Origin of the sequence: Draconibacterium mangrovi (assembly GCF_010586825.1) — a bacterium.
Taxonomy (GTDB): domain Bacteria; phylum Bacteroidota; class Bacteroidia; order Bacteroidales; family Prolixibacteraceae; genus Draconibacterium; species Draconibacterium mangrovi.
The window spans coordinates 57,672-173,014 of sequence record NZ_JAAAGB010000004.1; the positions used below are offsets into that span (position 1 = coordinate 57,672).

The window sequence follows — 115,343 nt, forward strand, 5'->3', positions numbered from 1 at the left end:
TCAACCTACGACAGCGAAGACGTGTGTGGCGTTTTTGTGCTCGAACGGAAAGTTTGATTTTTACTTATTCTGCCCTAACTTGTATGGAAATTAATCCTTTAAAGTAACAAGATATGGGACTTGAAGATTTTGAAAATCTAATTCGCCGGATGGACGAAATGGAGAAGCTTTACGCGAATCGGTACAAAGGGTTTAGTCTGGAGCTTCCTCCGGCATTAACTTCTGTGGTATTTGAATATTGGCCTGAAATAGCGGAAAACCCGGCCAAATACAAGCCTTTGTTGTTCAAACTTGGCGAAAAGTACATTGGCGAAATCTGGGAGGAATACAATAATTGTGACTCGTTAAACAGAAGTGGCGGACCGATGGCCGATCTTCATCCGGTTGACACAATTGATAAATTAAAACCAAAATACGACAAACGTTGCCAGGAACTAAAAAGTACTTACCCTGCTGCAGGCGATGAATTTTGGGACGAGATTATCAGGGAAGATTATGAATGCGAAAAAAAGGATCTGCAATTTAAGCTGGCGGTTCACGAAACAATGAAAGCCGTATTTAATGCGCATTACATCGATGATGTAATGGAATTTGAAAGCCATATTCTACGGTATTTCGAGCGGGGCATGTACCTGATGTGCGCGTTACAATATGTTGACGAGGTATATTCGTTGGATTAAAACCGTGAGATTGCTTCAGTCGTTCCTCCCTCGCAATGACAGTTCTGATGGCTATATTCCGGCAGCGGACAATGACCGCATTCATCCCGGCACGATTCATCACTGTCCGCTGCACTGATTCTCTAAAAAGCCGGTCATTACGATCCCGATGAGTAAAACGAATCGGGAGAAGTAATCTAATCCTGTTTCCTGTTTTTATCCGGGATCACCGCCCTAAAGCCACGGTGCAATAAAGTACGACAAGCACAAAAAAAGGGACGCGCACAAGGCAACGTCCCTACAGTCTAAAATATTAATCAACTCAAACACTAGTTTCTATAATATTATTTTCGGTTAGGGCGGGTTACTCCACCACCGGTTCCGTTTTGTTTAATCGTTTGCGAACCGCCACGTTGTTGTCGGAGATAATTTCGGCAACGGTGCGGGCAAAGGCGCCAAAGGTTTCCACGTCAACCACTTCCATGGCGCGCAGGTACACCACAATTTTTTCGTTCACCAGCTTTAGTACCTCCACTTTTATTTCCGACGCGCTAAGTTCGGTGCTATCTTCTGCTTTTTCTTCTTCGTAAGCAATACGTGCTGTTTCGAATGCGGTTTGTGCCAACTGCAGCGCCGCAATTATCTCGGCACACCCCGACAGCAGCGCAATAGCTTCCTGCAGGTCTGCCGCAGCCAGGTCATTTAGCATCGAGGTAACCAACGACGACTCAACAGCATAACTCTCTTTTGTTATTCCCATGCCATAACGTTCTATCACGGCGTTAACTTTTTCGGCTGCCGCACGGATGGCTGCATCGGGGTGATGCAAAAATCCCGCAACCAGGTAGAATAACGAGCGCAAAGGCTCGTCGCGTTCTTCATCTTTTTCTTCAAGGTTACTTTCGGCCGTAAGGCGGTTTATCGACGCCGAAAGACTGACCGACAGCGGCTCGAGGGCCGAAAACATAGCTACCAAATGTACATCGGTGCGAAGTGTTGTGTTCTTGTATGCTCCAATAATACGCATACATGCGGCGTCAACCTCTGTGACGCGACTTGTAGTTAAAATTCTCTCAATCATGGTTTTTAATTTTGTTTGTTAAGTTAACCATTGCATTCTGTGTGGGTATGTTAGAAGTGCCTTGGTAATTAATTGATAAAAAAGATAGTACAATAAAATTATATAAACAAATGATTAAAAACGTATATCGTACTGAGTACGATTGAAGAAAACTGCGTTAGTGGAGCATCGTACTGAGTACGATTGAAGAAAACTGTGTTGGTGGAGCATCGTACTGAGTACGATTGGAGAAAACTGCGGTAGTGGAGCATCGTACTGAGTACGATTGGAGAAAACCGCGGTAGTGGAGCATCGTACTGAGTACGATTGAAGAAAACTGCGTTGGTGAAGCATCGTACTGAGTACGATTAAAGAAAAGCGCATTAGGAAACCTTCAGTAGTACTCCCAAAGCTAATGTTTTACAAAAAATCTGTTATTTTTAAAGAATTAAAACCAAAATTACCGAATACATTGAACCCGACTCTTGCAAGAACAAAAACAAAAACCGGCCCGCTTTTCAATTTTAATACAAACATTATTAAAGTTTTACAGCAGTGCAGGCTAATAATATGTATGTTGCATTGCAACATACACGTACGTTAGGGTGCATTTTAAACATCTAATTAATGGACAAATTTTAATGAAGTCAATTTCTAAAGAATTAATAGCTGTAATTGTATTTGCTATAGTTGCAATTTTATTGGTGGATTTCTTTTTCGATAAAAAGGACAAAGAAATAGTTGCAAATGGAGAATATGCAATTGCTCACATCATTAAAAGATATGAATATGGAGAAAAGGCTATAGGTGGAAAATATGGTGCAGGAGCTTCTCTCGAATCTGTTGATTTTTCTTATAAATTTAAAGGACAAATATTCAAAGCAAATTGCACAATCGACAATGAAAACGGATTTGACAAAACAGTTAATGATTATTTACTCATTGTAGACAAGGATAATCCGAACAGATTTATTTTGCTTTTCGACTATCCAATTAAGGATGAAAAGGACTTCCGAGAGGTAATAACAAAACATGAAAATGAAAATATTAAAAACGTACCATAACAATTTGTAATATGGCAGGCGGGGGTTTTAGCGGTCTGACAAGTCAGACCTGTCGCCCACTTTCCTGCGGGTCTGACACTCCCGATTGCATCGGAACCGGCAGGCAACTTGCAAGAGAACGTTAGCAGCATTTTAAGAACAGGATCTTAACAACAAACAATATAATTTTGAATTTATGGAATACCCGATTAATCTACCAGAATTAGAAGATGGACAACTAAAATTAGTTACATCAAATTTCTATGGAAAACCTAAAATATTTTTAAACGATTTTGAGATAAAAAAGCAAAATGATAGGTACTCAGTAAATAGTAATTACGGTAACCCAATTTTGATAACATTAAAAAATAACTTCTTAGACCCAATTCCTAAAGTATTTGTAAATAATAATCAAATACATATCGCAAAGGAGATAAAATGGTATGAATATATATGGACTGGTCTGCCAATCTTAATGGTTCTCCAGGGAGGATTGCTTGGTGCTTTATTAGGATTAATCGCTTTAAGACTAAATCTTAACATTTTTAGAGGTGATAAGAAGATAATCTCGAAGTATCTATTGACACTAGGAATCAGTTTGGTATTCGTAATATGTTATCTTACAATTGCAACATTACTCAATGTATTAATAGAAAAATAAAAACGCCCTTTTACAAATTGTAATTGGCAGGCTGGGGCTTAGCAGTCCGACACTCCCGATTGCATCGGGACCGCCCGACCACATACAAGAGAACGTTACAAAAAAAAAACAAAACCAACCGTTACCAAAAACCAACTAATAAAAACCGTTCTTTATGTATCAATTTTCAATGCACCAAAAAACGCCGAAGTACTTGCGTTTCTGCAGCTTGCCGATAAGCATGAATATTCGTTATAATAATTTGAACATATAGACAAGTATTGGTAAGCCCTATCTATCGGCCATTGCAACATGTTTTCTAATTTTGAAACCGAAGTTGACGTAATAGTCGAATCGCATTAAAAACTTAAAATAAAAAGTATGAATTTAGTAAAGCCGATCGTTGGAATAATACTTGCCTTTTGTACCTGGGGTACAGGCAGCGTATTTGCACAAAGCGGTGATCAGATTTTAGACGGAATTGGCGAAACGGGATTAATTGCCCGTTATACGCTGGAAGAAAATGTTAAAGACTGGTCGAGAAATAACCTGCATGGAAACATCGGGGGTTCTGGTTACGAATTTGTCGACGACGAAGTATTCGGCAGGGTAATCGCATTATCCGGCGACGGAAAAACGTATATAAGTATCCCCGGCGAGTTGCTGGCAGGAGAGGAGTCGCTAAGTATTTCGGCCTGGGTTAATTTACGTTCGGCTGATGGCGGTGCGCCACTTTTCGATTTTGGCAAAAACAATAAATCTTCTTTCAGTGCAACACCGGCCGGCGAAAACGGTTTCGTGGCACAAGTGGCCGGTTATACAGCAAGTTCGGAAGCAGCAGCATTAAATAAATGGAACCATGTAGTGGTTGTTGTTAATGTTCCTGAAAAAACGTTCACCACCTACCTTAACGCTGAGATGGTTAGCGAGGTAAAGGATGTTGAGGTGGAGCTAAAACAACTGTTCGATGCCCAAAAAGGAAATAACGATCAGTTTTTGATCGGGAAATCGCTGGCTGCAAACGAAACCTCGCTGGATGCGAAGCTGCACGATTTCCGCATCTACCGTATTCCTTTAAACCGACGACAAATTGGATGGATTAACTTTAGTGCCCTGCATAAAGAGGAGGCAGAAGAGATGATGCGTAACAAAGAAGAGCCGGATCTGCCGAAGTTTTCGGAAACAACACCACAGCTATATACCCAGTATTTAACCGGCGTTGAAACGATTGAAGTGGAAACCGAAGTGGGTTTTCTGCCACGTTTGCCACGTTTTGTAAAAGGCGTTTACAGTAACAATTTGGAGGGGCCTGAGGTACGTGTGCTTTGGCCTGCCCCCGAAGATAACAGCGAAGTGCAAAGTGCCGGAAAATACACCGTAACCGGACGAGTTGCCGGAACCGATATTCAACCCACGGCAATTGTTACGGTAGTTGAACACGATCATCATCATCATGCTCCGCACCGCACGCTGGAGGCTTTTAATTTGGATGAGGTGCAGTTAACAGAAGATGCTCATAACCACGAAACCAAATTTGTGGAGAACCGCGATAAGTTCGTTAAGGGTTTGCTGGAGACCAATCCAGATAATTTCCTTTACATGTTTCGCAATGCATTTGGTCAGGAACAACCTGCAGGAGCCAAACCTTTGGGCGTTTGGGACAACCAGGAAACAAAACTTCGCGGTCATGCCACCGGACACTACCTGAGTGCTTTGGCACAGGCTTATTCGAGTGCTGCTTACGATCCGGCAATCCAGGCTAAGTTTGCCGAAAAAATGGAATACATGGTGAATACCTTGTACGAATTGTCTCAACTATCAGGAACTCCTAAAACTGCCGGTGGTGAGTCGGTATCCGATCCTTTGGCCGTTCCTCCGGGAGCGGGAAAGGATGGTTATGATTCGGATTTAAGCGAAGATGGTATCCGCACCGACTACTGGAACTGGGGAAAGGGTTTTATCAGTGCCTATCCTCCTGATCAGTTTATTATGCTGGAACACGGTGCAAAATACGGAACCGATAACGATAAAGTGTGGGCACCCTACTATACCTTGCACAAAATATTTGCCGGTTTAATGGATATTTACGAAGTGAGTGGCAACGAAAAAGCGCTTGAGATTGTTGAAGGAATGGGCGACTGGGTACATGCACGTTTAAGCGTGGTACCAACCGAAACGCTTATCAGCATCTGGAACACCTACATTGCCGGCGAATTTGGCGGAATGAACGAAGCACTGGCACGATTAAGCCGCCTCACCAACGATAAGAGTTACCTTGAAACCGCTAAGTTATTCGATAACATCCGCGTATTTTTTGGCGATGCCGAACATTCGCACGGTTTGGCTAAAAACGTTGATATGTTCCGCGGATTGCATGCCAACCAGCACATCCCGCAAATTATGGGTGCGCTTGAAATCTATCGCGATTCGCAGGACCCGGAGTATTTCGATATAGCCGATAACTTCTGGAATAAAGCCACCGGAGATTACATGTACAGTATTGGCGGTGTGGCAGGAGCCCGTAACCCAGCAAACGCTGAATGTTTTACTGCTCAGCCGGCAACACTTTACGAAAACGGTTTTGCAGTAGGCGGACAAAACGAAACCTGTGCAACATACAACATGCTTAAATTAAGCCGCAACCTGTTTTTGTTTAATCAGCAAGCCGAATTGATGGATTATTACGAGCGCGGATTGTACAACCATATTCTGGCATCGGTTGCCGAAGATAGTCCTGCAAACACCTACCACGTGCCTTTGCGCGCCGGTTCGGTGAAGCATTTTAGCAATGCACATATGGACGGTTTTACCTGCTGCAACGGTACGGCAATCGAAAGCAACACAAAATTGCAGAACTCGATTTATTTCCACAGTGCCGATAACAAAGCTTTGTATGTAAACCTTTATGTGCCTTCAACCTTAAAATGGACCGATAAGGATATTACCGTTACGCAAACAACTGCTTACCCAAAAGAAGACCATACAACATTAACCATTAATGGTAGCGGCAAATTCGATTTGAATGTACGTGTGCCACACTGGGCTATCAAAGGATTTTTTGTAACCGTTAACGGCAAAAAAGAAGAAATAACAGCAGAACCGGGAACTTACCTTACTATCAGCCGCAAATGGAAAGACGGCGATAAAGTGGAGCTACGTATGCCATTCCACTTTTACCTGGAGCCGGTAATGGATCAGCAAAATATTGCCAGTTTATTCTACGGACCGGTATTGCTGGCTGCCCAGGAAGAAGGACCACGAAAAGAATGGCGTAAGGTAACGTTGGATGCAGGAGATATCAGCAAATCGATTTCAGGTGATCCTGAAAAGCTGGAGTTCGAAATTGACGGAGTAGTTTACAAACCGTTCTACGAAACATACGGCCGTCATTCGGTATACCTTGATGTAAGGCTGAAGTAGTCAGACTCTTTAGGGGTACAAACATACTTTAATGGAAAAATCCGATTCGTATATGTTATTTACGGATCGGATTTTTTCGTAATGGCATTCGCCATTTAGGAAAATGAACAATGTAAGAGTGCCAAAGGTGCGTAGTCCGTTTATTGGGTACACAGGAAGGAAAGATTAAATCCATTAGCACAAAAAAAGCCGCTTCAAAACGAAGCGGCTTTTCTATATAGCTCGAATAATTTCTATTCTTCTCCTTCTTCAGGTTTTGAATAATCCATAGCTGCCATACGTACGTACGACTGGTAACGCCATTTTGCGTTAACCTCAGCAGCTGCAAACAATTCATCAGCTTCAGCAGGGAACGATTTCTTCAATGAAGTATAACGAACCTCGCCGTTCAGGAAGTCCTGGAATTTGTTCCATTCCGGTGTTTTCGAATCCAATTGGAATGGATTTTTACCTTCGTCTTCCAACAGTGGATTGTAGCGGAACAGGTGCCAGTATCCTGACTCAACAGCTTTTTTCTCCTCTTCCTGGGTACGTCCCATGCTGGCACGCAATCCGTGGTTGATACATGGAGAATAAGCGATAATGATAGAAGGACCTGGGTAAGCTTCAGCTTCTTTCAGTGCTTTAAAGTACTGCGACTGGTTAGCTCCCATGGCAACTTGTGCAACGTATACGTAACCGTAGCTCATCATCATAGCGCCAAGGTCTTTTTTACGTACTTTTTTACCCGATGCAGCAAATTTGGCCACAGCACCTACAGGAGTTGCTTTACTCGACTGACCACCGGTGTTAGAGTAAACCTCGGTATCCATTACCAATACGTTTACATCTTCGCCGCTTGCCATTACGTGGTCTAAACCACCATAACCGATGTCGTATGCCCATCCGTCGCCACCAAATACCCAAATCGATTTTTTAACCAGGTATTGTTTCAACGATAGGATGTCTTTAGCATACTGGCTGTTGCTGTCTTTAATAACATCAAGTACTTTATTTGTAGCAACAACAGAACCTTCGGCATTGTCTTTTTTCTCCAGCCATTCGCCAAATACTTCTTTCTCTGCGTCAGAAGCACCATTTGAAAGAGCAGTAGTCATAATGTCGGCAATGCGGCTACGTTGTGCGTTAACACCTTCAGAAAAACCAAAACCGTATTCGGCGTTGTCTTCGAAAAGTGAGTTAGCCCAGGCCGGACCATGACCCGACTCTTTGTGTTTACAGTATGGAGTTGACGGAGCAGAACCACCATAGATTGAAGAACAACCTGTAGCGTTGGCAACCATCATCCGCTCGCCGTAAAGCTGAGTGATCAGTTTAATGTATGGAGTTTCACCACAACCTGCACAAGCTCCCGAGAACTCGAACAATGGCTGAGCGAACTGTGAGTTTTTAACTGATTTTGTTTTGTCAACAACAGTTTCTTTAACTGTAACTTTTTTGTCCATGAAATCCCAACGACCAACTTCAGCCTGCTGAGTTGCAAGCGGCTTCATAATCAGCGATTTCTCTTTCGAAGGACAAACATCGGCACAGTTACCACAACCTGTACAGTCAAGTGGCGATACCTGGATACGGAAACTCAATCCACCAAATACTTTGGCAGGAGTTGCTGTTTTTGTTTCAGTACCGGCAGGTGCAGCAGCAACTTCTTCTTCTGTCATCAGGAACGGACGAATAGCTGCGTGAGGACAAACGTAAGCACACTGGTTACACTGAATACAGTTTTCCGACTGCCATTCAGGAACGTTCACTGCGATACCACGTTTTTCGTAAGCTGCTGTTCCGAGTGGGAATTGTCCATCTTCTGAACCGGCAAAAGTAGAAACAGGAAGATCGTCACCTTTTTGTGCGTTGATTACGTCAACCACTTTAGTAATGTATTCCGGACGATCGGCATCAGCAGCTGCTTCTTTAGCAACAACAATGTTTGCCCATTCAGCAGGAACTTCAACTTTTACTACGTTTTTACCACCGGCGTCAACCGCTGCGTAGTTCATGTTTACAATGTGCTCGCCTTTTTTACCGTACGATTTTACAATGGCAGCTTTCATTTGCTCAACAGCCAGTTCGTAAGGAATCACTTCTGTGATTTTAAAGAAAGCCGATTGCATAATGGTGTTGGTACGAGTTCCCAAACCAATCTCTTCACCCAGTTTAGTACCGTTAATGATGTAGAAATTGATTTCGTTTTCGGCCAAATATTTCTTCATTGCGTCAGGCAACTGTTTTTTGGTTTCTTCTGCATCGTTAATAGAGTTCAGCAAGAAAGAACCACCTTTTTTCAGGCCTTTAAGCACGTCGTACATATTAACATATGCCGGAACGTGACAAGCAACAAAGTCAGGAGTGGTAACGAGGTAAGTTGATCGGATTGGTTTATCCCCGAAGCGTAAGTGTGAACAAGTGAAACCTCCCGACTTTTTCGAGTCGTACTGGAAGTATCCCTGACAATATTTATCTGTTGCGTCACCAATAATTTTAATCGAGTTTTTGTTTGCACCAACAGTACCGTCAGAACCCAAACCGTAGAATTTAGCCTGGTAAGTTCCTTCAGGAGTCATGTTGATTTCTTCTTTCAACGGAAGTGATTTGAAAGTCACATCATCAACGATACCGATTGTGAAGTTGCCTTTTGGCTCATTCATTTCAAGGTTTTCGTATACTGAAAGAATTTGTGAAGGAGTAGTATCTTTTGATCCTAAACCGTAACGTCCACCAACAATTACAGGAGCATTTTCTTTTCCGTAGAATTGTGATTGTACATCAAGGAATAATGGCTCTCCGGTTGATCCCGGTTCAGCAGCACGGTCTAATACAGCAATACGTTTTACTGAATCAGGTAAAGCTTCAACAAAGTGTTTTGCTGAGAATGGGCGGAACAAGTGTACCGACAATAAACCTACTTTTTTACCTTGAGCTGCCAGGTAGTCGATAGTTTCTTTAATGGTTTCGGTAACCGAACCCATTGCAATAATGATGTTTTCAGCATCAGGTGCACCATAATATGTGAAAGGACGGTATTTTCTACCTGTCAGTTCGCTAATCTGGTCCATATAATCAGCAACGATATCAGGAACTGCATCGTAGAATTTGTTTGCTGATTCTTTTGCCTGGAAGAAAATATCAGGGTTTTGAGCTGTACCGCGGGTTACAGGATTTTCAGGATTTAACGCACGATTGCGGAATGCCTGAATTGCTTCCTGGTCAACCAAAGGTCTCATGTCTTCCATGTCGATTGCTTCAATCTTCTGAACCTCGTGCGAAGTACGGAATCCGTCGAAGAAAGCAAGGAAAGGAACTCTTGATTTCAATGTTGCTAAGTGTGCAACACCTGCAAGGTCCATTTCTTCCTGTACTGAACCTGAAGCCAACATTGCAAAACCTGTTTGACGGGCAGCGTAAACGTCGCTGTGGTCGCCAAAAATTGATAATGCGTGACCGGCTAAGGCACGTGCACTTACGTGAAATACTGTTGGTAATAACTCACCTGCAATTTTGTACATGTTAGGGATCATTAATAATAAACCCTGTGATGCAGTGTAAGTAGAAGTTAAGGCACCCGATTGCAGTGCTCCGTGAACAGCACCGGCAGCACCGGCTTCACTTTGCATTTCTGCCAAACGTACTGGGCGACCAAACATATTTTTCTTTCCAAAAGCAGCCCATTCATCAACGTACTCAGCCATGGTTGACGACGGAGTGATCGGATAAATACAGGCGACTTCGCTGAACATGTAACTCATATACGCGGCAGCGTAGTTTCCGTCACATGTTACCATCTTTTTTTGTTTTGCCATCTTTATTCGTCTTTAATTTATTTAGTTTAAAATTGATATTCTAATCTTGATCCCGGATTCTGCAACTAGTACAGGAATCCAAAGAGCCATAGTGGAATTTTGTGTCCCTGGCCAACTTCAATTACATCAGCGGCGGCATAAATTCCTTTTTCGGGTTTCAGTTTCCGTCCGCCAACATTGAACTTGTATTTTCCGTTGACACAAAAATCGGCAACCGGCGATTTCGCCAGCTGGCATACATAGCCAACCTGGTTGTAAAAGAACGTTTGTCGAACCGTGGCTTTATCGTAATTATTCGGAGCAATAGCGTTTAGCAGGTTGGTGTTGTGCATGTACACTTTGTCCGGCTTTTTCATCTGGTCGTCATCACTTCCGCCGTTTTCATAAAGCAGGTTGATCAGTCGGGCATTTTTTAAATATTTCAGGTAATTCATAATTGTTGCACGCGACGTTTCAACCGAAGTAGCTAATTTACTAACATTTGGTGTAAAAGGCGTTTCAGAAGCGATGATGTGCAGCAGTTTTCTGAGTTTTGGGAGGTATTTAAATTCAATCTGGTTGATGTATGGAACATCGATCTCAAGGGCCAGGTTGATATTCTTTAACAACTTGTCGATATAAAAATTCGGATCGTGAATGTAGTAGGGGAAATAACCGTGTCGTAAATAATCGTCGAAATATGCCAGCGGTTTAATCTCGTCAACCACTTTTTGAGCAATTTCAATGTGGTTGTTCAGTATTTCCTCCAGGGTGTAAGTTGTAAAATTACTTCCTGTTTCATGATTCAGGTATTCGCGAAATGATAGTCCTTCGAGATGGTAAATGCTGGCCATTCCTTCCAAATCAGGATTATCTTCGGTAATACGCAACACCGGCGACGAAGTGAAAATGATCTTCAGGTCAGGAATTTCATCCAGACATTTGCGCAAATCGGCCGACCAGTCAGGGTATTTCTGAATCTGATCGAGCAACAGTAATTTTCCACCGCGTTTTGCAAATTCGTCGGCAAAAGAGCTGATCTTACGTTTGGTGAAATAGAAATTATTCAAATTAAGATACAGTACTTCGTTGCTGTCGGGGTGATACTTTTTTATATAGTCGAGCAAAAAAGTTGTTTTTCCAACACTCCTGAATCCTTTGATACAGATAAGCCTTTGGTTCCAATCGATATTGTTCATCAGCTCTCTCTGGATGGTATCTTTTGAACCCTGAAGTAATGACTTATGTACTTGTTGAAAAAATTCCAATGTTTACGATTTTAGATTAATATGAGCGATGTAGATTTTGCAATCTGTACATAGCAAATTTAATAAAATTGTGTAAGGCGTGCATGTTTATTTTGTCACTATGACAAAAATCATAAATGGTTAATATTGGGTTAATCTAGAACTAACTTACACTAAGCCAGAGAATCCCATAAAAGCCATTGCAAGAATACCGGCAGCAATTAACGCAATTGGAGTACCTTTTAAACCTTTTGGTACATTCTGCAGATCGAGGTGCTCGCGAATCCCTGCAAAGATGATCAGTGCCAATCCAAAACCAATGGCATGCGAAGTTGAAAAAATAACGCCTTCCAGCAGGTTAAATTCGTTTTGCACAGTAAGAATAGCAACACCTAAAATAGCACAGTTGGTAGTAATAAGCGGCAAGAAAATTCCCAGTGCCTGGTAGAGTGGAGGACTTACTTTTTTCAGAATGATCTCCACCATTTGCACCAACGATGCGATTACCAAAATAAAGGCTATGGTTTGCAAAAATCCTAAACCGAATTTTTCCAACACATAGTTTTGGATCAGGTAAGTTACAATTGTTGCCAAAATCATGACAAAGGCAACAGCGCCTGTCATACCAATACCGGTCGACACTTTTTTGGAAACACCCAAAAACGGGCAAATTCCCAAAAACTGCATTAAAACAATGTTGTTTACAAGTATGGCGCCTATTACAATTACTAAATAGTTCATCTTTTATCCTCCTAATTCTTTTTCATTCGGTTGATCAATGCAATCAGGTAACCAAGAACAATAAATGCTCCCGGGGCCAGCACAAATACAAGAGTTACATAGTTCTCGGGGTAAATGGTAATGTTGAATAATTTACCGCTTCCGAGAATTTCTCTGATACTTCCCAGTAAAACCAGGGCGAAAGTAAATCCTAAACCAATACCTATTCCGTCGATTGCTGAGGAGCCAACATTGTTTTTTGAGGCGAAAGCTTCGGCACGACCCAGTACGATACAGTTTACCACGATTAACGGAATAAACAGCCCGAGGCTTTTGTACAAAGCAGGAACAAAAGCCTGCATCAATAATTGTACAACCGTAACAAATGCGGCAATAATTACAATAAAACTCGGAATTCTGACTTTCTCAGGAATGGCATTCTTTACCAACGAGATAACGATGTTCGACATCATTAAAACAAAGGTTGTTGCAAGACCCATTCCCAGCCCGTTAATGGCCGACGATGTTACCCCAAGAGTAGGGCACATTCCGAGTACCAGAACAAATACCGGATTTTCCTTTATAAAACCTTTTGTAAAATTTTTCCACTGATTCATAACACGAAATTATTGTCCGGAATCTCCGGTGGTTTTATTGTTTTCGTAAGTACTGTATGCTCTTTTTAATGCATCAAGAAAAGCGCGAGAGCTAATTGTAGAGGCGGTAATCGCATCGATGTCTCCTCCGTCTTTCGAAACGGTGAAATTGGTCGTTTCAGGGTTTTTACCGATTACGTACTGGTTTGGTTTTTCAGGATTGTTGAACCACACCGACATTTTAGAACCCAACCCGGGAGTTTCGGCATGTTCCAAAACGGAGTAACCCGAAAAGTTACCGTCTTTGTCAATACCGGCCATAATGGAAATAAATCCGCTAAAACCACTTTTTGTATAGGTTTTTATGGCTGTTCCAACCAGTTCTCCATTTTTATAGGCCGGGAAAAATTCCAGTGAGTCTTGTCCTTCTCCCGGACTAAACACCATTGTTTCTCCCAACTCGTCAAATTCGGGCAATACCGTTTTAATTGCCTCGGTTTGTGCTTTTAATTTTGCTACCTCGATCGGGCCTTTTGTAAAATCGTATACAAAACCCAAAACTGCCGCCGCAATACCTGTTACCAGAACAAGCGTAAGCACCATATTTATAAAACTCGATTCTCGTTTTGCCATTTTACTGTCCTCCAAATCGTTTAGGTTTAATATACATGTTGATCAGTGGCACAAACGCATTCATAATCAGAATTGCGAACGAAATTCCTTCGGGGTAAGCGCCAAACATACGAATAGAGATCGTGATCAACCCAATTCCAATTCCGTAGATCAGTTGTCCTTTTCCGGTCATTGGAGAAGTTACCATATCGGTGGCCATAAATATGGCTCCCAACATTAAACCTCCTGTAAAAATGTGGTAAACCGGGTTTACATACATTTCCGGATTTACCACCCAGAAAATGCCCGAAACCACCAAAACAGTAAGTATAATCGATACCGGCGTTTGCCAGGTTATTACTTTTTTCCAAAGCATGTAAAGGCCTCCAAGAACCAGCAGCAGCGCTGATATCTCGCCCATTGAACCGTGGTTGAAACCAATGGCCATGTCGGATAAGTTGGGCAGTCTCTGAAGTTGCGAAACCGGAATGCCGTTTTTAATACCTTCTTTAATAATGGCAAGTGGTGTGGCTGCCGAAACAGCATCAACTTCCATCATTCGTGTTACGGGCCACGATGTCATTTGTACCGGGAACGAGATCAACAGGAAAACCCTGCCAACCAGTGCCGGGTTAAACACGTTTGATCCTAAACCGCCGAACGAAAGTTTGCCGACTCCCATGGCTGCAATCGCACCAATTATAATGATCCACCAGGGAAGACTTGCCGGCACGTTAAAAGCCAAAAGTACACCGGTGATCAATGCCGATCCGTCGGTAATACTTGGTTTTGCCTTCATTATATATTTTTGAATGAGGAATTCGACGGCCAGACAGGACAGAACTGATAATAGTCCAATCCGAACGGCATCGAGGCCAAACATATAAATACCCCAGATCATGGCCGGAATCATCGCATATACCACCCGAAGCATAATCTTCTGGGTTGATTCGCTCGAATGAACGTGCGGTGATGGTGAAACTGTTAATAATTTACTCATTACTCAGTTGTTTGTTTTTCTTTCTTCTTGTCATTTCAATCCGCCGGTTGACGGACAGCATGACGATTGGTTTGATTTTTATTTTTTACGTGAACGAATCATCGCTCCAACTTTCCCTTTTCCAAAACGGATATAATCGAGCAACGGACGGCTTGATGGACAGGTGTAACTACACGAGCCACACTCGATACAATCCATAATGCGTTCGTTTTCTGCACGCTCGAAAATTTGTTTTTCACCCAAAGTCATCAGCAGGTAAGGTTCCAGTCCCATCGGGCAAACCGATGTACAACGCGAGCAGCGAATACAAGCTTGTATTTCTTCGCGTTTACTTTCTTCTTTTTGCATCAGAAGAAGTCCTGAAGTACCTTTTGTTACCGGAACATCGAGCGATGCAATGGCGCGTCCCATCATTGGGCCACCACTGATAATTTTTCCTGTATTTTCAGGAAGACCACCGGCTGCTTCTATCAACTCGGAAGTAGCAGTACCAACCCGAACCATAAAGTTCGATGGTTTTTCAACGCCTTTTCCGGTTACGGTAACTACGCGCTCAAACAATGGTTTATTTTTCTGAATGGCTTCGTAAACGGCAAAGGCAGTACCTACGTTGCTTACCACTGCACCAACTGCAATTGGCAGAGCTCCCGAAGGAACTTCTTTTCCTGTAACAGCATTGATGAGTTGTTTTTCACCCCCCTGCGGGTATTGTACTTTAAGCGCCTGAACGCTCACTCCGTTATAGGCAGCGCATTTTTCATTTAGCAGTTTAATGGCATCTGGCTTGTTGTTTTCAATACCGATAACGGCTTTATCAACGCCCATTGCTTTCATCAGCAACTGGATTCCCACCATAATTTCGTCGGCTTTTTCCAACATCAAACGGTGGTCCGATGTAAGGTAAGGTTCGCACTCCACACCATTAATCAACAGCACTTCGGCTTTCATACCTTTTGGCGGTACCAGTTTAACGTGGGTAGGGAAGGTTGCACCACCCAAACCTACGATTCCGGCTTCCTGTATCTTTTTAACGATTTCAGGTCCGTCAACTGAAATTTCCTTTACTAAATCTTCCGAGCGGTCGATGCCTTCCATCCACTCATCGCCTTCAACGGTAATAAAAATACCTTGCTTCGGATAACCCGAACTGTCGGCTGAAAAATCAACCTTGGTAACTTTTCCTGATACCGATGAATGAATGTTTGTAGAAACAAAACTGCTACTTTGCGCAATTACCTGTCCTACTTTTACCTCGTCGCCCTTTTTTACCACCGGAGTAGCCGGCGCACCAATGTGCTGAGCTACCGGAATAAAAACTGTTTTTGGAAGTGGCAGGACCTCAATCTTTTTATCTTTCGATAATTTATTTTCGGGAGGATGTACTCCGCCAATTTTGAACGTCTTCAACATCCTGTATTAATTTACTGGTTCAGTTTCTTTTTTTTCTTCTGGTTTTACTTTCCTCGGAGGAAAGTTCTCTTCGATGATGGCACCGGTTGGGCAAACGGCCACACATTTGCGGCACAGTTTACACTTGTCGGAATCAATATATGCCAGATTGTTTTCCATGGTAATGGCATCAAACGGACATTCTTTGAAACATTTGCTACAGCCGATACATGCAACGCTACAAGCTTTTTTCGCTACGCCACCTTTATCCTGATTGCGGCACGATACCACCACTTTGCGGTTTTTAGGCATCTTTTTGCGCAACTCGATCAGGTTTTTCGGACAAGCGTCAACGCAAGCTCCGCAGGCCACACATTTATCGTCGATGATTTGCGGAACACCAAGGTCGGAACGCAGTTCGATAGCATCGAAATCGCAGGCATCAAAACAATCGCCATAACCCAAACATCCAAACTGGCAATCGCTTTCGCCACTGTAAACCGATGATGCAATGGCGCAGGTAGTTGCCCCGTTGAAACTGCTGGTTTTAGGGCGGTGATCGCAGGTTCCGTTACAACGAATGTAAGCCACACGCGGATCTTTTTTAACGGCCTCAAGCCCCAGGATAGAAGCCACGTTGCTCATGGTTTCGTTTCCGCCAACCGGGCAGTTTAAATCGCCCAATGCACTCGCTTTTACACAGGCTTCGGCAAAAGCTCTACAGCCAGCATATCCACAACCTCCGCAGTTAGCTCCCGGCAATGCTTCGTCAACATCGTCGATGCGCGGATCTTCAATTACTTTGAATTTCTGTGCCACAAAATATAGTATTACCGCTGCTGCGGCGCCAATTACGGCTAATGTGGCAATTGTATATACAACCGTGATACTCATGTTTTAATTGGTTTCTTCGAGTTCGAATTTCAATACTTTTTTTAATAAATGCCTAAAAAAATATAATGTTATATAGTATGGTACCAGAATGAATAAGGAAAGAAGCCCCGATTTTAGTTCGTCGCCGGTAACTTCAAGTGCAATGATTAAAGTGCCCAACACAACAAAAAACGGAATTACATAACCCCAGATAAGTGCGGTAAAACCTTTTGATTGTTTAAAAAGAATGGTAACCTCGTCGCCAATTTTGTAGCTGCCTTTATATTCGCTTACCTCAATTTCCTTGTCCTGAAAATCGGAAACTGAACAGGCGCCCTGTGCGTGACAAGTTGAGCAGGCCGACTGGCTTACAATATTCACAGTAAGCGAAGCATCTTTTATTGCTTTAACAAATCCCTTATGTCTAATTATAGATTCCGTAGCTGTAAATTTTGCTATTTGCAGATGGCAAAACTATATAATAAATTGAATCTCGAAATGACAGAAAAACAATTTTTCTGAAAACAGGGCTATTTATAAGTAGTCTAATTTAGATTGTCGAACCTTTCGATAATTAGTTCGAAAAAGTAAGGAAGTACGTTCTGAATTTAAGTTCAGATTTAAAGTGTAAAGTGGTCTTTAATGCTTGGATTTGTGTTATAAAAGAAAAGTTTTACAATTGTCTGGCAGACGTGTTCTACCCAAAAAAATGGGAAAAACTACTCTTCCTTTTTTGCTTCATCTTTCAGCGAATCCACATCCCATGCACAATCGGTTTCATGAATGGAATAGTTTTTTTCAGCCTGCAAGGTTTCTTTTACTTGTTCTGCAAAACGACGGGTTTCCTGAATGAACTTGCCCTGATCTTCCAGCCAGTGTTGATAGAGTTCTTCAGTAACCTGGTCTTCGTGATGTTTAAAAGTGCGGGTAGCCCGGTAGGCTTCGTATTTCGAAAATCCCAGTTCAATCAATGCGTCGTTTCCCAATTCGGCGGCTGAATGAAAGTTTTCGCGTTGTACCTTATTGATGTTTAAATTCAGGTATTCAAACACATGAAAAATATCTTTGGCACGCGCCAGTATTTTTACATGCGTGTATTTTTTACGAACAATCTCTGCCACTTTTAACGCGTTTTCATGCTCGGCCATACTGAGAATCAGCAAACGGGCATTTTCAATTCCTGCTTTTTCGAGCATTGTAGGGCGGGTAATGTCTCCAAAATACAGCTTGAAACCATATTTACGCAGTGTTTCAACGTTTGACGGATTATTATCGAGGATGGTGACTTTTATTCCGTTTGCCAGTAAAATCCGGCCAACTGTTAGTCCAAATCGCCCGAAACCTGCAAGAATTACAGGTGTTTCTTCATCCTCAATATCATCGTATTCCAGTTTGTTTTGCCAGCGAGCCAAAATAGGGCTCACCGCTTTGTCGTTAAAAATTAGCAGTAGTGGCGAAATGGCCATCGACAAGGTAACTACCAGCAAAAGCATGCCCGAAGTTTGTTCGTCGAACAGTTTGTTTTGTTTCGAGAAGGAGATAAGTACAAAAGCAAATTCGCTGGCCTGTGCCAACAGAAATGCAAAAAGAAACTCAAAACCTTTTTTTAGCCGGAATATTCTGCCCAATATCAACAGAACCACAAACTTTATAAAAATAAGGAGGAGCACAAACAGAATGATTACCCATGGATCTTCAATAAGCAGGTTGAAGTTGATACCGGCCCCCACAGAAATAAAAAAGAGTCCAAGCAGTAATCCTTTAAACGGATCGATGGTTGTTTCCAGCTCGTGGCGGTATTCGCTGTCGGCCAGAACAACACCGGCGATAAAAGTTCCAAGTGCGGGTGATAATCCAATGGCATCCATCCCAAGAGCAGTTCCAATTACCATAAGCAGTGCCAGGGCTACAAAAACCTCGTGTAGACCGGTTTCGGCAACCAGGCGGAAAATATGGCGCGCGGCAAATCGGCCAATAATAACCAAAACTGAAATAGCTCCAATAATAATTAATAATTGCAGCCAGCCGGGCAATTGTGCAACCTGTCCAATACTGTTAATCGACGTATCGGAAAGATCGGCCGGTGTTCCCAGAGTGGCTATAATTGGAAGTAATGCAAGTATTGGAATAACCGCCATATCCTGAAACAACAAAACAGAAAAAGCCGATCGCCCGGCAATGTTACGCATTAATCCTTTTTCGCTTAAAGTTTGTAATACAATTGCTGTTGACGAAAGTGCAAGAATAAGCCCGATTGCCACCGCCCTGTTTAGCTGGAAGTTGAGCAGCAGAGCTACTCCCGTAATTATTCCGGCAGTAATAATAACTTGTAATCCCCCGAGTCCAAAAATGGAACGCCGCATTTTCCACAATAGTTTGGGCTCCAGTTCAAGACCAATAATAAAAAGCATAAGCACAACTCCAAACTCGGCAAAATGCATCACTTCTCCGGCTTCGTTGCCTACCAATCGTAACACAAATGGTCCGATAATAATTCCGGCGAGCAGGTAACCCAGCACCGAACCAAGACCCAGTTTTTTTGCAATAGGAACAGAAACTACTGCTGCACCAAGGTAAATTAAGGCGTTTAAAAAGAATTCCTGATTATGCATCGCGCTTAATTATTTCGTTCATATACTCCATTGTGTTCAGTTGTTCCGAATCAATCTCGTTATCGCGAAGCATAGTTATAACCTTACGATAATCGTCGGCAAATTTTTTTATGTCATCTCTGCTTAGGGTATGCGAACCGTGCACTACAAAAGGCGGGAGGTTTTCCATCCGGCAAAGACTGGCAGATTGTATAAAAGGTGCTAAAAACTGGTTTATGGTATACCGGTTTTTTCCCTCGGCACTGTATACTTCTTTTCTTCCGCCGGTTGAAATGCACGACATGGCCCATTTACCTTCCAAAGCCCGCCCGTGTGTACCATAAGCAAAGCCATGTTGCAAGACCAAATCCATCCACTCTTTAATGATGGCCGGAGCACTGTACCAGTAGAACGGATGTTGCCAGATTATAATATCGTGCTCGGTAAGCAGTTTCTGTTCAACAGGCACATCAATAAAAAAATCGGGATACTTTTCGTACAAATTATTAACGGTAACGCCATCCAGATCTTTAATAGCTTCCATTAGCATTTTATTGATGAGCGACTTGTGAAAAGCCGGATGTGCAAAAAGTATTAATATTTTTTTCATAGATAAATTCTGTTAAAACTGAAAAGAGATGATTAAAAATCTCAAACAAATTTCAGAATGACAATGTTGTCAGGTACTAATATCAGCTTTTATGAGCAACTATAAAAGCATAAATACCCGGAAAACAAAAAAGTTTACGTTTTTCTATTTGAATTTTGAATTTATCGATTTTGTAAATAAAAAATGCTGTAATTCAGTGTCTACATAGTGTTGTTAATGTTATTTCACGCAAATGATATCAAAAAGTCATGAAACCGTTTCAGAAAACTTTGTAATTTTGCGGCTGATTTAAAGGACAGATATGACAGAAATTAAGCTTAACACAATTCCTGAAGCCATTGCTGCTATACAGAGAGGTGAAATGGTAATTGTTGTTGATGATGAAGATAGAGAGAACGAAGGTGATCTAATTGTTGCCTCGGAATTGATCACCACTGAAATCGTAAATTTTATGGCATCGCAGGCCCGGGGCCTTATTTGCGTAGCATTAACAGAGGACCGTTGCAAGGAACTGGAGCTGGAATTAATGGTGGGTAAAAACACTTCGGCCAATGAAACGGCTTTTACTGTTTCGGTTGATGCGATACACCCTGAAGTAACAACAGGTATTTCTGCTGCCGACCGGGCAATTACCATAAAAATGCTGGTTGATAAAAAAACCAGACCGGAACAATTGGGCCGTCCGGGGCATATTTTTCCTTTAAAAGCAATGGAACGTGGGGTGTTGCGTCGCACCGGACACACCGAAGCAGCTGTTGACCTTGCTCGTTTAGCCGGTTTAAAACCTTCGGGTGTGCTGGTTGAAATTATGAACGACGACGGAACAATGGCCCGTTTGCCACAATTGTATGAGTTTGCTCAGAAACATAAGCTGAAGCTGATAACCATCAAAGACCTGATTTCTTTCCTGTTCCAGAGCGAAAGCCTGATTGAAAGAGGAGAAGAAGTGGCTTTGCCAACTGATTACGGCGATTTCAGAATCGTTCCTTTCCGTCAGAAATCGAATGGTGCCGAACATGTTGCTTTGATAAAAGGTGAGTGGGAGCCAAACGAGCCAATTATGGTTCGTGTGCACTCGTCGTGTATGACCGGCGATATTTTTGGATCAATGCGTTGCGAATGTGGCGACCAGCTGCATAGCTCGATGGAAATGATTGAAAAAGCCGGCAAAGGTGTTATCGTTTACATGATGCAGGAAGGACGAGGCATTGGGCTGCTGAATAAAATTGCTGCATACAAGCTTCAGGACCAGGGAATGGATACAGTTGAAGCCAATCTTCATCTTGGATTTAAGGCCGATGAACGTGATTATGGTGTGGGCGCACAAATTTTATGTAATCTTGGAGTTACCAAAATGCGTTTGCTAACCAATAATCCGGTTAAACGTGTTGGTTTGGAAGGTTATGGATTGGAAGTAAAAGAGATTGTTCCAATAGAAATTGCTCCAAACGAGCACAATCAGCGTTACATGAAAACCAAGCGCGACCGGATGGGGCATCACCTCCGAAAGTTTAACTACGATAAATAAATTTGTACTTTGTAAAAAAATTACAAAGTGACTTGATAGATAGAATTTCATGATTAGATTTGTAGCATAAATCTAATCTATGAAACATCTATTATTACTTGCGTTTTTGTTTTTCGCGGTGGCACTCAATGCCACAGAAAAAGGAACACAACCACACATTATTTTTATTATCACCGACCAGCAACGAGCCGATGCACTGGGCTGCATGGGCAATACTGCTGTAATATCGCCTAATATCGATAAACTTGCTGAGACAGGCGCTACCTTTGTAAATGCCTATTCGTCGGTACCAAGTTGTACGCCGGCGCGGACGGGTTTGCTAACGGGTTTATCGCCCTGGCATCACGGAATGTTAGGCTACGGCCGTGTAGCCCGTAAATACAAATACGAAATGCCACGCATGTTGCGCGAAGCGGGTTACTACACTTTTGGTATTGGCAAAATGCACTGGTTTCCGCAGAAAGCTTTGCACGGATTTCACGGAACGCTGGTGGATGAAAGCGGCCGGGTAGAGCAGGACGGATTTGTTAGCGATTACCGCGACTGGTTTAAATTACAGGCTCCCGGCGAAGATCCCGATAAGACTGGGATTGGCTGGAACGAACACAGTTCAGGCGTTTATCAGCTCGACGAAAAATTGCATCCAACCTACTGGACCGGTCAAACTGCTGTTGAGCTAATCGAAAATTACAATCAGGATAAACCTCTTTTTCTTAAAGTATCATTTGCTCGTCCGCACAGCCCGTACGATCCGCCACAACGTTTTCTCGATTTGTACAAAGATGTTCAGATTCCTGCACCGTATATAGGTGAGTGGGACGAACAATACGAAGGTTTGGAAGGAGGTAAAGAAGCAGCTTTTGGCGATTTTGGAGTTGACCATGTCATTGAAAGCCGGCGACATTATTACGCCAGCATCACCTATATTGACGAGATGGTTGGAAAGATTATCCAAATGCTAAAAGATAAAGGGATGTACGAAAACACGCTTATTTGTTTCACATCCGACCATGGCGACATGCTGGGCGACCATTACCACTGGCGAAAAACCTATGCCTACGAAGGTTCATCAAATATTCCCTTTATCGTGAAATGGCCCGATTCTTTCAAAGGACAATTAGCGCCCGGAACAAAATTGGAACAGGTTATTGAGCTGCGCGATTTTCTGCCTACATTTTTAGATGCTGCCGGCGAAGAAATTCCTGACGATATGGATGGCCTTTCCGTTCTCGATTTAATAAAAGATCCGCAAACTACGTGGAGAAATTACATCGATTTGGAACATGCCACCACCTACAGCCAGGAAAACTATTGGTGCGCCTTAACTGATGGCACCTGGAAATATATCTGGTTTTTCCGAACCGGAAAGGAACAGCTTTTTAACCTGAAAACTGATCCGGGAGAACAAAACGATCTGTCTTCCACAAATTCGGAAGTAACAGAAAACTGGCGCCAAAAGATGGTTGATCATCTATCCGAAAGGGGAGACGGATTTGTAAAGGCCGGGAAGCTGGTTCAGCGATCAGAGACTTTATTGTACAGTCCGAATTACCCAACAGACGATCGTATGCCGAATGAGCTGATTCAGGACTGGAGATTAGAGTATAAAGGGGTGGACGAGGATTAAATCCCGGAGTTACGAAAAAACTTCATTCAACTATTTTGTTTATTTACGAAAAGAAATCCCTACATTTCGTTACACTTTTTAAACTCAAAAAATATGGATGGAAAAACAAAAGCAATCGTAGCCCACATCTTCTGGGTGGGTTGGATTATTGCATTAATTGTAAATTCGAATGACAGAGATGAACTGGCAAGTTTTTATATCAGGCAAATGTTAGGGATTTGGCTGTTTTCGGTTGTTATATCTTTAATTCCTCCTTTTATTGCGATCGGATGGATTATTACGCTGGTTTTCTGGATTATTAGTTTAATTGGAGCAATAAACGGGGAAATGAAAGAAATTCCCTGGATCGGAAAATATTTTCAGGATTGGTTTAAAGCATTGTAATTAAAAAAATAGCTATAAAGAAAAAGACAGGTTTTTGGCCTGTCTTTTTTATGCTTAATTATTGTCGTTGTTTTCCCTGTTCCTATCGCGGTATTTGCGGAACATATGAATGCGGAAATCATATTCCATTTTGTAAAGTTTTATAACTTTTAACGGTGGCAGAATTTTAAGAAATTCTTCGTTGTATTTCTCCCGTACCTCTGCTTCCGTTTTTCCTAATGCAACGTGTTCGCGAGTTAGTTTAATCAATTCCTTGTCCGACAGGTTTTCATCCACATTTCTCACCTTATCTTCCAGCTCGTGGCGTTTTTGCTGAAAATCAAACATCTCTTTTTCCATCTGATTGTATACCGGCCAGAATTTTTGTGCTTCTTCAGGGGTGAAATCAAGGTTGGTGGTGAAAAAGGCTACCTTTTCGTTACGGTAACGTTCCCAGCGATCATTATCATCATTTCTTTGCGCGTTTGCCTGTGTTTGGGTAAAAATCAACAATCCTACTGTTAATATTGCAATTAGCTGTCTCATATTACTTTACTCTTCTGTATATTCAAAAATTTCGTATGCGTTAAAATTGGAGCTGACGTATGCAAGCAAATCATCGTCGCTAAATGTTTCGTCGTTATCGTCGTTATTCAGTAATGAGAAGAACGAGGACTCGTCGAGACCCTCCAAAATAGAATGCATTTCATTATCGGAATAGTTCGTTGACGCAATTGTTTCAATAACCTGTTCCTGAGGTATAAAGGTTTTAATGGGGATGTATACCAGCATAAATATGATAGCAAAACTGGCAGCAAGACCAAGTGCAGGCTTTAAAAGATTGATAATTTTAAAATCCTTATCGTTGGCCACATGTTTTTCCGCTTCAATTTGCATTTGCATACGTGCGGAAAAATCGTCGAAATAATGTTTCGGAGTCCCAAATGGGTTCTCCTTCTTCATTTTCGACAAATTTGGTGCTATGTTCTTCAATTCTTCCATTGCGGCATTTTTAACTATTGACTATATCTTATATAAAAGGTTTAAAAACAAACTATTAATCTGTGCTCTTTAAGTACTCTTCAATCTTTTTAGCTGCATGATGATAAGAGGCTTTTAACGCTCCAACCGATGTGTCGAGTATTTCCGACATTTCATCGTATTTCAGATCATCAAAATATTTCATATTAAAAACGATGCGTTGCTTCTCTGGTAAACGTAAGATTGCTTTCTGTAGTTTTAACTGAATTTCATCTCCTTCGAAATAAGGATCGGAAGTAAGATTATCCATCAAAAACTCGCTGGCATCGTTCATCGGCATAAAGCTCTTTTTCTTTTTCGAATTGATAAACGTGATCGATTCGTTGGTGGCAATACGATACAGCCAGGTAAACAGGCTCGACTCTTCGCGAAAATTATCAATACTGCGCCACACTTTTAAAAAAGTATTCTGCAAAACATCGTCAGCGTCGTCATGGTTCATAACGATTTTTCGGATATGCCAATACAATCGCTCCTGGTAAGTACCTACGAGTTGATGAAAAGCAAGATCGCGCTTGTTTACATCCTTTAAATCGGCAATGATATTTTTATCCGTCCCTTGCATGAAGCTACCAATCAGACATTATCTGCCGGCAAAGGTTTAAAAAAAAATCAGATTCTGAAGTTTAATCCTTCTTCTTTTAATTTGTTGTAAACATCAAGATCGAAAGAATACAGTTTTGCCGCCCGGTGTGCAACGTTAGTTTGTTTTTCTCCGGTATCGATCAGCAGACCCATATTTTGAATTTTCTTTCTGAAATTGCGTGTATCAAGTGTGGTATCAAGAATGACTTCGTAAAGGGTTTGCAGTTCCGTTAGCGTAAATTTATCGGGAAGCATCTGAAATCCTACCGGGTGATATTTTACCTCGGAACGTAGTTTTTTTAAGGCTTCTTCGATAATTACTTTATGGTCGAAAACCAATTTCGGAAGCTTGTCAATCCTGAACCACTTTAACACTTTTGCCATTTCTGATTGGCGTAGATCGTGATATTCCGGGTTAATAATGGCATAGTAGGCTGTTGTTAAAACGCGCGAAAAAGGAACACGCTCTAACTTTCCGAAAGTTTTTACCTGGTTGAGGTAAACATTTTCGAGACCGGTAGTTTTCGATAGAATAAATTTGGCATATTCATCAATATCTTCATCTTCGGGCAGATGAGATCCAATTAAAGCCCAGTAATCTTGCCCGGTGTGCATTGGGTTTTTGGTGAAGAGGACTTCAACTTCCTCGTAGTTGTCTTTTTCGCTAAAAAAACGTTTGGCAACATCCGAATCCGATTGCCAAAGAAGAACACACAGTTTGTTGTCTTTAAAGCCAAAAATTACACAGTCAATAGATAGATGTCGTAGTATCATAAGTTAAATGTTTCCACAAATGTAGTTACTGATTTCATAAAAAACCAATATTAACCTTGTGAAATGTACAATAAGCCCTGTTTTATTGAAGAAAAAGTATGCTAAAACATCAATTTTTAAATAGCAAAAATAAATTACCTTTGCACCGCAATTTTTAAATAAGTAAAATGGCTTTAAAATGTGGTATTGTTGGTTTGCCAAACGTCGGAAAATCAACATTGTTTAATTGTTTGTCGAGTGCAAAGGCACAATCAGCAAATTTTCCTTTTTGTACAATCGAACCCAACTTAGGGGTGATAACTGTACCCGACGAAAGATTAACAAAATTAGAGGAATTGGTAAAACCGCAACGTGTGGTTCCAACAACGGTTGAAATTGTCGATATCGCCGGATTGGTTCGCGGGGCAAGTAAAGGAGAAGGTTTGGGTAATAAATTCCTTGGTAATATTCGCGAAACCGATGCGATTATTCACGTATTGCGTTGTTTCGAGAACGAAAATATTACGCACGTTGATGAAACAATCAATCCGGTACGCGATAAGGAGACCATTGATATTGAACTTCAGTTGAAAGACCTGGAAACTGTAGAAAGCCGTATTACTAAAGTTGAAAAACAGGCACGTACCGGAAACGATCCGGAAGCCAAACGTATGTTCCGCATTCTTTCAAAATACAAAGAGGTTTTGATGGAAGGAAAATCGGCACGTACGGTTGACGTTGATCCATCGGATGCAGCGGCTGTAAAAAGCCTTGAGTTACTGACAAACAAACCAATTCTGTATGTTTGTAATGTTGACGAGCCTGCCGTAATTAAAGGAAATGCACACGTTGAAGCCGTAAAAGAAGCCATTAAAGATGAGAATTCGGAAATGCTGATGATTGCAGCAGCAACCGAAGCTGATATTGCTGAGTTGGATGATTTTGAAGAGCGCCAAATGTTTTTGGATGATCTTGGATTAAAAGAAGCCGGAGTTAGCAAACTGATTAAATCAGCCTATAAATTGCTTCAGTTGGAAACATATTTTACTGCCGGTGTAAAAGAAGTGCGTGCATGGACTTACCACAAAGGAAGCAAAGCGCCACAGGCAGCCGGAGTAATCCACTCTGATTTCGAAAAAGGATTTATTCGTGCCGAGGTGATTAAATACAACGATTTTATAACTTTAGGATCAGAGCTGGCCTGTAAAGAGGCCGGAAAAATGTCGGTTGAAGGAAAAGATTATGTTGTAACCGATGGCGATATAATGCACTTCAGGTTTAATGTTTAAAAAGCCTGAAGTCGGGAGACCGAAGTCGAAAGAAAAGGCGTGGAAGATATATCTTTCACGCCTTTTCTTATTTCTCTCCTTTGGGGAGGCCAGGAGGGATAAAAAATCTTTTTGTAGCGAATGGTCTAAGAAACAAAAAGGGTTGCAATTCAAAATTGCAACCCTTTTTTATGCTATAAGTTTTTGATTAACGCTGTGGTTGAACGTCGCTCATATCTTTAACAATACCGTTTTTGTCAACTTTAATTACAACATCTTTTGCAACTTCCAGCTGAATTACTGTTTCCTCAATCTTTACAACTTTTCCGTAAATACCACCGGTTGTAACTACTTTGTCGCCTTTTTGCAGGCTTTCGCGAAACTTACGTGTTTCTTTTTGACGTTTCATCTGCGGGCGGATCATAAAAAAGTAAAAAACTACAATGATCAGCAATAGTGGTAAAAAGCTCATTAAAGGATTAGCTTCAGCTCCATCTTGAGGTTGCATCATTAATAAAATCGAATTCAACATGTCTATAATTTTTAATATTTAATATCAATAAGTTCGTTCTCAACTTGGGCAAAAATAGCTAAATGTTTTAATTCTTTGCTATTTATAAGTACTTCAATTGTTTTGTATTCTGTTCCAACCAATCCGGCGGTGTTAAATTCAACTTCAATTAAAGCAGTTTCTCCGGGTTTTACCGCTTGGTTGTTAAAGTGTGCTTCCACGCAACCACAATCGGTTTCAAGGCTCTCGATTACAAAATCGTTATCACCGGTGTTGGTTAAAACAAAGGTGTGCAACACAATTTCGCCGGCTTTTAACTGTCCGAAATTATGAACGGCTTCATCAATAGTAATTTCGGTTGGAGCCAATTCTGTGGTATTTTGTTTTTGAATAGTATTGTTGCTTTTGTTGGCTTCGCACGAAACCACCAAAATACACAATAATATGAAAGCCAGTTTGTACATTATTCGCCAATCAATCCGCGTCCTTCTTTACTGATTTTTTCGGTGCTTTTTAAGTCTTTCAGCGTTTTGTCCAGAATACCGTTAATAAAATTGCGGCTCTTTTCGGTGCTGTAGAACTTCGAAAGCTCGATGTATTCATTCAAAGTAACTTTTGTAGGAATAGTGGGAAAATACAGAAACTCAGTAATGGCCAGCTGCATAATTAAAATGTCCATAAAAGCAATGCGTTCCACATCCCAGTTGCGCGAGTGTTCTTTAATCAGTTCACGCAATTCGTCGTGATTAATGATAGCTTTACGCAAAAGATTTTTGGTGAAATCGCGGTCTTCCTGGTCTTTAAACATCGGCATCAGCGACTGATCCGAATCCGAAAGTTCGTTAAATCGTTTCAGTGTTTTTGAGATCATCGAAATCACAAATTCAACATCATCGTTCCAGTAAATGCTTTGTTCCTCAAGTACGATGTAAAGATCTTCCGAAATAAGGATGATCTTATTAAATAGCTTCTCAATAAATTTGCGGTCGTTCAGGTACGAACGGCTTTTGTCGGCCATATACTCCTGGTACATATCCGATTCGATCATCATCAGGTACAATTCCTTGATGAGCTCCGGGTGATCTTTCCAGCTCAGTTTTTTCTGATCCAGGTACGTGTTCAGTTTGTTGTTTTTACGCAACTGATCGATAACCTGGTTGGTAATAAACTTGGTATTCGGATTCAGATCTTCGTGTGTTGGCTGATGTTTGTTTCTTCTGATTTCGATGCGGCCTTCTGCATAATCTGCAATTTCGGTTACCAGCGCCAGCAGGTAGTGGTAAAGGTCGTAAGATTTGTGGATACAAAAGAAAAGTTCTTTCTCGGTGTTGTTGATCGATTTCTCGTCGGTGGAGTAGTAGGCGTACAATACTTGTAAGACCTTTGTGCGGATAATCCTTCTGCTAATCATTTTTAATGAACTTCGTATAATTTCGATGCAAAATTACATCTTTTTTTGAATCCCTGCACAGAAAAGAAAGCAATTGCAGAAAGTTAAATCAATTGTTCTTTTAAATGCCGTACGAAATTTAAAAGACTACAATTGTTAATGCCGATAATACAACAGAATAGCAGGCAGAACAAGGTGAATGCAGGCTATAGTTTGTTGTTTCGCCGGTATTATTTTAATGTGAAGGAAGTGAATGCTGATCACGCTGATTCATCTTTTTTGCGCAGGTAGAGATTGGCAGAGCGAAAAGGCATGGTTGCAACAGAAGGATGTCATCTTTCCGAAAAGATAACATCCTTTGCCGTATTTCTACGCATCAGGAATATTGGGCTCAACCAAACGTTTTAACTTATCCAACGATTCTTGCCATCCCAAATAGCACATTTCTGGTGGTATTATTTCAGGTATTCCTTCTTGTGTTGCAATAAGCTCGGTACCACACGATACCTGTTTAAGTTGAATGGTTGTAATCATTTGTCCCGGCAAATTCGGGTCGTCAAACTGATCGGAATACTTGATTAATTTATTGGGTATAATTTCCAAATATTTGCCTCCGAATGAGTGGCTGCTGCCCGTCGTAAAATTTGTAAACGACATTTTGTATTCTCCTCCAACCTTGAAATCCAGACTATGTACTTTACAAACAAATCCATAGGGTGGGAGCCACGATGCCATTGCATCGGCATCGGTAAATGCTTTAAATAGTTTTTCGGGACCCGCCGTAAAAACCCGATGTAGTTTTACAGTGTTATTTGCCATATTATTAAGTTTTTAGGTAATGATATTTACGTAAAAACTAACAACACGTCAATTATTAAAAAGTTGCAGGTTCGTTTCAAAATTCACCGCTGTTTCCGATTTGTAATTGGAACTTTTTTGTTACAGCAATAAACGCGGTCACAGCTTTTTTTAGGCTTGCAGGTTGAGTTACGATTTGCAAAATGGCGCCAGCACGGAGCGAAAAAGTATTGTTGCAACACAAGGATGTCATCTTTCCGAAAAGATGACATCCTTGTGTGTTCGGAGGTGTTAAACGTCTTCCGCAGCCATCAAAAGTATTCTTATATATATTACGGTAGCCTTTCAGTCGTACTTCGTTTTTCCAGAACACATAGCGGCCGCAGTTTTTAATTTCGTCGGCAATGTCGCTCATTTTGTATGGCTACACAACTATTTGCGGTAAAAAGAAGGATATTGGTTGTTAAATCGGAACCCAAGGCCAAGCATCAGAAAATTTGGCATATGAAAATCTTTAATGCTGTAACCAATATGAACAAACGAGTTGCGGGTAATTTCTGTTTTCAGAGCTATAATCTGGTAAAAGGCTTTTAAATCGCCTTTGCTGTACAGGAAACTTTTACCTACGCCCAGTCCTACGGTAAAATAGGGCATAACATATTCGGCACGGCCCGATATTCCCAAAGCCAGTTGCTCATCGAGTGGTGGCTTAAAAAACTCCTGTTCGGTACCTGCAATGTAATCCTGAGTGTAAACATTGGCGCTCCCGTCGTAAAATCCGTCGAGTGATACACCAAGGCGAAGTTTATAGCCAAAATTATACATGGGCGCAAAACAAAATCCCATTACCGGGTAAGCCACGGGCGATGCAACTTGTGCATCCAGAAAATCAACGCCGGTACGTCGCCACGAGCCAAACATAACCAGGTCGTAGCTGATGTGCCGTTTAAATGCCGGAATAAATAAGTCCGACGGGCTAATTTGCGGCTCACTTTTGCGCGCGAAGCTATACAGCACGCCGGCTTTTAAGGCAAGCGTATTCAGCCCGGCATTGGGGAACTTGGTATTGCCGTTTGAAAAATGGGTGATCGATAAACCGGTATCAAAATTCAGGCGCTCGGAAAGCAACCAGCTAAAATAAAAGTTGGTGTTGATGTAGGCATTTGCTTTCGAACCGATTACCGTATTGTCTGGGTTTGTTTCACGATTGTAAGGTTTCCATCCCAGGGATAATCCAAAGTTCCACTCGTAATTTAACGATAGTTTTGGGTTGATCTGGCTTATTTGCGCGCCCTGGAACAGGTAAAATACAAATGGGGTTCCCAGTTCCTGACTATGACTTAAATTGTAAGCGGCCAGTCCAATTCCCTGGTATGGTTTGGCATAAATTTTATCGGCCAAAGTATTCGGGAAAAAGCGGAAAGAGTATTTTAAATGTGTTGAAAAAGAAGAGCGGACGGGCTGCGATGTGCTATTCTCTCCTTTAAAATACGGATTGGTTGGCAAAATATAACCGGGCCGGATTTCGACTCCGAGGCGGTGTATAATGGGCGTTGAAAAAAACAGGGAGTCGAATAATTCAGAAGGATCACTGTTGTTTTCCCTTAGTGTGATGGCCGTACTCCCTTCGGTTGAGGTACCTAAACTCTGTGCACTGGTAATCGCTGAAATGAAAAGCAAAATCGTTAAAACGCATAGTATTTCCCAATGTATTTTTTCGCCTTTCATATTACATGCAAATCTGTTTGTTCAATCCCGAAGGGAATCTGAAGGAGGCAAATATACTTTTTTATTTATTGAATATAATGGAAGCCGAAGTCGCGAAGTCGATTACAATGTGGAATTTGTTGAGTCACTCTTGAAGCTGTCGGAAAATTCTTTGTTTGAAAATGTTATTGTTTCGTCATCATTTTCCTTGTCATCATCGGGCTCGTCTTCCCAATCGAATTTTTCACGCCGAACGATGTATTTGCGGTAATAAAAGGCCAATGCCACACCAAATATAGCTCCCGATAAATGGCCTTCCCACGAAATTTCGGGGCGAATGGGCAACAATCCCCAAACAAGTCCGCCATAAAGAAATACCACAATTGCCGAAAGGGTAAGTAAACGCACATCGGAACGGATTATTCCGCTAACAAAATGAAAGGCTGCCAGTGCATAAACAACACCGCTGGCGCCAATGTGCCAGGCTTCGCGCCCCATAAACCAGGTGCTGATACCCGATAAAATATACAGGAGGAAAAAGATGCGGTACGAAATGCGGCGGTAAAAGTAAATGAGCATAAATCCCAGTATAAAAAAGGGCAGCGAATTGGAAATTAAGTGGCTGAAATCGGAATGAATAAAAGGGGAGAAGAGAATTCCCTGCAGCCCGTTAATGTGCCGCGGAAAAATACCAAACTCTACAAAACTCAATCCTGAGCTTAGCTCTACTATTTTAACTATCCATAACAGCAAAACAAAGAGGGCCGGAAACAGGAGACTGTGGAAAAAGATCTTTTTCTCCATCTCCGGATCCAGGTTTTTCGGGTTGCTTGGATAGTATCTGAATAGTGGCATATAAGTGTTTACTTTAAAATATTTCTTGTAATGCACCCTTCTACTCCGCTCAGGGTGACGGTCAGGCTGAGTGGAGTCGAAACCTCATTGTAATAACGAGATAACATTAGCTCAGCAACTCCTTAATCAACTCCACAAATGCATAAATTTCATCCTCGGTGGTATCAAACGATGTCATCCAGCGCACCTCCGATTTTATTTCGTCCCACGTATAAAAAAAGAAACGTTCGCGCAGCGGCTCGATAATTTCTTTTGGAACGATTGCAAAAACACCATTTGCTGAAACCGGTTGAGTAATTTTAATCTGCGGAATTTTTGCCACTTCAGCTTCCAGTAATTTGGCCATTTTATTGGAATGCGATGCTGTTTCTATCCAAAGATCGTTCTCGAGGTAGGCAATAAACTGGGCACCCACATAACGCATTTTCGAGTACAGCTGCATGCTTTGTTTGCGCAGGTATTTGGTTTGTTTCGTTAGCTCCGGATTAAAAAACAGAACCGCTTCACCCATCATCATGCCGTTTTTTGTGCCTCCAAACGAAAGAACATCAACACCACAATCTACTGTAAATTCACGAAAATCCATATCGAGCGCAATGGCAGCATTGGAAATCCGGGCACCGTCCATGTGCAAATACATTTGGTGTTTATGCGCCAGGTCGGCCAGTGTTTTTATTTCATCGGGCGAGTAAACGGTTCCCATCTCGGTAACCTGTGAAATAGAAATTACCTTGGGTTGCGAGTGATGTTCAAAATCAAAACCTTTTAAATGCGGCAACACTGCTTCGGGTGTTACTTTGCCGTTCACCGGCTCTACAGGAATGAGTTTGCAGCCGGTAAATTTCTCAGGTGCTCCACATTCGTCTTCCTGAATATGCGCGGTTTCGGCGCAAATTACCGAGTTAAAACTTTGGGTAAGCGTTGATAAACTCAGCACATTGGCGCCGGTGCCGTTAAAAACAAAAAATACCCCGGTGGCGGCACCAAACTTCTCTTTAAAAATGTCGATGGCTTTAGCCGTAAACGGGTCGTTGCCATAACCCACAACGTGTCCGTGGTTGGCATCTTCCATAGCCCTTAAAATGGACGGATGAACTCCTGAATTATTATCGCTTGCAAATCCTTTAAACATATGGTTGTTTATTTGTAATTTTATGTCAATTGTCGTACGAATTAAGTAAGAAAAAACTAAATATTATATGGATCAGCCAATTCCTTTAGCTCAAAAGATTTATTTTCTCGGTATTCATCCTGAAAAAGGTGGAATTCGTTCGGGCTCAGTTTCGGCAATGCACTTTGTTGTTATCGGAACGCTTCTGATGGATTTGTACCTGCAGAAGAAAATTAAATTTGAAGGGAAACGGGTGATTTTACTTTCCACGAAATCGGATAACGAACTGCACCGGTTTGTGCTGGGAAAGATGAACCAGGTTAAATCGCCAAAAAAGATTTCGACCTGGATTAGTAAACTCAATTATTCGCAGAAATTCATCAGGAGCCAAGTGCAAAAAGAACTGGTAGCCAAACGACTGATACGATTAGAAGAAAAGCAGTTTTTGTTTTTTAAATGGAAGAAGCCGGTGGTTTTGAACAAGCAGGTGATGTATAGAATGATATCGGAAATTGATAATCAAATTTTTAAAGGAACAAGCGCAGAGGATGAAATGATCTTTCTGTCGTTTTTGGAGCCTGCAGCCATTTTACGAATTATTTATCACGACCGGAGAAAACGGAAACAGGCCCGGGAACGACTAAAAGAAATGAGGATTAAAAACAGTGTGTCGGGTGCGGTTGCCGATGCCATTGCTGCGTCGCAAGCTATCGCTGCTTCGGTGGCGGCAAGTGCCGCAGCCACTGCTGCCGCCAGAAGTTAATATATAGCATGGAAAAACTGAAAAAAATACTTCTGATCATTGCCGGACCGGGTGTTCTGTTTGTTGAACTGGTGGCCTTGTTCATTCATTTATTTACGTCTGTTAATGCGCGTCCGTGGCTAATCGGCGGTCTGATCGTTTTTTTTGTGGTTTTCATTCCTCTTTATTGTTACGAGTATTTTAGACAGGAATTTGGCAAGGCGGATAAGAAATCGATCAGTTTTAATAAAAACAAAAGCCGCACCGAGTGGCGGGGCGGCAATATTCACGGAAAGGTGCCAACAAAAACCAAGGCTCCTGGCAAATACTTTAACAAAAATTCTACTCGTTAAGCCAGTTGATGATCTTGTCGCATAACGGACTTTTGGTCGGGCGCACAAAATCAACCACTTCTCCTTCCTCGTCAATCATAAACTTTTGAAAGTTCCACCAGACTTTTGCATCAAGTGTGCCATTCTCTTCGCTGTTCATTAACCAACGGTAAACCGGGGGAGGATTATCTTTTATCGCTATTTTTTCCATCAGCGTGAAACTAATGTGGTATTGCGCGCAAAAAGTTTTAATCGTTTCGTTGTTGCCCGGCTCCTGTTTCCCAAAATCGTTACACGGAAAAGCAACAATTTCAAAATCATCGCCGCCATATTCTTCGTAAAGTTCCTGCAGCTTTTCGTATTGTGGTGTTAACATACATTCCGATGCCGTATTTACGATCAGCACTTTCTTGCCTTTTAAGCTTGAAAAATGCAGGGTGTCGCCGTCAATTGTCCGGGCCGAAAAATTGTGCAAGGTTTTATATTGGGCGGCAACCGAAGTGGTGCAAAAGAGCAGAACAAAAAAGATATATTTTCTCATGGTAATTAAGCTTTTCACTATCAAACTGTTCTAAAAGTAAGGCTTTCGATGTTAATAAAAAAACACTGCTAAAAAGCCATATTTAATTATCTTTGGTCAACTTCTAAAGTGACTATGGAGAATTTTATTGTATCAGCACGAAAATACAGACCGGACTCGTTTCAGACGGTTGTTGCACAAGCATCGATTACCAACACGCTAAAGAATGCCATTAAGAGCAATCAGTTAGCACACGCCTATTTGTTTTGCGGGCCGCGTGGTGTGGGGAAAACAACTTGTGCGCGTATTTTTGCCAAAACAATAAACTGCACCAACCTTACCGACGAGACTGAAGCTTGCAACACATGCGAGTCGTGTACTTCGTTTAACAGTAGCCGTTCGTTTAATATTCACGAACTGGATGCCGCTTCGAATAACTCGGTCGACGATATCCGAAACCTGACTGACCAGGTACGTGTACCGCCTCAAATGGGGAAGTACAGCGTGTATATCATCGATGAGGTTCACATGTTGTCGTCGCAGGCTTTTAACGCTTTCCTGAAAACACTGGAAGAGCCGCCAAAACATGCCATCTTTATTTTGGCAACCACCGAAAAACATAAGATCATTCCAACCATTCTTTCGCGTTGTCAGATCTTTGATTTTAATCGCATTGGCGTTGCTGATATTTCAGAGCATCTGGAATATGTAGCCAAAAGCGAAAGTGTTGAAGTGGAAGGCGAAGGGTTGAATATTATTGCGCAAAAAGCCGACGGCGCCATGCGTGATGCGCTTTCAATTTTTGATCAGATTGTAAGTTTCTCAGGAAAAAAAATCACCTACCAGGATGTAATTACCAACCTGAATGTGTTGGACTATGATTATTATTTCCGCCTGGTAGACCAGTTTCTGAAAAACAATGTTACCGAGGTGCTGGTAATTTTTAACGATATCCTGAACCATGGGTTCGACGGGCATCATTTTATTACCGGGCTAAGTAGCCATTTCAGAGATTTGCTGGTTTGTAAAGATCCGGTAACGATACAATTACTGGAAGTTGGTGGCGATATCAAAGAACGCTATCGTGCACAGGCGGCTGCTACCGAAAGCGACTTCCTGCTGGATGCGATGCAAATTGCCAATACCTGCGACATGCAGTACAAAACAAGCCAAAACAAACGTCTGCTTATTGAGCTGGCTTTGATTCGGATAGCGCAGCTAACCTTAAAAAAAAAATAGCTGAAGGTCAGGATGACATCCTGGAACCCATTTTTTCGGGCATAAACCTGCCCGACGAAAAGCTTGCAGCACAACCCAAAAGTCAGCCGGTTAAATTACCACAACAGAATACTCAACCTGAACAACCGATAAGTTCGACTCCGGCAACACCACCAAAAAGATTAGTAAAACGTTCGGGCCGCGGGCTTGGAACAACCTCGATTAAAAGAGCGCTGAAAGGCGACTTTGATGACGAGAAAAAACAATTGTCGGCTAAAGAGCAGTTTAAATTGTATTCAAAAGCTGATGAAACCGAACCGTTTACGGCCGAGCAGTTGGAAGAAAAGTGGAAAGAGTTTCTACCACGACTGGATGATCGCCCAAGTTTGAAAGCCACCTTGTCGATTTTACCAACAATTCAGGAAGACTGGAGTTTGTTGCTGGAAGTGGATAACCGTATTCAGGATGAATTATTGGTAAGTATAAAACCGGAGCTGGTTTCGTACTTACGGAAAGAATTACACAACTCGAAGATCAACTTAAAAACGGTGGTTTCGGATATTAAGCGGGAGAAAGTGATTTATTCTGATATTGAAAAGTACCAGGAAATGGCCAAAAAGAATCCAAACCTGGCTTTGCTGAAACGAACTTTAAACCTGGATTTTTAATCGAAAATCAAGGCGACAAGCGTTTTATTTTCCATTCGTTTTCAACTAACTCATAAACAATACGGTCGTGCAGGCGGCTTTCGCGGCCCTGCCAAAATTCCATTTTTACCGGACGAACCAGGTAACCTCCCCAATTCTCCGGGCATTCAGGATGGTCGCCCTGTAAGGCATTTTGTAAGGATCGGTATTGTTCTTCAAGTTTACTTCGGGAGGTTAATGTGGCACTTTGAGCCGAAGCACAAGCTGCAATTTGACTTTCCAAAGGGCGCGATTTAAAATATTGCACCGAAGTTTCTCTTGATGTTTTTTCGGCAACACCGTCAATACGCACCTGGCGCTCCAGTTCGGGCCAAAAGAAATGTAAACCAACCTTATTGTTCTTTTCAATGGCTTTTCCTTTTTGGCTGTCGTAATTGGTGAAGAACGTGAATCCGTCAAGCGAAATATCTTTCAAAAGCACAATTCGCGATTGTGGAAAACCATCTTCTGTAGCTGTTATCAGGCTCATCGCCGAAAAATCGTTTACGTTGGCATGTTGCGCGTCGTTGAGCCATTCTTTAAACTGATCGATTGGGGAAGCAGCCACACTTTGTTTGGTGAGTGCTGCCAATTGGTATTCTCTTCTTACGGTATCCAGTTTCATTATTCTTCGCTGTTTTTAGCGGTTTACTATCGTTCGGTGTTGGTGGGGCATAATCTGTCAGCATAACCACAAACGCTATATTTTGTTTACACATTTTCGCTTAACTGAACCATTTATTTTTGCCGTTGTTTTTAAATAAAAGACTATAAGGTCATTTAAGATGTGAAAATTTCTGTCTTCAACCGGCAGGACTACAAAACCGTTTTTAATTTAAATTATAGCCGTATGAAAAAATTAGCTTTTATTTTAGGAATTCTTCTGAGTGTGAATGTTGCTTTTGCCGGAGACGGAAAACAGCTGGCAATTGGCGATAAAGCTGTTCATACCGATGTAAAAATGAAAGATGTATCAGGAGCTGAAATATCATTAAGTGATGCCAGTAAGGAAAATGGCCTTTTAGTAATGTTCTCCTGTAATACTTGTCCGTTTGTTATGGCCTGGGAAGATCGTTTTAACGAGATAAAAGAGTGGGCCGATAACAATAATGTTGGGATGATCGTGTTGAACTCGAATTACCAGAAACGCGACGGAGCCGATAGTTTCGACGAGATGAAGAAAAAGGCTGAAGCCGAAGGATACAACTTTAATTACGTAGTTGATAAGGATAGTAAAATTGCTAACGCCTTTGGTGGCCAAACAACACCGCATGTTTTCTTATTTGATGGCGATATGAAACTGGCCTACAAAGGGGCAATTGATGATAATTACAAAGATGCCAGTGGCGTTGAGAACGCGTATCTTAAAGAGGCACTTATTAGTTTGGGAAATGACAAAAACATTGCTATTACCGAAACAAAACCTATGGGATGTGGAATTAAGCGAAAAGTAGATTAAGATAGATTTGATTATTTATTGGAGTAACTCTCATCTGTAACGGGTGGGAGTTTTTTTATTTCTCAAAGAAACTGAAATTTACTTTCCCATAAGTTCGCAGCTCTTTAAAACAGGCATGCGACGAGAAATCGAATTCTTTCGGATGTTCAAGAATAAATAGTCCGTCCGGTGCTAAAATATTTGTATTCAGCACAGCATCCGGCACTTCTTTAAATTTCGGATGATCAAAAGGAGGATCGGCAAAAATAATATTAAAGCTGTCGGGTGTTTTTTGCACAAACTTAAATGCATCGGCTTTAAAAACCTTCGCGTTGCTTATTTTAAGGGCGTCTATTACTTCCAAAATAAATTTATAGTGTGGGAAGTGCGTTTCAACCAGTGTGGCGCTTAAACAGCCTCTGCTCAAAAATTCGTAACCCATACTTCCAGTTCCCGAAAACAGATCCAGAATATTTTTATTCGAAAACTCATAACGGTTTTCAAGAATATTGAACAAACCTTCTTTTGCAATGTCGGTTGTTGGCCGGGCTTTAAATTTTTTGCCCGGATGAAAAATTCTTCCTTTAAATTCGCCTCCGATTATTCTCATATGAACTACAAAAATAGACTAATATTTTTTGTAATAAGCGTTTTGTCGATAAATGGTGGTACGGCAATTTCTGTATTTATTAAAGACGATTGCGGGAAGTGCTTTTGCAGTACATCCTCTAATCCGGCGTGGGCTTTTGTATTTCCGGCAAACTGTACCGTAATATCTTTGGCCGAAATACTAAACTGACGCAAAACCGTAAGTACAAAATATACCACATCGTTTGGGTGTTTAAAACTAAAATTATTGATCAGCTTCAATTCGTTTTGGCTAAACATTGCCAGCGAAAAATGACCGGTACCAAAAAGGAGTAACAGTTTTGGGGTGTCTTCCGAAATGTTGGTCTGCCCAATAATTCGATGAAAAGGGTGAATGATTTGTGCTGAAGGTAAACGTTTGTTTAGTGCTTGCTGAAAACTTTCAGGAATTGCGAAAAGTAATTCCCCGTTTATTCCGGCAATTTTGTTGTTAATCCAGCTTGCCTGGTCGTTCTGCTCAAAAAGAAGGGGAGTAATAGTCTGGTCAATCTTATCCTGGTAGAATTGTTCCGGGATTAATGTGAAATTTCGGGAATGGTAAACGACGAAAATTTTGTAGAAGTTATTTTGAAGAATGGTTTCCTCTGCGAACAACGATTCAAAATGTCGGGCCAATAAATTTGCGTTACTTATTTTAAGTGATCTATCTTTAAAATAGAGCAATTTTCGTTGATTGGGGCAAACAATAGAAAAAGAAAATCCATTCAGGCTAGCCTGAATGGATAATATTTTTTCACCGGTAGTTTCCGGCTGAAACGTTTCGTCTACAAATTCATGCATGGTTTATTCCCAGTTACCCGCATTATTGTTTGTTTCTTCTAACGAACCAACTCTTAAACCAGGATATTTTTCGTTTGTTCTGCGCTGATCGTTAAGGTTGATGATCAATTGCTCATCTAATCCTCTTAGAATAACGTTGTTATGTGCTTTTGCCTCAAAAACAGGAACCTTAATACCTGAACCGGTAGTTATGACTGTTGCACCCAGGTGGAACTCGGTAGGTTCGCCCGGAACAGGAACATAACGCAAACTGTTGGCATCGTATTTGCCATTAAAAAGTGCATCGATAACTCCAATTTTTACAGTATCACGAATGATAAGTCCCATTTCAATTGCTTTTTTCTCAGTAATTTTGGCTTCAATCATACTGTCAGTCAATTCCCCGATAGCCCTTACGTTTCTAACCGAGTCGGTTGTAACAAAGGTGATCAAAGTATCCCAGCTTCCTGTAAACTGGCCATAAATATCTTTGTAAGCCAATTCTGCTTTACGAATATCTTTTAACTTTGCAACGGTTGCTTCGTAACGCGCATCTTTAGCTTTATCAAACTCAATTGGGCGCTGAATACTTTGGTAGATTAAATAGGTAAGCACAACGGCTGCAAGGAAAAGTACAATCTGAATTACGGTTCTCATTTTTATTTTTTTATAAGTTCATTTTTCGTTTGCCTGCAAATTTAAAAAAAAAAATAAATTAGTTTCTTTTACCCTGTGTTATTTTAGCTGGTATGATCAAAAATCACTTAAAAGCCATATTAACAGAAAAATTGGGCTTTCCACCAACAAATTGTCAAGCTCGTTTGATTGACAATTTAGCAGAATTTATCTCCGTTTCCGAGCCCGATCGGATAATGCTGATAAAAGGTTATGCCGGAACGGGAAAAACAACGATGCTTTATTCATTGACACAATGTTTGCTCTCTATCAAAATTCGTTCCGTTTTAATGGCGCCAACCGGTCGTGCGGCAAAAGTAATGGCTTCATACTCTGGTATGCCTGCTTTTACCATCCATAAAAAAATATACAGGCAACAGTCGGCATCAGACGGAATGGGGCGTTTTGTGCTAAATAAAAATTTGTATAAGAATACCTACTTCATTGTTGACGAGGCTTCGATGATTTCGAACGAAATGAGTGAAAACGCCGTTTTTGGCAGCGGGCGTTTGCTTGATGATCTGCTTCAGTATGTATATTCGGGCGAGAATTGCCACCTGGTTTTAGTGGGCGATACGGCGCAGTTACCGCCTGTTGGTTTGAATATCAGTCCGGCTCTGGAAGCTTTTAGTCTGGAACAATATGGTTTTTCTGTTACCGAAGTGGAATTGAAAGAAGTGGTTCGTCAGGCAGAAGGATCAGGAGTTTTGACCAATGCCACCGAAATGCGAAATATTATCGCCGAACAGCACTACGAAGGTTTTTTCCCTATCGATACACAAAATTTTCCTGATGTTGAACGAATATCGGGAGGAGAGTTGATTGAAACAATTTCATCGTGTTACGATAAGTACGGTTTATTTGATACTACAGTGGTTACCCGCTCAAATAAACGCGCTAATCTGTTTAATAAAGGAATACGGGGTTCCATTCTGTATAAAGAGAATGAAATTGAGCGGGGCGATTTAGTGATGGTGGTAAAAAACAACTATTTCTGGCCCGGCGAGGATGATAAACTCGATTTCATTGCCAACGGCGATATTGCCGAAATTATTTCCATTTACGGATATGAAGAATTGTACGGATTCCGGTTTGCTGATGTGTGTTTACGTTTTGTAGACTACGAAGATGTAGAACTCGACTGTAAAATTTTTTTGGAAACGCTGAGTATTGAAACGGCCTCTTTTTCGTCGGAGCGGAACCGTGAGTTATTCAATGCCGTTTCTGAAGATTATCTGGACGTTCGGAATAAAAAGGAGCGTTGGAAAAGGATTAAGGAGAATCCGTATTTTAATGCTTTGCAGGTGAAATATGCTTATGCTTTAACTTGCCATAAAGCGCAGGGCGGGCAGTGGAAGGCTGTTTTTGTCGATCATGGTTACCTGGTGGAAGATATGCTGGATACGGAGTATTATCGTTGGTTATACACGGCTTTTACGCGCCCAACTGAAAAATTATACCTTGTAAATTTCGATAAAGGATTTTTCGAAGGGGAAGAATAGATCTAAATAATGTATTTCTTTCCTTCAATGGCCAGTTCTGTATTCTTAAAAACTTCACGGGCTTCGGTTTTAAAATTCTCCAGCTTTTTAAACCGGCTTGAAAAATGACCGATCAACAGCTTGGATGCTTTACTAATTTTTGCCATTTCTGCGGCCTGGCGCGCAGTGGAGTGGAGTGTTTTTTCTGCCAGATCTTTTAGCTCTTCCAAGAAGGTAGCTTCGTGGTACAACAAGTCCACACCACTAATAATTTCTGCAATTGGCGGATGAAAAGCAGTGTCGGTGCAAAATGCATACGATTTTGGTTTTGGTGGGGGAGTTGTCAGTTTTTCGTTTGGAATTAATCTTCCGTCTTCTGTTTCAAAATCGGCGCCTGCTTTAATATCCTTAATTTTGACCAAGGGAATGTTGTAAGCATCGATCATTTCCTTTTTAATATTGGCTTGTTTTGGTTTTTCCCTGAACAGGAAGCCAACAGTTGGAATGCTGTGCTTTACCGGAAACGAAAGTACTTCGATGTTTTTATTCTCGAATACTGTTTGCGGTTTTTTCAAGTTTAGCGGATGAAAAATGGGTTTTATGCTCATTTCTCCGCGAATAAAATCGAGTTGAGGCTGGATGAGCGTTTTTAACTCCGATGGCGCATAAATGTGCACATCGCTTTTTACCCCCAGCAGATTCATAGTCGATAATAAACCAATTAATCCGTAATAATGGTCGCCATGTAAATGCGAAATAAAAATATGCCTGATTTTACTGAAACTGATCTTGTTTCTGCGTAGTTGTATTTGGGTTCCTTCACCGCAGTCGATTAAAAAACAACGCCCAGGTACATCAAGTACCTGGGCTGTTGGATATCTGTTTGAAGTCGGTAATGCTGAATTACTACCCAGTATGGTCAGTTCGAAAGACATTCTGTAATTACATGTTTTCTTTCTTCTCCAACAATTCCTCTGCTTGCTCAACCGTATCAGTAATTAACAGCACGGTATGAAGCATCGAAATCTTTACCAGGTTTTCTACATCGGGTTGCAAGCCGCAAAGGATAAAAGTACCTATTGCATCTTCGCATAACCGGTTGGCGACTAAAACTGATCTCAAACCTGATGAATCGCAGTAACTAACACTACTGAGGTCAAGAACGATGTTTTTTTCACCATTGTTATTAATAACTACCAGCTCCGATTTCAACTCGGGCGCATTATTGGTGTCTAATCTGTCGGTGTTTACCTTTACTAAGGTATACTTCTCGTTTTTTCGAATTTCGAATGCCATGCTTCAATTTACGAAAATCAAATTAAATTCACCAAGTGCTTATTTGTCTTTTTTCTCTTCTTGCTCCATTTGCTTCTTCAAAGCAGCCAAATCGCTTACGTCGCCAAGAGTAGTTTTTTCGATGTTATCGCTAACAGTTTTCATGACGCGCTTGTTAGTGCTCTTCTGAGCTTTACGCTGCTCGCCTTCTGCTGCACGTTTCACATCTTCGAAAATACGTGAGTGAGAAACAATGATTCGTTTAGCCGACTTGTTGAACTCGATAACTTTGAAATCAAGTTTTTCGTCTTGCTTAACTGAAGAACCGTCTTCTTTCACCAGGTGACGAGGAGTTGCGAATCCTTCAACACCGTATGGAAGTGCAATTACAGCACCTTTGTCCATCAACTCAACCACAGTTCCTTCGTGGATTGAATCGGCAGTGAAAATTGTTTCGAATACATCCCATGGATTTTCTTCCAGTTGTTTGTGACCTAAACTTAAACGACGGTTTTCTTTGTCGATGTCAAGTACTACAACTTCAATTTCTTCACCAATTGCAGTGAATTCTGATGGGTGCTTGATCTTTTTCGTCCAGCTCAGGTCTGAAATATGAATCAAACCGTCAACACCTTCAGTAATTTCTACAAATACACCGAAGTTAGTGAAGTTGCGCACTTTTGCAGCGTGCTTGCTTCCAACAGCGTATTCAGTATCAATTTTCGACCAAGGATCTTCTTTCAGTTGTTTAATACCCAACGACATTTTGCGCTCGTCGCGGTCTAATGTAAGGATAGCTGCTTCAACTTCGTCGCCAACGCTTAAGAAGTCTTGTGCACTGCGCAGGTGCTGGCTCCAGCTCATTTCTGAAACGTGGATCAAACCTTCAACTCCAGGAGCAATCTCAACGAATGCACCGTAGTCGGCAATAACAACAACTTTACCTTTTACTTTGTCGCCAACTTTCAACTCTGAATCCAGGTTATCCCATGGGTGAGGAGTCAATTGTTTCAGACCAAGAGCGATACGTTTTTTGTCATCATCGAAATCAAGGATAACAACGTTCAGTTTCTGGTCTAATTCAACGATCTCGCTTGGGTGAGAAATACGTCCCCAAGACAAGTCAGTGATGTGGATCAATCCGTCAACACCACCAAGGTCCATAAATACACCGTATGAAGTAACGTTTTTAACGGTTCCTTCAAGTACCTGACCTTTTTCAAGTTTAGCGATAATTTCTTTTTTCTGTTGCTCAAGCTCAGCCTCGATAAGTGCTTTGTGCGAAACAACAACGTTACGGTATTCGTGGTTAATTTTAACAACTTTGAATTCCATTGTTTTACCAACGTATACATCGTAATCGCGGATAGGTTTAACATCAATTTGCGAACCTGGCAAGAATGCTTCAATACCAAATACGTCAACGATCATACCACCTTTAGTACGACACTTGATGTAACCTTTGATGATTTCATCGTTTTCAAGCGATTCGTTAACACGTTCCCAAGAACGAGTTGCACGCGCTTTTTTGTGCGAAAGGATCATCTGTCCTTTTTTATCTTCAAGACTTTCGATGTAAACATCTACTTTGTCGCCTACTGTCAACTCTGGATTGTAGCGGAATTCGTTCAAGCTAACAATACCGTCCGACTTGTAACCTATGTCAACAACTACTTCGCGTTTGTTTAACGAAATAACTTTTCCTTCCAGAACTTCTTTTTCTGTAACGGTGTTTAGTGTGTTGTTGTAAAGATCTTCAAGGCTGCCACGTTCTTTTTCAGAATAGGCATCTCTTCCTTCTTCCAGGCTGTCCCAATCGAAATCAGCATCTGCTTCAGCTGTTGTTTCAACGGCCTTTTTTTCTTTTTTGGCTTCTGCTTTAGGAGCTTCCGCTTTTTCTTCAGCTGCAGTCTCTTCAACCGGAGCTTCTGTAGTTTCTGCAACTACTTCATTTTGTTCGTCCTGAACAGGAGTTTCTACTACTTCTTGCTCAAGCTCTTTTTTCTTCTCTTCTGTCATGTAATTTTAATTAAATTAATGAGTTAGACTTTATATTTGTTAAAATTTGCGCGCGCAAAATTATAACTAAATTCAATTAAAACAAAAGATTCGTGTTATTTTATTGAAATAGAGCAAAATTGGGCTGTTTTTTAGCTTTAAATGCCCTTTGATTAACATAGTTTAGTTTTATGCCCTTATTTTGGATTGCATTCCGGTTTTCTTTTATTTACTTTTGAAGCCTGATAAAATGAGTCCTCTTTTCATAATCATTAAAAAGTTGGGAAATAGGAAATCAGACAAGCTATAGAACGAATAAACCATATAATATGAAGGGAATAATTTTAGCCGGCGGTTCAGGAACCCGTCTTTATCCAATTACACGATCAATTTCAAAACAAATAATTCCGGTTTACGATAAACCAATGATTTATTACCCGCTGTCGGTTTTAATGCTGGCAGGAATTCGTGAGATATTAATTATATCAACACCAGAAGATATTGGTTTGTACGAGAAGTTATTTGGCGACGGTTCGCAACTGGGATTAAAGCTGGCGTATAAAATTCAGCCATCGCCCGATGGTTTGGCACAGGCATTTATCCTTGGCGAAGAATTTATTGGTGATGATAACATAAGTATGATTTTGGGCGACAATATATTTTATGGTTATAAATTCAGAAAAATACTGGAACAGGCTGCCACACTTGAGGACGGTGCAACGGTGTTTGGGTATTACGTGAATGATCCGGAGCGCTACGGAGTTGTTGAATTTGACGATGCCGGTAAAGTAATCAGTATTGAAGAAAAGCCTGACGAGCCAAAATCGAATTATGCGGTAACAGGCCTTTATTTCTATTCGAATGATGTTGTTGAGAAAGCAAAAGGATTAAAACCATCAAAACGCGGGGAGCTAGAGATTACGGATTTGAATCGTATTTATCTTGAAGAAAACCGTTTGAAGGTGAAACTGCTTAGCCGGGGATTTGCATGGTTGGATACCGGAACACACGACAGTTTATTGCAGGCTGCTAATTTTATATCAACAATTGAGCAGCGCCAGGGCCTGAAAGTTTCGTGCATTGAAGAAATTGCCTGGAAAAAAGGCTACATCAGCACCGAACAGCTTATTGATTTAGCCAAGCCGCTCAGTAAAAATCAATACGGCGAATATTTATTAAAAATCGCCAGCAAAAAAGCATTTACATTTTAATTAACGAATGAATATAGTAGAGACGGGAATCCCCGGATTGGTTGTAATTGAGCCGCGGGTATTTGAAGATGACAGAGGGTATTTTTTTGAAACTTTTCAGCAGGAAAGGTACCGCGAGGCAGGAATTGAAAGACCATTTATACAAGATAACGAATCGCGATCGGTAAAAGGAGTTGTGCGGGGTTTGCATTTTCAATTGGGCGATGCAGCGCAGGCCAAGCTGGTGCGGGTTATACAGGGAAGTGTTTATGATGTAGCTGTCGACCTCCGTAAAGGATCGCCGACTTTTGGAAAGTGGTTTGGTTTGGAATTGAACGAAAATAATAAGAAACAGTTATATGTGCCGCGTGGTTTTGCTCACGGTTTCTCGGTTTTAAGCGAAACAGCTATTTTTACCTACAAATGCGACAACTTATACAATCGCGAAGCCGAAAGTTCAATCAACCCGTTTGATAAAACATTGGGAATCGACTGGCAGGTAAAAGAAGAGGAGGCCTTGGTTTCTGAAAAGGATAAAAATGCTCCGGTATTTGAAACGGCTCAAATGAATTTTGTGTATTAGCAACAATGAAGATATTAATAACAGGCGCTTACGGACAACTGGGGAACGAATTAAAAGTACTCAGTAAAAATTACCCCAATTGGGAATTTGTATTTACTGATGTTGATTCGTTGGATATTACGGATGAAGAACAGGTAAAAAGTTACTTTACCGACATCAATTTTGAACTGGTAATTAATTGTGCCGCTTACACTGCAGTTGATAAAGCAGAGTCGGATTTTGAAACGGCACAAAAAGTAAATGCAGTGGCTCCAAAGCTTCTTGCAAAATATTCGAAAGCTGTTGGTGCAAAGTTTATTCATGTTTCAACTGATTATGTTTTTGCCGGCGATGCACATCTTCCTTATGAAGAGACAGATGCAGTTGCACCAAACGGAGCGTATGGAAAAACAAAGCTCGAAGGCGAGCAAAATTGTCAGGCTGAGAATCTGGAAACAGTGATCATCAGAACGGCTTGGTTGTATTCAACATTCGGAAATAACTTTGTAAAAACCATGTTGCGCCTCGGAAAAGAGAGAGGAGAACTGGGCGTGGTTTTCGATCAGGTAGGATCGCCGACTTATGCCGCCGATTTGGCTAAAGCAATTTTAAAAGTGGCCGAGAGTGAAAAGTTTGTGCCGGGTATTTATCACTACTCGAACGAAGGAGTGGCCAGCTGGTACGACTTTGCTTTGGCAATTTTCGAACTCTCAGGAGTAGACTGTAAAGTTAAACCGGTACTCTCGGAGAATTTTCCGACACCGGCAAAACGACCGGCCTACAGCGTGCTGAATAAAGCAAAAATAAAAGAAACCTATCACCTGGAAGTTCCGTATTGGCGTGATAGTTTAAAAATCTGTATAAAACATCTAGAAAGAGAATAATCATGGAAAATCAAGAATTAATGGAAGTAAGAGCGAAAGCGCAGGAATGGCTTTCGGATACTTACGATGAAGAAACAAGAGCTCAGGTTCAGGCACTGCTTGATGCTGAAGATCCGACAGAGCTGATTGATTCTTTTTATCGCAGCCTGGAGTTTGGAACCGGCGGTCTTCGCGGCATTATGGGCGTTGGAACCAACCGCATGAATATATACACCGTTGGTGCTGCCACGCAAGGATTAAGTAATTATCTGAAGAAGAATTTCGCTGATCTTGATGAAATAAAAGTGGCTATTGGTCACGATTGCCGGAACAACAGTCGTTTGTTCTCTGAAACCAGTGCAAAGATTTTTGCCGCCAACGGAATTAAAGCATACTTATTTGACGATTTGCGTCCTACACCGGAGCTTTCATTCGCAATCCGTGAGTTGGGTTGCCAGAGTGGTATCATTCTTACTGCATCGCACAACCCAAAAGAATACAACGGATATAAAGCTTATTGGGAAGATGGTTCGCAGATTGTTGGCCCACACGATGTAAACATCGTTAACGAGGTAGCCAAAATTAAACCTGAGGACATCAAATTCGATGGTCCCGACGAGTTGATCGAAATTCTGGGAGAGGAGATGGATAACAAATTCCTTGCAGAGGTTAAAAAGGTTTCCATTTCACCTGACGTGGTTGAGCGCCACAAAGACATTAAAATTATTTACACGCCAATTCACGGAACAGGGGTGAAACTGATTCCTGCCGCCTTACGCGAATTTGGTTTTACCAATCTCATCAATATTCCTGAACAGGATGTGGTAAGCGGCGATTTCCCAACAGTAGTTTCGCCAAACCCGGAAGAACCTGCAGCCATGGAAATGGCTATGAAAAAAGCCGCCGAAATTGATGCGGATGTTGTTATGGCTTCCGATCCCGATTCAGACCGGATTGGTGTTGTTGTAAAAGACGATAAAGGCGAATACATTATTATAAACGGCAACCAAACGGCGTTGCTTTTCTTCTATTACATTATTGTAAAAATGAAGGAAGCCGGCAAACTAAAAGGAAACGAGTTTGTGGTAAAAACCGTCGTTTCAACGGAAATGATTGCTGAAGTTGCCCGCCGAAATAACATCGAATATTTTGATGTGTACACCGGATTTAAATTTATTGCCGAAGTAATTCGCGATAACGAAGGTGTGAAAAAATACATCGGTGGTGGTGAGGAAAGTTTTGGTTTTATGCCTTCTGACTTTGTTCGCGATAAAGATGCCGTTTCTGCATGTGCGTTAATGGCTGAGATCACTGCATGGGCAATCGATCAGGGCAAAACATTGTACGAATTGTTGCAGGATATTTATTTGGAATATGGTTTCTCGCGCGAGAAAATGAAATATGTGGTTCGTAAAGGAAAGTCGGGTGCCGAAGAAATTCAGCAGATCATGACTAAATTCCGCAACGATCCGCCAAAAGAACTGGGTGGTTCGCCAATGGAATGGGTAAAAGATTATTCTACATTGGTTGCGAAAAACCTGATTACCGGCGAGGAAAAGAAAATCGATCAGAAAATTACTTCAAACGTGTTGCAGTTCTTTACCCAGGATGGAACAAAAATTTCGGTTCGCCCATCGGGAACAGAGCCTAAAATCAAGTTCTATTTTGAAGTAACCGGCGAACTGAAATCGCGTGAAGATTTTGATGCAGAAGAGCAAAAAGCTGATGCCAGGATCGATGCCATAATGGAAGAACTGGGATTGTAAATTGTGATAAACGCTAAGCGGTTCAAAACCGCTTGGCGCATGAATAATAAAATACCTAAATCAATAAAAATGAAGCTAAAAATTTTAACAGTAGCGCTGCTTTTTGTTGCAGTGTGCGCAGTTGCTCAAGATGAGAGACCGCAAATGGTTCCTGAAATGACTGAAATCTGGGATCCTGAAGTGCCGGTAACTACACCGGGAGAAACTCCGGCAGATGCACCTTCGGATGCCATTGTTTTATTCGACGGTTTGGATATCGACCGCGAGTGGACAAACGGAGATGGTGGCCCTGTTGGCTGGAAAGTAGCCGATGGCTGTGTAACCGTTGAAAGAGGAACCGGAATTATTCAGACAAAACGTGTTTTCGAAGATTTTCAGTTACACATCGAGTGGAGATCTCCTGCCGAAGTAGTTGGCGAAAGTCAGGGACGTGGAAACAGTGGCGTTTTTCTTCAGAAACGTTACGAAGTTCAGGTGTTGGATAATTACAACAACCGTACTTACCGCAATGGCCAGGCCGGAAGTTTATACAAACAACATGCACCACTGGTAAATGCATGTAAAGGACCGGGCGAGTGGCAGGTGTACGATATTATTTACACTGCACCACGTTTTAACGATGATGGTACTTATTTTACTCCGCCAACCGTAACTGTTTTACACAATGGTGTTTTAGTGCAAAACAATTCAAAATTACGCGGACCAACAGAATACATTGGTATTCCTGAGTACAGCGTTGAAAAACATGGCGCCGATGTTATCCAGTTGCAAGACCATGGAAATCCGGTGGGTTACCGCAATATCTGGATTCGCGAATTGTAGATCAATTCCAAAAGATAAATGAAAACCGGGAGTTTGTACTTCCGGTTTTTTTATGAAATAAACTGTGGATGTGAATCATTCAAATTCTTCAGAGAAAACAAGTTGATCGTTATTGTCCGACAATTTTGCATAGTCAACAGCTCCGCTTCCTGCAAATCGGTACGAAACGCCTTTTAAAGCGCCGTTGCTGTTCTGATACGTGGTTGTGTAGATTTCCTCATCGTTCAGTAAAACAGTTACGAATTTATTGCTGATTTCTAATTTTAAGGTGTTCCAGCTATTCAGGTCAGTGCCGAATGCCGACAAATCGTTGTTCGTTCCCATCGCGTATTCTGTTCCGAATTTCTGAAAAATACTTCCAATACATCCCGGGTTTGCTAATTGAATCACATGTCTTCCGTATTCTGCAAATATTGATATTTCGCAAATCTGGCAAGCCAGTCCTCCCTCGTCAGTGTTATTCTTAATGCGGCTTTCAAACGAAAAGTTGTCACTGTCGCCGCTAAAATTTTCGTTCACATAGTAAAAACAAGTTGCATGATTGTTCTTCGACAAATCGATATGATGAGCTTTAACCGTTTCCGGCGAAATGTAAATTTGATTGTTATTGATACAGTTTTCATTCACGTAAATCGGGATCAAATCATTTTCCGGATTTTGAATGAGCGATAACCAGCCGTTGGTTGTAATGTAAACCGGTATTTCTTTTACCAACTGATCATTTATCATGATTTTTGCACGATGATAGCCCGGATAATAATATACCGAGGTCGAATATTTTTCGTGCCTTTTAATTTCTGCACGTCGGCGGGCATCCCACGATTGTTGAATAAATGCACTGTCAAAGTCGTACATCGAGATATCGTAATCGAAAATAACCGTGTTGGGAACTCCGCTGCTAACATTTGTGCGGCTTGTAAAGCTGGCTTCAGCGTAACTTTGCGCCGGTTTACTGTTGAAAAGAATAACTGCAAACAGGGCCACAACTATGGCAGTAACCGGGATATACAACGCGCGTTTACGAAACTTAAAATTCAACCTCCTGCTTTTTCTTTTTGCAACAGGCGTATCCGCGTGGCTGTCTTTAAAATCGTACCAGTCTTTATAATCAAGAAATTGTGCCAGTGCGTTAAGTGTATTTTTTTGAGGAATGCGCTGAAACTGGTTTTTAGAAATTCTTTTCAGGGTAGAAACACTCAGATTGATACCGGTTTTCTCCTGAATCAGAAGGTTCAGATTTTCATAATCGCGTTGCTGTAATTGTTCCGGATCCTCAACATGCAATTTCTCTGCAATTTGCTGAACAATGATTGTTACGAACTTTTTTTCCTGCTCTGCTTCGTTATACATGGTTACTAATTTCTGGTCCCTAAAAATAGTAAGAACGATCGGTTTTTTAGGCTTGGATGTATTTTGATTATGTTTTGATCATGGTTTGAATGTTGATTTTCAGACTGATTGCTGAAATTTGTTTCATAAAATTCAAAAACACCAAAACAATGAAAACAATTATTACACTACTTTTTATACTGGTCAATCTTTCTGTTTTAGCACAGGAGCATACCAGCATTAACGGAATAGAATGGATTTTGAACGGAAAAGTTGTAAGCGAAAATTATAAAGGAAAAGACTGTTTAAAAACCGACGATGGAGTTGCCATTGCTAGAGATATTGCGTTAAAAAACGGAATCATTGAATTTAAAATGTGTATTCAGCCAGGAAGGGGATTTGCCGGGATACGTTTTCGTGGCGATGGAATGGGAGACACTGAAGAGTTTTACATTCGCAAACATCAAAGTGGTAATCCCGATGCCATGCAATACACTCCGGTTTATAACGGCAATGCCGGATGGCAGCTATACTACGGCGAAGGTTATGGTGCGGTAAAACAACATGTTTTTGACGAGTGGTTTCAGGTAAAACTCGTAGTGTCGGGAAGTCGAGGCGAGGTTTACATCTCGGATATGCAAAAGCCGGTGCTGGTAATTCATGAGTTGAAAATGGGCGAACGTGAAGGGAAAATTGCGTTTTACGGTCCGGCCCGGTTTGCAGATATAAAAATTACTCCAGCGGAATCTCCTGAGTTAAAGGGAGAGTTCATAGAAATTGTTGAAGCAGGCAATGAAATAATAAAAAAGTATCCGGTTTCGGAAGCTTTTGATGCCGAAAAGCTGATGAATGAAAACCTGTTACCGGCAAATTTTACCAATAAACTGCAATTCAGAAAATGGGATACGGAAGCCGATGGTTTACTAAATATCTCGAAAACCGCTGCTTTGGCAGAGAAAAAGAATGCGGTACTCCTGAAAATCACAATTGACTCGGAAACTGACCTTGTTAAGATGATGAATTTTGGTTTTAGCGATGTGGCCAAAATTTTCGTTAACGGTAAAGCGGTTTGGCTGGGTGCTGACATTTACCGAAGCCGTGATTATCGTTTTCTTGGAACGATAGGCTATTTCGACTCAGTATATCTCGATCTGAAATCAGGAAAGAATGAAATCCTTGTAATGGTTGCAGAGAATTTTGGCGGCTGGGGATTTAAAGCCCGGTTCGAAAACCTGGATGGCATAAAAATTCTGAAATAAAATAAAACCAATAAAGCAGCGAAAGTGAATAAGCCGAATTTTAAACGGATGATTTTGCTTATGGCTGTTTTGCTGAAATAACCTTTAAAATTTTAAACAATGAACAGAAGACACAGTTTAAAGGCCGGTGCTGCATTAGTTACCGGACTAACATTAATTCCCGTTGTAAAATCTGCCGGAGAAAATTTGGTTAGCCAGACCGAAGACTCATTTTGGGAGGTGATTAAAAAACGCCGCTCAGTACGTGCATTTAAATCCGATCCGGTACCGGAGGCTGACCTGAAAAAAATAGTAGATGCCGCACGAATGGCTCCTACAGCAGGAAACCAGCAGCCCTGGAAATTTCTGGTTGTTACCGACAAAAACAAAATTGAGGCATTAAAAGCTGCAAAACTGGAAGAAACAGAAGCCTATTTAAAAGAGGAGAAAAAGCTGGCAGGCGAAGAACTGAAGAATCAATTAAACGAGTACGACAAGCTGTTGACAAGCGGGTATCTGTCAGCACCGGCTTACATTGTAGTTCTAACGGATAATAACAGTCGATATCCGCAGTACAATCATTGGGATGGCCCACTGGCTGCCGGAAATTTAATGCTTGCTGCGCGAGCTCTTGGTTATGGAACGGTTCATATAACCGATTCGTTTTCGGAGGAGTTGACCCGCAAAGTATTTAATATCCCGGATAATTATACACGCGTATGTATTACACCTGTTGGCGTTCCCGTTGAATGGCCTGAAAAAGAAAAGCAGGCACTCGGAGATTTTATTGTTAGCAACAGTTTTTAATTCTTAAATAAAATATAAAAGCCTGTTCCAACATTCTGGATCAGGCTTTTTAATAGTATCTATCTTTTAATTAGAATTCCATTACAAATTCTTCTTTCGGATTACGTACTTTTTTCATTGACGCTAACCAGTCGCCATCATTATCGCGATATCCCAAAGGAAGCATCGTTACACTTTTTAATCCTTTTGATTTTAAATCAAGCAATTCATCCAGCTCTTCAGTCGTAAAACCTTCCATCGGAGTACAGTCTACTTTTTGCTCAGCGGCTTGTGCAATTGCCAATCCAAAGCCAATGTACGCCTGGCGTGCAGTATGGATAAAGTTTTCTTCAGCCGATTGAGGTAAGTAAGCTGCTTTTAGTTTGTCGGTGTAAGAGCCAAAACGCCCGCGTGGTAATCCGCGTTCATCGGTCGTTCTGTTGTAAATTTCATCAATTCGTTCTTCGGTATAACGATCCCAGGCTGCAAAAACCAACAGGTGCGAACATTCGGCAACAATTTCCTGTCCCCAGGCAATAGGAACGATTTTATCCTTCAATTCCTGATCGGTGATAACTATTACACGAAACTGTTGCAAACCGGAAGAAGTAGGAGCAAGGCGGGCTGCCTCAACAATTTTATCTACATCTTCCTGAGCTACTTTTTTTGTGGGGTCGTACTTTTTAGTGGCATATCTCCACTGTAAATTTTCTAATAATGACATTGTTTAATATTTTGACTTTAATAATGAAGCCCTATTTGGCTCTGTTTAATATTTTAACTACTAAATCCTTCAGCTGCATTAAATCTTCAGGCGTAATTCCCATTGCTTTTACAACTTTTTGCGGAACCTCTGCTGCTTTTGTTTGTAATTGTTTACCGCTCTCGGTAAGCGAGATCTCCACTACACGCTCATCCTTGGTGTTTCGTTTACGCGAGATCAAACCTTTTGCGGCCATCCGTTTTAATAATGGGGTGATTGTTCCGTTATCGAGATTGAGTTTATCACCAATTTCATTTACCTTTTGCGGTTCATTTTCCCACAAGACCATCATTACGAGGTATTGCGGATAGGTAAGATCGATCTCTTCAAGAATCGGACGATATACATTAACGATTTCGCGCGATAAGGCGTAAACCGGAAAACATACCTGACTCTTTAATTTTAACTCGTCATCCATTTATTAAAACTTTTGGTGTGCAAATATAGTGTAAAATAAAATCGCACACGATATAATAGCGAAAAATGCAATTGAGTTTAGAAAAGGTTAATATTTCATACCAATCAAGGGTTGAAAAAATTACCGTATAACTATGATTTTCTCCCTTTTTTACCTCGGTCCTGAAGGAAGAAAGGGAGAAAATCCTTGATCATCCTTTAGGATTTGAGGTAAAATCAAGGATTTTTGTACAATCTGTGATTCAACCCTTGATTCGCCTATTTCATGAATATTTCAGAAATATAAATGGGGGAGTGGTTTTTGAATTAATAGAGAATTATTTGATGACAGTACCTTTTGCACCCCACCAGTAAAAGGCTTCCATACTCAAGCGGCCTTTCTTTACTGCCGGATCTTCACCTTCCAATTTTAACGCTTCATCAACGGTTTCAACATCAAAGATCAGTAAACCTCGATGATCGCCACCTTGCTCGAAAGGACCTGCCACCACTAACTTTCCCTGCTCGGCAAGACTATTCAAATGCGCCATATGCTGCGCCTGAATTTGAGCTGCCTCAGTAGAATCCTGACTGGTACTGGTGCCTTTGTTCAGCAACATAAAAACATAACGTTTCATGGTGTAGGTGGTATCGCCTTCAGTGTAGGAGAATTCGCGTTGATCTTGCGCTGAAACAGCAAAGCTAAGGGCAAAAGTGAAAAGGAAAAATGTAAAAACAATTCTTTTCATACGTGACAATTTGATGAAACGCTCTTAATTATTTCAGTTGGTCTTTAAAGATCTTTTTGAATTTCTCCAGTTTCGGAGCTACCACAAACTGGCAATAACCTTGCGTTTTGTTGCGTGCATAATAGTTGATATGGTAATCTTCGGCAATATAAAATTGGTCGAATTCGCTAACTTCGGTTACGATTGGATTACTGTAAACCTCTTCTTTTTCAAAAAGATCGATAACGCGCTCGGCCACTTCTTTTTGTTCTTCGTTATGATAGAATATTGCAGAACGGTATTGCGGACCAACATCGTTACCTTGTCTGTTCAACGTTGTTGGGTCGTGTGTCATAAAAAACACTTCCAGAATTTCGGAATAGCTCACCACTTCCGGATCGAAAGTTATTTGCACTACTTCGGCGTGGCCGGTTGTTCCGTCGCAAACCTGCTTATAGGTTGGGTTTTTTACATGGCCTCCGCTGTACCCCGGTTTTACATCAGTAACTCCTTTTAACTCCAGGTAAATGGCTTCGGTACACCAAAAACATCCTCCGCCAAGTGTGGCTTTTTGCAAATCTTTACTCATGCCGCTGTTTGAATAAATTAATAATGTGAATATAAGTGCCAGTGTCCTCATTTCTTTTTGGGTATAAATCGTGAAAAGGTTTTTTTCTCAAACTCCCAGGCAAAGCGAAATTGCCCAAAAACAGATGCAATCAGTAAAAATAGCACCTGGTAAGCCGGAACTACGGTTACGATATACAGAGGTACTTTTATCCAAAGGCTGGTTGCTTCGGTTATACCCACCAAATCGAAAACTCCTTTGCGCACATAAAGCGCGGCACTTCCGGTAATTGAAAATACAAACAGAATAATTAAAACCTGGAAATTACTGTTCAGGTTCCATTTCTTTTTTAGTCGCTCAAACATTATCTCACTTTTGCTACTATTAACAAAAGAATAGAATGTATGTTTTGTGTTAATTTAAATAATATGGGTTTGAAAGATGATGTAACCGTAGATGGCAAATCGTAAAAAGCGGAACAGGGCATATTTCAGGTAGCGTTTTGATGGGTAACCGGCCGAACCAACCAGCAAACTTATTGCAGCCCACGGCAGCGGAGTAAGCGCCGCAACAATAATCAGAAACAAACCATATTTTTTTAGCAACGGCCATTGTTCTTTCAGCAGTGTGTTTCTGAAACGTTTAAGCCCATCGCGTTTGTAGAAAAAGCGACCAATAAGAAATGTGAGGTAGCCCATAAAATAGGAAACCGTAGCAAAGAAAGCCAGGTTTATGAAATAATGCGCAATGGTATCTTTGTTGATGGCCCAAATCATAAAAAGTTCGGGAGGAATAATCCCAAAGAAAAATTCGGAGAAACAATACACCATATAAACCAATAGGGGTTGGGCGTATATTTTATCCATCCAGGCATCGGGAGTGCGCGATATTACAAATTCTTTAAAAAGAAAGTAGGCACCCAAAATTATGAGTAACCAGACAAATCCTTTCAATCCATTTTTAATCAGAAATTGTATTCGCGGACTTAGATTCATAGCTGATTTCGTTTGCACGGCAATTTACAAAATAAAAGACATGTTAGCCGCCAAAACTATGCCAATGTAAGCGAATGGGAAGAAGATTTTTTCTTAAGTTAATTCTACCACGGTAATCTCGGGAGGCATGCCAATTCTGCCCGGAAACCCAATATATCCAAAGCCACGATTTACGTACAAAAATTGTTTTTTCTCGCGGTACAAACCTCCCCAGCGCGGGTATTTATATTGAACCGGGCTCCACTTAATTCCGGCACGTTCAATTCCAAACTGCATACCGTGGGTGTGCCCGGCAAATGTGAGGTCGATATCGGTGGATTCTAACACTTCAGCATCCCAGTGCGAAGGATCATGACTCATTAAAATTTTGAATGGCTGGCCTTGCGCTTCTATGGAAGCTTTTTGCAAATCGCCATGTTGAGGGAACGGTGGTTTGCCCCAGTTTTCAACACCAATCAGTGCAATTTCTTCGCCGTTAATGCTTAAAGTTTCTGTTTCATTCAGCAATAAGCGGAAGCCAATTTTCTGATGGAATTTTTTGATGGCAGCCAGGTTCTTTTCCTTGGCAGCCGCCGATTCCCATTCCGAATAATCACCGTAATCGTGATTTCCAAGCACCGAGTATTTACCGATTTTGGCTTTCAATTGCGATAAAACAGGTGCCCAACCATCGGTTTCTTCGGCAAAATTATTTACAAGATCACCCGTAAATAGAAGAATGTCAGGCTCTTGTTCGTTAATTAGCTCAACAGCTTTTGCTACGTGGTCGAATTTTTTGTTAAAGCTTCCCAGGTGCATGTCTGATATCTGTACGATTTTTAATCCTTTAAATGATTTTGGCAAATTGTTGAAGGTCAAATTTTCGCGCATCACGCGGTAATTAAATTTCCCTTTTGTAACTCCATAAAGAATCGACGCAAACGGAACGGCTGCCAAAACCAACCCCATTTGATATAAAAACTCTGCTCTCTCCATTTTCCTTCCCGAATTATTTTGTGATAGATCCTTTTTTCTTTTTCCTTTAATCCAGTTGAAAATCTTCTGAAAAATCAACTGTATATCTTTTAATAATACAAATACAATAAACACGAACTTCGGGAAATAGAACAATGCAAATGCTGCTACCAGGTAGCCGGCATAAATGTATGCTTCGGATTGTTTTACATGTTTTATCCCGAACATAAAAAGGCAAAATCCGCCAAACACAAGAACTGAAATTGCCCAGAACAAAATGCTTAAGGATTGTTTTATGAATTTATTTCTGAGTTTTGCGAGCAGCGGTTTTATGCCACGGTAGGTGTAAAAATCTACCAATAGCATAAAAATAAAAAGTGGTATTAATAAGAAAATACTCGCTCTCATACAATTACCTCATCGTTTAACTCGTTGCAAATAAACACTTTTATTATTAAAATGTTTTTGATTGAGCGACCAAATTAATCACAAAAAAACTTAAATTTTACAACAAAATATTATGCTTGATAGGAGACCGGAACCTGTCTTAATCTTCAGAGGCTTCTTCTGTTTTGCTTGAGTTGGCGACTAGGCTATTAATTTCATTTAGTTCGTCCGGTGTAAAATGACGGTATTCTCCCCGTTTTAAATTCCCGAGTTCGATATTCATTATTCGTACACGTTTCAGCCGGGTAACTTCGTAGCCCAAATGCGTGCACATTCTCCGGATTTGCCGGTTCAGTCCCTGCGTAAGAACAATTTTGAACGTAAAATCGTTGATGCGTTCCACCCGGCATTTTTTTGTAACGGTATCAAGTATCGGAACGCCATTGCTCATTTGCAGGATAAATGCTTTTGTAATTTTCCGGTTTACGTTAACAATGTATTCTTTCTCATGATTATTTCCGGCACGAAGAATTTTGTTTACAATGTCACCGTCGTTGGTCATAAAAATCAGTCCTTCGCTGGGTTTGTCCAATCGACCAATGGGAAAGATACGCTCGGGGAAATTGATATAATCAACGATGTTATCCTTTTTGCTGGTGTCGGTGGTGCAGGTAATTCCAACCGGTTTATGAAAAGCCAGGTAAATATTCGGAACTTCTTTTGTGATTAGTTGTCCATCCACTTCAATTCGATCATCTGAAGTAACCTGAACACCCAATCCGGCCACTTCTCCATTTACTTTTACCTTCCCGCTTTCAATAAGCCGGTCGGCTTCGCGCCGCGAGCAAAATCCGGTTTCCGAAATGGCTTTATTTAATCGTTTGCTTTCCATCCGGGTGCAAAAGTAGGAAATAAATAATTAGTGCCGGGTGATTACTTTTAGTGCAGTTTAATTCTAATGAATCCGAATATCTGGATTCGAACCAGTTGAATACCTTTTACAAGGGTGTATCTGTTAATATTTTTGGATAAGGAAAATGCCAAAGGCTAATAAAACAATTCCTCCGGTTTTACCCATTGAAACGGGGTGCTGGGCTAAACCGAAAAAACCAAAATGATCAATAACAGAAGCTGCAATGAGCTGCCCGGCAATAGACGCCGCCAAAACGGTGGTGACGCCAATCTTTGGGATGAAAAAGATAACCGACGACACAAAAATTGCTCCCAGCAAACCGCCGGCAAATACATACCATGGAGCCGTATTTAAATGTCCCCAGTTTGGAACTTCTGTTTTGAAAATGAAATTTAATGCGAGAAGTGCCAGAAAACCCACAAAAAAACTTATTAAAGCTCCTTGCATCGGGTGTTTTAGATAGGTAGTTAGTTGGGTATTAATACTTCCCTGAATTGCCAGTAAAAAGCCAATTAGCAAAACAATTGTTGTATATATTAATTTCATAATAAAACTAAAATTAAACCTGGTATTGCAGAATGATAAGATTAGCTCCAAATTAATTCCAGAATTTTTTCCAGCCAATGCGCATCAACTTCAGTAAACGCAGCTTTTTCTGAGCTGTCGATATCCAAAACACCAAATATTCCGCCGGCTTTATTTTTAAGTGGAACTACTATTTCTGAATTCGAGCGGGCATCACATGCTATATGGTCAGGGAAAGCGTGTACATCTTCAACAACAACCGTTTCTTTTCGGTTAAAGGCGGCCCAACATACTCCTTTATTTTTTTCCAGTATCTGGCAGGCAACCGGCCCCTGGTACGAGTTAACGGTCATTTCACCATCTTCAATCAGGTAGTAACCCGTCCAGAAAAAGTAATCCATTTTATGGTGCAAAACGGCAATTATGGTTGCCATACGCGCCTGCGTGTTGTTACTTTTTAGTACCAGTTCGCTCAGTTGTTTGTAGATCCTTCCGTATCGGCCTTCTTTTTTTCGGTCTTCCATTTTTATATTAATTCTGCCTTTTGAATTGTTGCACGAATTAACAAAAAATCGTTAGTTTAGTTGATCTAAAAACTAAAAAAATGCACCGAATAATCGAAGATCCGAACGAACGCCAGTGGGGAATGTTAGTTCACATTGCCGCTTTGGCCACTTTTATTTTACCTGTTGCCGGAAATATAATTGGCCCGCTTATTATTTATTTAATGAAAAAAGACGAGTATGAATTTGTTAACGAACAAGGCAAGGAAGTACTTAATTTTCAGATCACCTGGTCGATCATATTTTTTATTTCAATCATTCTTGTCATTGTAGGAATTGGTGTTTTAATGCTGGTTGGATTCGGAATAGCCTGGCTGGTTTTGGTTATTGTGGCTTCGGTATCGGCAAGTAACGGAACGCCTTATAAATACCCTTTTACCATCCGTTTTTTGCAATAATATTAATTGTTGGTTCATTCCTTTTCGCATCTCTGTTTGTTTAGACAGAAATTCTTACTTTTGCAGCCTCATAAAATTTAAAACGATGGCACAGAAACCTTCGATTCCAAAAGGCACCCGCGATTTTTCACCGTCAGAAATGGTGAGAAGAAATTATATTTTCAATACGATTAAAGATGTATTTCGTTTGTACGGATTTCAACCCATTGAAACACCGGCAATGGAAAACCTTTCAACATTGATGGGTAAATATGGTGAAGAAGGCGATAAGCTGTTGTTTAAAATTTTGAATTCGGGTGATTTTATTTCGAAAGTTCCGCAGGAAATGTTGGACGAGAAAAACTCGAATAAGCTTACCACAAAACTTTCGGAAAAAGGATTGCGTTACGACTTAACTGTGCCATTTGCACGTTACGTCGTGCAATACCGAAACGATATAGCTTTCCCGTTTAAACGTTACCAGATTCAGCCGGTTTGGCGTGCCGACCGACCTCAGAAAGGACGTTATCGCGAGTTTTACCAGTGCGATGTTGATGTGATTGGCAGCAACAGTTTACTGAATGAAGTGGAGTTGGTACAAATTATCGATGAGGTTTTCCAACGATTGGGAATCAATACAACGGTAAAAATCAACAACCGTAAAATTCTGGCCGGAATTGCCGAAGCCATTGGTGAAGCCGACCGAATGGTGGATATTACTGTTGCTATCGATAAGCTGGATAAAATTGGTTTGGAAAAGGTGAATGCTGAAATGCTGGACAAAGGAATTTCGCAGGATGCCGTTGATAAACTTCAACCGATTTTAAAACTGGAAGGAAATACCGTTGAAAAACTGGCGCAGATTGAAACAGTTATTGGTGGAACCGAAATTGGTGCCAAGGGAATTGCCGAAATGCGTACCATGTTTGCTTATCTTGAAAACATTGAGTTAAATACAACCGTAGAACTTGACCTGACTTTAGCGCGCGGATTAAATTATTACACCGGTGCAATTTTCGAGGTAAAATCAAACGATGTACAAATTGGAAGCATTTGTGGTGGTGGCCGTTACGACGACCTGACCGGAATTTTTGGTATGCCCGATGTTTCGGGTGTTGGCGTATCGTTTGGTGCTGAGCGTATATACGATGTTTTGGTTCAGTTGGATGCTTTCCCGGAAGAGTCGCTGGAAACTACAAAAGCATTGTTTGTGAACTTCGGAGAGAAGGAAGAAGCTTACTGTTTACCGGTTTTGGCTCAGTTGCGTAAAAATGGTATCAATGCCGAGATTTTCCCCGAAAGTGCCAAAATGAAAAAGCAAATGACGTATGCCAACCGCAAAGAAATTGCATATGTAATTCTGGCCGGCGATAATGAAATAGCTGCTCAAAAGTTCACGCTTAAAAATATGGAAACGGGAGAGCAGCAATTGGTTGACACACAAGAACTGATAAATATCCTTAAATAGATGCTTCGTTTGTACGATATTGCTCCAAAATAAGTGGAGCAATGATTGCATCGGTTTCAAATAGACTTGTAAAAACACTTGGTGGAGATGTACGTTTCCCGTGATTAACGTGCCCTAATTATGCCAAACAGTTGGCAGATGAATTGGATATTTCAATGTATCCATAATCTACAAATCATCAATTTAACAGTTTTTCAATTTTGCAATTTCACCATTTTACAGTTTAAATCATGGCAAACGGTATATTTGAAATAACACCCAAAAACCTCACATTCGATATTATCCAGGATATTCTTGAAAACAATGTAAAGCTCAAACTTTCAGAAATATCGGTACAACTCATTCATAAAAGCAAAAGATACCTCGACAATAAACTGGAAAGAGCAGATAAGCCTCTTTACGGAATTAATACCGGTTTTGGCGCCTTGTGCGATATTGAAATTTCGAAAGACAGCTTAAGTAAATTGCAGGAAAATCTGGTGGTTTCGCACGCCTGTAATATTGGCCCCGAAATACCGGCCGATATTGTGAAACTGATGTTATTGCTAAAAGTACATGCGCTTTCAAAAGGAAACTCGGCGGTGCAACTGATAACAGTACAACGAATTCTTGACCTCTTTAACAACGATGTTTTACCGGTAGTTTGCGAGCAGGGATCGCTTGGTGCCAGCGGAGATTTGGCGCCTCTGGCAAAACTGTTTTTACCGCTGTTGGGCTTGGGCGAAGTTAATTTTGATGGAAAAAAACAACAGGCTGGTAAAGTGATTGAAAAATTGGGGTGGGAGCCCATAAAACTGGAAGCCAAGGAGGGACTTGCCTTGCTGAATGGAACACAGTTTATGAGTGCACACGCCGTTTATACCTTATTGAAGACTTTCCGAATTATCGATCAGGGAGATATTATTGGAGCACTTTCGCTGGATGCTTTTGACGGATTGATCGAACCGTTTTCAGAAAACATTCAACGTATTCGTCCACACAAAGGACAGGCCGAAACCGCAAAAAATTTCAGGAATGTTTTGACCGGTAGCGAAATGCAGGCCAAACCAAAAGCTCACATTCAGGATCCATATTCTTTCCGCTGTATTCCGCAGGTTCACGGAGCAGTTAAAGATGCTGTGAATTATGTAGCTACGGTTATTGAAACCGAAATTAACTCGGTAACGGATAATCCAACGGTTTTCCCGGATGAGGACCTGATTATATCCGGAGGCAATTTCCATGGCGAGCCGCTTGCCTTATCACTCGATTTTCTTGCAATGGCAATGAGTGAGCTGGGCAGTATATCGGAGCGCAGAACTTACCGCCTGATTTCTGGCGAACGCGGATTACCCGAGTTTTTGGTAGCTAATCCTGGATTAAATTCAGGGTTTATGATTCCGCAATATGCTGCAGCATCGATTGTTAGCCAGAATAAACAACTTTGTACGCCTTGTGTGGTGGATTCTATTCCATCGTCGAACGAGCAGGAAGACCACGTAAGTATGGGGGGAAATGCAGCAACAAAAACCTTAAAAGTGGTTTTGAATACCGAGAAGATTCTGGCAATTGAGTTGTACAACGCGGCTCAGGCAATGGATTTTCGCCGGCCAATAAAATCGTCGCCGTTTATCGAACGTTTTATTAAAGAATACCGAAAAATGGTAAGTTTTGTAGAGGAAGACATCGTGATGTACGAAGCTATTAATCTCACCATCGATTTCTTAAATACGACAAAATTCGATCGTTTATAAACAAAAAAGGCTGTCTGAAAATTTTCAGACAGCCTTTTTTGTTTCACACCTTATATATTAAAGTGCTTCGTTGCTTTGTTGCTTGTTAAGCAATATTGTGTTGATATTTTGTGTAAACATCTTTTTGGTGTCTTCTTTGGTGCGTGCAATACCCGAAGCCATTGTTGGTCTTCCTTCCATTGGAATATAAAGGAAAGCTGGTATACTTTTTACGCCAAACACAGCTGCAAGTTCACGCTCAACTTGTGTATCAATTTTGTATACAATTACTTCTTCCGAAAATTCTGCTGCCACTTCTTCCAAAATAGGAGCTGCAGTCCGGCAGGGTCCGCACCAGTCGGCATAGAAATCGATCAAAGCCGGTTTTTCACCTTTGTATTTCCATTCTTTCGGAGAACTTTCATAATCCCATACTTTTTCCAAAAACATGGCTTTGGTTAACATGGTAGTGGCTTTTCCTGCCTCCGAAACTGATTTTGTTGATGTTTCGCTATCGTTGCTTTCCGCTTTTGCCGTGCACGAACTGTACCCAAACAACAAAAAAGCAACCATCATAAGTGTAATAAATCTTGTTTTCATTTTATTCTGTTTTTACTATAATCAACCTGAAAGAACAAAAATTTGTTCAAATATATACAAATATATAGATATATAAATGACAAAAGCTATGCCAAATTTGTCTTTATAAAACTACAACATATTTTAACTTCTCAACGCAACCTTTCTTCTTTTACTTTCGTCTATCAGCTGTGATTAAATTAATTTAAAAGAGTGATGAAAAAATTAGCATTTGGAATTTTAATGGCATTACTGGTAGCTTTTACCAGCTGTTTAGATGACGACGATGGTTATTCGTTGGGCAATTATTGGATTGGGTTTGGAATTTATAAAGGAGATGATGCCGGAGCAGTTAGTTTGGTAATGGACAACGGTTCTGTTTTGATTCCTGTCGCTGCGTCAAGCCCTGGTTGGTCTTCTCATTTTTCTGATGGCGACCGAGTTTTGGTGAACTATACCATTTTAGATGATGATGATACCAGCAGTGCGGTAGAACGTTACCTTGTAAAGGTAAATGATATCAGCGATGTTTTGATGAAAGGAATTATGGACATTACTGAAGAGATTGAAGACAGTATTGGTAACGATCCGATAATTGTTCAAGATGCCTGGATTTCGGATAGTTTGCTGAATTTTAGGTTGAAATACTGGGGATACAATAAAACCCACTTTTTAAACCTGGTAAAAGAACCGGGAGAATTAACTGCCGACGATCAGCCTTTTCAGCTGGAGTTGAGACACAATGCAAACGACGATCAGGAGTCGATTCCTTATACCGCTTATGTATCGTTTAGTTTGAATAGTTTGCGCGTGGATGGTCTTGATTCGATTCGTTTTGAAGTGATTGCAACCGATTATGATGGTGTTGCTTATCAAGACAGTGGCGTGTTTAATTATAGCAATCTGGAGTTACCCACACCATAAAAAATTAAACAGTGTAAAACATAAAAGGTGCTCGTTTTGAGCACCTTTTTTGTTTATAATGAACCTCATTATTCGTTTATTCAGGTCGTTCAATCTGTTCAATCAGCATTTCTCGTTTATTGTCGTCGAAACGAGAAAAACCACGATCAAATATTTGGTACCCGAAATTAACTTTCGGAGCACTTTTCATCGCCACAATAGGTGTACCTGTGATATCCTCGATGGCAGCTTTAAACAACGGATCGTTTTTATCTCCAAGCGGGAATGTTGCGAATAAGTCGTCTTCAACCGGAATGTCGGGAGCAAAACCATTTTTAAAATCAGTAACGCCCGCTGCATTTGCATAACGTAAAACAATGGGTTGAAGTCCCCAGTTGCTTATGTCTTCACTATAAGATTCGCTGTAATAATCCTCTGGTTTCAAGGTGATTGATGCCGTATATTTTCCGTAGGTAGTATCTCCAACAGTTATTACCTCATTCATGTATGCTCTCAATCCGGTTATTGTTAGTTCAGACGCTGAGGCAGTGCCCGATCCGGTGAGAAAATAAACATTGTTCAATCCCATCTTTACAGGAACCTGATTGTTAAAATACACTTCAACCTGGCTCATAATCTGTCTGTCTATAAAATAATCCTGGTACTTATTATTCCATTTAAAAGTAACGAGGATACTGTTTTCGTTAACAATATTAACAGGAGCAATACACGAGCATAAATGTTGGGCCGCTGCAATGGATCCGCCCGGATTATAGCGAAGATCAACTACAAGATCTGTAGCTCCCAGATTTACCAGATTTGAAAAAGCATTGTCAAGTGCGCTGTTAAAGTCCGGAATGTATTGAGCATAAAAAATATAGCCAATCTTTCTTCCATCATGTTCTACAATATTGGTAGTTAATACCGGATTAAGCGTTAATACCGACGATGTCAGGCTAAGCGTAGTATCGTGAGCAATTCCCTCCTGGGTTAATACCCCTAGTGTAATATTCATATTGTCGCTATATAACAGGTCAGTGTAGTTGGCGTCCGTAATATCAGCATTGTTCATCATCACAATTAAATCGCCACGTTCTATTCCGGCTGCAGAAGCTGGTGTTTCCGGGTAAACAAACTCAACAATAGCAAAAATGTTACCGGTGTTCGAGAAACGTCCAAATGCCAGCGACCAGCCGTATGTTTTTTCTGTACCTTCAAAACTGGCTTCAAGTGCATCAACATCATCTGTAATGTATGACCACTTGTCATCTGTATAAAGCAGTTTCTCGAAATAGGCTTTTGAATCGGTTTCGTAGTTGTAGTCAATATCGGGCAATTTATCGTACCAGAAATAAACATCATTCATTGCCTCGTAAATGAATTTGTTTACCTTTTTTGTATATTCCGATGCCTCCGGCCCTTCGGGAGTCGGATCATCTTTTGAGCAGGCTGTAAAAACAGCCACAGCTACAAATAACAGTAATGTTGTTTTTGCTAAATTTTTCATAATGTATTCTCTTACGTCCATAATTTCTTTACAATCATTCTTATTTAACGCAGTAAGGGTTGTTTTCGTTTATTTCTACTGCTTTTTTCTCTTTTTTTCGTCGGGATATTCAATTCTGATATGGTAAATATTTATCAGTTTTTCTAAAAGTGTACGTTTAATTGTATTGATATCACTGAACGTCAGGTCTGAGTCATCCAGCTGTTTATCTTCAATTTTCTTGTCGATCATACTGTCGATAAGTGCCTTAAGGTTTTCGTGTGTTTTTTCTTTCATACTGCGCGATGCAGCTTCAATACCGTCAACCAGCATAACAACCGCAGCTTCTTTAGAGCGTGGAAGAGGACCGGGATAAGCAAACGCATTTTCATCAACTTCCTTATCCGGATTTTGTTCCTGGTGTTTCAGATAGAAATATTTTGCTTTTGTTGTTCCGTGATGTGTGGCAATAAACTCGATTATAACCGCCGGAAGTTTATGTTTCTGTGCCATTTTAACCCCGTTTTTAACGTGGTCGATAATTACTTCGGCACTTTTTAAATGACTAATCCTGTCATGAGGATTCATTCCCATGGCCTGGTTTTCAATAAAGAAGTTGGGGCGTCCTATTTTGCCAATATCGTGGTAAAGTGCGCCAGCGCGAACCAAAAACGGATTTCCTCCAATACGCAGAATAACCTCTTCGGCAAGGTTGGCAATTTGCATTGAGTGCTGAAATGTTCCGGGCGCCTGCTCGGCCAGTTTTCGCAATAATGGCTGGTTACTATCCGATATTTCGATTAAGGTTACATCCGAAACAAATCCAAAAAGTTTTTCGAAAATATATACCAGCGGATAAACCAACAGAATAAGAACACTGCTAATGGCGAACCATTTTAGCATCGAATAATCGTAGGATATAAATGTTCCTTCGTGAATAAGATTTAGCGCCGTAAAGACAATTATGTAGGTTAAAAATACCCATAAGGCTGCCAATACCAGGTGAACGCGGCGATGCATTTTATTCAGGCTAAAAACCGCAATAAGGCCTGCCGACACTTGCAGCAGTATAAATTCGTAATTATTTGGTGCATAAAATCCCATTAACAGGGTGGTGATAATGAGCGTGAAAATGGCCGTTCGTGAATCGAAAAATGTTCGGATCATAATCGGGAACACCGCAAACGGAACCATGTAAATGTGCAGATTCGGGAAGGTGTTTATAAAGTTCGACAGCAAAATAGTTCCTGCCATAAGCATAAGCATAAAACTTAATTTATTCAGTTGCTGCAGAATATCGCGCCGGTACAGCAAAAGAAATACAAAAATGAAACTAAGAAGAACCGAAATTAGCAGGACTTTACCTATGGAAACCATGTAGCGGTTTACATCGTTACCACGTTCTTTTTCATAACTGGCTTTTAACGATTCCAGCATTTGGTATTTCTCAGCATCCACAATTTCGCCTTCCAGTACAATTCGTTGCCCTTGTTTTACCATTCCACGGGTAACCGATATGGATTGTGTTATTTCATCAATTTCTTTCCGACTGGTTTCGTTATCGTACGATAGGTTTGCTGTTATGTACCGTTCAAGATTAAGATTAGCCAGCCACGGGAAATTATTACCCTCGCTAACCAGGGATTGTCTGGTGTTTTGAAGTGCGTTATAAGCCGATTTTTCGGAATACAGCCGGTCAACATCTTCTTTCTGAACAATATTTCCGGTACGTTTATTAATCTCTTCTTTTCCCTTTAGCTCGTCATAAATATCCACAGAAAAGAGCAGTATACCGTTGCTGTATAATTCATCGAGTTTTGTTGATAAAGTATCAAATATTTTTTTCTTAGTGGTATTTGTGGGGTCAATATCAAGTTCCATATCCTGACGGAGACGTGCTATACTTTCATTCTTTTGGGTAGTATCGTTAAAAAAATAGGGGACAAGTGAATTGATCTGCTCCGCTTTTTCGTCATCCAGTTCGTTTGCCGTTTTTAAAATGGCAAAGTCGAAAGGTGCCACAAGGTTCTCGTGGCGCCACGGAAACCCTCTCTGGTACTCGTATTTAAACTTTGGTTCTCCGGGCAAAATTAAATACAAAGCCACTGCCGTAAGTACAAATAACGATAACTGTAATAACAGTCGGGTGTAGCTTTTTAGTTTTCGCATTAATTTCTTCATATACCGAATATCGAAATTTTGATTTAAAATACCATCACTCTCATCTGCTTCTTTTTAAACTAACTCTTAATATCTAGTTGACAAATAAGGATTGCAGATAAGTTCGTAAAGCCCATTTTTTCTTAGTTTTGTGTTAAACGCTTCAAACAGGTGCTATTCCTGTTTTACAAAATAAAATTAAGAAAATATTGATGAACTACGGCATTTCCAATTTAAGTATTATTCCTGTTCGGCTCGAGCCTTCCGAAAAAAGCGAAATGGTTACACAGATTCTTTTTGGCGAACACTTTGAAATGCGCGAGCAAATGGTGGGCTGGACGAACGTTAAGCTGGCCTACGACGGTTACGAAGGCTGGGTTGATACGAAAATGATTACGCCGATATCAGTTCGTACATTAAACAAAATTGAAAATAGCCCAACTGCGGTTACTTCCGATATTATTACCATTGTGCCGGTTAACGAAGAGCAAAACCTTATGCTGGCCGCCGGAAGTACATTGCCGGTTTGGCGGCCTTATCTAAAACAGTTTTCGGTAATACAAGACACATACCTGGCAACCGGAGATGTGATTTATGGTAAGCTGAAAAATGCACGTGAGATTGCTATTCAGCAAGCTTTGAAATATTTTAATGCGCCGTATTTGTGGGGAGGAAGAACACCATTTGGAGTTGATTGCAGTGGCTTTACCCAAATTATTTACAAAATGATTGGCATTAAATTACCACGCGATGCCAGCGAGCAGGTAAAAATTGGAACGGCCATGAGTTTTGTTGACGAGGCTGAGCCTGGCGATTTGGCTTTTTTCGATGACGAGGAAGGAAATATTGTTCATGTGGGAATTATCTGGAAACGAAATAAAATCATTCATGCATCGGGACAGGTGCGTATCGATAATGTTGATCAGTTTGGGATTTTTAATATTGATACGCAACGTTATACCCATAAAATGCGTGTAATGAAAAAAATAATTGAATAAAATGGAACACATTGAGTTTGTTATTTATGTTGCCCTTTTTGTAGCCGCCGTTTACCTGGTAGTAAAACACTGGAAAACAGGTCGCAAAAAGTAACTGATGAATAAATGGTTAATCTGAATCAGATTGAAAAGGTTGGTGTAGATTTGATTAATGCTATGCCTGAATTCTGATGACTTTCTAGGTTCTACACTATTTCCTTATTTTAATCCTTCGCAATTATCCTTAATCCTTTAAAATGTATACCTATAAATATCCACGCGCAGCCCTTACCGTTGATGCCATAGTTTATGTAAAATCCGAACCAACAACTTTCGTTTTGCTGATTGAGAGGGGGAGGGAGCCCTACAAAAACAAATGGGCACTGCCCGGCGGTTTTGTTGATTTGGACGAGACACTGGAAAAAGCATGTATTCGTGAGTTGGAAGAAGAAACCGGTTTGCAGGTGGAAAAGATGCAGCAGTTCAGGGCTTATGATGCCATCAACCGCGATCCGCGTCATCGGACTATTTCTGTGGTTTATTCGGTGGAAATAGAAGACCAGAAGCCGGTAATAGGCAGCGATGATGCTGCACAGGCAAAGTGGTTCCCAATTAATGATTTACCCAAACTGGCATTTGATCACGCTGAGATTTTAGCCGATTTCTTTAAGTAAAAATAGCGGTAAAGAATTGTGAAATCTATACCGCTATTTCGTTTTCTATAATTAGAATGCTTCTAAAACTTCCAACGCATATCAACCCAGAGTTTGTCGCCAAGTTCCCACCAGCGGTTTATTGTCGAGCGTAACGAAGCATTACTGTAACCGGTCAAATATTCGCGGCACAATTGTGTAGGATTACCATTTGCTGCATTTTCCTTGTCTTTTTTCAGCAATTCCATGGCGCGACTTTCAACAAATTCAGTTTCATTCAGTACCTGGTTTTCAAAGGCTGCAACTTCCGGCTCAACTAGCTCTTTTCCGGTGCCCCAGTTTACCAAAGCCAAACGGTTGGCGCGGGTAAATGCCCACATGGCCGACTGGCGACTAAAATGTTTATGTCCGCAATAGTTGTAAGCATCGGGTAAACTCAGGTTGCCACAATAAATGGGCACACGTGGCGATAAACGCGGAATGTCGAGGCTAAACCACACTTTGCCACCAATTTCGTCAGGCAGATCATCGCGTAGTTGTGCAATCCACGAATACGAACAATACTGTACCGAAATGGGGCGATGCCGATAAACTGAATTCTCTTCCAGGGCATTCATTAAATCACGCTTGTCTTTTGCCAGCCATGGGTGTGCCGCCGGACTGATAATCGTATCGGTTACTTCTTCGCCATCGTCGTTCTTCGTTTTGTGCGCAACTTTCAGCTTACGGATCATTTCGTATTCGGTACCGTCATAGGTTTGTTTGTACAGCGCAATCACATCGCTGATATTAACTTTTTTCTCTACTTTCACCGAGAACGGCAATTCATCGGCATCGAATTTCAAATTCAAACCGGGGGCCATCGAACTCAACACAAAATACTCGCGAATATCAAATGGTTTTTCTCCGCTGTAGGCCTTCCAGAATTTAAATGTTTCCTTTCCATCCCAGTATCCCAGCTCTTTGGCTACCTCAAAAACATTGTCGGAAGCCATATAATAATCCGGATTATCAAGATTGAGTTCGCCTATTCTTGGAATATTTGCGGATATTCCCACATGGTCATCCGGAATACGTTGAGCAGCCCAAACGCCACCAATTTTATCCGGGCCTTCGCCAAAAATCTCCAGCTGCCAAACCTCTTTTGTGTCGGCGATGGTTATACATTCGCCGTAGTCGGCAAAACCATACTCTTTAATCAGTTCGCCAATAAGTTTTATGGCATCGCGTGCTTTTGTGCAACGCTGCAGCGCAATACGTTCCAGTTCTTCAATCAGAAAAAGACCGTTTTCATTATGCAATTCTTTGCGACCGGTAATTGTTGTTTCGCCAATGGCCAGTTGTTTTTCGTTGATACAAGGATACGCGGTGTTCAAATACGCGTAGGTTTCGCGTACCTCGGGAATTTCACCTTTTAGTTCCATTCCGTCCATACTCCATGCGGTGTGCGTGTGCATGGTTCCCCAATAAACTTTGTGAGTTGTGTCGCGGTCGAATTTTTGAGCCGGCACAAAATTTACCCAGGTGCGGTAATAGGCGTCGCAGGTGTGTGCCGTAATCACCGAACCGTCGTCGGTGGCATCTTTCCCAAACATGATGCTGGTGCAGCTTTCGTTCCTGTTATCGTCGGGTTGGGCAAACAAAAATGATGCTGATGACAGTACCAGCATCACGAGTAAAGATATTCGTAACATAGTGCAAAGTTTTGCCCAAATTTAATAGAATTGGCAGGCGGAGCAAATTATTTTGACATTATGTGAAGAATTTTGTTGAAAGATTGACAAAATTATTGCGGTTGTTAATGCCCGTCAATTCCGTGAAGCATCAGAAACGAATGCATCAGAATTTTATGAATTTCGGTTAAATATTCGTTTACGGCTTTAGTACTGCCCGGCAACGAAAATACCAGTGTTTTGTTTTTAACTCCGGCAATTGAACGGCTAAGTAGTGCGTTAGGTTTTTCCGCGCCATATTTCAACCGGATGTGATCCATAATTCCCGGAATTTCCAAATCGATAAAGTTTTGGATGATAACCGGAGCAATATCGCGCGGTCCGATTCCAGTGCTTCCGGTGGTATAAATAATATCGTATCCGTCGTTAACAGCATTTTGTAGTTCGGCTTCCAATAACTCTTTTTCGTCAGGAATTACAGTGCGCGAAGTTTCGCACAGGTATGTTTTTGATACAAAAAAGTCTTTACTAAGTTTCTCGAGAAGTGGTCCGCTTTTGTCTTTGTAAATGCCTTGGTAAGCGCGGTCGCTAAGAGTAATGACTTTTATACGGAATGTTTTTGGGATGTATACCAACTCATCGTATTCAGAAAGTGTTCCCGGTTTTATTACCCGGCAAAAGATCCCTTCTTTGGGCATCACACATTTTCCTGCCAGTTGAAAAATTTCACAGTTATCGCCGTGGCATTTTTTCCCGATTTGCGTTACTTCCAACTCCACGCTGCCTGCCCTGAACCGATCAAAAGGCATGGCTTTATGCACAGCAATTCCTTCCGTGGTAATGTTTTCGGCAAACTCGCCAAATTTGATTTCGCGGCCCAGTTCTCCTTCAAAACTTTTAATGCTTTCTGCAGCCAGTAAACTTATTTGTCGGTGCCATTTCCCGGCGTGCGCATCACCTTCAATGCCATCAAGGTTTAGTTTTAATTCTTTGCGCGGAGTTTTGATCGTGCCTTTTTTCTCCGAAATATTTAGTGATTTTATTTTACAGGTTTGTGCTTCCATTTCTGTAGTTATATTTTCTCCTTAAAGTCAAGTTTTACGTCTCCCATTACCATGTTTTTGTCAACAGCTTTACACATGTCGTAAATGGTCAGCAATGCAACATTCACGGCAGTTAATGCCTCCATTTCAACGCCGGTTTGCCCGATACATTTGGTCAAACTTTTTACCAAAACGCCATTTTCCTGAACTTCAGCTTTTACCTCAACTTTGGTAAGCTGCAGTGGGTGACAAAGCGGAATCAGCCTTGATGTTTCTTTTGCGGCCTGAATTCCGGCGATTTCCGCAATGGTGATTACATCGCCTTTTTTTATCAGGCTTTCGTTAATCAGCCGAATGGTTTCGGGTTGTAAGGCAATAAACCCCGATGCTTTGGCGGTGCGTACCTGTTGCGGTTTGTGGCCCACATCCACCATATTGGCTTTTCCTTCGTCGTTGATATGTGATAATTGGCTCATATTTTATCCTCCAATATTTGAAAAATCGTGTGATTCTGTTCCTACTCCTTTTTCCGGTTTGTTTTCCAGGGCCTGGTTGTATGCTTCTTCAATGCCCAATTCGCGGGTGCTATATCGTTGTCCAGAATGCAGGCACGGAACGATAAATCCGTCGGCAGTTAAACGCAGGCGGTTACATATTGTGCAAATGCCACCTAAACCGCCGTCAACGGCATAAAACTCGCCGGTGCGTAAATCCATTTGGCGAATGAAACGCAACTTCAGTCCATTCTTTTGGCAGAACTCCCGTACTTCCTGTTCGTCCACTTCATTCTCACCCGGAATACGTACAAAGTTTATTTTCACCGGAAGAAGTCCGGCTTCGGTTGCTGCGTCTATTCCGCGCAGAACATCATCAAGCTCTCCAATCCGGGTAATTTTTTTGAATTTTTCAGGATTCATGGTATCCAGACTGATGTTCACCCGTTTTAACCCGGCAGCCTTTAAAGCTTTGGCATAGCGCGGCAAAAGAACACCATTAGTTGTCATTCCAATATCATCAATCTCCGGAATGGCTGAAAGCATACTGATCAGCTCCGGAAGATCTTTGCGTACCAATGGTTCGCCTCCGGTAATTCGGAGTTTGCGAATGCCAAGTTTAACTCCTGCCTTAACGATATCGGTAATTTCGTCAAACGAAAGAATATCCTCATGTTTTTTTAAAGGCAAACCTTCGGCCGGCATACAGTATTCGCACCGGAAATTACAACGATCGGTAACCGAAATACGCAGGTAGTTGATATGTCTGTTAAAGCGGTCGTACATATGCAAGTTCATCAGTATGAATACATGAAACTCCCAGTGGTACCTCCAACAGCGCATTGGCGTAGGAGAGTGCATTTATATGCGCTGATCCATGAAACGGAATTTCCGAAATTGCTCCATTTTCATCGATAACTACCGGAATTATTGCCAGTCGATTGGCTTTTTTTCGTTGATAAGTAAAGTTCATCGGGGCTTTAATACGCAATGGTGCGTAGTTGGCTCCGAGTAGTTTGTAGATAACCGGTTTGGCAATCAACTCAAACTGTACGAATGACGAAACCGGATTTCCGGAAAGTCCAAAAACGAACTTGCCATCCTTTTCTGAAAAAGTCATTGGGTTACCCGGCTTAATGCCCGTGTGATCCCAGTATATTTGAAAACCTTGTTCTTTCAATATCTCCGGAATAAAATCGAAATCTCCGACTGATGCTCCGCCAGTAAATACGACAAAATCGTTCAATTCCAGTGCTTTGTTAAAACTTTCCGTGAGCAATTTATAGTCGTCAACCAGCATGAGTTCGGCCACAATTTCAAGATTCATTTTCCTGAGCTGGGTGATCACCTGGCTGGAATTGCTGTTTCGAATCTGACCTGGTTTTGGCGTTTCTGATGGGGAAACCAATTCACTTCCGGTGGCAATTACGGTTACTTTCGGGCGTTTTGAAACTAACACCTCAGCATAACCTGCACCGGCAAGAACTGCCATTTGTGGAACATTAATCAGCTTACCTTTTTTTAGCAGTACATCGCCTTTTTTATAATCTTCACCCAGGTAACAAATATTCTTTTTCGTTTTAGGATTTGTGCAACGCACCTTGTTTTCAGAAAGTTCCTCAGTATCTTCAACCATAAAAACGCAATCGCATTCAGGCGGAACAGCAGCGCCGGTCATAATTTTTACACACTGGTTTTTCCCAATTTTAACAGAGGCAATTTTACCGGCATTAATTACTTCCAATATTTCCAATTCATTGGCAATATCTTCAAGTCGACACGCATAACCGTCCATTGCCGATTTATTGAACGGAGGCATATCTAAATCAGCAACCACATTTTCCTGTAGTACCCGGTTATATGCATCTTCCAGCTGTACCTTTTCAGTCGGTAGAACCGGTGACAAACTGCCGATCAGCTGTTGTATTTTTTCGAATTGGTTCATGAAACAAATGAAAATTTATTGTTGATGAGCTGAATTTTAGTGTAATCAAATTTAAGCTTTTCTCCGTCATTATTCACAATTATCGGGTTGTGTATCAGGTGATGAGGTTTTCTTACCACAGTTCCGGTTGATTGAATAAAAAAGAACAAACCCGGATTAATAATTTCATGTAAGCCGCCCGATTCGCACACGATGGGAGTTTCAGGTAAAAATGTCGATAGTTTTTCAAAAGCTTCCGGAAGGTACTCCGGCCTGGCCATGACAAAGAAAACCTGTTTGGCACCCGCTTGTAACATCAGCGAACTGTCTTTTCCTGTAATCTGCTTTTCCTGCAAAATAACGTAGTGCTCATCTTTTATAAGTACATCTTCGCTGTTGTGCTCGTGAATATGCGAGGTGATTTTAAGTCCGGTAATGGGAGCTTGTTCGGATAATGACTCTATTACGCGACAGGCAAAGTAGGTTTTTCCCACATTTCTCCCGTTACCTGCAATCAATAGCAAGTTCGGATAATCGATTTTGGTATCTCTTTGTAATTGTGTCATTTAATATGTTTCAGGGAAGGAGAGGAACTTCATTTCGCCCAATGCAAAATGTGCTCTTTCTCCTTTCCAATTTACCCCGACCTTGCCGGGATGCGGGAGGACAACCTGTTTCCGGGTAATCCCATCGGCCAAAATTCCCTGGTTCACACTTTAGGAAGATTGGCTCGGAGCCGGGACAAATATAGTAAAGAATCTAGATGTATGGATGTGATTGTTTGAAAAGTGCTGAAAAGCATTTTGTTTTTCGATAAGTATGCGAGGCATTTATCCTGGATAGTTTTAAGTTTTGAAATCCATCAGGAGTAAACGCGATTTATTATATTTAAACCGTTTAAGATTTATTTTATGGTTCAAAAAACAATAGTACTTCTGTTACTAAATTTGGCGGTTTTTATTTTGTATGCACATGAAATGCAGGATGACTTTGGTAAAGTTGATTCCGCGAGTGTTTATGAATACCGTTTGTCGAAGGATATAATTACCAGCCATATCAAAAATAATGCAGTAGTTCTGCAAACCAAAGATCATCTTTCAAAAACGAATTTTCTGCATCAGTTCAAATTACCCATCAAAAGTGGAGATGCGAATTCTGCAAACCTTTGGACTTTAGACAGTATAGTGGCACGTGAAATGAATGAAATATCCGGACAAACAGAGAATGTGAGCCGGCAAACTTTATCCACTTCAAATAACGGACAAACGCTGATCACAAAAGATTATAAATGGAAAAATGACGATGGACACTGGTTGATCAGTAGTGCAAACTATTATTTTTTCGGGAATGAAGGGCGTTTGGATTCTGTGGAATTTCAGGAATACGTAACCATTAACTATCGAATGTTCACCAAAAAGTACTACACATACGAAGGCGGTTTGCTTGCAACAGAATGGAGTAAAGAAAAATTTGATGAATATGATGATTGGGAGAAGGTTTCGCGCCTGCAGTATAGCTATGATTCGTTGAACAGTCTTAAACAGGTGAATACAATGAAATGGGATCAGTTTTATGATCGCTGGTCGACATTTGAAATATTAGAATACAATTATGATTCGCTGGGTAATATTTCTGAGGAGATAGCTTATGATTACGATAGCTACGAAATGGTAAAATCCAAAAAATATGAAATTGTATACGCTTATAATGAGCAAAACCTTTTGTCTGATATAACCGAATATGTTGAAGGGTGGGGAGAAGATAATTTTATTCCAGATCGTAAATTAAGCTATGATTATGATGGATTGATGAACCTAACTACCGAAACACTTTACAGCTGGGATTACGACCTTGATAATTGGTTGGAAGTTACCTGTAAACGGCATTTCGATCAAATTAGTGAAACTCTTGTTCATGAAGTACAGGTTCAAAACTGGGATAATGAGTGGATTGATGCAAACAATACGAAATACTTTTCGGAAAACGCTATTGCTCCTGGTGAGTTGGAAAATCGGGAATTCATTATGTCGTTTTTACCAATGTTAGTTTACAACACCCAAGTGGTTGATAAACTGGAATCTACTTCTTTTTCAGGAGGAGAATGGCTGGAAAGCGGAGATGTTACCTATCATTTCAGTCAAAGTATTCAGGTAGGCATCAATAATGAAACTCTGGCAGAATTAAAATTATTTCCTAATCCGGCTGCTGATTATATCCGGGTTCAAACTCCAGGATTACATCAATTTGAGTGTATTGTATACGACATTTGGGGAAGAAGTTTGATTCATGAGAATATTAGTGCAGAGATGAAACTGAATGTATCGGATTTAAAACCAGGTTACTATTTGATTGAAATACTTGAATCAGGGAAAAAAATAAGCAAGGGCAAATTTATTAAATACTAATCTGCCCTTGCTTATTTTTTATTCCTCGGAATGTTCTACCTCTTCTACAATCGGATTTGTTTTTTCAGCGAAATAGGCCGAAACAATTACCAGTGCTACAACTGCCACTGCAATATAAACACCTGAAGGAATTGGAGCTGCTTCGCCTTGTGCATACGAATGTAACCCAGATAGGTAATAATTTACTCCAAAATAGGTCATTAACACCGAACTGATACCCAAAACAGCAGCCACACTCATGGCAAAACTACCGCGCATTCCGGGAATGCGGTGCATGTGCGTGATGAATGTATACACTAAAATTGTAACCAGCGCCCAGGTTTCTTTCGGATCCCAGCCCCAGTAGCGCCCCCAGCTTTCGTTAGCCCAAACGCCACCTAAAAAGGAACCGAGCGTAACCATTAACAAGCCAATTATCAGTGCAATCTGGATGATATTCACGAGTTCTTTTATTGTGTGATTGATCCTGTCCGAATTGCGTTTGTTTCTGAAAATCATTAAAATGAGGTTTAGGAAACCAAGCAATGCACTAATACCCAAAAAGCCGTAACTGGCTGTAATAATTGCTACGTGAACAATTAACCAATACGATTTTAAAACCGGTACCAGGTTGGTAATTTCCGGGCTCATCCAGCTCATTCCGGCCACCATCAGTGTTAATCCGGCCAAAACCGATGTTAATGACAGCGTAATTTCCGAACGTTTGGCAAAGATTAAACCGCCAAGTGCAGTTGCCCAGCTAATAAATACCATCGACTCGTAACCGTTACTCCATGGCGCATGACCTGAGATGTACCAGCGAATTGCCAGTCCTGCAGTTTCGGCTAGAAACAGTACGAGAATAAAGTAAAAGGCAAAACTTTTCAGGAAGCGTAATTTAAAATTCGGATTAAACAAGGTGAGCAATTGTAACATCAGAAGAATCAGCCCTGTAAACATGAAAATTTTGGATAACTTCCCAAAAATGTTCAGGTTATTATACAGTACTTCCATTTTTACTTTTGTTGCAGATGGAATGATCTTCGCTCCAATGGTTTCCTGGTTTTGTTTCAGGTTATTCAGCAATTGGTTGGCTGTTGCCCAATCGCGTTTTTGTACCGATTGCAGATATGACGAAACCGTTTGCCTTGCGAAATCAGCATTTTGGGCAGGAAGTTCCTTTGCTTCGTTAATTGATACCCATTTATGATTATCATCGTTTGGAACGGGGAATATAGTCAGAAAATCGCCGGTAAAAATGGCCATAAGAATATTAACGCGTTCGTCAACATTCATAATTTCTTTGTCGAATTTATTACGGTGGTTACTCTCTTTTGCATAAGCGGCCTGAACATCTGAGCTAAGTATATAACCACCCATTTCGCGTGGTCGAACAATTGAATTAAATGAGGCATATTTTCCTGTAATTCCTATCGTTCGGCGTATTTCGGGATTGGCAACTTTTATAATGGCAATGTTTTTCCAAAGCTCAGGATTTGCCTGCATACCAAGAAAAACTTCGGTTGGCGACATACCTTCCCAGCTGGTTTTTTTAGCCACTTTTCGAAGTATTTCCGATGCCAGTGTAGAAACGGGCTCTACGCGGCCTTTTCTATCCTGAATAAGCAAACTCTCGAACGATTCGGCGTGGTCGCTGTTAAGTGGTGCGGGTGTTGCAACTTGTGCCTGTGCGCTAATACTCAACAATACGCCCGTTACCAAAACAGCAAACAGTTTTTTGCGTTTTTCGCGTAGTCGTGCCGATGCTTTCAGCAGGGTTTTAAACCGACTGTTTCGGTTAAACAAAGTCAGTACCATCCCGATGGCCATAATCAGGTAACCAAAATAAGTTACCGATGTTCCTGTTGAGTCGTGGTTTACCGAAAGAATTGTGCCGCGCTCATCCGTATCGTACGACGATTGGAAGAAACGATATCCTTTGTATTTCAGAATGTTGTTCATGAAAATGCGGAATGGCATTTCGGTTGCACCGTCTGTTAAAACCACTTCGCTGGCATATGATGACGGACTCATTGAACCCGGGTAACGTTCGAGCTGGAAATCGTTAAGCTGAATAGCAAACGGAAGCTTTATTATTCGCGAACCGTATGAAACTGACACAGTCATTCCATCGATGGATGTAGTGAAAAAATCGCCAACTTCTCTAGTCCTTCCATAAACAATCAACTCCTTACTTTCTTCACCAGTTGAAATCGCAGCTTTAAAAGCATCCGGAGGACTCATTTCCTGTGATGGTTTTTGGTAAACCAATTGAACCGAAGCAGTTGGAAGAAACTGTTTAATGGCAAACGTGAGGTTTTTATACGTATAGGCCTTTTGCGTATCTACCAGTTTTTCAGTACCAGGAGCTATCAACTCACTGTTGTCGCTCATCATTCCTGATACCTGAATGGTATCGTTAGCAGAAAGATACAGGTTTCCATCCTTTAAACTCAGTTTAATATCAGTAGTTAAATTGTTGCCGAAACCCAGCGTTAAACCATTTAATGTTTTTGTGTTATCGTTTCTTAGCGTAAAGTCTTTTCGCGACGCACCATTTTCAACCGTAATCAGCGAAACAATGGGTTCACCATTCGGATCGAGAACGACGTTTTCCACCGCCGATGGCATAAATTGCTGATTGCTGATGTGTATTGTTTTTCCTTTAAAATGTATTTTTTCTGAGAAACGGTTGGCGGTGTATGGCGAGAATTTAACTTCGCTCGATTCTTCTATTGTTTCGGTACCATCAGTAACCTTAACCGTAACAAACGATGCTTCGGAAACGATATAATCCGACGAACTGTTTTCGCGAATATGCATGCTGCCTTCATAACCGTAATAACGTGTAATCATTGCACCTACACCAATAACGATAAAGGAGATATGAAAAAGTAGAATTGTCCATTTTTTCCGTGCAATGAGTTTGTATTTAAAAACACTGCCAACGATGTTAATGCAGAGTATAAACAACAAGATCTCGAACCACCTGGAATTATAAATGAGAATTTTTGCAGTAATGGTACCATAATCGTTTTCGATAAAGGTGGCGTAACCAATTGCTATTGCAAAAATTACCACAAGAATTCCGGTAAAAAACATGGAAAAAAGGAATGAACTTAGCTTCTTCATAATTAGTAGTTGTCTGAATAAAACACTAAAAAAATTCCTTTGTTTGAAAAAACAAAGGAATTTTTCACAAAATAAAAGTTTTTAGAAATTAGTTGGTTGTAGGATCGTCGTGAGCAATTACTTTCACAAATTCAGCATAATTCCATGCTTTTTTAGGAGCCACATGGCCTTCTGGTTTTTCACCAAGGTGACAAGCCTTACAGGTTTCTTCGGTAGGATCAGTCATTCCTTTTGAAAGAGCCATTGTTTTGTTCTTCATAATTGCAGCCGATTTATAGTGGCTACCAGGTCCGTGGCATGATTCGCACGAAACTCCTTCGTCAGCTTTAAGACCGGCAAGTAAACCGCTGTCAACAGATCCGGCAGTTGAGTGGCATTTTAAACAGGTTGCATTGGTTTTATCGGCACCTTCCAAAGCATCCATTGCTTTGGCGTGTGGGCCTGCCTGCCAAACGTCAAACTGTTTGCCTTTTTCGGGCTTGTTATGGCACATCTTACATTTTGCAGCACCAATGTACTTGTAAGTTTGAGCGGTGGCTGCAGTACTAAATAAAACTGCAAGGCCTAAAAGAAAAATTAATTTTTTGAGTCTCATAATCGTGTATTTAAAATTTATATTACTTGTTTTCTGAAAAGTCTATTATAAGAATAATAAATATTGTGCCAAAATTTAATACAATGCTGTATGACACATTGAGCACATTTCACTTCTCCAGGCTTCGGCAATGTCAACCGGGTGTTGGAAATCCAAAGCTTCGAAAGCGGTTGAATATTGCATGCTATCCCGGGTGCCCTGTGCTATAATGTTGTGGCACAACGAACAGTCTTTTGAAATCGTCTTGTTTTCTGTTGTTGCATGGCGGTCGTTATGGCAACGGTAACATCCGTCTGATTCCATATGACCAATGTTATTTGGATATTCTTTCCAGTTGGCTTTCATAAACGGGAAAATGTTATTGGAATAATCTTCCTGGATCGCAGCTATTGCCTGGTCGATTTCCGTTTTTTTAGTTTCGTAAACATCCGGGTAGCCACTTTCAAACCAGTCTTTGATCTGGTTTTCGATAGCAATCATTGCTGTGTCTTTATTTGGATAATCCTGGTAAAGGGCCATCATGGCGGCCAGTTTTATGGCAGGCAATTCGGTTGAAATTTTGCCCTCAGCCATCGACTGATCGATAAAGTTTTGCGGAGCATTGTAATTGTGCGATGGCCTGTTATGGCAATCTAAACAATCCATTACCCGTGTTTCCAACGAATCGAGCTCTGCTTCTGTAACCATGCTCATTTCATCGGTATAAATGTATTCTTCTCCGGTTTTTGTATTTGTATATTTTACCCACGGAATAATCTGACGTTTTTCGTCAAGTGCTTTGTATTCAATTTTTACCTCGGGGCTAATGTGCTGGTGTATACCTTTTATCACTCCCTGTGGAGTTACCTGTGTACTTGTTTTCACCTGCAAATGAACAATATGTTCGGTGTTTTCTTCATCAGTTAAAAATGAATGTTTTACCCTCATTTTATTATCGTAGAATTTCTCCGGCCAGTGACATTCTTCGCAGGTTTCGCGTGCCGGACGCAGATTGGCAATTGGGGTAGGGATAGGTTGTGGATATTTGTTTGCCAAAACAGAGTATACCTGGTATAAACCCGAAAGTTTACTTTTTACATACCAGCTGGCTCCCGAACCAACGTGGCACTCCACACAAGCAACACGCTCGTGCGACGAACCGTGATAGGTTACGTATTCCGGCTCCATAACCTCGTGACATAACTTTCCGCAAAATTCTACCGATTCGGTGTAATGAAAAGCTTCGTAACTTCCTACGGATGAAATAATAAGCAGGAAAATTGTTCCAACGATAAAAATTGTGCTGGCATTGCGGGTAGCCAGATTATTAAAATCTAAGATTGGCCAGTTTAAACGTTTGCCTTCTTTTTCAGCCAACCGCGCTTTCTTTCGGTAGATTCGCATCCCCAGCGGGATCATGAGTAATCCTACGATCAAAAATACCGGAAGGATGATGAAAATGAATAAACCAATATATTGACCACCAAATCCGAAAGCTACATTCAAAAGAAATAAAGCGAGGATGCTGGCCAGGTTGAAAACAGCTAAAACTGCTCCTGTAATCGATACCCAGTTTCTTATGGAAGACGGTAATTTCATAATTTTTCGTTTATTGGTTTGATGTAAAATCTACTGATCCAAGATTATAATTTTCCTTTAATTATTCAAGGTCAGATACTTATTTATAAATTGTCTATATACGCAATGTTAATTTGAAACTATGTTCTGAACATGAAGTTTTAATGTTTCTTTAGATTTATATACTTGTCATGTTTACTGTTTGTTATACTACTAATCCACTAGGGTTAAGTATTAAAAATTGTATTTTCATTCTTTTCGTTTTTTCGCCTATTAATGGAAAATTAAAGAGTAAATTATCAGTATTATCATCATTACACCGGCGAAAAGTGCAGTGAATCCAAAGATTTTTATCGTTCTCATCCTCTCTTTCGTAAACTCTTTTTCAACGCGAACTTCATTTATTTTCCCTGATTTTACCAGTTGCTCATATTCGTGTGGTCGATCTTTTTTGTATTCTTCCTCCAGGACATATCCCGTGAAAATTACAGTATCCATCGGGAAGGATTCGGGGCGCAGGTGTGTATTAAAAAAGTGAATGGTAAAAATAAATCCAACAGCAAGTAAAGCCTCGTCGCTGTGTATAATCTGAGCCACATTAATGAGCCAGCCGGGCAGGAATTTGGTGAAGAATTCGGGGAACCATAGCATTAATCCGGTTGAGCCAATTACAAGCACTCCCCAGAATACGGCGAAGTAGTCGAATTTTTCCCAATAAGTCCATCTTCCATAGTTTGGCCGTGGACCAATTCCTATAAACCATTTAATTGATGCCCAAAAGTCGCGAATGTCTTTCCGGTTAAACATCAGTGAGTTACTGCTGAAAATGAATTTGCTGACTTTTATTCCATGTTTAAACTTAACTTTTAATAGCGCTACCACATGGAATATAAAATATCCGAAAGTGACCAGGGCAGCCGTTCGATGAATAAAACCGGCAATATGGGCACCGCCAATGGCTTCGGCCAAAAACTGGGCCCAGGGCATGTAGGCAAATTTCAAAATCATTCCGGTAAGGGCAAGCAGTATGAAACTTACTATTACAAAAATGTGGGTTATCCTGTTTTTCTTCTGGAAACGCCTGATATACATTTGTTTGCCCAACGGTTTTGGTTCCTTTCGTTTTTTTATCATGGCACCAAGCGACCGGGGTATCCACAATAAGGTGTGCAGGCCGAAAAAGGCAAACACGCTTAACAGTAATCCGGTCATTGCCCAGAATGTGTAATAGAGCCATGGAAAATTGCTTTTATCATAGTGAGTGGCATGTGTCAGGTAACCGGTAAATTTCATATTGGCATCAGTATGACATTTCGAGCAGGTGGCAACAATATTTCGTGGACTGATCGTTGATTTTGGATTGTCCATCCGATAGATATTGTGAGCACCATGGCAGTCGGAACAACGTGCAGCCTCAAGGTAACCCAATTGATACACTTTCCCATGATAGGTTTCGAGGTAAGTTTCTGCCAGTTCCTGGTGGCACTGTCCGCACTGAGAGCTGATTTCCGACATAAATTTGCTTTCATGCACTTCGGAAATATTGTGGGCCGAGTGGCAGGTTTCGCAGGTAGGGAATTTCAACTCTTCGGTGTTGGCACCAATACCGTGTTCGCTTTCAATATACTGGTCGTAAATTCCTTTGTGACAATTTCCACAAGTTTTGGCGAGGTTGGCCGGATTCACCGACGATCGTTCATCATCTTCTTTTAACATGAAGTGTGTGGTGTGGCAATCGGTACAAATAGCGGCCGACAACAGTCCTTTTTCCTCCAGACTTTTTCCGTGCACACTTGTTGAATAATCATAATAGGCATCGGTTTCCTTCAGGTTGGTACCGGCAACTGCCTGGCCATTTTCTTTATGGCATTCGCCACAAAGTTTTGGTACTGCAGAGCGGAAAGTAGGCGAATTTTCATTCTCGGAAGGAACAACAAGGTGCGACCCGTGGCAATCGGTACAATATGGTGCATTTTCGTGTTTGGCAAAATAAGCCTCTCCATGGCCGCTTTGGAAATAGATCTCGGATTCCTCTGCATGGCAACTCGAACAATCGACTTTATCCGCAGTTTCACACGGACGGGCAATATTTGCGGTAACATCCGAGTGGCATTTAACACAGGTAATATTATTGTGAGCCGAATTAACAAATTCATTTACATCAACATGAAGAGAAACCTGCCTGTCGTCAATTACTTTATGAATTTCGGGTTGTTCGTGGCATTTTAAGCAGGTTTTATCTGAAATGTTTTCAATAATATTTTTCAACTCAACTTTGTGTGGAGGATGGCAATCGGTGCAGGCCGGAATTGCCCCCGGGCTTTTCTCCCAAAGTTCCTTGTTGATTATTTTTATGTGTACATCTTCAATTCGTGCATGGCATTGCATACAGGTTGCTGCAATGTTTTTCTCCGAAATGCTGGAGTTCATGTTGGTGTGGGGGAGAATAAGGTGGTTTCCGTGGCAGTTGTTGCAGGTGGCAGTTACCACCAAACCACTGCTAAATAATCCTTTTCCGTGAATGCCCTGTGTGTAATTTTCAACAATGTTGTGCTCGCCAATATTGTAGGCCCGTGCAACCGGCGCACCTTCACGGTGGCAGGTTCCGCACAAAACCGGAATATTCATTTTATAGGTGCGCGATTGCGGATCGGCTGAGCTCAGTATCCTGTGTGTTCCGTGGCATTCGGCACAGTTGGGTGCATTGCGTGAGCCTTTTTCAAAAGCCATTCCATGAACACCATCCATGAACTTTGTCATGGCTTCGTCATGGCAATCGCCACAATTTACTGGTTGCAGTTTATCGGCATGTGGAAATTCTTCAACGTCAGCATCCGTGTGGCACGAAATACATTCGAGATAACTGTGTACTGAATTTTCGAGAATACCGGCAGGAATATACCTTGAAACTTCCCGGCCGTTTACAATGGTAAATAGTTCCGGGTCGTCGTGGCACATGGCACAATCATCATTGGATTGTGCCATCAATTTAAATCCGGACATCAGAAGCAAACCGACGATTAAAAAGATTTTAACCAGTCCTGAATTTGCTTCGGTGCATACATCGAACAGATTGTTAGTTAAAGTTTTGCTCAAGTACTTCATGCTAAGCCGTCTTTAATATAATTACTAAATCCCTTATCTCAGCCTACCTTGCGAGCCAACCATGCATTATTTGTGTGCCGCTATTTCTGTCCTGTTTTCTTTCTTCGCCCTCTTTCCTGTCGTTTTATTGTTTATTTATGACTTACTTTTCTCTTGTTAAAATTATACGTGGTGCCAACCGTTTACAATACTTCTGAAATTATCAAGCGGCGACTTGCCAATTGATGCAATGTAAAGGTGAATAATCAGGAATATGGAAATAAAGAATCCCATAGCCGAATGTGTTACGGCAGTGATAAGAACACCGCTGATATTGTATATTTTATTAAAAATCAGCTCGGGAAACATTAATCCGATACCAGAAATTATCACCAATGGAACAATAATGTACATTACGATTAGGTAAGTATATTTTTGCAAAGGATTGAATTTACGTTTTTCAGAAAGTGGGTAAGGAGCTTTCATTCCGTGAAACATTCCCCACGCGTAATAGTATGCCTGTTTCATTGGGCGTTTCAAAAAGTTCTTTGGTTTTACAATGTAAAACTTTTTATTTGAGGTTACCATGTTACCTATTAAAAACAAAAGATAGTTTAAGGAAACTATTACTCCGGCATAATTATGCACGGTAATAATAAGTTTAAAGCTGATAACGGATTCCTCAAAACCCGAGTTCATGCTTATTCCGGTAATAATAAGTAGAATAATACCCAGGGCGTTTATCCCATGCCAAATACGTAACCAAAGTGGGTAGAAGTATATTTTGTTTTCTGAGCTCATTGTTATTTCTTTTTGATGATAATTCTAAATATTACGTGAATGATAATTCCAGCCATAGCTGCGAAAAAGATGATTAAACTAATCGTTCTTAAAATTGGAATCTGGTGCGATCCAATCACGTAATTTTCATTCGAAAGTACACCAAGTGCAGATCCGTCTTCGGCTCTTTCCTGCAGGTTTTGGTATTTGTATAACGATGCTTTTAACAACGAGTTGGCCGAGTGGCATTCGGCACAACGGCGCACAGCATCTTCTTTTGCAAGAATGTTGTGCGAAACCATTAAATCGTCTTCAACCGCAGTATGACATTCAATACAACGTACATGTTTAAAATGGAGCTCCTGATTTGGCAGCCAGTCGTGAATATCAACAACGGCAGATTTAAGATCGCCGGATACCAGGCTAAACCTTTTCATATCGTTATGACACGATAAACACATGTCGTTACTGTTTTCAACAATCTCAACAATACTGCTACTTGTGCGTGCAGTGGTAGAGTAGTAGTGTTGATCGTGGCATTTTGAACAGGTAAAGTTATCGCCAAAACCCTGACGGTGTATACTCTTGTTAACTTCTTCGTCAATTTTATCAAACTCGTATTTTGCAAACGACTCGTCGCCGCCATGACAATCCAGGCATGTCATCATTGGCTCCAGCTTTAACGATGCTGCATGCGGATAGGTAGTGTAGTCGAATGAGTGGCAATCCGTGCAGTCGAAATTCTGATGAACACCTGTACGTAATCTTAAGGTATCGATTATCAGGTACGGATTCATCAGACGTTTCTCCTCCGTATCCATCATGTCGTTATGGAATGAATAGGTTTGCTGGGAGTGACACTTTAAACAATCGTGACTTGCGGGATCGTCGTAAAATTGCCCGAAACTTTTTAACGTGATTGTCAAAAGCATCAGGATTTGTAATGGAATGAAATATTTCATGGGTTAATTCGTGTAAATAGATCTGAAGTATTGCAATAACTTTATGGAATGAAAAATGGTAATATCGTTTTTATCGGATATTACCATCTTTATCATTTATACTTTTTAATCGATTAGAACATCCAGATACGGGTTATGGTAAAACCAAGGGCTAAACCTTTATTGGTCCAGTCATTTTGGTTAAACATCATCATATCCTGTGGGAGAATACCTTGTGCTGTTCCAACATAAATCTGGAATGCGTGGGTAAAGGTAAAGAATTCAACACCAAACGACAGGTTTTCTTTAGCATGAGTATCCCAGGTGTATTGCTCTGAAATATCTTTGATCTTTAGAGGCTTGTCGTAGTTGAAAATAAATGATCCTTGTGGAGAAAATTTAATTTTTCCACTAAAATGAAGCCCAACAACATCATGGTTGTAATCCCAATCTGACATATTATAGTGCGTAAAACTTGCGGCGGCTTGCAATGAAGCCCAATCGCCGAATTTACGCGTTACCATAGCTTGTGAGAAATACGATAATCTGTCGTTCAAATCGATATAATTAGGCATTGTCTGGCCTTTTGTATCTACAGTTTTACCAGTTCCAATCGATTCGGAATTTCTTCCATCAATAGCAACATTACCAAATAAGGTGAACGATATTGGCATACCGCTTGTTTTTTGCTGAAGTACTTTCCACTTCGCATTAAGATCGGTATACATGAATTTTTTGGTAATACCTGCTCCGATTTGAAAATTTTTGACAGGAACATAATTTAGTCCTAATCTTACATTAGAACCCGGAGCATAAATTCCCCACAGATCGGATCTCCCGTTTTCAAGTGTTCCAAATTTGTGTTGAATAACAAATTCCAGTGTTCGTGCATCAGGAATAAAAGATGTTTGTGCATCAATCAGAATACCACTGTTAAAAGCGTAAACCGGATCGGCTGCCTCTTCCTGAGCAAATGAACTGGAAAAAGTAACTCCTAAAATAATTAGAATCAATATGTATTTTTTCATCATTATCAGTTTAGGTTTTTAATTGTTTTTTGCTCCTTGCGTTATCCAGGTTAGCACCAATGCTGCCTCTGACTCCGAATATTTAACGTGGCTTCCTGTTGGGCTTGGTTTGGTATAAATCAAACTTGATGCAGGATCAGAAGTATTAATATAACGGCTGCTGTTGAGCGAACTATAAGCATTTGAAGGAGTGAGATCTGGCATTTGATTACCAGTGGTATGGCATGATGTACACTTTGCAGAGAAAATAGGAGTGATCTCAGCTGAAAACGATACCTCAGGAGCATCGGGATCGGTCGGATCGATTACTTCTTCTTCAACAATCCAATTGTACGCACAGCCACCAAAAATCAATCCTATAAGAAATATTGATAATATAATTTTTAGTGCTTTCATAATATTAAAGTTTGTGAAAAAAAAGACTTCCCGAGAGAAGTCTTTTCACTCTATTTCTTTTAATTAATTAGCTGCCAAAGCGTTTAGTTCAGCTTCCATAGCCTCTATTGAGTTTCTCAATAACGCTTTTACGTATTTAGGATTGTGAACTCCTAAACTGCGGTCTTCTTCTAATCCAACCCAGTTAAAGAAAGCTTGAACCTGAACTGTTGGGAAAGTTCCTACATGTGGATGATAACCATCTTCGTCATTTCCTTCAACAACTCCTAAAGCAATAAGCTGATCTCTAAGTTCAACTAACATTTCGTGTACCTCTGTTTGAACACCACCGTAGTTGTAGTCATCCAAATCTGCATCGTGACATTCGTTACAAGCAGCAAGACTAGGAATAAATGAGTGACCACCTTCTTCGTTTGTGAATTCGGCCATATGACAACCTACACAAGAAGCCTGGTTTAAGTGTTTTGAAGAACCTTGTTCAGGATAAGCAACTGATCCGGGAATTTCGGCAAAACCCATACCTGCCACAACATTACCTTGTGCACCGTGGTGTGGTCCGTAGTGAGTACTTGTTATTTTGAATGTTTCTGGTAATTCTTCTAATCCGTAACCAGGTTCAGCTCTTCTTGACTGGTGACAATTAGCACACAGGTTGCTGTTACCACCCAGGTCCATAGTTAATGTATTGTCAAAAACAGGATTAACCGGGGCATGCAAACGCAATGCGTAATCTTGTCCTTCAAATGTTTCGTGAAGTCCGTGGCAAGTATTACATTCCCAGGCTGAAGGATTGGAAATATCTCCAAGAACTTCGCCTAAAGTTGCAAACTGAACAAAACCCTCGTGAGAGTGGCATTGTGCACATGATTGACGTCCGCCGGCATAATCAACTGCAATAGCACCTACAGCATGTTCCGACATCCAGAACTGTCCTTGTTTTGCTTCCATATTGGTTCCTGAGTGGCAAACTAAACAAGTAACTTGTCCGTCAACACCATCAGTGCCATCTGTTCCGTCAGCACCGTCAGCACCGCCAGGTCCCATTGGGCCTTCCTTTGTACATGAAGAAAACATGAATGCCAGAATGAATCCTAGCATGAATAATTTTGAGATAGATTTGTAATTCATAACGTAGTATATTAGGTAATTTATATTTGTTATTATACTTTACGATATAAAAGTAGTAGGATAACTATTAAGAAATCTAGGGGGGAGAATGATATAACTGAATGGCTAAATTGATAATAAACAAGCCAATAATTGATGTATATCAATTATCCGTTTTCGCTAATAGAAACTAGTGAACTTTCGTCTAATATGCTTATTGTATTACCCTTGGTATTTATGTATTTGGAATCTTTAAATTGATGAAGTATTCTTACAAAGCTTTCTTTTGTCATGTTTGACATTTCGGCTAATTCCTGCCTCGTAAGCGGCACGGAAAACTCATTGGAATTGAAAATTTCGTTCTTTAAATACAGTAATGTGTCGGCTACCCGGCCCGGCATATATTTTTGTGTATGGTCGACCAGTTTTTTTAGCAGAAAATTATTTTGTTTGGTATGGTTGCGTAGTAATTTAATGGCAAACTCGTTGTTTTTTCCAAAAATGCTGGTCAGATTCGCTGAATCGATCATACAACATTTAACCTTAGTTATTGCCGAAACACTAAAATGCTGAAAGTTTCCGTTGAAAAGACCTCCACCACTGATAAAGTCGCCGGCTTTGGCAATACGGACTATTACATTTTTACCGTTCGCACTTTCAACATAAAATTTAGCCAGACCTTCATTAATACATATTACGGAAGTTGAAGCCGTATTTTGCTTGGTAATTGTTTCGCCAACATTATATACAATTTGCCTTTTTTTGTCAATTAGAAAGTCTATTTCTTCCTGGCTGAGGGGTGAAAAGATATTATTTCTATGCTCTTTGATACACGATTTGCAACCTTCTCCATGAAGCTTACCACTTTTGTTACAATTGTCGGTATTTATATGGGTCATTTTAAAGTTTTGGTATTTAGTTAATTATAGTTGTCAGGTTTGTCTTAATGTCATATTCAGCACTGTTCTGTTTTAGAACTTCAACATAGTAAAATATTTCAATATTTAAAAGCGTACATTAATTCTATCATAGATATGAACTAATGTGAAAATTAGTAATTAAAAACGGGAAAGTATGAAAATGTGACGGAAAAACAGGGTAGAATTTTTCTGTTATCCAACAGCTAGGAGTTACCGTAAAAATGGGGGAGAGATGTAAAAAAAATCAGGTGAGCCGCGTACCCCGCCCGGTTGCAATATTTTCGGGGTTGGTAATCAGAATTTCCTGTACGCCTTTTGCTTTTGCCCTGAAACCGTTATCCAGTTTTGGTATCATTCCTTCGCTAATAACACCTTCGGTTTTGTACTGATCGAATAATTTGTAATTGAGATCGTAAATTACAGATGACTCATCGTTTGGATCGGTTAAAACCCCACGTTTTTCGAAACAATAGAAAAGATAAACCTTAAAGTAATTTGATAATTCAATAGCTAATTCCGACGCAATGGTATCGGCATTGGTATTTAGCATCTGGCCTTTTGCATCGTGGGTTAGTGGTGCAACAACAGGAATAACGTTTTCGTCAATAAGCATTCGTAGTTCGCGGGCATTTACGTCATCAACGTCGCCAACAAAACCGTAATCCACATCTTGTACCGGGCGTTTGTGGGCTTTTATTAATCCGAGGTCGGCTCCGGTAAGGCCAATTGCGTTCATGTCTCGTGCCTGTAATCCGGCCACAATTCTTTTATTTACCAAACCTCCGTACACCATGGTAACCACTTCAAGCATATCAGCATCAGTAATCCGGCGGCCATCAACCATTTTGGTCTCAATTCCCAATCGTTTTGCAATTTCGGTAGCAGTACGTCCTCCACCGTGAACCAGTAATTTGTTTCCCGAAATTTTACGAAACTGATCGAGCAATGCTTCTAGTGATTCAGGTTCCTCAACTACTTTTCCTCCTACTTTAATGATTGTTAGCCTATCCATGATTTTGCTGATTACTTGTTGTTTTTTGCTTATTTCTATTGATGAACGTCAGTTTCAGTCTTTAATTGTAAGTGCAAAGTTACGTTAGTGTGCTTAGAGATTTAAAAAGTTCTCCAATATTTTTGCGCCAATGGTACCACTTTTTTCCGGGTGAAACTGTGTGGCATAAAAATTATCGCGGTGCAAAGCCGCACTAAACGGAAGAATATAATCGCAGGTGGCAATGGTATGCTCGCTTTTTTCGGCGTAATACGAGTGCACAAAATAAACATACTCATTTTCCATGTCGGCCGTAAAAAGGTCACTTTTCAAGTCTTTTATGGCATTCCAGCCCATATGCGGAACTTTGGTAATATATTCTTCGCCGGGATTTGGAATAAAACGTTTAACTCTCTCATCGAAAATACCCAGGCACTCGGTATCGTTTTCTTCCGAATGCGAGCACATTAACTGAAGCCCGAGACAAATACCCAGAACCGGTTGCTTTAGCGATACGATCAGTTCATCGAGTTTGTTTTCGCGCAGATAGGCCATTGTTGTGCTGGCCTCGCCAACTCCCGGAAAGATAACTTTGTCGGCATTTCTGATCTTTTCGTGATCGGCCGTTATCTCTGCATTTACACCCAATCGGTTAAGCGCATTGTTTACCGATTCGATGTTTCCGGCGTTATATTTTATTATTACAATGTTCATTTCTATTCGGGTTTATTCTTTCAGTAAAAGATCAATCACCTCAACCATTTCATTGAATTCGTCTTCTTTAAAAAGCCGGGTTAAATAAACAATCTTGCCAGTTTTGTCGATAATTACATTTCGTGTAACACCGGCACCCTCAGCGGCAAAAGTGTAAAAGATTTCAGCGCCCGGATCAAGAGCCAACGGATAGGTAACTTTCATCGTTTCCTTAAAATCCTTAACCTTATCAAGCGGTTCGTCCATGTCAACACCGATTAACACAAAATCATCATTATCCTTGTGTTTTTGCCAGATCTCTTTTTCAATATGTGGCATTTCTTTTCGGCATACCGAACACCAGCTGGCGGTAAATTGCAACATTGTTATTTTTCCTTTTAAATCGGCGGTTGAGACTTTGGTGCCGTCGGTAAGTTCCATTGTAATTTCAGGCATTTGCTGGCCAATTTTTACAATGTAACCGTAATCGGCAGGAATTTCTTTTTCCGGAATTGCACTTAGTTGCGCAAATGCAGACATTGCAAAGAATGTTATGCTGAGGATGGATAATAATCTTTTCATATTCTTTTTTGTTACTGGTTGCTTGTTTCAGGTTACTGGTTAACTTTTTTCATTCCAGTGCCTTTCAACATATTCAATAAATTTATTGAGTTTTTTCCCTAAAAGTTCATAATCTGATATCAAATCGTTTAAGCCTTTTGAATCAAAGTGAAGTTCATTGATCATCGTTAACTGTGAGTTGGCTTCATCACACGAAGCCTGAGCATAAACCAGAAACCGGATAAAATCTTGTTTGTATCGGTTTCTTCCATAGCCCTCAACAATATTGTCTTTTATGCTTTTTGTTGAGCGTCTGACCTGACTTCCTTGTTCATAGAGTTCGTAAGCAGGTAAAGTTAAGGTCATTTTATGAACTTTTATAGCTAGTTGATAGGCTGACTGATAAATTTCCAAATCTCTATAACTTTTCATGATCTATTATTTTAGTTAATTATTATGATTGACTAAAACCTGTAACTTGTAACCTGCAACTCGATTTTTAATTAAATACAACCGTTCTGTTCCTATAAACCAGTACTTTACGCTGAAGGTGTTTGTATACGGCCTGCGAAAGAACGATTTTCTCCAAATCGCGACCTTTGCGTATCAATTTTTGTATCGTATCAACGTGGCTGCAACGGGTAACATCCTGTTCGATAATCGGCCCTGCATCCAGCTCGGAAGTAACATAATGACTTGTTGCACCAATAATTTTTACTCCGCGCTCGTGGGCTGCATGATAAGGTTTTGCACCCGCAAATGCCGGTAAGAACGAATGGTGGATGTTGATTACCTTATTCGGATAATTTTTTACAAAATCTTCCGACAGGATTTGCATGTAGCGCGCCAGCACCACAAAATCGATGTTGTTTTCCTTTAACAGTTTTAGCTCAGCTGCTTCCTGCTCGGCTTTGTTTTCTTTATTAATAGGGAAATAATGAAAATCAATATCGAAACGTTCGGCAACCGGACGCAGTGTTTCGTGGTTGCTAATAATCATTGGTATTTCCACATCCCATTCGCCGGCTGTGTAACGTGCCAGGATATCGAACAAACAATGTGGCATTTTAGAAACAAACAGGGCCATTCGCGGAACTTCATTTGAAAAATAGATCTTCCAGTTCATTTGCAAGGGGCTGCCAATCAGGGTGTCAAAATATTCACCGATCTTATCGGCAGGAATGGCGAAATTCTCCAGTTCCCATTCAACCCGCATGTAAAAAATCTTTTCCTGACGATCAACATGCTGATCGAGGTAAATAATGTTGCCCTTATTTTTATTCAGAAATTCAGTTACTGTTGCAAGGATTCCTTGTTTGTCCGGACAGTGAATCAATAAGATCGCAGTGTCCTTTTTTTCGTTTAGTATTTTTATTGTCTTCATATCTTTTAACCGCGGAGAGCACAGAGTTTTGCGGAGTCTTAATTTTATAACATTCCTTTAGTTGATGGCAAATCGAAGTTAAATACATCGCGGCGAATTGCCATTTTTATTGATTTCGCCAATGCTTTAAAAATCGCTTCTATTTTATGGTGTTCGTTGGCACCTTCAGCCTTAATATTCAGATTACACAATGCTGCATCGGAGAAGGATTTGAAGAAGTGCATAAACATTTCGGTAGGCATGTCGCCCACCATTTCGCGTTTAAAATCGGCCTCCCAAACCAACCACGGGCGTCCTCCAAAATCAATAGCAGCCATAACCAGACACTCATCCATAGGCAGGCAAAAACCATAACGTTCCATGCCCAGTTTATTGCCAACAGCCTTTTTAAAAGCCTCGCCTAAAGCCAGCGCCGTATCTTCAATGGTATGATGTTCGTCAACTTCCAAATCGCCTTTTACCTGAATGTTGAGGTCAACGCCACTGTGGCGGCCAATTTGTTCCAGCATGTGATCGAAAAAGCCCAAACCGGTAGAAATATTGCATACTCCTGATCCATCAAGATTTAACGTAACAGAAATTGCCGTTTCTTTCGTGGTACGTTCAACTTTTGCTGTGCGTTGCGGTGAAGCCACACACGCGTAAATATCGTCCCAGTCGTCGGAAATCAGAGCACAAACATCTGCCAGCCCTTCTTTTTCCAGTTCTTCAACCTGGTCGCCGTTATTAATAAATATACCTTTTGCACCGAGATTTTTCGCCAGCATGATATCGGTTTTACGGTCGCCGATAACAAAACTGTTTGCCAAATCGTAATCGCCTTCCAGGTATTTTGTAAGCATTCCGGTTGCCGGTTTGCGGGTAGTAGAGTTATCTTCCGGAAAGTGGCGGTCGATACAAATATCGTCGAAAACAACACCTTCGTTTTCAAAAGCTTTCAGAATAAAATTATGCACTGGCCAAAACGTATCTTCCGGAAACGAATCGGTGCCCAAACCATCCTGGTTGGTAACCATTACCAACTCGTAATCAAGGTTTTTGCGGATGTAGTGCATATTGCGGAAAACCTTCGGCAGAAACTCCAGCTTCTCAAATGCATCAATTTGTTCGTCTGCAGTTTCGTAGTTTAAGGTTCCGTCGCGGTCTATAAATAGTACTTTCTTCATCGTTTTTAAATTAGTTTTTTTAGCGCACTTAAAAGGCTTTCGTTTTCTTCCGAATTACCAATTGTTATTCGCAAACTTTCGTTGCACAAATGTACTTTCGAGCGATCGCGAACAATTATTCCTTCCTCAACCAGGTAGTTGTAAATACCTCGGGCATCGTGCATTTTTACCAACAGAAAGTTTGCCTCTGACGGATAAACTTTAATTACAAACGGAAATTCAGCCAACAGTTTTTCCATTTTATCGCGCTCGGCAATAAGCAGTTTTACCCATTTCTGAACGGTTACTTTTTTGTCGAGCAGTAACATGGCTTTTTCCTGGGTAAGAATATTAAGGTTGTACGGGTACTTTATTTTGTTCAGAATACCAATTAATTCGGTGCTTCCGAATGCCATCCCCAAACGTATTCCGGCCATTCCCCAGGCTTTCGAAAAAGTTTGAAGAATTACCAGGTTGGGGTAGTGTTCCAGTTCCGGCATCAGGGTTTTCCCCGGCGCAAAGTCGATGTATGCTTCATCAATAATTACCAGCCCATGAAACTGGTTGGCCAGCTCCAACATCGCATCTTTATTCAAGCTGTTGCCGGTTGGATTGTTGGGCGAACATAAAAATACCAGTTTGGTATTTTTGTCGGTTTCGCCAAGTATATCATTAATGTTCAGCTGAAAATCTTCGGTTAGCGACACTTTACGCAGTTCAACGCCTGAGATATCGGCTGCAACCTGGTACATGCCGTAGGTTGGGTCGATGGTAACCACATTGTCTTTTCCCGGCTCGCAGAAGGCACGGATCAGTAAATCTATCGGTTCATCGCTTCCGTTTCCAAGAAAAATATTTTCAGCATTTACTTTTTTTAATACCGCTATCTTTTCTTTTACCAAACGTTGTAGCGGATCGGGGTAGCGGTTGTAAGGTTCGTTAAAGGGGTTTTCGTTGGCATCGAGAAAAACCATCGCATCGCCACTATACTCGTCTCTTGCCGACGAGTAGGGCTTCAGGTTTTTTATGTTTTCGCGGAGTAGATTATTTAGTTCCATTTTTTTCGATCTGTTTAAGGCGTAAAGTTACTGCATTTTTGTGCGCTTCAAGTTGTTCGGTAGCGGCCATTTTTTCAATAGCAGGGCCAATCGTTAAAAGTCCTTCTTCACTAATCTCCTGAAAGGTGATCTTTTTCAGAAAACTATCCAGGTTTACTCCGCTGTACGATCGTGCCCAGCCGTTTGTAGGCAATGTATGGTTGGTTCCCGAAGCGTAATCTCCTGCACTTTCAGGTGTAAATTCGCCCAAAAATACCGAACCTGCGTTAGTGATTTTCTCTGCCAGTTCCATATATTTTTTTGTGCTGATGATCAGGTGTTCCGGCGCGTATTCGTTGATCAAATCCACTCGTTCGGTATCATCCGAAACCACAATTAATACGCTGTGCGATAGCGCTTTTTCGGCGAGTTCTTTTCTTGGCAGTTGAGCAACTTGTGCTTCCACTTCAGCAACTACTTCTTTTAATGTATTTTCGTTATTGGTAACCAATACCACCTGGCTGTCGGCACCGTGTTCGGCCTGCGACAATAAATCGGAAGCCACAAAAGCGGGATTCGATGTTTCGTCGGCTACAACCAATACCTCAGAAGGACCGGCCGGCATATCGATCGAAACTTCATTCATGCTAACCAGTTGTTTGGCAGCTGTTACGTATTGATTTCCCGGACCAAAAATTTTGTAGGTTTTCGGAACAGTTTCGGTACCGTAAGCCATTGCTCCGATGGCTTGAACACCGCCCAGTTTGTAGATTTGTGTTACGCCTGCAACCTTAGCAGCGTACAAAATTGCCGGATGAATGTTGCCATTTTTATCGGGTGGCGAACAAAGAACAATTTGTTTACAACCCGCAATTTTAGCCGGAAGTGCCAGCATTAATACGGTTGAAAAAAGTGGTGCTGTTCCGCCCGGAATGTACAACCCAACTTTCTCGATGGCCACCGGTTTTTGCCAGCAAATTACGCCGGGAGCAGTTTCCATCTTTCTGATTTCGGGCATTTGGGCACTGTGAAAAGCCTTTATGTTTTCAGCAGCTAAAGCAATCGCATCTTTTAAATCCTGGTCGATTGAGGCTTCTGCCCTGGTAATTTCTTCGGGCGAAACCTCAAAATTATCCAGTTTAACACCGTCAAAACGTTCGGTGTATTCGCGTAATTTTTCATCGCCCTGCTCACGAATTTCAGTCAGTATATTTTGTACACGTCCGTACAATTCCGAAACATCGAAAAGCGGGCGTTTTAAAATATCGGTCCAGGTATTTCTCCCCGGATTTATATAAGTCTTCATGTAACTGTTTTTTTTGTTTTAAACCGTAAAGCCAGAATGTTGCCCGAAAATAGCAAAAGTATTCCCAACGCTGCGAATACATCCCATCGGTAACCTTCAAAAAAAGTAGAAATTAACAAAGCGATAGCAGGAGTAATCAGTGCCACGTATATCGAACGGTCGGGACCAATTTCACCAAGCAGTTTTAAATAGGTGGAAAAAGCTACTATCGATCCGAAAATTGAAAGGTACAATAACGAAACCGAATAGTTCAGCGAAGCATCAAAACGAAGTGGTTTGCCAAGCAGCAATACCATTGCAAACATGGCCAATCCTCCATACAACATTCCGTAGGCATTGGCCTGCAAAACAGGTACGTTTTTCTTTTGCTTATACGCTGAAATAATGTTTCCTAATGAAGCGAAAGTCAGGCCTCCGAAACAAAGCAAAAAGATGATCCAGTTGCCGTTTCCTCCCTGAAACTTTACCAACTCGTTCTTAAACAACAACGCTGTTCCTCCAACTCCCAAAACTGCGGCCACTATAACATCGGGCTTTATTTTCCCTTTTAACAGCACTGCGTTGAAAAATATATTGAAGAAAATAATCAACGAAAATATCACTGCCACAATACCGCTTGTCAGGGTAGTTTCCACTTCGTAAACAAACCAGTAGTTCATTCCGAAAAGACAAAGCCCCAGCAGAAGCATCATCAGGTGTTCGCGCAACGTAAATTTCATTTTTCGTCCTGTTACCAGGCAAAATAAAATGAGCAGAATACCGGCTGCCAAAAAGCGATAGGCAACCGATAACAGCGGATCAACTGTTCCCAGTTGAAACTTAATGGCATACCACGTCGATCCCCAAATCAATGATGGAATGGCAAACAATATGTATTGTCTTGTAGTCATTTATTCATGAAACTGTTAACCCGATAGCTGCTTTTAAGAACGGCTTCATGGATCTAATTTCTAGAAAATCATTTTCTCGATAGGAACAACTAAAATGCCTTCGGCACCGGCTTTTTTCAACTTGCCAATTACTTCCCAAAAATCATCTTCTTCAATTACCGAGTGCAGCGAGCTCCAGCCTTCTTTTGCCAGCGGAACCAGTGTTGGCGATTTCATTCCCGGCAGCAGCGAAGTTATCTCTTCTATTTTTTCGTTTGGAACATTCAGAAGAATGTATTTTTTGCCTTCAGCACGTTGTACCGATTCGATTCTGAAAATCAGTTCATCAAGAATTTCCTGCTTTTTTGCCGAAAGGTTAGGATTAGCAATCAATACAGCTTCCGATTTCATTACCACTTCAACTTCTTTCAAACGGTTGCTCACCAGTGTAGATCCTGAACTTACGATATCGAAAATAGCATCGGCCAAACCAATTCCCGGTGCAATTTCTACCGATCCGCTAATCACATGAATCTCAGCGTTGATATTATTCTCGTCCAGAAACTTTTTCAGAATAACGGGGTAGGAGGTGGCAATTTTTTTGCCGTTGAAGAATTCAACACCCGGATAATCAAGTGACTTTGGAATAGCCAGCGACAGACGGCATTTCGAGAATCCAAGACGTTTGGCAATTACCACATTTTCGTCTTTCTCGGCCATTTCGTTTTCGCCAACAACACCAATGTCGGCAACACCGTCGGCAACGGTTTGCGGAATATCATCGTCGCGTAAAAACAAGGCATCCATTGGGAAATTTTTCGCTTCCGATACCAATTTACGCCTGCCAACGCTTAATCCGATGCCGGCCTCGTTTATCAGGCCCATTGAGTCTTCGTTTAACCTTCCTTTTGTTTGAATAGCAATCTTAAGTTTTTCCATGTCTGTTTTATATAAAAAAAGGCCTGCCTTTAATGGCAAGCCTTTATGAATTAATATCGTTGAGTTTAAACAAAACAATTACAGCCTACCCGATGGTTGGTTCTTCCAATGATGGCCGTGATGTAATGTTGTTACTGTCATATCAGTTATTTTGATGCAAGTATAGTTATAAAATTGTATTGAACAATACGTATTGGTGTTAATTTAAAATTAAAGTTAAGCCGTCAATAAACATAAGCACAATTTATGGTCTTTTGGGAATTTTCCTGATAAGAAATTGATAATGTATTTTGTAGATTGCAATCGATTGCATAGATTTGCATCAAACTTAGATCAACATGAAGAAAACAATCATTCTTTTACTTGCCGCGATAGTTCTGGGAGGAACGGCGCAGGCACAAAAAGCGGGTAACGAAAAGCTTTTTAAAGACAGTTACATTAAAAAAACGATGAAAAAGGCGTTGGACTGGCAGTTGGAGCATCCAAAACACGAATTGTACGATTGGACCAACGGTGCATTTTACGCCGGAGTTGTTGCAGCCTACGAAACAACGGGCTCGAAAAAGATTTGGAAGGCCATGTACGAAATGGGAGAGGCCAACGAATGGAAACCGGGGCCGCGTTTGCATCATGCCGACGATCATGTGATTTGCCAAACTTACATTGATATGTACAGGGTTTCGGGCGATAAGAAAATGATTGAACCGTTTATTGCAACCATGGACGAGTTTATGAAAACGCCTTACAAAGGCGATGGTATTCGTGAAAAGACATGGTGGTGGTGCGATGCCTTGTTTATGGCACCTCCGGCATTTGTAAAGCTGGGAATGACTTTAGACGATGACAAATACCTGAAACTTTCGGATGAACTGTGGGAAGAAACCTACGACTTGCTTTGGGATAAAGAACATCATTTGTACGCACGAGATATGGGCTACAAATGGAACGAACCCGGAATTGAAGAAAAGAAAGAAGCCAATGGCAAGAAAATTTTCTGGTCGAGAGGAAACGGCTGGGTAATGGGAGGTTTGGTTCGTGTGTTAAGCGAGCTTCCAAAAGATTATCCGAACCGTGATTTTTATTTTCAGAATTACAAAGAAATGGCGGCAAAAATTCTTTCTCTTCAACAGGAAGACGGTTTGTGGCGTTCAAGCCTGCTCGATCCTGAATCGTATCCGGGAGGAGAAGCCAGTGGATCAGGTTTTTACTGCTATGCTTTAGCCTGGGGAATCAATAACGGCATTTTAGATAAGGCCACTTATTTGCCTGCGGTAGAAAAAGCATGGGTAGGATTAAATGGTTTAATTCAGCCCGACGGACATGTTGGCTGGTGTCAGCCAATTGGTGCCGATCCACGTAAAAACTTCGAAGCAGAGAGCTGGGAAGTATACGGAACGGGAGCCTTTTTGCTAGCCGGCAGCGAGGTGATTAAATTAGATTAGTCGATAAAATATTTAAACAATAAAAAGGCCGCTGCAAATCATTTTGCAGCGGCCTTTTTACATATCGTTTAGTAATTATTTCACCTTTTTGGCAGTAATCGGCATCTCTCCATCAGGGCTATTTACACTTCCTTTCATATTTTCTCCTTCAACGGTTACTTTAAGGGTAACGTAATTGTAGTCTACATAAAGACCAAATTTTAATACGCCTTCGCTGTAAGCAACATCTTTCAGATCGATCTTGTACCCATCTTCCAGTTTAACATGACCGGTCAGGTTGCCTTCCTTTTCTTCAAATACAAGATTTCCGGCATTATAACCGTAAGGCGCACTCGGAACTTCATATTTCCATTCTCCAATTACTTCTTTATTGTTTGAAGAGTTGCTTGCATTAACTGTAATCGTAGCAGCAAAAAGGATAAAAACAAAAAACATTAATTTTTTCATTGTATAAAATTTAGGTGTGATTTTAAATTGCACTTGTTTAGTGTGTTACAAAGATTGGTAGCAACATTTGTTTTTGCAAATTAAAGGGATGAAATTCGCTATTTAGGGATGAAATTTCGGTAGTCAGGATAAAACGGTTAAAAGCAGTGGCGAATATTTTTCGGATACCGGAATAGTTACTTCAGATGAATTCAGATGAAGACTTAGCTTTTTGTTTTCTTTCTGAACGAAGTCAACATTTTGGGTATTCACGATAAATGAACGATGACAACGCAGTATCGATTCGGACCCCAGCTGGCTCTCCATATTTTTCAATGTATTGCGCAAAAGTTTTCGTTGTAATTTCCCTTCCAATATAAAGTTTACGGTTACATAATTGTCGGTTGACTCAATGTAAAGAAAATCTTTGCTTCGAACCGAAAAACGAGGTTTACCTTTTTCATCAGTAAAAGTTAAAAGCTGGTTTTTGTCGGTTCCGGAAAGTTTGTTTTGTAGTTGTTCAATTTCTTCGATGTGTTTTTTGTAATAAATCAGAAGAAGCGCAAACGAGTATGGAATCATAATACCAAGCACGGTGTATTTTAACGAAAAAAGGAAATCGTTGATAAAGTTACCAATAGGATTGCCGTACAAAAAAATATAAACGAGGCTGATCAATACAATCTCAACAAGAATCCACAACAAGTAGCTTTTAAGTTTGAATGTTTGTTGATGGAAAATTCTACGAAGTGGAAATTGCGTGAACAATAATACTAGCGACGAAATAAAACCATAGCTCGAAAGTCGGAGGAATTGAATTAGAGGCGAATCGGAATACCAACGACCAATATTCCAGGGTTTAAAAACATTGATAAAGAAAATGCTGAAAACCAGAACGGTAAGAACAAGAAAGTACCTGTCTTTTTTGCGGTCGAGCAAACGAAAGTTGTTATTTATAAATGATAGGTTCAACGGATAGCTGTTTATTTGTCAATATTAAATGTTTGCTTCTTAATTTCAAAAAAACAATTTAATTATTCTTCCATAGTTGAATACTAAATAATATTTATTGCTTTGTGCGCTCAAAGGCATGGTATTTGTCAGAATAGAACACCATAAAACAATTAGAGAAAGATTAAAGTCGTGAAACATTCAATTATAATTTTATTGTTCGTAACGCTGTTTGTTACCTCATGTACTGAAAAACCGGTTCAGAATATCGGTTTGCCGGAAATAGTACTGAAAAAATCGCAGGATATTTTACCAATTTCAAGTTTTGTTGATGATCTTAATTACCTGGAATTAAAAGTAAACGAAGCTAAAATTGAGTTTGGTGATATTTTAAACGTCAAAGAATTGGATGGCGATTTAGTCGTTCTTCAGCGCAGAGCACGCGAAATTAGTTTTATCCGCTTTACAAAAAAAGGTGATTTTATAAATACCATCGTGAGTAATAATGAGGGGAGTGGCAGAATTAAAAATCCATTGGATATTATTACTTATCAGAAAGATTTTGCAGTATTGGCCGGGGATGGAATTTACATTGTTGGGAAAGACGGAAAATACAAAAGCAAACTGGTTGCTGCGAAAATGCCCGGAACAAAATTCTTTGAATCGAAAAACCAGTTTTATGTGGTGAACGATGTGCCCGGTTATGGTTTATATACTGTGTATTCGCAAAAAAGTAAAGGAAAAAAAATCAACTTTCCTGAAGATCGTTTGAGAGATTTGGGACGTTCGAATCTGGCAGCTGTGGGGGCTGCAAACATTTCGTTGGTATCGTCGTACAGCGATACGGTTTTCGCCTATAATAATTCGGCTTTTCAACCAGAATATTTAATTGAAAGTGATGGTTATCCTTCGTTTGCAGAAATTTGGCGAAACACCGGCGACAAAGACGATGTTGAGACACTGAAATACATTCATAACACGCACCATTCGAAAATAAAAAGCTACTTTGAAAATAAGAATTATATTTATCTAACCTACTGGTTGGGCTCTCACCAAACTACTGCACTGATTAAAAAGAAGGATTGGGAAGCCACGTATTTTACCGAAGCGGTGAATAATATAGACGGAGGTATTTGGGACAATCCCGAGTTTCTATCGCAGTCCGACGAGCTTTACATACCCATTACAGCCTACAAGGTTGGCGGACATAAAATTTCGGATAAACGCCACAACGAATTTGAAAAAGTTCAGTTGCATATTGCGGCTACCGGAAATCCGGTATTAATGCGTTGCCAGCTGAAGTAGGTTAATCAAAATAGGGATCTATCCGTTCTCCGCGTTTGTATTCATACATCATTTTTATTTGTGCTTCGTTGTTTCGCGGAAGTGAAAGTGGCGGAAGTTCGTTTTCGTTAAACCAGCCCACATCGCAGGTTTCGGATCCGATAGAAATGTTGTTAGTCTCTTTATCGCAAAGCAGAAAAATCTTATAAACATACTCGAATGCCGGTGGCATACTTTGTTTTTGTTTATCCATAATGGCCAAAAGACGTGTGGCTTTTACCTTTATGCCGGCTTCTTCCAGACATTCTTTCTCGGCAACTTCGCCGGGGCTGTAGGCAATGTCAGTCCAGCCACCGGGCAATGCCCAAAGTTTATCGGCTTTTTCCTGTACCAGTAAAATCTGGTCTTTTTCATTAAAAACAATGGCTCTTACATCTACTTTTGGCGTTCGGTAACCGTTACGTTCTTCAATAACCGGAATAATATCGGCAACCGGTGTGCGGGTGATTTTCTCCAGCATTTCCAGGCAAATGTCTCGTATTTCCTGGTAACGTTCAACGTCGTAAGAAATAGTGTTGTATTCCAGCCCGATTTCGGCCAGTGCGTGCAGGCGTTTTATTTTCTCGAAATAGTATTTGCTCATATTTATTATTGAATTGTTTTTGTGAGCTTGAGTTTATTTCGCCAGTTAAAACCTACTGTTCTTTTTTTACCAGCATTAGTTTGTTGCCTTCCAGTTCAGAATAACCCTGGTCGTATACAAAGTAATAAACGCGGCCGGTTTTGGTGGTGTAAGTATTGGTAAAATAGGTAAAGTTAAAGCCGCGTTTTTTGAGTGTGCTTTTGTAGGTGGTAGTTTTTTCTTCCGGATTTAACTCTTCCAAAATCGAGTGATTGTTTTTCAGAATGCGGTTGATTTTTCGCATATAGTTGGTCGATCCACTGGCCTTTTTATTGTTGTAGGCATTACGGCAACTGTCGTTGCAAAACTTTTGGTCGGCTCGTCCTTTTAATGGTTCTCCACATTCGAGGCAGGTTCTTTTTTCCATTTTATTGCTTTTTGTCTGAGTTGCTAAAGTGCTAATATATAAAAATATATCCGTTTGTAAACGTTTGCAAACGCTTATTGTCGACTACAAACGTTTAAAAACCGAATAAGCTTTACCTGCCAATCTACCTTTGTTTCAACAATTGCGTTACAGGACTCGCATAAGACACAGTCCTAAATTATTAACTAAAAAAAGAAATATCATGAATGCATTAAGAAACAGCGTACGATTGTTAGGTCACCTTGGAGAAGATCCAAAAGTAAGAAGATTAGAGAGTGGAAAAGTAGTTGCCAATTTTAACATTGCCACCAACGAAATTTACCGCGACAGTAACGGAAACAAACAAACCGAAACTACCTGGCACCGTTTGGTAGCCTGGGGTAAAAATGCCGAGGTTGCTGAAAAGTATTTGAAAAAAGGGAAAGAGATTGCCATTGAAGGAAAATTGACAAACCGCCAGTGGGAAGATAAAAACGGCGAGAAACAGTATATAACCGAGGTTGTAATTAACTCGCTGTTGATGTTAGACAAAGCATCGAATTAACAGCCGCTAAAGTTAATCCACAAAAAAAAACAGTAGTATTGATGTAATGATGCTACTGTTTTTTTATTTGCTTAGTTCCGAAGTTCAAACTCCGGCAATTTCGCCTTTTAATGAATAGGCAATTGCCAGCACATCTTTTTGCGTTTGCTCATCGATGTTATTCTTTGTCAGTGCTTTCATAATATCGTCGATAACATGCATGTATTCGCCCTGGCTAATGTTCATGCCTTTGTGCGACGAAAGCATGTCTTTTCCCGTGTATTCTTCCGGGCCGCCACTTCCGGCTGCCAGAAAGTTAATAAGGTGTTGCCGCACCTCGGCAAAATGTGCCGGATCGTCTTTTAAGGGTAAAAAACGTTTGTTAACTGCCGGATTGGTCATGTGATTTTCCACAATATCGTCAACAATCGACGTAATTCCTTCGATGCCTCCAAGTCGTTCGTAAAGGCTTTGTTCTACTGGTGTTTTCATGTTGTTTTGATTAAATGTTCCTATACAAGTTAGTGATTTGCATATAAAAAGACAAACGGGTATTTTAAATTGCAGGCTATCAATGATTCATTTTGTGCGTAAAATAAAATACTTATAAGTATTTTAAATTGATTTGTATTGTCGTAACTTGTTTCCACTCAAAATTATAAATCATGAAAAAAATTGATCAAAAACTTTGGATTTTACTGTTGGTGGTTGCGATTATTGGGTTGCAATCGTGCCAGAGAGCAGATGACTTTGACTCTGTTAATGAAAACATTTCAGAGCTGAAGAAGGCTACAGTTAATAACTTTTACAGTTCAACTTTACCCGTTGGTAACGGGGTAGTACGGGCTTATGTTACTGAAAACAGGGACGGCGACCCGGTGGAAGTAGGAATTAATCTCTCGGCTAAAGTTTTGGATAATCTTCCCGATGAACCAAAACAATATGTATTGGAATTACCTAAAAATAAAGGAAATCGTTTTTATACCCATGTGTTGTTCGATTGGAATCCAATGGGACACGAACCTCCGGGAATTTATGATTTGCCGCATTTCGATATTCACTTTTACATTATTCCAAATGAAGAACGTTTAGCGATTCCGGGACTGTCGCCTCCTGATAAAGATGATGCGCCTGGAGACGATTACATTCCTGAATTTTACATGCAACTGGAAGGGCTTGTTCCCCAAATGGGTGCTCACTGGATAGATGTAAGATCACCCGAGTTAGGAGGAGAAACATTTACAAAAACATTTATCTGGGGATCGTTCGATGCAGAATTTATCTTTTGGGAACCAATGATTACGAGAGATTATTTGATGACCATGCCCGACGAAATTATACCAATCCCGCAACCTATAGCCTATCAGGAATCCGGTTGGTATCCAACAGATTATAAAATTTCGTATTCGCCTACCAAAAAGCAATATACGGTTGCTTTGGTAAATCTTATGTTTCATGATGGGGAATAAAAAGCCAGTTACAAAGAGGTATTGAATTTTACTTTTCAAAAGAATTATTAGCACTGACGTACATCTTTTTCGAGCTCCCAGAATGGAGCAGGATTCATTTTTATAATTTCCTTCACTACTCGAAGCGTTTGTACGTTAGTGTTAATTCTTTTTTTTCAGAAAGTAGTGCTTTACCACGAGGCTAGAGAAAACACCAACGCTTTTTACTCCAAATCTATTATTGGAATGAAGGTACATATATATAATTGGGAGTTAATTTTAAGCCGAAAATGTGTTTGAAAGCAAACTTGCTTATTGCAAAGAGTAATAACGGAAAAAGAGTTTACTTTTCATCGCTGAGCTTTAATTGCTATTCTCTTGTTGACCAACCCAACGGTAGAGTTTCCAGCTCCCGTCATCATGCTTTTTGAAAATGGAGAAACCTCTTTGACCTTGCATTGAGGAAACCTCGAATGCCGTATCTCCAAATACTTTTACTTCTACCTGCTTAAAATCGAATCCTCCTTCAGGGTAGTTACTCATAAAATCTGCAAGAAAAGCTTTGGTTTCCTCAAAACCATTTTGGGTTGAACCATAAAAAGGATAATTAATAATATCCTGTGTAAAATGAGACAATACTTTATCAATGTCTTTACTCAACATTGCTTCATTAAAATCATCCCAAATTTGCACGAGTTGTGCAGCAACTTCGTCAACATTTTCGTTATCACTTACAATCTTTTGTTGGTTACAGCTTGATGTAAAAAACAAGCTGATTACGGCAAATAGAATAATAATATTTTTCATCTTCTTTACTTTTAAATCATTTTTCATAATTGATTATTGATACTAAACATTGTAGTTGTTAGATTCTCAAAACTGATGGTTATTTGACTTTAAGAGACCGACCTATTACCGGAACATCTTCTTCCAAATCGCTTAGAATTGCATAAGTGAATGTATCGGCAACAATTGTTTGATTCATCCAGCTAAATTCTCCCCCAACTAGTTCCGGAGTGGTTGAGTAGAGATATTTGCAGGTAATGGTATCGTTGTGATTTTCATATGTTCCTGCGTTCGCACTCATTGTATTGTCTGCCTGTCCAAACAAATAAATATAATACCCGGCAATATTTGCGGCTTGTCCTTGCAGTGGAGGCAAATATGTAAAGAAACCTTCTATATCAGTCATCTGACTTTTTAAGGCAGACGGGTATACTTTTCTAATACTTTTTAGAGTTCGGTTAACGTTTCCTTCTTCATCAAATAGGGTTATTAGAAATGTGTCCTGTTCTAACAATTCTGCTTTCCATTCTTCTGTGTTACCAATTAAATTTGGATCGGTCGCATAACGAATTGTATTAACTACGGTTTCTCCGTTAATTTCATACGAACCCCCAAAACATGATATATTGCTTTCAGAATCTCCGCTTATTATCAGAAAATTATTATCAAGGTATATGGCATACCCTTGTAAAGGTGGCGGAAATTCGGAAATTCCACCAATCGTTTCAATGGTGATTTCCGGGGCTGGATCTACAGAAACTGTTTTACTTTGGTTTTTGCTGCCTGAATTGCAGCTTAAGATAATCACAAAAAATCCAACAATTAGTGTCAGCGCTACTCTTGCAGTTATTTTTCTTTTCATGTTATTTTATTTTTGGTTTTTAAGTTTTATCAGAAAGTCGTGGGCTTTTTGCTCTTTCTATTCTTCATTGCTGTTGTAAATGTTACGGTAAACGAGCCAGCTGCCATCAGGTTGTTGCTTGTATATGCCAATTGCCGCATTGTTGAAAGGAATTGGGATACTTCCGTTAACCGGATTCATCGATCCAACCCAGGTACCAACCGTATAGGCATAATTACCAAAAACGGTAATTTCGTCCAGGGTTTCGTTTACTTCGAAGGTGAAGGTTTTGAAAAAGTCGCTGTAGAAAGATTTTAAAGCGTCAATACCAACAATGGAGTTGGCTCCTTGCGGCAGTACAATCACATCCTGGTCCACGTGTTTTATGAATGCCTTATAATCGCATTCATTCCAGGCTTTAACAATAGCCTTTGAAACGTTCGAAATAACTTCGTTTTTGTCCATGATTTTGATTTTTGGTTAATAATCTGATTTTTGATTTAAGACAAAATCAACTACAAAGCTGTTTCCGAAAATTGAACTGTTAATTCGTGGCTCTAAACTAATTTTTGTTTGAGGAAAGTGTTTGGTAATGGTAAAGCTTACAGAAAGTTATGAAATATAATTCTAAAATCAAATAGTCACAAAGGCAACATGAGATTTAGAGACATTTTAATAACACTTGATTTTTTTAATAACAGATATACGAACCATTCACATTTTGAATCCTGTAAAAGTGGAGTTGGGGTGAATCAAATTAACATTCGGAAACTTGTTTGAAAACATACGCATGGATTACCATATTCGAAAATTGTGATTTATTTTAGCATTGGTCTGGTAAGGGCATTGGGCCGAACCGGGCTACAGACTTTTTATAAAAGTGACAGACTATTTTTAATTCATTAAACCAGAGGATATGGCTAATCAACAAAATGATAGAATTTACCTTGACGGAGAGTTGTATGAGCTGTTATCAACACCTTTAAAAGTGTTTTTCGAAGCGCGTCCTGATATTCCTGAATTCAGAGGAAAAATACCGGAATGTAGAAGAGGTTATATGGCATCATGGCGGATCCGGAATAATGTACTTTACCTAACGGGTTTTCAGCAGGTGAGTCCAACTGTTGTTATTAATCCCCGGGATGTGCTTACCGGCCCCAAAATGGTAGCCGATTGGTACGACGGAACACTTCGGATACCCATTGATTCTGACAAGTCAGGTGCGGATGGAGGCGATAATTCTCATGAAACCGAAATTCATATAACGGTGCAAGGTGGTGTTGTTTACAACCACGAAATTGTTCAGAAGAAACATGTTCCTTCTAATAACTCTAAAAAGAATAACGTTTTATAAACGGGTATTAATTGGTTTAAGGAGTTGGGGGAATAATTTTAGTCTGATGAAATCATTTTTACGGGTGCTGGTCCTGGTGGTGGAGCTGATATATCCATATCATGAAATTCCAGTACTTTTTCTTTAAAACTGTTTTCAAAAGAACCATCCGAGGCTGCCACACTTTGCAGAAAATTATCGGCTCCCGGGCCTTCATGTAACACAACTACAACCGGACCGTCGGGTGTTTCAGCCAACCATGCATCATGACGGGTTAGTCCGTGTTTTTTGTTGAATTCATTAAACGCCTGACTTTGTTCTCCACTAAACGATTTTGCCCAATCTTTCCAGGCATTTACTTTTTCCTTCTTTAAAGGAGCAAGAATTAATCCCATAACTTAAATGTTTAATAATGAATAATTTGAATAACTATTAAAATTAAGACAAATAAGTCTTTAATCAAAGGTCGTGAGGCGCTAATATTGCTGTGCTGTGTTAATAATTCTTAATCAACGGCGTATGGAGCTTTTTGAGGTAAGGGACTTATTGTCAATACTTAGAATGCCCATTTTACACGCACATAAACTGCCTGTCCGTAATCGCCATATTCAGTACCTTCTCGTCCGAAGAATAACTGTCCATTCAGCATTAGTTCCCAGTTATCGCCCAACGAGTAGGTTAGGGCCGGACCAAGATATGAGGAACCATCGGTGGGATTTAACATGGTTGACAGGTTGGCTGAGAGCAGGGGAGTAAAAGGATAACTAATTTGGCCGAACAATTGGTATTTCCCCAATGAAAGCATTTTGGCAGAAATATCGGGAGAAAAGAAACTGCGACCGCCTGCATCGCCTGTTGTTCCGTAGCTGTTGAATAAGGTACCAAAATGCAGGTAAAAACTGTTGGGGAATGTATAATCTGCCGAAACTGATGCTACAAATGTTTCGAAGTTCTCTGGCTCTTCTTTGTCGCGCGGACGAAACCAGGTTGCTTCGCCCATAAATCCGGCACCTTTTATATCGCCGGCCCAACCGCCGCCTAAAAAGTAGTCTTTGCCAACCCAGCCACCTAAAAATTGTATGTCGTAATTAAATTTCGAAAACCGGTACATACCGGCAATGGCCGTTTCATCATTGTTGTGCCCGATTTTGTATACCAGCTCTGCAGAAGAAGTAACACTGGTATAGTATTGCAACCGAATTCCGTCGGTGCCGGGGCGTTCTTCGTAATCAAAATCAAAGTAGGAAAAGGTGTTGAACACATCGTTAGGATTCCAAACCAGGTTGGTGCCCCAGTTAATACGTTGGCGTCCGAGTCTTACCTGCAATTTACCGTTTGTGTAATCAATCCATGCCCGGTCGAGCATCGTATGTAAAAACCAGCTGTCGGCAGAAAGCAACACGGTTCCCAATTCTAAATAACCGTTATCGGCATCAACAAAATCTTCGTAGTTGGGAAACTCACGGATCATTTGCCCCATGTAAATGCGGTTGCGGGCTTCCAACACAATGGTCAGTTTTTCCGATGCATACCACCTGAAATTTAAACGGTTGTGTATCTCATTCAGAAATAGGTAATCCAACGATTTGTCTGTTGATATTGGAATCGGCTCAACCGGATGATAATACATACCCAAATCTTTTATATAGCCGTTAAACGACAGTTTAGACTGCGCTTGTATTACAAGGCTAGAAAGTATAAGAGTTAGTATGAGTAAAGCTTTTTTCATTTTTTGAATCCTGTTTTATCAGGTGTTTTCTATTTACTAAATCATATAAAATGTCGAATTTCGACAAACCACTTGAGATCCAAGATTGGAATAAACACAAACAAGCTATGTTAGCCTGTACTTCTTCAATCTTAATTCGTTAATCATTATTCATCATTCATTGGTTTCCCATTCCTCCCGCAAAATCCATCACACACATGGTAGTGTAGCGCGGATGAGTTCCGCAGGCCACACCAATTTTTTTAAAATCAGCCTGAAGAAGATTGGCGCGGTGACCACGGTTTTTAACGCCATCATCGATTAATAGAAAAATTACGATTTGCCGTGCAGAGGTATTTCCATAGGCAATATTCTCCGCAATCCGAACCTGCCATTTGCCGTAACGTTCAATACGTACTTTCGAGTTTGAACGATCCTTTCCAATATGTCCTGTTCTTCCTGTTTTTGCCTGATCTTTTTGATGATCATTGGCCGCTTTGGTCAACAATTTATCAGGATATACAATCGGAGCCGGAGCAGCATTTTTCAGAAAACGGACACATTCACGCAATGCGCTTACGCCTTCCTGTGTCATTATCGATTTATCGCCGGGGTAGTGCAAAATTTTTTTGTCGTAGTATTGGGCGAGGGGAGCAATATATTTCTCAGCGTACGCCGACGGATCAGAACGGAACAAGTTGACTTCGTAGATCACTTCTTTCTCCAGTTCCGACAAGTAATTGACATCGGCAGCAGTGTTTAGCGTACGGTTTTTTGTTTCTCCTGTGGCTGAAACTGTAAGGGTCAATGCGATTAAAAATAGGACTATCCGGATTTTCACTTTTATACTTGTTTTAATGGCATCTTCTTAAACAAAAGCTGTTATTTTCTGATGTCGCTGATTATCTTTCCATCTTCGATGGTAATTACACGCCGCGCTTTGTTTACCACCCGCTGGTCGTGCGTTGAAAATATAAACGTTATTTTTTCCTCTTTATTAAGTTGCTCCATAATATCGAGCAGATTTTCGGTGGAGTGCGAATCGAGATTGGCAGTAGGCTCATCCGCCAGAACGAATTTGGGTTTCGATGCCAGTGCTCGTGCAACAGCCACCCTTTGTTGTTGCCCGCCCGACAATTTCGAAGGTCGTCGATCCATCATCTCGCCCAGTCCAACCGCTTTTAACAGTTCGCTGGTACGTGCATCGCGGTCGGCTTTTTTGCTTCCCTGCAAATGCATAATAAATTCCACATTTTCTTTGGCCGTAAGAACAGGAATCAGGTTATAAGCCTGGAAGACAAAACCAATATTTTTCATTCTGAAATCAGTTAGTTTTCGTGATGAAAGTTCATTGATCTTAACGCCTTCAATTTCAACCGAGCCTTCAGTGGCGTCATCCAAACCGCCAATAATATTCAGCAAGGTTGTTTTTCCCGATCCCGACGGACCAACGATGGCTGTAAATTCGCCCTCTTCAATCGACATATCTATTCCGTTAACCGCATGCACGGAAACGGAGCTGCCGTTATAAATTTTGTGCAGGTTTTTGATTTCTATTATTTTCATAACAATGCTTTAATGATTCAATGCGAAAATGCTTTAATGCCAGAATTCTTAAATAACTTAAGTAGCATAGTAATTTTTAATGTCTTTTTTATTCTAATATTCTAATCCTCCAATTTTCCAATATTCCTTATTCCGTTCTCGTGGCTTCAGCCGGATTTAACTTCAGCGCTTTTCGTGCCGGGTAAATCGCAGAGATCAGTCCGGTTAAAACTACCAGCGTAATTAATATTCCCAATGAGTGAGATGGAAAAACAGTTGAAATTTCGGTTGACATACCGTATTGTTCCAATCCCTGGGCAAACGCAGAAAGGTTGATTGGATGTTGTTCGAAAATTCGTGAAATTCCGATTCCCAGCAGGATCCCGACTACGCCACCGGTGAGAGTGAGCATAATCGATTCCAGGATGATCATGTTAAAGATTTTCCGTTTATTCATTCCAATAGCCATCAACATTCCAATTTCTTTTACACGCTCCAGAACTGCCATCAGCATGGTGTTGATAATGCCGAAACACAGTGCGATGAGGATGATCAGTATAAATATGTACATGTACTGGTCCATGGAATCGGTAATGAGTGACATTTCAGGACTTAATTCTTTCCAGGTTTGCACATCCATTCCGGGGGCAGTTTTTTGCACTGCCGGTTTTACCAATGGCGCATAACTGTTGTCTTTTAACAGAATGGCAATTTCGTGTACCGCATCGGGTTGAATGCCAATTTGCGATCGCAGATCGTTGATGTTGACGAACAAATGCATTTCATCGAAACCGGTGTTTACTGTTTTATAAATGC

At 40.6% G+C, this 115,343-nt stretch carries 118 protein-coding genes and 1 riboswitch (2 of these 119 cut by a window edge); of the genes, 34 read left to right on the forward strand and 84 right to left on the reverse strand.

What is annotated here, in order from left to right:
* Both G4420_RS11885 and G4420_RS11890 read left to right on the forward strand, forming a co-directional pair.
* A protein-coding gene (locus G4420_RS11885) for a hypothetical protein (RefSeq protein ID WP_163323862.1) crosses the window boundary here: on the forward strand, positions 1–57 show its 3' portion. It extends 291 nt beyond the left edge of the window; only the last 57 of its 348 coding nucleotides appear in the window; its start codon lies beyond the left edge, outside the window; the stop codon is at positions 55–57.
* 56 nt (positions 58–113) lie between these two features.
* Positions 114–680, forward strand: a complete 567-nt coding sequence (locus G4420_RS11890; RefSeq protein ID WP_163323863.1) for a hypothetical protein — start codon at positions 114–116, stop codon at positions 678–680.
* 343 nt (positions 681–1,023) lie between these two features.
* Here the strand turns inward: G4420_RS11890 and G4420_RS11895 are convergent, their stop codons facing one another.
* Positions 1,024–1,740: a DUF6261 family protein gene (locus G4420_RS11895; RefSeq protein WP_163323864.1), complete on the reverse strand. Its 717-nt coding sequence runs from the start codon at positions 1,738–1,740 to the stop codon at positions 1,024–1,026.
* 620 nt (positions 1,741–2,360) lie between these two features.
* On the opposite strand from G4420_RS11895, the gene G4420_RS11900 reads away from it, so the two are divergent.
* The 3 genes from G4420_RS11900 (at position 2,361) to G4420_RS11910 (ending at position 6,822) form a co-directional block, all read left to right on the forward strand.
* Positions 2,361–2,783 (forward strand): hypothetical protein, encoded by a 423-nt coding sequence (locus G4420_RS11900; RefSeq protein WP_163323865.1) that lies wholly within the window; start codon positions 2,361–2,363, stop codon positions 2,781–2,783.
* 175 nt (positions 2,784–2,958) lie between these two features.
* A complete protein-coding gene (locus G4420_RS11905; protein ID WP_163323866.1) occupies positions 2,959–3,423 on the forward strand; it encodes a hypothetical protein in 465 nt (154 codons plus the stop codon).
* A 360-nt stretch (positions 3,424–3,783) separates the two neighbouring features.
* A complete protein-coding gene (locus G4420_RS11910) occupies positions 3,784–6,822 on the forward strand; it encodes a beta-L-arabinofuranosidase domain-containing protein (protein WP_163323867.1) in 3,039 nt (1,012 codons plus the stop codon).
* 233 nt (positions 6,823–7,055) lie between these two features.
* Here G4420_RS11910 and nifJ read toward each other — a convergent pair whose 3' ends face one another.
* From nifJ to G4420_RS11965, 11 genes are all read right to left on the reverse strand, one after another.
* Entirely contained in the window at positions 7,056–10,619 is a 3,564-nt protein-coding gene (gene nifJ / locus G4420_RS11915; protein WP_163323868.1) for a pyruvate:ferredoxin (flavodoxin) oxidoreductase, read from the reverse strand.
* Positions 10,620–10,684: 65 nt separating this feature from the next.
* Positions 10,685–11,866 (reverse strand): ATP-binding protein, encoded by a 1,182-nt coding sequence (locus G4420_RS11920; protein ID WP_163323869.1) that lies wholly within the window; start codon positions 11,864–11,866, stop codon positions 10,685–10,687.
* A 147-nt stretch (positions 11,867–12,013) separates the two neighbouring features.
* Positions 12,014–12,586 (reverse strand): electron transport complex subunit RsxA, encoded by a 573-nt coding sequence (gene rsxA / locus G4420_RS11925; RefSeq protein ID WP_038560862.1) that lies wholly within the window; start codon positions 12,584–12,586, stop codon positions 12,014–12,016.
* An 11-nt stretch (positions 12,587–12,597) separates the two neighbouring features.
* On the reverse strand, positions 12,598–13,182 hold the full coding sequence (rsxE, locus tag G4420_RS11930) for an electron transport complex subunit RsxE (protein ID WP_163323870.1): 585 nt from the start codon (positions 13,180–13,182) through the stop codon (positions 12,598–12,600).
* Positions 13,183–13,191: 9 nt separating this feature from the next.
* A complete protein-coding gene (locus G4420_RS11935) occupies positions 13,192–13,809 on the reverse strand; it encodes an RnfABCDGE type electron transport complex subunit G (RefSeq protein ID WP_204273673.1) in 618 nt (205 codons plus the stop codon).
* Complete coding sequence (locus G4420_RS11940; RefSeq protein ID WP_163323871.1) at positions 13,796–14,773, reverse strand: RnfABCDGE type electron transport complex subunit D; 978 nt, start codon at positions 14,771–14,773, stop codon at positions 13,796–13,798. Before G4420_RS11940 ends, G4420_RS11935 begins: the two co-directional genes overlap by 14 nt.
* Positions 14,774–14,851: 78 nt before the next feature.
* Positions 14,852–16,183: an electron transport complex subunit RsxC gene (gene rsxC, locus G4420_RS11945; RefSeq protein ID WP_163323872.1), complete on the reverse strand. Its 1,332-nt coding sequence runs from the start codon at positions 16,181–16,183 to the stop codon at positions 14,852–14,854.
* A 6-nt stretch (positions 16,184–16,189) separates the two neighbouring features.
* Entirely contained in the window at positions 16,190–17,056 is an 867-nt protein-coding gene (locus tag G4420_RS11950) for a Fe-S cluster domain-containing protein (protein WP_163323873.1), read from the reverse strand.
* A 3-nt stretch (positions 17,057–17,059) separates the two neighbouring features.
* On the reverse strand, positions 17,060–17,500 hold the full coding sequence (locus G4420_RS11955; RefSeq protein WP_045033376.1) for a SoxR reducing system RseC family protein: 441 nt from the start codon (positions 17,498–17,500) through the stop codon (positions 17,060–17,062).
* 254 nt (positions 17,501–17,754) lie between these two features.
* The gene (locus G4420_RS11960; RefSeq protein WP_163323874.1) at positions 17,755–19,647 is read right to left on the reverse strand and encodes a monovalent cation:proton antiporter-2 (CPA2) family protein; all 1,893 of its coding nucleotides are present in this window, start codon (positions 19,645–19,647) and stop codon (positions 17,755–17,757) included.
* Positions 19,640–20,236: an NAD(P)H-dependent oxidoreductase gene (locus G4420_RS11965; protein ID WP_163323875.1), complete on the reverse strand. Its 597-nt coding sequence runs from the start codon at positions 20,234–20,236 to the stop codon at positions 19,640–19,642. The genes G4420_RS11960 and G4420_RS11965 overlap by 8 nt, the downstream gene beginning before the upstream one ends.
* A 301-nt stretch (positions 20,237–20,537) precedes the next feature.
* Between G4420_RS11965 and G4420_RS11970 the strand changes: the two genes are divergently transcribed.
* The 3 genes from G4420_RS11970 to G4420_RS11980 all read left to right on the forward strand — a co-directional run bounded on the left by G4420_RS11970 (position 20,538) and on the right by G4420_RS11980 (position 23,775).
* Positions 20,538–21,764: a bifunctional 3,4-dihydroxy-2-butanone-4-phosphate synthase/GTP cyclohydrolase II gene (locus G4420_RS11970; protein ID WP_163323876.1), complete on the forward strand. Its 1,227-nt coding sequence runs from the start codon at positions 20,538–20,540 to the stop codon at positions 21,762–21,764.
* Positions 21,765–21,843: 79 nt separating this feature from the next.
* Positions 21,844–23,391 carry an arylsulfatase gene (locus G4420_RS11975; protein WP_163323877.1) on the forward strand — a complete coding sequence of 516 codons (1,548 nt, stop codon included), beginning with the start codon at positions 21,844–21,846 and terminating at the stop codon, positions 23,389–23,391.
* 93 nt (positions 23,392–23,484) lie between these two features.
* Positions 23,485–23,775 (forward strand): hypothetical protein, encoded by a 291-nt coding sequence (locus tag G4420_RS11980; RefSeq protein WP_163323878.1) that lies wholly within the window; start codon positions 23,485–23,487, stop codon positions 23,773–23,775.
* Positions 23,776–23,829: 54 nt separating this feature from the next.
* Here the strand turns inward: G4420_RS11980 and G4420_RS11985 are convergent, their stop codons facing one another.
* From G4420_RS11985 to G4420_RS12000, 4 genes are all read right to left on the reverse strand, one after another.
* Entirely contained in the window at positions 23,830–24,300 is a 471-nt protein-coding gene (locus G4420_RS11985; protein ID WP_163323879.1) for a hypothetical protein, read from the reverse strand.
* A 6-nt stretch (positions 24,301–24,306) separates the two neighbouring features.
* Complete coding sequence (locus G4420_RS11990) at positions 24,307–24,717, reverse strand: hypothetical protein (RefSeq protein ID WP_163323880.1); 411 nt, start codon at positions 24,715–24,717, stop codon at positions 24,307–24,309.
* Between the two features lie 94 nt (positions 24,718–24,811).
* Positions 24,812–25,360: an RNA polymerase sigma factor gene (locus G4420_RS11995; RefSeq protein WP_163323881.1), complete on the reverse strand. Its 549-nt coding sequence runs from the start codon at positions 25,358–25,360 to the stop codon at positions 24,812–24,814.
* Between the two features lie 47 nt (positions 25,361–25,407).
* Positions 25,408–26,154: an NUDIX hydrolase gene (locus G4420_RS12000; protein ID WP_163323882.1), complete on the reverse strand. Its 747-nt coding sequence runs from the start codon at positions 26,152–26,154 to the stop codon at positions 25,408–25,410.
* Positions 26,155–26,321: 167 nt separating this feature from the next.
* On the opposite strand from G4420_RS12000, the gene ychF reads away from it, so the two are divergent.
* Complete coding sequence (gene ychF / locus G4420_RS12005) at positions 26,322–27,422, forward strand: redox-regulated ATPase YchF (protein WP_163323883.1); 1,101 nt, start codon at positions 26,322–26,324, stop codon at positions 27,420–27,422.
* Between the two features lie 187 nt (positions 27,423–27,609).
* On the opposite strand, the gene yajC is transcribed toward ychF, so the two are convergent.
* The 7 genes from yajC to G4420_RS12040 form a co-directional block, all read right to left on the reverse strand.
* Positions 27,610–27,933, reverse strand: coding sequence for a preprotein translocase subunit YajC (gene yajC, locus G4420_RS12010; protein ID WP_163323884.1), 324 nt, complete (start codon positions 27,931–27,933; stop codon positions 27,610–27,612).
* An 11-nt stretch (positions 27,934–27,944) separates the two neighbouring features.
* Complete coding sequence (locus G4420_RS12015; protein ID WP_163323885.1) at positions 27,945–28,376, reverse strand: DUF1573 domain-containing protein; 432 nt, start codon at positions 28,374–28,376, stop codon at positions 27,945–27,947.
* A complete protein-coding gene (gene nusB, locus G4420_RS12020; RefSeq protein WP_163323886.1) occupies positions 28,376–29,323 on the reverse strand; it encodes a transcription antitermination factor NusB in 948 nt (315 codons plus the stop codon). Before nusB ends, G4420_RS12015 begins: the two co-directional genes overlap by 1 nt.
* A gap of 348 nt (positions 29,324–29,671) precedes the next feature.
* Positions 29,672–30,121, reverse strand: a complete 450-nt coding sequence (locus G4420_RS12025) for an SRPBCC family protein (RefSeq protein ID WP_163323887.1) — start codon at positions 30,119–30,121, stop codon at positions 29,672–29,674.
* 411 nt (positions 30,122–30,532) lie between these two features.
* A complete protein-coding gene (locus G4420_RS12030) occupies positions 30,533–31,828 on the reverse strand; it encodes an acyloxyacyl hydrolase (RefSeq protein WP_163323888.1) in 1,296 nt (431 codons plus the stop codon).
* Between the two features lie 102 nt (positions 31,829–31,930).
* Entirely contained in the window at positions 31,931–32,662 is a 732-nt protein-coding gene (locus G4420_RS12035) for a rhomboid family intramembrane serine protease (RefSeq protein WP_163323889.1), read from the reverse strand.
* A 106-nt stretch (positions 32,663–32,768) separates the two neighbouring features.
* Positions 32,769–33,794, reverse strand: coding sequence for a threonine aldolase family protein (locus G4420_RS12040; RefSeq protein ID WP_163323890.1), 1,026 nt, complete (start codon positions 33,792–33,794; stop codon positions 32,769–32,771).
* A gap of 67 nt (positions 33,795–33,861) precedes the next feature.
* Between G4420_RS12040 and G4420_RS12045 the strand changes: the two genes are divergently transcribed.
* Both G4420_RS12045 and G4420_RS12050 read left to right on the forward strand, forming a co-directional pair.
* On the forward strand, positions 33,862–34,536 hold the full coding sequence (locus G4420_RS12045; protein WP_163323891.1) for a GOLPH3/VPS74 family protein: 675 nt from the start codon (positions 33,862–33,864) through the stop codon (positions 34,534–34,536).
* Between the two features lie 8 nt (positions 34,537–34,544).
* Complete coding sequence (locus tag G4420_RS12050) at positions 34,545–34,868, forward strand: hypothetical protein (protein ID WP_163323892.1); 324 nt, start codon at positions 34,545–34,547, stop codon at positions 34,866–34,868.
* Here G4420_RS12050 and G4420_RS12055 read toward each other — a convergent pair.
* Positions 34,858–35,388 (reverse strand): glutathione peroxidase, encoded by a 531-nt coding sequence (locus tag G4420_RS12055; protein WP_163323893.1) that lies wholly within the window; start codon positions 35,386–35,388, stop codon positions 34,858–34,860. The two genes, G4420_RS12050 and G4420_RS12055, sit on opposite strands and share 11 nt — an antisense overlap.
* 114 nt (positions 35,389–35,502) lie before the next feature.
* Here G4420_RS12055 and G4420_RS12060 point away from each other — a divergent pair, with 114 nt between their 5' ends.
* Positions 35,503–36,606 (forward strand): DNA polymerase III subunit gamma/tau, encoded by a 1,104-nt coding sequence (locus tag G4420_RS12060; RefSeq protein ID WP_163323894.1) that lies wholly within the window; start codon positions 35,503–35,505, stop codon positions 36,604–36,606.
* A gap of 245 nt (positions 36,607–36,851) precedes the next feature.
* Entirely contained in the window at positions 36,852–37,253 is a 402-nt protein-coding gene (locus tag G4420_RS12065) for a hypothetical protein (protein WP_163323895.1), read from the forward strand.
* A 7-nt stretch (positions 37,254–37,260) separates the two neighbouring features.
* Here the strand turns inward: G4420_RS12065 and pdxH are convergent, their stop codons facing one another.
* On the reverse strand, positions 37,261–37,896 hold the full coding sequence (gene pdxH / locus G4420_RS12070) for a pyridoxamine 5'-phosphate oxidase (protein ID WP_163323896.1): 636 nt from the start codon (positions 37,894–37,896) through the stop codon (positions 37,261–37,263).
* Positions 37,897–38,121: 225 nt separating this feature from the next.
* On the opposite strand from pdxH, the gene G4420_RS12075 reads away from it, so the two are divergent.
* Positions 38,122–38,730, forward strand: coding sequence for a redoxin domain-containing protein (locus G4420_RS12075; RefSeq protein WP_163323897.1), 609 nt, complete (start codon positions 38,122–38,124; stop codon positions 38,728–38,730).
* A gap of 55 nt (positions 38,731–38,785) precedes the next feature.
* Here the strand turns inward: G4420_RS12075 and rsmD are convergent, their stop codons facing one another.
* From rsmD to G4420_RS12090, 3 genes are read right to left on the reverse strand one after another with little or no spacing between them, the layout of a single operon-like run.
* Positions 38,786–39,319, reverse strand: coding sequence for a 16S rRNA (guanine(966)-N(2))-methyltransferase RsmD (gene rsmD / locus G4420_RS12080; protein WP_163323898.1), 534 nt, complete (start codon positions 39,317–39,319; stop codon positions 38,786–38,788).
* 5 nt (positions 39,320–39,324) lie between these two features.
* Positions 39,325–40,137, reverse strand: coding sequence for a DUF3822 family protein (locus tag G4420_RS12085; RefSeq protein ID WP_163323899.1), 813 nt, complete (start codon positions 40,135–40,137; stop codon positions 39,325–39,327).
* A 3-nt stretch (positions 40,138–40,140) separates the two neighbouring features.
* On the reverse strand, positions 40,141–40,773 hold the full coding sequence (locus tag G4420_RS12090) for a hypothetical protein (protein WP_163323900.1): 633 nt from the start codon (positions 40,771–40,773) through the stop codon (positions 40,141–40,143).
* Positions 40,774–40,937: 164 nt separating this feature from the next.
* Between G4420_RS12090 and G4420_RS12095 the strand changes: the two genes are divergently transcribed.
* A complete protein-coding gene (locus tag G4420_RS12095; RefSeq protein WP_246241617.1) occupies positions 40,938–42,293 on the forward strand; it encodes an ATP-dependent DNA helicase in 1,356 nt (451 codons plus the stop codon).
* A 2-nt stretch (positions 42,294–42,295) separates the two neighbouring features.
* Here G4420_RS12095 and G4420_RS12100 read toward each other — a convergent pair whose 3' ends face one another.
* From G4420_RS12100 to rpsA, 3 genes are read right to left on the reverse strand one after another with little or no spacing between them, the layout of a single operon-like run.
* Positions 42,296–43,207 carry a ribonuclease Z gene (locus tag G4420_RS12100; protein WP_163323902.1) on the reverse strand — a complete coding sequence of 304 codons (912 nt, stop codon included), beginning with the start codon at positions 43,205–43,207 and terminating at the stop codon, positions 42,296–42,298.
* 7 nt (positions 43,208–43,214) lie between these two features.
* Positions 43,215–43,568 carry an STAS domain-containing protein gene (locus G4420_RS12105; protein ID WP_163323903.1) on the reverse strand — a complete coding sequence of 118 codons (354 nt, stop codon included), beginning with the start codon at positions 43,566–43,568 and terminating at the stop codon, positions 43,215–43,217.
* A 39-nt stretch (positions 43,569–43,607) separates the two neighbouring features.
* Positions 43,608–45,566 (reverse strand): 30S ribosomal protein S1, encoded by a 1,959-nt coding sequence (gene rpsA, locus G4420_RS12110; protein ID WP_163323904.1) that lies wholly within the window; start codon positions 45,564–45,566, stop codon positions 43,608–43,610.
* Between the two features lie 308 nt (positions 45,567–45,874).
* Between rpsA and rfbA the strand changes: the two genes are divergently transcribed.
* The 5 genes from rfbA to G4420_RS12135 all read left to right on the forward strand — a co-directional run bounded on the left by rfbA (position 45,875) and on the right by G4420_RS12135 (position 50,748).
* Positions 45,875–46,756, forward strand: a complete 882-nt coding sequence (rfbA, locus tag G4420_RS12115; protein WP_163323905.1) for a glucose-1-phosphate thymidylyltransferase RfbA — start codon at positions 45,875–45,877, stop codon at positions 46,754–46,756.
* A 7-nt stretch (positions 46,757–46,763) separates the two neighbouring features.
* Complete coding sequence (gene rfbC / locus G4420_RS12120; protein WP_163323906.1) at positions 46,764–47,318, forward strand: dTDP-4-dehydrorhamnose 3,5-epimerase; 555 nt, start codon at positions 46,764–46,766, stop codon at positions 47,316–47,318.
* A gap of 5 nt (positions 47,319–47,323) precedes the next feature.
* Positions 47,324–48,181, forward strand: a complete 858-nt coding sequence (gene rfbD / locus G4420_RS12125) for a dTDP-4-dehydrorhamnose reductase (RefSeq protein WP_163323907.1) — start codon at positions 47,324–47,326, stop codon at positions 48,179–48,181.
* A 2-nt stretch (positions 48,182–48,183) separates the two neighbouring features.
* Positions 48,184–49,926, forward strand: coding sequence for a phospho-sugar mutase (locus G4420_RS12130; protein WP_163323908.1), 1,743 nt, complete (start codon positions 48,184–48,186; stop codon positions 49,924–49,926).
* A gap of 69 nt (positions 49,927–49,995) precedes the next feature.
* Positions 49,996–50,748, forward strand: a complete 753-nt coding sequence (locus tag G4420_RS12135; RefSeq protein ID WP_163323909.1) for a 3-keto-disaccharide hydrolase — start codon at positions 49,996–49,998, stop codon at positions 50,746–50,748.
* 75 nt (positions 50,749–50,823) lie between these two features.
* On the opposite strand, the gene G4420_RS12140 is transcribed toward G4420_RS12135, so the two are convergent.
* Positions 50,824–52,098, reverse strand: a complete 1,275-nt coding sequence (locus G4420_RS12140; RefSeq protein ID WP_163323910.1) for a hypothetical protein — start codon at positions 52,096–52,098, stop codon at positions 50,824–50,826.
* Positions 52,099–52,247: 149 nt separating this feature from the next.
* Here G4420_RS12140 and G4420_RS12145 point away from each other — a divergent pair, with 149 nt between their 5' ends.
* Together G4420_RS12145 and G4420_RS12150 are read left to right on the forward strand one after the other, a co-directional pair.
* On the forward strand, positions 52,248–53,336 hold the full coding sequence (locus G4420_RS12145; protein WP_163323911.1) for a hypothetical protein: 1,089 nt from the start codon (positions 52,248–52,250) through the stop codon (positions 53,334–53,336).
* A 99-nt stretch (positions 53,337–53,435) separates the two neighbouring features.
* Positions 53,436–54,122, forward strand: a complete 687-nt coding sequence (locus G4420_RS12150) for a nitroreductase family protein (RefSeq protein WP_163323912.1) — start codon at positions 53,436–53,438, stop codon at positions 54,120–54,122.
* A gap of 70 nt (positions 54,123–54,192) precedes the next feature.
* On the opposite strand, the gene G4420_RS12155 is transcribed toward G4420_RS12150, so the two are convergent.
* The 10 genes from G4420_RS12155 to G4420_RS12200 form a co-directional block, all read right to left on the reverse strand.
* Positions 54,193–54,825 carry an NAD(P)H-dependent oxidoreductase gene (locus G4420_RS12155; protein WP_163323913.1) on the reverse strand — a complete coding sequence of 211 codons (633 nt, stop codon included), beginning with the start codon at positions 54,823–54,825 and terminating at the stop codon, positions 54,193–54,195.
* Positions 54,826–54,856: 31 nt separating this feature from the next.
* Complete coding sequence (locus G4420_RS12160) at positions 54,857–55,282, reverse strand: MarR family winged helix-turn-helix transcriptional regulator (RefSeq protein WP_163323914.1); 426 nt, start codon at positions 55,280–55,282, stop codon at positions 54,857–54,859.
* A 316-nt stretch (positions 55,283–55,598) separates the two neighbouring features.
* On the reverse strand, positions 55,599–56,009 hold the full coding sequence (locus tag G4420_RS12165) for a YciI family protein (protein WP_163323915.1): 411 nt from the start codon (positions 56,007–56,009) through the stop codon (positions 55,599–55,601).
* Positions 56,010–56,037: 28 nt separating this feature from the next.
* Complete coding sequence (gene msrA / locus G4420_RS12170; RefSeq protein ID WP_163323916.1) at positions 56,038–56,577, reverse strand: peptide-methionine (S)-S-oxide reductase MsrA; 540 nt, start codon at positions 56,575–56,577, stop codon at positions 56,038–56,040.
* Positions 56,578–56,624: 47 nt separating this feature from the next.
* Positions 56,625–56,921 carry a DUF6787 family protein gene (locus G4420_RS12175; protein WP_038560986.1) on the reverse strand — a complete coding sequence of 99 codons (297 nt, stop codon included), beginning with the start codon at positions 56,919–56,921 and terminating at the stop codon, positions 56,625–56,627.
* A 54-nt stretch (positions 56,922–56,975) separates the two neighbouring features.
* Entirely contained in the window at positions 56,976–57,551 is a 576-nt protein-coding gene (locus G4420_RS12180; RefSeq protein WP_163323917.1) for a hypothetical protein, read from the reverse strand.
* A gap of 93 nt (positions 57,552–57,644) precedes the next feature.
* Positions 57,645–58,913, reverse strand: coding sequence for a metallophosphoesterase (locus tag G4420_RS12185; protein ID WP_163323918.1), 1,269 nt, complete (start codon positions 58,911–58,913; stop codon positions 57,645–57,647).
* A 139-nt stretch (positions 58,914–59,052) separates the two neighbouring features.
* The gene (gene rluF, locus G4420_RS12190) at positions 59,053–59,784 is read right to left on the reverse strand and encodes a 23S rRNA pseudouridine(2604) synthase RluF (protein ID WP_163323919.1); all 732 of its coding nucleotides are present in this window, start codon (positions 59,782–59,784) and stop codon (positions 59,053–59,055) included.
* A gap of 123 nt (positions 59,785–59,907) precedes the next feature.
* Positions 59,908–60,351 carry a DMT family transporter gene (locus G4420_RS12195; protein WP_163323920.1) on the reverse strand — a complete coding sequence of 148 codons (444 nt, stop codon included), beginning with the start codon at positions 60,349–60,351 and terminating at the stop codon, positions 59,908–59,910.
* Between the two features lie 41 nt (positions 60,352–60,392).
* A complete protein-coding gene (locus tag G4420_RS12200; RefSeq protein ID WP_163323921.1) occupies positions 60,393–60,854 on the reverse strand; it encodes a GAF domain-containing protein in 462 nt (153 codons plus the stop codon).
* 80 nt (positions 60,855–60,934) lie between these two features.
* On the opposite strand from G4420_RS12200, the gene G4420_RS12205 reads away from it, so the two are divergent.
* The 3 genes from G4420_RS12205 to hutH all read left to right on the forward strand — a co-directional run bounded on the left by G4420_RS12205 (position 60,935) and on the right by hutH (position 64,471).
* Positions 60,935–61,291 carry a DUF4870 domain-containing protein gene (locus tag G4420_RS12205; RefSeq protein WP_163323922.1) on the forward strand — a complete coding sequence of 119 codons (357 nt, stop codon included), beginning with the start codon at positions 60,935–60,937 and terminating at the stop codon, positions 61,289–61,291.
* Positions 61,292–61,376: 85 nt separating this feature from the next.
* Positions 61,377–62,738 carry a histidine--tRNA ligase gene (hisS, locus tag G4420_RS12210; protein ID WP_163323923.1) on the forward strand — a complete coding sequence of 454 codons (1,362 nt, stop codon included), beginning with the start codon at positions 61,377–61,379 and terminating at the stop codon, positions 62,736–62,738.
* 230 nt (positions 62,739–62,968) lie between these two features.
* The gene (gene hutH / locus G4420_RS12215) at positions 62,969–64,471 is read left to right on the forward strand and encodes a histidine ammonia-lyase (RefSeq protein ID WP_163323924.1); all 1,503 of its coding nucleotides are present in this window, start codon (positions 62,969–62,971) and stop codon (positions 64,469–64,471) included.
* A 57-nt stretch (positions 64,472–64,528) separates the two neighbouring features.
* Here hutH and G4420_RS12220 read toward each other — a convergent pair whose 3' ends face one another.
* A complete protein-coding gene (locus G4420_RS12220; RefSeq protein WP_246241619.1) occupies positions 64,529–65,050 on the reverse strand; it encodes a thioredoxin family protein in 522 nt (173 codons plus the stop codon).
* Between the two features lie 195 nt (positions 65,051–65,245).
* Between G4420_RS12220 and G4420_RS12225 the strand changes: the two genes are divergently transcribed.
* The gene (locus tag G4420_RS12225; RefSeq protein ID WP_163323925.1) at positions 65,246–65,953 is read left to right on the forward strand and encodes a NigD1/NigD2 family lipoprotein; all 708 of its coding nucleotides are present in this window, start codon (positions 65,246–65,248) and stop codon (positions 65,951–65,953) included.
* A 76-nt stretch (positions 65,954–66,029) separates the two neighbouring features.
* On the opposite strand, the gene G4420_RS12230 is transcribed toward G4420_RS12225, so the two are convergent.
* A complete protein-coding gene (locus G4420_RS12230) occupies positions 66,030–67,439 on the reverse strand; it encodes a S41 family peptidase (protein ID WP_163323926.1) in 1,410 nt (469 codons plus the stop codon).
* 75 nt (positions 67,440–67,514) lie between these two features.
* Positions 67,515–69,599: an HD family phosphohydrolase gene (locus G4420_RS12235; RefSeq protein ID WP_163323927.1), complete on the reverse strand. Its 2,085-nt coding sequence runs from the start codon at positions 69,597–69,599 to the stop codon at positions 67,515–67,517.
* A 191-nt stretch (positions 69,600–69,790) separates the two neighbouring features.
* Here G4420_RS12235 and G4420_RS23480 point away from each other — a divergent pair, with 191 nt between their 5' ends.
* Together G4420_RS23480 and G4420_RS12245 are read left to right on the forward strand one after the other, a co-directional pair.
* On the forward strand, positions 69,791–70,576 hold the full coding sequence (locus G4420_RS23480; protein WP_163323928.1) for a C40 family peptidase: 786 nt from the start codon (positions 69,791–69,793) through the stop codon (positions 70,574–70,576).
* A 236-nt stretch (positions 70,577–70,812) separates the two neighbouring features.
* Positions 70,813–71,229, forward strand: coding sequence for an NUDIX domain-containing protein (locus G4420_RS12245; RefSeq protein WP_163323929.1), 417 nt, complete (start codon positions 70,813–70,815; stop codon positions 71,227–71,229).
* 62 nt (positions 71,230–71,291) lie between these two features.
* Here the strand turns inward: G4420_RS12245 and G4420_RS12250 are convergent, their stop codons facing one another.
* From G4420_RS12250 to G4420_RS12275, 6 genes are all read right to left on the reverse strand, one after another.
* Positions 71,292–72,902 carry a dipeptidase gene (locus G4420_RS12250; RefSeq protein ID WP_163323930.1) on the reverse strand — a complete coding sequence of 537 codons (1,611 nt, stop codon included), beginning with the start codon at positions 72,900–72,902 and terminating at the stop codon, positions 71,292–71,294.
* Positions 72,903–73,006: 104 nt separating this feature from the next.
* On the reverse strand, positions 73,007–73,945 hold the full coding sequence (locus G4420_RS12255) for an MOSC domain-containing protein (protein ID WP_163323931.1): 939 nt from the start codon (positions 73,943–73,945) through the stop codon (positions 73,007–73,009).
* A gap of 8 nt (positions 73,946–73,953) precedes the next feature.
* On the reverse strand, positions 73,954–74,400 hold the full coding sequence (moaC, locus tag G4420_RS12260; protein WP_163323932.1) for a cyclic pyranopterin monophosphate synthase MoaC: 447 nt from the start codon (positions 74,398–74,400) through the stop codon (positions 73,954–73,956).
* 3 nt (positions 74,401–74,403) lie between these two features.
* A complete protein-coding gene (locus G4420_RS12265; protein ID WP_163323933.1) occupies positions 74,404–75,216 on the reverse strand; it encodes a GTP 3',8-cyclase MoaA in 813 nt (270 codons plus the stop codon).
* Positions 75,188–76,363: a molybdopterin molybdotransferase MoeA gene (locus G4420_RS12270; RefSeq protein ID WP_163323934.1), complete on the reverse strand. Its 1,176-nt coding sequence runs from the start codon at positions 76,361–76,363 to the stop codon at positions 75,188–75,190. Before G4420_RS12270 ends, G4420_RS12265 begins: the two co-directional genes overlap by 29 nt.
* Positions 76,360–76,908: a P-loop NTPase family protein gene (locus G4420_RS12275; RefSeq protein WP_163323935.1), complete on the reverse strand. Its 549-nt coding sequence runs from the start codon at positions 76,906–76,908 to the stop codon at positions 76,360–76,362. The genes G4420_RS12270 and G4420_RS12275 overlap by 4 nt, the downstream gene beginning before the upstream one ends.
* Positions 76,909–76,951: 43 nt before the next feature.
* A riboswitch (molybdenum cofactor riboswitch) is annotated at positions 76,952–77,090 on the reverse strand.
* Between the two features lie 163 nt (positions 77,091–77,253).
* On the opposite strand from G4420_RS12275, the gene G4420_RS12280 reads away from it, so the two are divergent.
* On the forward strand, positions 77,254–78,747 hold the full coding sequence (locus G4420_RS12280; RefSeq protein WP_163323936.1) for a T9SS type A sorting domain-containing protein: 1,494 nt from the start codon (positions 77,254–77,256) through the stop codon (positions 78,745–78,747).
* 18 nt (positions 78,748–78,765) lie between these two features.
* Here the strand turns inward: G4420_RS12280 and ccsA are convergent, their stop codons facing one another.
* The 20 genes from ccsA to hisG form a co-directional block, all read right to left on the reverse strand.
* On the reverse strand, positions 78,766–81,858 hold the full coding sequence (ccsA, locus tag G4420_RS12285; protein ID WP_163323937.1) for a cytochrome c biogenesis protein CcsA: 3,093 nt from the start codon (positions 81,856–81,858) through the stop codon (positions 78,766–78,768).
* A gap of 88 nt (positions 81,859–81,946) precedes the next feature.
* Entirely contained in the window at positions 81,947–82,453 is a 507-nt protein-coding gene (locus G4420_RS12290) for a multiheme c-type cytochrome (RefSeq protein WP_163323938.1), read from the reverse strand.
* Positions 82,454–82,528: 75 nt separating this feature from the next.
* Entirely contained in the window at positions 82,529–84,031 is a 1,503-nt protein-coding gene (locus G4420_RS12295; protein ID WP_163323939.1) for a NapC/NirT family cytochrome c, read from the reverse strand.
* Positions 84,032–84,283: 252 nt separating this feature from the next.
* Positions 84,284–87,115 carry a cytochrome c3 family protein gene (locus G4420_RS12300; RefSeq protein ID WP_163323940.1) on the reverse strand — a complete coding sequence of 944 codons (2,832 nt, stop codon included), beginning with the start codon at positions 87,113–87,115 and terminating at the stop codon, positions 84,284–84,286.
* A 162-nt stretch (positions 87,116–87,277) separates the two neighbouring features.
* On the reverse strand, positions 87,278–87,895 hold the full coding sequence (locus G4420_RS12305; RefSeq protein ID WP_163323941.1) for a cytochrome b/b6 domain-containing protein: 618 nt from the start codon (positions 87,893–87,895) through the stop codon (positions 87,278–87,280).
* Positions 87,896–87,897: 2 nt separating this feature from the next.
* The gene (locus tag G4420_RS12310) at positions 87,898–88,836 is read right to left on the reverse strand and encodes a cytochrome c3 family protein (protein WP_045033314.1); all 939 of its coding nucleotides are present in this window, start codon (positions 88,834–88,836) and stop codon (positions 87,898–87,900) included.
* Between the two features lie 113 nt (positions 88,837–88,949).
* Positions 88,950–89,843, reverse strand: a complete 894-nt coding sequence (locus G4420_RS12315) for a DUF5777 family beta-barrel protein (protein WP_045033313.1) — start codon at positions 89,841–89,843, stop codon at positions 88,950–88,952.
* 18 nt (positions 89,844–89,861) lie between these two features.
* Positions 89,862–90,239, reverse strand: coding sequence for a hypothetical protein (locus tag G4420_RS12320; protein ID WP_045033312.1), 378 nt, complete (start codon positions 90,237–90,239; stop codon positions 89,862–89,864).
* Positions 90,240–90,302: 63 nt separating this feature from the next.
* Entirely contained in the window at positions 90,303–91,337 is a 1,035-nt protein-coding gene (locus G4420_RS12325; protein ID WP_163323942.1) for a cytochrome c3 family protein, read from the reverse strand.
* 176 nt (positions 91,338–91,513) lie between these two features.
* Entirely contained in the window at positions 91,514–92,245 is a 732-nt protein-coding gene (locus G4420_RS12330; RefSeq protein WP_163323943.1) for a Crp/Fnr family transcriptional regulator, read from the reverse strand.
* 265 nt (positions 92,246–92,510) lie between these two features.
* Positions 92,511–93,278 (reverse strand): acetylglutamate kinase, encoded by a 768-nt coding sequence (gene argB / locus G4420_RS12335; RefSeq protein WP_163323944.1) that lies wholly within the window; start codon positions 93,276–93,278, stop codon positions 92,511–92,513.
* A 93-nt stretch (positions 93,279–93,371) separates the two neighbouring features.
* A complete protein-coding gene (gene hisH, locus G4420_RS23265) occupies positions 93,372–93,971 on the reverse strand; it encodes an imidazole glycerol phosphate synthase subunit HisH (protein WP_204273675.1) in 600 nt (199 codons plus the stop codon).
* Between the two features lie 12 nt (positions 93,972–93,983).
* The gene (locus G4420_RS23270; RefSeq protein WP_246241621.1) at positions 93,984–94,532 is read right to left on the reverse strand and encodes a TlpA family protein disulfide reductase; all 549 of its coding nucleotides are present in this window, start codon (positions 94,530–94,532) and stop codon (positions 93,984–93,986) included.
* Between the two features lie 39 nt (positions 94,533–94,571).
* Positions 94,572–94,943 (reverse strand): four helix bundle protein, encoded by a 372-nt coding sequence (locus G4420_RS12345; RefSeq protein WP_045033306.1) that lies wholly within the window; start codon positions 94,941–94,943, stop codon positions 94,572–94,574.
* A 67-nt stretch (positions 94,944–95,010) separates the two neighbouring features.
* Positions 95,011–95,895, reverse strand: a complete 885-nt coding sequence (purU, locus tag G4420_RS12350) for a formyltetrahydrofolate deformylase (RefSeq protein WP_045033305.1) — start codon at positions 95,893–95,895, stop codon at positions 95,011–95,013.
* Between the two features lie 44 nt (positions 95,896–95,939).
* Positions 95,940–97,061 carry a bifunctional histidinol-phosphatase/imidazoleglycerol-phosphate dehydratase HisB gene (hisB, locus tag G4420_RS12355; protein WP_163323945.1) on the reverse strand — a complete coding sequence of 374 codons (1,122 nt, stop codon included), beginning with the start codon at positions 97,059–97,061 and terminating at the stop codon, positions 95,940–95,942.
* Between the two features lie 5 nt (positions 97,062–97,066).
* Positions 97,067–98,098 carry a histidinol-phosphate transaminase gene (gene hisC / locus G4420_RS12360; RefSeq protein ID WP_163323946.1) on the reverse strand — a complete coding sequence of 344 codons (1,032 nt, stop codon included), beginning with the start codon at positions 98,096–98,098 and terminating at the stop codon, positions 97,067–97,069.
* The gene (hisD, locus tag G4420_RS12365) at positions 98,085–99,383 is read right to left on the reverse strand and encodes a histidinol dehydrogenase (RefSeq protein ID WP_163323947.1); all 1,299 of its coding nucleotides are present in this window, start codon (positions 99,381–99,383) and stop codon (positions 98,085–98,087) included. The genes hisC and hisD overlap by 14 nt, the downstream gene beginning before the upstream one ends.
* A complete protein-coding gene (locus tag G4420_RS12370; protein ID WP_045033301.1) occupies positions 99,380–100,273 on the reverse strand; it encodes a DMT family transporter in 894 nt (297 codons plus the stop codon). Before G4420_RS12370 ends, hisD begins: the two co-directional genes overlap by 4 nt.
* A gap of 60 nt (positions 100,274–100,333) precedes the next feature.
* Entirely contained in the window at positions 100,334–101,191 is an 858-nt protein-coding gene (gene hisG, locus G4420_RS12375; protein ID WP_163323948.1) for an ATP phosphoribosyltransferase, read from the reverse strand.
* A gap of 338 nt (positions 101,192–101,529) precedes the next feature.
* Between hisG and G4420_RS12380 the strand changes: the two genes are divergently transcribed.
* Entirely contained in the window at positions 101,530–102,633 is a 1,104-nt protein-coding gene (locus G4420_RS12380; RefSeq protein ID WP_163323949.1) for a glycoside hydrolase family 88/105 protein, read from the forward strand.
* A gap of 75 nt (positions 102,634–102,708) precedes the next feature.
* Here the strand turns inward: G4420_RS12380 and G4420_RS12385 are convergent, their stop codons facing one another.
* Positions 102,709–103,080 (reverse strand): hypothetical protein, encoded by a 372-nt coding sequence (locus G4420_RS12385; protein ID WP_163323950.1) that lies wholly within the window; start codon positions 103,078–103,080, stop codon positions 102,709–102,711.
* Between the two features lie 123 nt (positions 103,081–103,203).
* Positions 103,204–104,031 (reverse strand): LytR/AlgR family response regulator transcription factor, encoded by an 828-nt coding sequence (locus tag G4420_RS12390; protein WP_163323951.1) that lies wholly within the window; start codon positions 104,029–104,031, stop codon positions 103,204–103,206.
* 171 nt (positions 104,032–104,202) lie between these two features.
* Here G4420_RS12390 and G4420_RS12395 point away from each other — a divergent pair, with 171 nt between their 5' ends.
* Positions 104,203–105,315 carry a 6-bladed beta-propeller gene (locus tag G4420_RS12395; protein WP_163323952.1) on the forward strand — a complete coding sequence of 371 codons (1,113 nt, stop codon included), beginning with the start codon at positions 104,203–104,205 and terminating at the stop codon, positions 105,313–105,315.
* 1 nt (position 105,316) lies between these two features.
* Here G4420_RS12395 and G4420_RS12400 read toward each other — a convergent pair whose 3' ends face one another.
* Together G4420_RS12400 and G4420_RS12405 are read right to left on the reverse strand one after the other, a co-directional pair.
* Positions 105,317–105,937 carry an NUDIX hydrolase N-terminal domain-containing protein gene (locus G4420_RS12400; RefSeq protein WP_163323953.1) on the reverse strand — a complete coding sequence of 207 codons (621 nt, stop codon included), beginning with the start codon at positions 105,935–105,937 and terminating at the stop codon, positions 105,317–105,319.
* 52 nt (positions 105,938–105,989) lie between these two features.
* Positions 105,990–106,343, reverse strand: coding sequence for a hypothetical protein (locus tag G4420_RS12405; RefSeq protein WP_163323954.1), 354 nt, complete (start codon positions 106,341–106,343; stop codon positions 105,990–105,992).
* A 202-nt stretch (positions 106,344–106,545) separates the two neighbouring features.
* Here G4420_RS12405 and G4420_RS12410 point away from each other — a divergent pair, with 202 nt between their 5' ends.
* The gene (locus G4420_RS12410; protein WP_163323955.1) at positions 106,546–106,887 is read left to right on the forward strand and encodes a single-stranded DNA-binding protein; all 342 of its coding nucleotides are present in this window, start codon (positions 106,546–106,548) and stop codon (positions 106,885–106,887) included.
* A gap of 84 nt (positions 106,888–106,971) precedes the next feature.
* Here G4420_RS12410 and G4420_RS12415 read toward each other — a convergent pair whose 3' ends face one another.
* Positions 106,972–107,358: a group I truncated hemoglobin gene (locus G4420_RS12415; RefSeq protein ID WP_163323956.1), complete on the reverse strand. Its 387-nt coding sequence runs from the start codon at positions 107,356–107,358 to the stop codon at positions 106,972–106,974.
* A gap of 173 nt (positions 107,359–107,531) precedes the next feature.
* Here G4420_RS12415 and G4420_RS12420 point away from each other — a divergent pair, with 173 nt between their 5' ends.
* Positions 107,532–108,335 (forward strand): DUF5602 domain-containing protein, encoded by an 804-nt coding sequence (locus tag G4420_RS12420; protein ID WP_163323957.1) that lies wholly within the window; start codon positions 107,532–107,534, stop codon positions 108,333–108,335.
* A gap of 342 nt (positions 108,336–108,677) precedes the next feature.
* Here the strand turns inward: G4420_RS12420 and G4420_RS12425 are convergent, their stop codons facing one another.
* The 3 genes from G4420_RS12425 to G4420_RS12435 form a co-directional block, all read right to left on the reverse strand.
* Positions 108,678–109,121, reverse strand: a complete 444-nt coding sequence (locus G4420_RS12425; protein ID WP_163323958.1) for a YybH family protein — start codon at positions 109,119–109,121, stop codon at positions 108,678–108,680.
* Positions 109,122–109,200: 79 nt separating this feature from the next.
* Complete coding sequence (locus G4420_RS12430) at positions 109,201–109,962, reverse strand: hypothetical protein (RefSeq protein WP_163323959.1); 762 nt, start codon at positions 109,960–109,962, stop codon at positions 109,201–109,203.
* A 57-nt stretch (positions 109,963–110,019) separates the two neighbouring features.
* Positions 110,020–110,406 carry a YybH family protein gene (locus tag G4420_RS12435; RefSeq protein WP_163323960.1) on the reverse strand — a complete coding sequence of 129 codons (387 nt, stop codon included), beginning with the start codon at positions 110,404–110,406 and terminating at the stop codon, positions 110,020–110,022.
* Between the two features lie 451 nt (positions 110,407–110,857).
* Between G4420_RS12435 and G4420_RS12440 the strand changes: the two genes are divergently transcribed.
* Positions 110,858–111,295, forward strand: a complete 438-nt coding sequence (locus G4420_RS12440) for a hypothetical protein (protein ID WP_163323961.1) — start codon at positions 110,858–110,860, stop codon at positions 111,293–111,295.
* Positions 111,296–111,333: 38 nt separating this feature from the next.
* Here G4420_RS12440 and G4420_RS12445 read toward each other — a convergent pair whose 3' ends face one another.
* The 5 genes from G4420_RS12445 to G4420_RS12465 all read right to left on the reverse strand — a co-directional run.
* Positions 111,334–111,669 carry a hypothetical protein gene (locus G4420_RS12445; protein ID WP_163323962.1) on the reverse strand — a complete coding sequence of 112 codons (336 nt, stop codon included), beginning with the start codon at positions 111,667–111,669 and terminating at the stop codon, positions 111,334–111,336.
* Between the two features lie 161 nt (positions 111,670–111,830).
* Positions 111,831–113,003: a hypothetical protein gene (locus tag G4420_RS12450; protein ID WP_163323963.1), complete on the reverse strand. Its 1,173-nt coding sequence runs from the start codon at positions 113,001–113,003 to the stop codon at positions 111,831–111,833.
* A gap of 157 nt (positions 113,004–113,160) precedes the next feature.
* A complete protein-coding gene (locus G4420_RS12455; protein WP_163323964.1) occupies positions 113,161–113,823 on the reverse strand; it encodes a CAP domain-containing protein in 663 nt (220 codons plus the stop codon).
* 41 nt (positions 113,824–113,864) lie between these two features.
* On the reverse strand, positions 113,865–114,548 hold the full coding sequence (locus G4420_RS12460) for an ABC transporter ATP-binding protein (protein WP_045033290.1): 684 nt from the start codon (positions 114,546–114,548) through the stop codon (positions 113,865–113,867).
* 127 nt (positions 114,549–114,675) lie between these two features.
* Positions 114,676–115,343: the 3' portion of an ABC transporter permease gene (locus G4420_RS12465; protein ID WP_163323965.1), read on the reverse strand. Its footprint extends 553 nt past the window's final position; the window shows 668 of its 1,221 coding nt (coding positions 554–1,221); its start codon lies beyond the right edge, outside the window — the gene reads right to left on this strand; it ends in the stop codon at positions 114,676–114,678.

Excerpts from the sequence above, each read along its gene's own strand:
- G4420_RS11890 (WP_163323863.1), top strand. The coding sequence starts at position 114 with ATGGGACTTGAAGATTTTGAAAATCTAATTCGCCGGATGGACGAAATG.
- G4420_RS11895 (WP_163323864.1), bottom strand. The coding sequence starts at position 1,740 with ATGATTGAGAGAATTTTAACTACAAGTCGCGTCACAGAGGTTGACGCC.
- G4420_RS11900 (WP_163323865.1), top strand. The coding sequence starts at position 2,361 with ATGAAGTCAATTTCTAAAGAATTAATAGCTGTAATTGTATTTGCTATA.
- G4420_RS11905 (WP_163323866.1), top strand. The coding sequence starts at position 2,959 with ATGGAATACCCGATTAATCTACCAGAATTAGAAGATGGACAACTAAAA.
- G4420_RS11910 (WP_163323867.1), top strand. The coding sequence starts at position 3,784 with ATGAATTTAGTAAAGCCGATCGTTGGAATAATACTTGCCTTTTGTACC.
- nifJ (WP_163323868.1), bottom strand. The coding sequence starts at position 10,619 with ATGGCAAAACAAAAAAAGATGGTAACATGTGACGGAAACTACGCTGCC.
- rsxA (WP_038560862.1), bottom strand. The coding sequence starts at position 12,586 with ATGAACTATTTAGTAATTGTAATAGGCGCCATACTTGTAAACAACATT.
- rsxE (WP_163323870.1), bottom strand. The coding sequence starts at position 13,182 with ATGAATCAGTGGAAAAATTTTACAAAAGGTTTTATAAAGGAAAATCCG.
- G4420_RS11940 (WP_163323871.1), bottom strand. The coding sequence starts at position 14,773 with ATGAGTAAATTATTAACAGTTTCACCATCACCGCACGTTCATTCGAGC.
- rsxC (WP_163323872.1), bottom strand. The coding sequence starts at position 16,183 with ATGTTGAAGACGTTCAAAATTGGCGGAGTACATCCTCCCGAAAATAAA.
- G4420_RS11950 (WP_163323873.1), bottom strand. The coding sequence starts at position 17,056 with ATGAGTATCACGGTTGTATATACAATTGCCACATTAGCCGTAATTGGC.
- G4420_RS11960 (WP_163323874.1), bottom strand. The coding sequence starts at position 19,647 with ATGCATAATCAGGAATTCTTTTTAAACGCCTTAATTTACCTTGGTGCA.
- G4420_RS11965 (WP_163323875.1), bottom strand. The coding sequence starts at position 20,236 with ATGAAAAAAATATTAATACTTTTTGCACATCCGGCTTTTCACAAGTCG.
- G4420_RS11970 (WP_163323876.1), top strand. The coding sequence starts at position 20,538 with ATGACAGAAATTAAGCTTAACACAATTCCTGAAGCCATTGCTGCTATA.
- G4420_RS11975 (WP_163323877.1), top strand. The coding sequence starts at position 21,844 with ATGAAACATCTATTATTACTTGCGTTTTTGTTTTTCGCGGTGGCACTC.
- G4420_RS11980 (WP_163323878.1), top strand. The coding sequence starts at position 23,485 with ATGGATGGAAAAACAAAAGCAATCGTAGCCCACATCTTCTGGGTGGGT.
- G4420_RS11985 (WP_163323879.1), bottom strand. The coding sequence starts at position 24,300 with ATGAGACAGCTAATTGCAATATTAACAGTAGGATTGTTGATTTTTACC.
- G4420_RS11990 (WP_163323880.1), bottom strand. The coding sequence starts at position 24,717 with ATGAAGAAGGAGAACCCATTTGGGACTCCGAAACATTATTTCGACGAT.
- G4420_RS11995 (WP_163323881.1), bottom strand. The coding sequence starts at position 25,360 with ATGCAAGGGACGGATAAAAATATCATTGCCGATTTAAAGGATGTAAAC.
- G4420_RS12000 (WP_163323882.1), bottom strand. The coding sequence starts at position 26,154 with ATGATACTACGACATCTATCTATTGACTGTGTAATTTTTGGCTTTAAA.
- ychF (WP_163323883.1), top strand. The coding sequence starts at position 26,322 with ATGGCTTTAAAATGTGGTATTGTTGGTTTGCCAAACGTCGGAAAATCA.
- yajC (WP_163323884.1), bottom strand. The coding sequence starts at position 27,933 with ATGTTGAATTCGATTTTATTAATGATGCAACCTCAAGATGGAGCTGAA.
- G4420_RS12015 (WP_163323885.1), bottom strand. The coding sequence starts at position 28,376 with ATGTACAAACTGGCTTTCATATTATTGTGTATTTTGGTGGTTTCGTGC.
- nusB (WP_163323886.1), bottom strand. The coding sequence starts at position 29,323 with ATGATTAGCAGAAGGATTATCCGCACAAAGGTCTTACAAGTATTGTAC.
- G4420_RS12025 (WP_163323887.1), bottom strand. The coding sequence starts at position 30,121 with ATGGCAAATAACACTGTAAAACTACATCGGGTTTTTACGGCGGGTCCC.
- G4420_RS12030 (WP_163323888.1), bottom strand. The coding sequence starts at position 31,828 with ATGAAAGGCGAAAAAATACATTGGGAAATACTATGCGTTTTAACGATT.
- G4420_RS12035 (WP_163323889.1), bottom strand. The coding sequence starts at position 32,662 with ATGCCACTATTCAGATACTATCCAAGCAACCCGAAAAACCTGGATCCG.
- G4420_RS12040 (WP_163323890.1), bottom strand. The coding sequence starts at position 33,794 with ATGTTTAAAGGATTTGCAAGCGATAATAATTCAGGAGTTCATCCGTCC.
- G4420_RS12045 (WP_163323891.1), top strand. The coding sequence starts at position 33,862 with ATGGATCAGCCAATTCCTTTAGCTCAAAAGATTTATTTTCTCGGTATT.
- G4420_RS12050 (WP_163323892.1), top strand. The coding sequence starts at position 34,545 with ATGGAAAAACTGAAAAAAATACTTCTGATCATTGCCGGACCGGGTGTT.
- G4420_RS12055 (WP_163323893.1), bottom strand. The coding sequence starts at position 35,388 with ATGAGAAAATATATCTTTTTTGTTCTGCTCTTTTGCACCACTTCGGTT.
- G4420_RS12060 (WP_163323894.1), top strand. The coding sequence starts at position 35,503 with ATGGAGAATTTTATTGTATCAGCACGAAAATACAGACCGGACTCGTTT.
- pdxH (WP_163323896.1), bottom strand. The coding sequence starts at position 37,896 with ATGAAACTGGATACCGTAAGAAGAGAATACCAATTGGCAGCACTCACC.
- G4420_RS12075 (WP_163323897.1), top strand. The coding sequence starts at position 38,122 with ATGAAAAAATTAGCTTTTATTTTAGGAATTCTTCTGAGTGTGAATGTT.
- rsmD (WP_163323898.1), bottom strand. The coding sequence starts at position 39,319 with ATGAGAATAATCGGAGGCGAATTTAAAGGAAGAATTTTTCATCCGGGC.
- G4420_RS12085 (WP_163323899.1), bottom strand. The coding sequence starts at position 40,137 with ATGCATGAATTTGTAGACGAAACGTTTCAGCCGGAAACTACCGGTGAA.
- G4420_RS12090 (WP_163323900.1), bottom strand. The coding sequence starts at position 40,773 with ATGAGAACCGTAATTCAGATTGTACTTTTCCTTGCAGCCGTTGTGCTT.
- G4420_RS12100 (WP_163323902.1), bottom strand. The coding sequence starts at position 43,207 with ATGTCTTTCGAACTGACCATACTGGGTAGTAATTCAGCATTACCGACT.
- G4420_RS12105 (WP_163323903.1), bottom strand. The coding sequence starts at position 43,568 with ATGGCATTCGAAATTCGAAAAAACGAGAAGTATACCTTAGTAAAGGTA.
- rpsA (WP_163323904.1), bottom strand. The coding sequence starts at position 45,566 with ATGACAGAAGAGAAGAAAAAAGAGCTTGAGCAAGAAGTAGTAGAAACT.
- rfbA (WP_163323905.1), top strand. The coding sequence starts at position 45,875 with ATGAAGGGAATAATTTTAGCCGGCGGTTCAGGAACCCGTCTTTATCCA.
- rfbC (WP_163323906.1), top strand. The coding sequence starts at position 46,764 with ATGAATATAGTAGAGACGGGAATCCCCGGATTGGTTGTAATTGAGCCG.
- rfbD (WP_163323907.1), top strand. The coding sequence starts at position 47,324 with ATGAAGATATTAATAACAGGCGCTTACGGACAACTGGGGAACGAATTA.
- G4420_RS12130 (WP_163323908.1), top strand. The coding sequence starts at position 48,184 with ATGGAAAATCAAGAATTAATGGAAGTAAGAGCGAAAGCGCAGGAATGG.
- G4420_RS12135 (WP_163323909.1), top strand. The coding sequence starts at position 49,996 with ATGAAGCTAAAAATTTTAACAGTAGCGCTGCTTTTTGTTGCAGTGTGC.
- G4420_RS12140 (WP_163323910.1), bottom strand. The coding sequence starts at position 52,098 with ATGTATAACGAAGCAGAGCAGGAAAAAAAGTTCGTAACAATCATTGTT.
- G4420_RS12145 (WP_163323911.1), top strand. The coding sequence starts at position 52,248 with ATGAAAACAATTATTACACTACTTTTTATACTGGTCAATCTTTCTGTT.
- G4420_RS12150 (WP_163323912.1), top strand. The coding sequence starts at position 53,436 with ATGAACAGAAGACACAGTTTAAAGGCCGGTGCTGCATTAGTTACCGGA.
- G4420_RS12155 (WP_163323913.1), bottom strand. The coding sequence starts at position 54,825 with ATGTCATTATTAGAAAATTTACAGTGGAGATATGCCACTAAAAAGTAC.
- G4420_RS12160 (WP_163323914.1), bottom strand. The coding sequence starts at position 55,282 with ATGGATGACGAGTTAAAATTAAAGAGTCAGGTATGTTTTCCGGTTTAC.
- G4420_RS12165 (WP_163323915.1), bottom strand. The coding sequence starts at position 56,009 with ATGAAAAGAATTGTTTTTACATTTTTCCTTTTCACTTTTGCCCTTAGC.
- msrA (WP_163323916.1), bottom strand. The coding sequence starts at position 56,577 with ATGAGTAAAGATTTGCAAAAAGCCACACTTGGCGGAGGATGTTTTTGG.
- G4420_RS12175 (WP_038560986.1), bottom strand. The coding sequence starts at position 56,921 with ATGTTTGAGCGACTAAAAAAGAAATGGAACCTGAACAGTAATTTCCAG.
- G4420_RS12180 (WP_163323917.1), bottom strand. The coding sequence starts at position 57,551 with ATGAATCTAAGTCCGCGAATACAATTTCTGATTAAAAATGGATTGAAA.
- G4420_RS12185 (WP_163323918.1), bottom strand. The coding sequence starts at position 58,913 with ATGAGAGCGAGTATTTTCTTATTAATACCACTTTTTATTTTTATGCTA.
- rluF (WP_163323919.1), bottom strand. The coding sequence starts at position 59,784 with ATGGAAAGCAAACGATTAAATAAAGCCATTTCGGAAACCGGATTTTGC.
- G4420_RS12195 (WP_163323920.1), bottom strand. The coding sequence starts at position 60,351 with ATGAAATTAATATATACAACAATTGTTTTGCTAATTGGCTTTTTACTG.
- G4420_RS12200 (WP_163323921.1), bottom strand. The coding sequence starts at position 60,854 with ATGGAAGACCGAAAAAAAGAAGGCCGATACGGAAGGATCTACAAACAA.
- G4420_RS12205 (WP_163323922.1), top strand. The coding sequence starts at position 60,935 with ATGCACCGAATAATCGAAGATCCGAACGAACGCCAGTGGGGAATGTTA.
- hisS (WP_163323923.1), top strand. The coding sequence starts at position 61,377 with ATGGCACAGAAACCTTCGATTCCAAAAGGCACCCGCGATTTTTCACCG.
- hutH (WP_163323924.1), top strand. The coding sequence starts at position 62,969 with ATGGCAAACGGTATATTTGAAATAACACCCAAAAACCTCACATTCGAT.
- G4420_RS12220 (WP_246241619.1), bottom strand. The coding sequence starts at position 65,050 with ATGAAAACAAGATTTATTACACTTATGATGGTTGCTTTTTTGTTGTTT.
- G4420_RS12225 (WP_163323925.1), top strand. The coding sequence starts at position 65,246 with ATGAAAAAATTAGCATTTGGAATTTTAATGGCATTACTGGTAGCTTTT.
- G4420_RS12230 (WP_163323926.1), bottom strand. The coding sequence starts at position 67,439 with ATGAAAAATTTAGCAAAAACAACATTACTGTTATTTGTAGCTGTGGCT.
- G4420_RS12235 (WP_163323927.1), bottom strand. The coding sequence starts at position 69,599 with ATGAAGAAATTAATGCGAAAACTAAAAAGCTACACCCGACTGTTATTA.
- G4420_RS23480 (WP_163323928.1), top strand. The coding sequence starts at position 69,791 with ATGAACTACGGCATTTCCAATTTAAGTATTATTCCTGTTCGGCTCGAG.
- G4420_RS12245 (WP_163323929.1), top strand. The coding sequence starts at position 70,813 with ATGTATACCTATAAATATCCACGCGCAGCCCTTACCGTTGATGCCATA.
- G4420_RS12250 (WP_163323930.1), bottom strand. The coding sequence starts at position 72,902 with ATGTTACGAATATCTTTACTCGTGATGCTGGTACTGTCATCAGCATCA.
- G4420_RS12255 (WP_163323931.1), bottom strand. The coding sequence starts at position 73,945 with ATGGAAGCACAAACCTGTAAAATAAAATCACTAAATATTTCGGAGAAA.
- moaC (WP_163323932.1), bottom strand. The coding sequence starts at position 74,400 with ATGAGCCAATTATCACATATCAACGACGAAGGAAAAGCCAATATGGTG.
- G4420_RS12265 (WP_163323933.1), bottom strand. The coding sequence starts at position 75,216 with ATGAACTTGCATATGTACGACCGCTTTAACAGACATATCAACTACCTG.
- G4420_RS12270 (WP_163323934.1), bottom strand. The coding sequence starts at position 76,363 with ATGAACCAATTCGAAAAAATACAACAGCTGATCGGCAGTTTGTCACCG.
- G4420_RS12275 (WP_163323935.1), bottom strand. The coding sequence starts at position 76,908 with ATGACACAATTACAAAGAGATACCAAAATCGATTATCCGAACTTGCTA.
- G4420_RS12280 (WP_163323936.1), top strand. The coding sequence starts at position 77,254 with ATGGTTCAAAAAACAATAGTACTTCTGTTACTAAATTTGGCGGTTTTT.
- ccsA (WP_163323937.1), bottom strand. The coding sequence starts at position 81,858 with ATGAAGAAGCTAAGTTCATTCCTTTTTTCCATGTTTTTTACCGGAATT.
- G4420_RS12290 (WP_163323938.1), bottom strand. The coding sequence starts at position 82,453 with ATGAGACTCAAAAAATTAATTTTTCTTTTAGGCCTTGCAGTTTTATTT.
- G4420_RS12295 (WP_163323939.1), bottom strand. The coding sequence starts at position 84,031 with ATGAAATTACCGTCTTCCATAAGAAACTGGGTATCGATTACAGGAGCA.
- G4420_RS12300 (WP_163323940.1), bottom strand. The coding sequence starts at position 87,115 with ATGAAGTACTTGAGCAAAACTTTAACTAACAATCTGTTCGATGTATGC.
- G4420_RS12305 (WP_163323941.1), bottom strand. The coding sequence starts at position 87,895 with ATGAGCTCAGAAAACAAAATATACTTCTACCCACTTTGGTTACGTATT.
- G4420_RS12310 (WP_045033314.1), bottom strand. The coding sequence starts at position 88,836 with ATGAAATATTTCATTCCATTACAAATCCTGATGCTTTTGACAATCACG.
- G4420_RS12315 (WP_045033313.1), bottom strand. The coding sequence starts at position 89,843 with ATGAAAAAATACATATTGATTCTAATTATTTTAGGAGTTACTTTTTCC.
- G4420_RS12320 (WP_045033312.1), bottom strand. The coding sequence starts at position 90,239 with ATGAAAGCACTAAAAATTATATTATCAATATTTCTTATAGGATTGATT.
- G4420_RS12325 (WP_163323942.1), bottom strand. The coding sequence starts at position 91,337 with ATGCTAGGATTCATTCTGGCATTCATGTTTTCTTCATGTACAAAGGAA.
- G4420_RS12330 (WP_163323943.1), bottom strand. The coding sequence starts at position 92,245 with ATGACCCATATAAATACCGACAATTGTAACAAAAGTGGTAAGCTTCAT.
- argB (WP_163323944.1), bottom strand. The coding sequence starts at position 93,278 with ATGGATAGGCTAACAATCATTAAAGTAGGAGGAAAAGTAGTTGAGGAA.
- hisH (WP_204273675.1), bottom strand. The coding sequence starts at position 93,971 with ATGAACATTGTAATAATAAAATATAACGCCGGAAACATCGAATCGGTA.
- G4420_RS23270 (WP_246241621.1), bottom strand. The coding sequence starts at position 94,532 with ATGAAAAGATTATTATCCATCCTCAGCATAACATTCTTTGCAATGTCT.
- G4420_RS12345 (WP_045033306.1), bottom strand. The coding sequence starts at position 94,943 with ATGAAAAGTTATAGAGATTTGGAAATTTATCAGTCAGCCTATCAACTA.
- purU (WP_045033305.1), bottom strand. The coding sequence starts at position 95,895 with ATGAAGACAATAAAAATACTAAACGAAAAAAAGGACACTGCGATCTTA.
- hisB (WP_163323945.1), bottom strand. The coding sequence starts at position 97,061 with ATGAAGAAAGTACTATTTATAGACCGCGACGGAACCTTAAACTACGAA.
- hisC (WP_163323946.1), bottom strand. The coding sequence starts at position 98,098 with ATGGAACTAAATAATCTACTCCGCGAAAACATAAAAAACCTGAAGCCC.
- hisD (WP_163323947.1), bottom strand. The coding sequence starts at position 99,383 with ATGAAGACTTATATAAATCCGGGGAGAAATACCTGGACCGATATTTTA.
- G4420_RS12370 (WP_045033301.1), bottom strand. The coding sequence starts at position 100,273 with ATGACTACAAGACAATACATATTGTTTGCCATTCCATCATTGATTTGG.
- hisG (WP_163323948.1), bottom strand. The coding sequence starts at position 101,191 with ATGGAAAAACTTAAGATTGCTATTCAAACAAAAGGAAGGTTAAACGAA.
- G4420_RS12380 (WP_163323949.1), top strand. The coding sequence starts at position 101,530 with ATGAAGAAAACAATCATTCTTTTACTTGCCGCGATAGTTCTGGGAGGA.
- G4420_RS12385 (WP_163323950.1), bottom strand. The coding sequence starts at position 103,080 with ATGAAAAAATTAATGTTTTTTGTTTTTATCCTTTTTGCTGCTACGATT.
- G4420_RS12400 (WP_163323953.1), bottom strand. The coding sequence starts at position 105,937 with ATGAGCAAATACTATTTCGAGAAAATAAAACGCCTGCACGCACTGGCC.
- G4420_RS12405 (WP_163323954.1), bottom strand. The coding sequence starts at position 106,343 with ATGGAAAAAAGAACCTGCCTCGAATGTGGAGAACCATTAAAAGGACGA.
- G4420_RS12410 (WP_163323955.1), top strand. The coding sequence starts at position 106,546 with ATGAATGCATTAAGAAACAGCGTACGATTGTTAGGTCACCTTGGAGAA.
- G4420_RS12415 (WP_163323956.1), bottom strand. The coding sequence starts at position 107,358 with ATGAAAACACCAGTAGAACAAAGCCTTTACGAACGACTTGGAGGCATC.
- G4420_RS12420 (WP_163323957.1), top strand. The coding sequence starts at position 107,532 with ATGAAAAAAATTGATCAAAAACTTTGGATTTTACTGTTGGTGGTTGCG.
- G4420_RS12425 (WP_163323958.1), bottom strand. The coding sequence starts at position 109,121 with ATGAAAAATATTATTATTCTATTTGCCGTAATCAGCTTGTTTTTTACA.
- G4420_RS12430 (WP_163323959.1), bottom strand. The coding sequence starts at position 109,962 with ATGAAAAGAAAAATAACTGCAAGAGTAGCGCTGACACTAATTGTTGGA.
- G4420_RS12435 (WP_163323960.1), bottom strand. The coding sequence starts at position 110,406 with ATGGACAAAAACGAAGTTATTTCGAACGTTTCAAAGGCTATTGTTAAA.
- G4420_RS12440 (WP_163323961.1), top strand. The coding sequence starts at position 110,858 with ATGGCTAATCAACAAAATGATAGAATTTACCTTGACGGAGAGTTGTAT.
- G4420_RS12445 (WP_163323962.1), bottom strand. The coding sequence starts at position 111,669 with ATGGGATTAATTCTTGCTCCTTTAAAGAAGGAAAAAGTAAATGCCTGG.
- G4420_RS12450 (WP_163323963.1), bottom strand. The coding sequence starts at position 113,003 with ATGAAAAAAGCTTTACTCATACTAACTCTTATACTTTCTAGCCTTGTA.
- G4420_RS12460 (WP_045033290.1), bottom strand. The coding sequence starts at position 114,548 with ATGAAAATAATAGAAATCAAAAACCTGCACAAAATTTATAACGGCAGC.